This is a genomic window from Agrobacterium sp. A3-95 (genome assembly GCF_053521785.1).
Genome location: NZ_JBNWDR010000010.1, coordinates 1 through 112669, shown reverse-complemented (window position 1 = coordinate 112669; position 112669 = coordinate 1). Strand labels below are relative to the sequence as shown.

Sequence of the window (112669 nt, the reverse complement as noted above, 5' to 3'; positions counted from 1 at the left end):
GGCATGCGCAAATTCATCGAATCGGCGCGTGAGGCCTGCGACTACATCATTGTCGACCTTGCACCCGTCGTTCCCGTCATCGACGCAAAAGCCTTCGCACCGCAGGTCGATGGTTTCGTCTTCGTGACGGAATGGGGCAAGACGCCGATCCAGATGGTGCAGAACCTGATGGCCAACGAACCACAGATTGCCAACAAGACGTTGGGTATCGTGCTCAACAAGACCGATATGACGGAATTGCAGCGTTATGCAGGCCCCGGTGGTTCTGAGCATTATCACGAGACATTCGCGGCCTATTACGGCGACGCCAAACCGCCGGTGAAGGAAAACGCCTGAATGGTGTAGCGGCCCGGTGCAAACCGGGCCGCTTTTTTTTGCAGCTCAAATTTTGCTATCCAGCCTATGGCGTTGCCCGCAAAATTACGCATTGATGGCGACCAACCAATCGCCAGCAAGCAGGACCAGTTTCATGCCATCACCCATCGCCCTTGTTTCGCGGATGAATGCGCAAGCGGAAGCCATCTGGAAGCAAGCGCTTCGCGACGCCATGCCGGAAGAGGAAATCCTCTCCTTTTCCGAATTAAGCGGGGAGCAGAAACGCGCGGTGGACTTCGCCATCGTCGCCAATCCCGATCCAGCCGATATTGCAGCCTTGCCGGGTCTTTCGTGGATTCACAGCCTGTGGGCGGGTGTCGAACGGCTCGTTCTGGAACTGGGAGACAAGGCGCCGCCGATCGTGCGGCTGAAAGACCCGGAGCTTTCACGCGTGATGGCGGAAGCCGTGCTGGCATGGACATATTACCTGCAACGCGACATGCCGGCCTATCGCGTAAACCAGCAAAAAGCCCTCTGGCAGGAACTCGATTATCGGCATCCGGGCGAGATGACCATCGGCCTCCTCGGCCTCGGCGCGCTTGGAACGGCTGCGGCGCAACGCCTGCTTCATGCAGGCTTCAACGTTTCCGGCTGGAGCCGCTCGGCCAAGGCAATCGAGGGAGTGGCAACGCTGACGGGCGATGACGGGCTGGAGGACTTGCTGGAAAAAAGCGACATTCTCGTCTGTCTGGTGCCGCTGACCGATGCGACGCGCGGCCTTCTGAATGCCGACCGTCTCGGCGCCATGAAAAAGGGAGCCGCACTCATCAATTTCGCCCGCGGAGCCGTCGTCGTCGCCGATGACCTGATCGCGGCGCTTGATTCCGGCCAGCTTTCGCATGCGGTTCTCGATGTCTTCGAACAGGAGCCGCTACCTCCCGCCTCCGCATTCTGGCAGCACCCGAAAGTGACCGTCCTGCCACATATTTCCGCGCCGACAAGCCGGGAAAGTTCCGCGAAAATAGTGGCAGGCAATGTCAAGACATGGCGTGAAACAGGCACGCTACCGGAAACGGTCGATATGACGCGCGGTTATTGAGACACGATGGCGGGCGGTTTATTCGCCCGCCATCGTGTTTGCCGTATGGGCCAGTTCGACAGCTGAGACGATCTGCTGTTCGTCATAGGGCTTGGTCAAAAGCACTGCCGTTTCCGGCGCCCCGTTCGGCAGTTGGTTGTCTCCCGTGGCAAACACAATGGCTAGTCCTGGTTTCCGGCGCAATGCCTCAACCGCCAGCTCGCCGCCCTTCATGTCCGGCAGGCCTATGTCGGTAACGAGAACATCGATCTCTTCCGTCTCGATCGCCTTTAGCGCCTGCACAGCATTTCCGGCCTCGACGACGGCAAAGCCGTTATCGGCCAGCATCTCGGTCGAATTCATCCGGATCAACTCGTCATCCTCAACAAGAAGCACGCAAACCGATCTGGTCTCGTCTCCGACGACCTGCGCGGGTTCGGGGGTTTTGGAATGACGCGGTGATGATACCGGCCTCGTCTTGGCGAGAGAAACCTGCTTGCGATTGGCGATGACATGGCGGATGCGCCGCGCCAGCGCTTCGCGCGTGTAAGGCTTGGAGAGCAGTTCCACCCCGGAATCCAGCTTGCCGCCATGCACGATGGAGTTTTCCGTATAACCGGATGTGAAGAGAACGGCGAGATTAGGCAACCTTTCCTGCGCACGGCGCGCCATTTCCCGGCTTTTCAAAGGTCCCGGCATCACCACATCGGTGAAGATGACGTCAATCGGAATGCCGCTTTCGACCACCGTCAAACCAGCCTGCGCATCGCGGGCAGTGAGCACGCGGTAACCGAGATCGCTCAGTGTCTCGACGACGGTGCTGCGCACCTCCTCGTCATCCTCCACCACAAGGATCGTTTCCGTGCCACCCTCGACGGGGCCGGTCGGTATCACCACTTCCCTGTCCTCGTCGGCGGCGGATCGCGGTAGATACATCTTCACCGTCGTGCCCTGCCCCACCTCGCTATAGATGTTGACGTGGCCACTGGACTGTTTTGCAAAGCCGTAGACCATCGAAAGGCCGAGACCGGTGCCTTTGCCTTCCGGTTTCGTCGAAAAGAACGGCTCGAACACCTTTTCCAGAATGTCCGGCGACATGCCCGATCCGGTATCGGTAACAGCCAGCATGACATATTGCCCCGGAGAAACTTCCGAATGCTTGCGCGCGTAATCGCGATCGAGAACCGCATTGCCGACCTCGATCGTCAGCTTGCCGTGCCCTTCCATGGCATCGCGCGCATTGATCGCGAGATTAAGGAGAGCGTTTTCCACCTGGTTGGGGTCGGCATAGGTATTCCACAGGCCGCCGGAGGTGATGACCTCAACCTCGATCGCCTCACCAAGCGAACGGCGCAGGAGATCATCCATGCCGGTAACGAAGCGGGAGATGTTGATAACGCGCGGTTCCAGCGCCTGACGGCGGCCAAAGGCCAGAAGCTGGCTTGCAAGCTTGGCACCGCGATGAACGCCGGCCAGCGCATTTTCCAGCCGCCGTTCGGCACGCTCGTTGCCAATCACGTCCTTTGACAGCAATTGCAGATTGCCCGCGATTACCTGAAGAAGATTGTTGAAATCATGCGCGACGCCACCGGTCAACTGGCCGATGGATTCCATTTTCTGCGCCTGCTGCAACGCCCTTTCGGTCTGGCGGCGCTCGGCGATTTCCGTCTCGACCCGCGCTTCCAGCCCTTCATTCAATTGGCGAAGCTGCTCTTCCGCTCTTATGCGGTGGCGAATCTCGCGTTCCAGATTGCTGGCATGTTCTTTAAGCGTGTTCTCGGCCAGCCGCTGTTCGGTGATATCCGTGTGGACACCCACCCATTCCGCAATATCACCGGAATTGTCGAAAATCGGAACGCCACGGATCGCAAATGTGCGGTAGACGCCGTCATGGCGGCGAACGCGATGCTCCCAAATATAGGTCGCCCGCGCGGAAACGGCTTTTGTCCAGCTTTCCAGCGAATGGTCCCTGTCTTCGGGATGAACCGCTTCGACCCAGCCGAACCCCTGATACTCGTCGAAGCTCTGCCCGGTAAGTGCACCCCACGCAGGCTGCTCACCCAGCATCATGCCGTCGGCGGTATTGGTCCAAAGCACGCCGTGGACCGCATCAACAGCGGCGCGGAAACGGTTATTGCTAAGCACAATTTCGTGCTCGGAACGTTTCCGGTCCTCGATATCGATGATCAGCACATAAATGCCGTCAACCGAGCCATCGGCGATATAGCGGGGAACATAACGGATTTCGGCGGCTCGCTTGCTGCCATCCGGTCTGCTGATCACCGTATCCGAAACGATCTTTTCGCCGCCGAGCGCACGATCGAGATAGGCCCTGCGCGAACTGAAGAACGCGTCTCCAACGATTTCCGGAACGCTGCGGCCGATCACCTCCTCGGCGCTGCGGCCGAACCACTCCAGATAACCGTCATTGGCGAATTTATAGACATAGTCGCGATCGACATATCCCACCAGGATCGGCAGGGCATTGGTAAGCCGGCTCAGCTCCTTGCGGCTCTGCTCCAGCGCCTCCACGGCCTTCACCTTTTCGGTGTTTTCAAGCACCGTGCACAGGACGCCGTCCACCGCGCCGCCATCATTGTAGATCGGCGTATAGAACAGATCGAAGATCACCTCTTCCGGCTGACCGTGCCGCATCAGCGTCATCGGCTGGTCGCGATAAGCCATGACCTCGCCACGAAAGCCAGCCTCCAGAATGCGGCTGTTCCAGTCCCAGATCTCGGGCCAGATACCTGGCACCGTTCCGCCCAGCGCCCGCGGGTGATAATTGCCGGCAATTTCCGCATAGCCGTCATTGTAGATCATCACATGATCCGCACCCCACATCAGCACCTGCGGAATGGGAGAGTTGACGACGGAATTGGCCTTCTGCCTCAAATTCTGCGGCCAGTCGCTAATCGGACCGAGCGATGTCTTCGACCAGTCGAAGCCACGCACAAGCTCACCCGTTTCACCGCCGCCGATCGGCCATACCGGGGCAGCACGAAGATTGGTCATTCAATATCACCACAAAAAAGAGACGAAATTTTCCGTAGTACAGAACGGAATAAATGTCCAAGAAAACAGAAACTTCTGCTTGTTGTTCACGGCTTTTCAGAAGCGCGACCGGCAAGACTGGGGAATTCGCACGCCGCAAACTTCGCAGAAGCACCCCACAAGCGTGATGATTGATTGACGATTGCCATCCTCAATACGCCAAAAACTGCCGCAAACGGAACGGCAACAAAGTAATTATTAACGCTCAATGCGGGTGCTGGCGGTCGCGGTGCCGTCAGCGCCCGGGTCTTCGCACACCGCGACCAGAGGGAACAAAAATGAAAATACTTTTGGGTGCCACAATTCTTTCCGCCGGCTTCGCCCTTACAGGCGGTGCAGCCTTTGCTGCGGACTGTGGAAACGTCACGATCGCCAGCATGAACTGGCAATCCGCTGAAGTCGCCGCCAATCTCGACAAGATCATTCTGGAAAAGGGTTACGGTTGCAGCGCTGAAATCGTCACAGGCGACACCGTACCGACATTGACCTCCATGGCCGAAAAGGGCCAGCCTGATATCGCGCCGGAGGCCTGGGTCAGCCTGCAGCCGGAAATCGTCAAACAGGGACTTGAGGGCGGCAAGGTCGTGGCGGCCGCCAAGATCCTGTCGGACGGCGCTGTGCAGGGATGGTGGATCCCGAAATATGTCGCTGATGCCAACCCCGATCTCAAGACCATTCCTGATCTCTTCAAGCATCCCGAGCTCTTCCCCTCGCCTGAAGACAAGGCAAAGGGCGCCGTCTTCAACGGCCCGCAGGGCTGGGGCGGCACCGTCGTCACCGCCCAGCTCTTCAAGGCTTTTGGTGGTGAAAAGGCTGGCTTCACCCTGGTGGATACCGGTTCTGCCGCAGGTCTCGACGGCTCGGTGGCCAAGGCTTACGAAGCGAAACAGCCGTGGGTAGGCTATTACTGGGCTCCGACCTCGCTGCTCGGCAAATATGAGATGGTGAAGCTCGGCTTCGGCACGGAATATGACTCTGCCGAATGGAAACGCTGCACCTCGGTTGCCGATTGCGCGGACCCGAAGCCCAATGCATGGCAGGTTGACGACGTGCAGACGCTGGTCAGCAAGACCTTTGCCGACCGCGCCGGCCCGGCCATGGACTATCTGAACAAACGCGCCTGGACCAACGACACCGTTAACAAGCTGATCGCCTGGATGACCGACAATCAGGCAACCGGCGAAGATGGTGCGAAACACTTCCTGAAGGAAAACGAGGCTCTGTGGACGGGCTGGGTTTCCCCCGACGTCGCGCAAAAGGTCAAGGCTGCCCTCTAAAAGGGCGGCACGACATATGTGGTCGACAGCTTGGCCCGCCAATGGCGGCGCCCGGCCGTTTTTAAGTTCCGGAGCGCGGCGGATATTGCCCGCCGGCCCCGGTTCGTCGTGGAGAACAGGATATGGATTGGCTTTTCAAATTTCCGACCATGAATGATGATGCACTGCGTGCGCTGAAGAAAGTGATCGACGAGGGGTTTCGGGGTTTCACCAGAGCCTATGGCGGCACGATAGAGGGGCTGTTCACACCGCTCCAGAGCTTCCTCATCTGGGCGGAAAGGCTTTTGATCGGCACCCCCTGGCCGGTCGTTATTCTTATTGTCGGCGTACTCGCCTGGTTTGCCAGCCGCAGCGCCACCATTGTTGGACTATGTTGCGGTATTCTCTTTGCCATCGGCTGGTTCGGCATGTGGGAAGACACGATGAAGACGATCTCGATGATCTTCGTCTGCGCCGTGCTCTCGATTGTGATCGGTTTGCCGATTGGCATCGCCATGGCGCGGTCCAACCGCCTGCAGAGTATCGTGAACCCCGTTCTCGACGTCATGCAGACGATGCCGAGTTTCGTCTATCTCATTCCCGTCGTCATGCTGCTCGGCATCGGCCGTGTCCCGGGCGTTATCGCCGTGGTGATCTACGCCATTCCGCCGATGATCCGGCTTACCAATCTCGGCATCCGCATGGTTGACCGGGACGTGCTGGAAGCGGCAGACGCTTACGGTTCCTCGAAGCGCCAGAAGCTTTTCAAGGTGCAGCTGCCGCTTGCACTCCCCACCATCATGGCGGGCATCAACCAGACAATCATGATGGCGCTCGCCATGGTCGTCATCGCCTCCATGATAGGTGTTCAGGGCCTTGGCCAGCCGGTTCTGAAGGCCATCGCCAACCAGTATTTCACGCTCGGTGTGTTCAACGGCCTGGCAATCGTCGGCATCGCCATCATCTTCGACCGCATCAGCCAGGCCTACGGCCTTCGCCTGCAAAAACACCGGGAAGTGGCGCATGGCTAGTCAATCGATCGAAATCCGCAGCCTTTACAAGATTTTCGGCTCCAAGGCGGAGAATTACATCGACGCCGTGAAGGGCGGCATGTCCAAGGCGGAACTGAACGCCAAGCACGGCCATGTGCTCGGCCTCAGCGACATCAACATCACCATGCCGGGCGGGCAGATCACCGTGATCATGGGCCTTTCCGGCTCGGGAAAATCGACGCTGATCCGTCACGTCAACCGCCTGATCGACCCCACAGCGGGAGAAATCCTTTATGGCGGAACGGATGTCTGTCGCCTCAACGAAGCGGAACTTCTGGAATTCCGCCGCCACAAGACGGCGATGGTATTCCAGAAATTCGGCCTGCTGCCGCACCGCAACGTGCTGCAAAACGTCGTCTATGGCCTTGAGGTGCAGGGCGTCGACAAGGGAGAGCGGGAAGAAAAAGCCGACGTCTGGATCAAGCGGGTGGGGCTTGAAGGCTTTTCGAGCCATTATCCGAACCAGCTTTCAGGCGGCATGCAGCAGCGCGTGGGTCTCGCCCGCGCGCTGACCAACAACGCCGAAATCCTGCTGATGGACGAGGCCTATTCGGCACTTGATCCACTCATCCGCGTCGACATGCAGACAGTGCTGCTGGAATTGCAGAAAGAGCTGAAGAAAACCGTCGTCTTCATCACCCACGATCTGGATGAGGCTCTTCGGCTGGGAGACAAGATCGCCATTCTGCGCGACGGCGAGATCATCCAGCAGGGCACGGCCGCCGAAATTGTCATGAGTCCGGCAGACAGCTATATCGAAGCCTTCGTGGAAGAGGTCAATCGTGGCCGGGTCATTCGTCTCGGCGCAATCGTCCAACCGGACTTTACCGGCCAGTCGCGTCTTCAGCTCGATGCGGACATGACCGTCGAGGAAGGCTTGCGCGCGCTCGTCAGGGAGGATGTCGGCAGTGCCGTCATCATCGGCGATAACGGCAAGTCACTCGGCTCCGTCACCACGGATGCCATCATGCGCTGCCTCGTCAGGACCACGCCAAGCGCGGAAAAAAAACTGGCCGAGGCCGGTTAGGCCAAGCCGTCGAGCCATTTGGTCATGCCCCTGGCGGCGGCCTTGCCAGTGGCAAAACAGGCGGTCAGCAGATAACCGCCGGTCGGCGCCTCCCAGTCCAGCATTTCCCCGGCAGCAAAAATGCCGGGGAGTTTTTTCAGCATGTAGTTCTCATCGATACCTTGCCAGTCAACGCCCCCAGCCGATGAAATCGCCTCGGCAATCGGTCTCGTCCGTGCAAGCGGTATCTCCGCATGTTTGATTCTTGCAGCGACCGGATCATCCGGCATCGCCGAGATATCGTAAAAGATTTCCCGCAGAAGTCCGACCTTGACGGCGGAGAGGCCCACGGCCTTCCGCAACCGGTTTGCAAAACTCTCCTTGCGGCCAAGCTTTGCCAGATCCCGGCCAAGGCGCTCCAAGGTACGTCCCGGCGCCAGATCGACAGCGAGTGTCGCCTTACCCGTGTGTTCCAGCTGGTCGCGAAGTGCGGCGGAATGGGCATAGATGACGCTGCCCTCAATGCCGTGCTGCGTCACCACGAACTCGCCCTGAAACGCCCCGGCCGGGGAAATGGTGGTGACGGATTTCAACGCCTCACCGGCAAAACGCTGCCGGAAGACATCGCTCCAATCGACATCAAAGCCACAATTGGCGGGGCGGAAAGGGTTAAGCGCCACGCCTTCAGCCGCGAGTGCCGGGACCCATGCGGCATCGGAACCCAGACGCGGCCAGCTTGCGCCGCCGAGCGCCAGAAGAACGGCGTCGGCCTTCATGTAGACATCCCCCTCCGGTGTCGCGAAAGCCAGCCCGTCTGCGGAAAAACCCATCCAGCGATGCCGCGTCTTGATGATAACGCCGTGCGCCTCCAGCCGGGCAAGCCATGCCCGCAACAGCGGCGAGGCCTTCATAACCGTCGGAAACACCCGGCCCGACGTGCCGACGAAAGTCTCCTGCCCCAGACCTTGCGCCCAGTGACGCAGCGCGCCGGGCGTGAAATCATCGAGGGCGGCGCGCAGCTTTTGCTCCGCGTCGCCAAAACGGTGGAGGAAAATGTCGTAGTCTTCGGCATGGGTGATGTTGAGACCGGATTTTCCGGCCATCAGCAATTTGCGCGCGACGGTCGGCATGGCCTCGAACACCGTTACGGCATGGCCAGCCGCAGACAGCACTTCGGCCGCCATCAGGCCCGCTGGCCCGCCGCCGACAATCGCGACCTGCCTTGCCTTCTTCAAAACCCGCTCCATCGCATCTTCGCCATTGTGGCCTTATACCGATTTCCGCGCGCGAATATATGCGATATTGAAGCGCGCATGTTCACGCTCGACCGACCCGTCACCTTTTCGCAGGATATCAAGAAAAGCCGCTTCATTGCCTTTGCAGCACCTGTCACTGGCGAGGAGGATGCGAAAAGCTTCCTTGCGGCGCATTCTGACTTCGACGCAAACCACAATTGCTGGGCATGGCGAAACGGCCAGACCTATCGTTTCAGTGACGACGGCGAGCCTTCCGGCACGGCGGGAAAGCCAATCCTTCAGGCTATCGACGGTCAGGCGCTGGACAATGTCGCGGTCCTCGTCATCCGCTGGTTCGGCGGCATTCTGCTCGGCAGCGGCGGCCTCATGCGCGCCTATGGCGGCACGGCGGCGGCCTGCCTTCGGCTTGGCGAGACGTCACCGGTCATCGCCTATGTCAGCGCGACCTTGAGCTGCCCGTTCTCCGATCTGGCCCTGGTAAAATCGCGCCTCGCCGCCACGCGAAACCTGCGAGTGGAAAAGGAGGACTTCACCGGCACCGGCGCGGATATGCAGCTTTCGGTTCCCGTAGAGGAGGCCGCGCGACTGACACGGCTCATCAGCGATCTCACCAGTGGCCGCGTCAATCTTCATATTCCGGACTAATCATATTGCGGGGCAGGCATCTGGCCCCATGCCCGATTTGTGCTAAGGAAGCGCAATGTCACTTGTGCTGTCCAACCCCGTCTATAATCCGCCGCTCGAACCGTGGCTCACCATCGTGCACCGGGATGACGATCTACTGGTGCTGGACAAGCCGAGCGGACTTCTTTCGGTGCCGGGACGCGATCCCGTGCTCTTCGACAGTCTTTTGACGCGCGTGCAGAAACAGTTTCCAAAAGCACTGATGATCAACCGGCTGGACAAGGATACATCAGGCATCGTGTTGATGTCCCTGAACCGCAAGGCGCACGCGGCCGTCGCCGCCCAGTTCGAGAACCGCCAGACCCGCAAATCCTATGTCGCCGTCGTCTGGGGGAAAGTCGAGGGTGAAGAGGGCAAGGTGGACCTGCCACTCGCGATCGACCCCGAGAACAAGCCCCGCCACCGGGTGGACCACGACCATGGCAAGCCGGCGCAAAGCCTTTGGCGCGTGCTGGAAAGATTGCCGCTTCCCGCCACGAGGCTCGCACTTGCTCCTCTCACCGGCCGCACCCATCAATTGCGGGTGCATATGAAGGCTCTCGGCCACCCTATCCTTGGCGATGAATTTTATGCAGAAGGTGAAGCGCTCGCCGCCGCGCCGCGTCTTATGCTGCATGCCGAGGCGGTGGGCTTTCGTCACCCGGATGGCCGCGACGTCACCTATACCGTGCCCTGCCCCTTCTGAGGCCTGCGATGAAAGAACAAGACGAAAGCTTCGTGGTGGATTTTGTTGGCGGTGCGGTCGGTCACCGTTTTCGCTCCGGCGAGGGGCGCGGACAGGCTCTGCCGAAAGCCGCGGGCTTCACCAAAGGCCGCACGCCAAAAATCGTCGATGCCACGGCAGGGCTCGGGCGCGATGCCTTTCTGTTGGCGTCACTCGGAGCCGAAGTTACGCTGATAGAGCGTTCACCCGGTATGCACGCCCACCTTGCTGACGGCATTCGCCGCGCATTGGAGGCGGGTGGAGCCTATGCCGAGGCTGCCTCCCGCATGACGCTGCTGCAGGGCGATTCCCGGCTTCTGCTGAAAGAACTTTCACCGGAGGTGGTGATCGTGGACCCAATGCATCCGCCGCGCCACAACACGGCGCTGGTGAAAAAGGAAATGCGGGTGCTGCGGGAACTGGTGGGATCCGATCCCGATCAGGTAGAGCTGATGGAGGCTGCGCTTGAACATGCGACGAAGCGGGTGGTTCTAAAATGGCCTCTGCGCGCCGAACCTATGCCCGGCGTTCGCAAGCCTTCGCACCAGATAGTGGGAAAGAACACCCGATATGATGTCTTCATGATTTTCGGAAAATCGATCGATCCGGAGGAATGATCAGCGGAAGTTCGGCTTGCGCTGAGCGTTCATCAAAAGCTCGTGCCGGGATGCGAATTCTCCGAACAGCCTTCTCAACCGTGTCTCCTCGGCCTTGTCCAGCCGGTAACGGCGGCAAAACTCCGCAACATTGAGAATTGGCTTGGCTCTGTTCCCGTCTATGTTCTTATTGTCGATGATCTGCATGGCGGCGCCCTCCGTGTAACCAGGGGGAAAACGTAGGCGTGGGCTTGCGGTTCCCTGTAAGTTTACATGGATGAAAAAAGAGGATGCCGCCCGTACACGGCCTCATCAAGTTTTCTTGAAACTATCGCAAGAAACGAATTCCTCCCCAAATGGTTCTCTGCCCGATGCAGACAAAGGAAGGGAGACCCATGTTCCGCAACAACCGATTTCTGAGTTCGACGATGCTATTCGCGCTGCTGGCCGTACCACTTGCCGGCGCCGCCCACGCACAGACCGCCCCGGCTGTCGAGACGAAACGGCCCAATGCGCCGGATCAGAAACCGGCTTTCGAGGGTCAGACCCGTGCGCCGCAAGCCGCCACTCAGCCGGATGTCGAAAAAACCGTCATTGCCGAGGGCCTACCGCATATCTGGTCGATGGAATTCCTGCCCGATGGCCGCATGATCGTAGCGGCCAAGGAAGGCGCAATGCACATCGTCGCAGACGGGAAAGCCAGCCCTGCCATCGCGGGCGTGCCGGAGGTGGCGTCCGACGGACAGGGCGGTCTGCTCGACATCGCGCTGGCTCCCGATTTCGAAACCTCCCGTAAAATCTTCTTCTCTTTTTCCGAGCCACGGGATGGCGGCAACGGCACCTCCGTCGCATCGGCCAAGTTGACCGAAGAGGGTGGAGCAGCAAAACTGGAAGACGTCTCGGTGATCTTCCGCCAGATGCCGACCTATGATGGTGATAAGCATTTCGGCTCCCGCCTGGTCTTCGGCCAGAACAACGAGCTCTACGTCACCGTCGGTGAACGTTCAGACGCAACGCCGCGTGTGCAGGCGCAGGACCTGTCGAGCGGGCTTGGCAAGGTCTTCCGCATTGATGCCGAAGGCAAGGCCTTCGAGGGCAACCCCTTCGCCGGCCAGCAGAACGCCCTCCCCGAGATATGGAGCTATGGCCACCGTAACCTCCAGTCGGCAGCACTGGATGGGCAGGGCAGGCTCTGGACAGTGGAACATGGCCCGAAAGGCGGCGATGAGATGAACCTGCCGAAGGCGGGCCTCAATTATGGCTGGCCGGTCATCACCTACGGTGTCGAATATAGCGGTCGGTCCGTTGGCGAAGGTGCCACCGCCAAGGAAGGCATGGAACAGCCGGTTTATTATTGGGACCCCGTCATCGGCCCGTCCGGCATGGCCTTTTACGACGCCGACCAGATTTCCGAGTGGAAGGGAGCCTTCATCGTAGGCGGTCTGGTGAGCCAGGGCCTCGTCATCCTGCACATTGACGGCGACAAGGTTGCGACGGAAAGCCGATTGCCGCTGGAAGCGCGCATTCGTGATGTGAAAGTGGGTCCGGATGGTGCCGTCTATGCCGTGACCGAAGAGCGCGGTGGCGGCAACTCGCAAATTTTGCGGATCGCCAAGGCCGGCTGAGAAAGTCATGACCGGAACAGCAGGCCGCCGGAACGAAGGCGGCCTGTTTCTCGTTTCCTGCAACCTTAAACCTGCCGGAAAAAACGATGCCACAACCGCCCACCCGCCTTCTTGCCAAAATCGGACTTGCCTATGTCAACGATCAGGAGCCGGGCATAGCCCGAGAAAGGCGCGGGCGCGGTTTTTGTTACCGGTTGCCGGGCGGCGAACTTCTGTCCGATAACGTGGAGTTGAAGCGCATCAAATCGCTCGGCGTCCCGCCTGCCTACAAAGATGTCTGGATATGCATCGACCCATCAGGGCATTTGCAGGCAACGGGCTTTGATGCGCGCGGGCGAAAGCAATATCGTTACCATCCCGACTGGCACGCATTGCGCGGTGAGACGAAGTTCTTTCAGCTGAAAAGCTTCGGCAAGGCGCTGCCCGCCATCCGCCGACGCGCGATGGCTGACATTGCAAAACAGGATCATGGTCAGGACATGACACTGGCGGCCCTGACGCTGCTTCTCGATGCCGCCTATCTGCGCGTCGGCAACCGTTCTTATCTTGAAACCAACGGTACCTATGGCGCAACCACATTGCTCAAGCGCCACGTGTCCTTCGGCGAGACAATCGAACTGCGCTTTGCAGCCAAGGGCGGGCAGAAGGTGAAGCGGCAATTGCGCCACCCGCGCCTTCAAAAAATCCTCGAGGAAATCGCCGATCTGCCCGGCAAGGAGCTGTTTGTCTGGCAGGACAGTGAAAACCGGGTTCACTCCGTCGATTCAAGCGATCTCAACGCCTATCTTTCCCGCGTCGGCGGACAAGGCATTTCCGCCAAGACTTTCCGTACCTGGGGCGGAACGCTTGCGGCCTTCTGTCATGCGATGGAACATGTGGCTGCGGGTGAAAAACCCAGCATCAAGGGTATGTGTCAGGCAGCGGCGACGGAACTGTCCAACACACCCGCCATTTGCCGCAAGAGCTACGTACATCCCGCCGTTCTCGATATAGCAACGGAGGAGAAGGCGCAGAAGAAGCTTGGCCGTATTCTGAAGGTGGGCGCAAAGCCGGTCTCGGGCCTCAGGGCCGATGAAAGACGTCTGCTTGCCTTCCTGCCGTGATAATCAGCGGCCAGTCGCCCATTCGCCCAATTCCCGCTCGGCCCTTTCGAGCGCGCTGTAATTCAACAGCTTGCGCAGGAAAGCGACGGTGACGGCGCGGGTTCGAAGATTATAACGGCCTTCCGCCTCGTCATCACCGGCCGCCTGATGGACGTTCAGCTTTTCGTAGAGGCTTTGCAGCCGGTTCTGCACGCTGCGCAACGAAAGGTTACGGCGGCGCGCAATCGCCTTGTCCGTCAGGCCCAGCGCAACATCAACCAGGATTTCATATTCGGAATCGGTGAAGCCATGCGCCTTGCCAAGGCTTTTTTCCTGTAGGCCGCGCACTTCCCGATCGATCACGCATTGCGCCTCGATGAAGATGCTGCGCAACGCCAGCCGCAACCGGTCGTCAGATGCTGATTTCAGCACGTAGCCATAGGCAGCACCTTCGGGCACGATGCGGGAAACGCCGCGCACATAGGCCTCGTCGGAATAGTTGGACCAGAACAGGATGCGGGTGTCCGGCCGCTCCTTCCAGATGGTGCGCGCCGCCTCTATGCCGTTGCGCTCGTTCATCTGCAAATCCATGACGATATGGGCGGCGCGGTTTTCCCGCGCCAGCTTTTCGCCGGTTCTGCCGTTTGCCGCCTCCAGCACCTTGTCGCATTCCGGCAGGGCGGCTCTCACCGCCTCGTTCAGATAGGCGCGGTGTAGCGCATCGTCCTCAACGATCAGCACGTCCATGTCATATTTCCTCCCGCCGGTCGAAAGCGCCTTCCGGCAACGTCACGGTAATGCGGGTTCCAGCGTCTTTGCCATTGCCACCAATATCGAATCTGGCTGAAATCAGCCGTGCACGCGTCTTCATGTTGCCGATGCCGAGTCCACCAGAGACAGCCCCCTCGCCACGGCCGCTACCGTCATCGCTCACGGTCACCCGTAACCCGCCATCCGTCAACGACAGTGTCACCGCGATCGTTTCCGGCTGCGCGTGACGGATGGCATTGTTGACCGCCTCCTGCACGATGCGGAACAGCGAGATGGCAACGGTCTTGTCGAGTGTTTCCACAAGCCCGTCCGTCTCGTCCGTAACCGACCAGTCGATAGAAGAGCCGCTGTCGCGCACGGAGCGATCCACATAGGTCTCGATGGCCTGCACGACGCCGAACAATTGCAGGATGGAGGGTTTCGCCTCCTCAATGATCTCGCGCAGATCCTGCATGCAGTGCTGCAGGCTGCGCACCACCGGTTCCAGCATCTCGCCCGACACGTCCGATGCGTGGCTCATCCGCTCGATGCGCCGTGCAAGCCGCGTCAGGTCCGCCAGCGTCTGGTCGTGCAAATCCATGCCGATCCGCTGCCGCTCGGCCTCCAGCGCTTCGGTCAATTGCAGGGCACCCAGCCGCAACCCCTCCTCGCGGGCATTGGCGCGCGCCTCCTCGATCGCAGACCGTTTGGCCTGTTCGGCGGCGCGGATGGCGTAAAAATAGGGCGCCAGCAAATCCGCAACCGCGCGGGCATTGGCGACATCCTCCATCGTATAGGCATCCGACTGGTGCGAGGAGCAACTGAGCGCGCCGATAATGTCGCCATGCACCTTCATCGGCACGTGCAGGCGGCTATGCAGATCAAGCTCGATGATCGGGCTGGAAAATGCGCCTTCGAAATGGAAGCGCGGATCGGCGCAGGCATCGCCGCTCAAAAGATATTCCACCTCGCCCGAGAGCACGGAACGGATGGGACTGCCGGACAGAAGGGCGGGCGGCTGGCGGCTCCAGGCGCTTGCCAGACCGCTTTCATAGGCGATGTGAAATTTGTCATCCAGCTGCTTGATGCAGACATCCATGTGGACGTGAGGAATGATATGGGTGATTTCGGTGGCGACCGCCTGAATGATGGCGTTGAATTCGAGCTGCCCGGCGAGCAGCCGCGAAATGCCCATGTAGTGATGGAAAAGAGCGCTTTTCGGCGTATCCAGCATGTGCGGACACCCTCCCAAGCGCCTGCCTTGTCAACTTGTGGCGGCGCGACCTGCCCCGTATCAGCTATTCTGCGCCCGGCGGTGGCATTTCGTCCTGCGGGTTCCCGCATCCTTTCTGCGGAAACCCGCAGGAAGATTGCCGTTATCCGCCTGTACAAGCCAAACCTTCTTGGTCATTCTCGCTTTTACTGGGGAAAGGAGCTCCAGTGCAAAGGAATTCCGCCTGCCGCCGAGGAGATTTGCGGGAAAGCGGGTTCCGAGCTCAAAAAGGGCAAGCCACCAGGGAGGAAAATCAATGGCTTTCAGAAAGATGCTTCTGGCATCGGCCGCTGTCGCATGCGCAGCTTTGCCGATCACCGCTCACGCCGACACCTCGGCTAAAAAAATCGCGCTTTCGAACAATTACGCGGGCAATTCCTGGCGTCAGGCAATGCTGACGAGCTGGGACAAGATCACCAAGCAGGCAGTTGCAGACAAGCAGGTCGCTGCCGCTGACGCCTTCACGACAGCCGAAAATCAGGCGACCGAACAGGCGGCGCAGATCCAGAACCTCATTCTTCAGGGTTACGACGCCATCGTCATCAACGCCGCCTCGCCCACCGCTCTTAACGGTGCTGTCAAGGAAGCCTGCGACGCCGGCATCACCGTCGTCTCGTTCGATGGCATTGTCACCGAGCCCTGCGCCTGGCGCATCGCCGTAGACTTCAAGGCGATGGGTGCAAGCCAGATCGACTATCTCGCCAAGGCGATGCCGAAGGGTGGCAACCTGCTCGAAATCCGCGGCCTCGCGGGCGTTTCGGTGGACGATGAAATCCATGCCGGCATCGTCGACGCCGTCGCCAAGAACCCGCAGTTCAAGATTGTCGGTTCGGTCAATGGCGACTGGGCGCAGGACGTCGCACAGCGCGCTGTCGCCGGCATTCTGCCTAGCCTTCCCGAAGTTGCGGCAGTCGTGACGCAGGGCGGTGACGGTTACGGTGCAGCACAGGCTTTTGCCGCCGCCAAGCGTCCGACACCCACCATCGTCATGGGCAACCGCGAAGACGAGTTGCAATGGTGGAAGCAGCAGAAGGATGCCAGCGGCTACGAGACCATGTCGGTCTCCATCGCCCCCGGTGTTTCCACGCTCGCTTTCTGGGTGGCGCAGCAAATCCTCGACGGCAAGGATGTCAAAAAGGATTTGACCGTACCTTTCCTGCGCATCGATCAGGGCAATCTTGAGGAAAACCTCAAGAACACCCAGAAGGGCGGCGTCGCGAATGTGGAATATTCACAGGAAGACGCCCAGAAGGCCATCGCCTCCGCCAAATAGGCAGGACAATTTCCTGGACAAAAGCGATTGCGGCGCTCCCTGAACGGGCGCCGCAACTGCTACCAATATTATCCAAGTTTCAGATCACTGGCGTGAATGCTCATGAATGACATCATCGAGGCGGAAGAAGTCGTTGCCGCGCGCGGCGTGAAGGTCGTGTTCGGCGCGGTAAGAGCGCTTGATGGGGCCGATCTCGTCATCCGTTCGGGCGAATGCCTGGGGCTCGTCGGCCATAACGGTGCGGGAAAATCCACCATCGTCAACGTCATCAATGGCGGGCTGACGCCGCATGAGGGGTCCATTTCCTATCGCGGCGAACAAGGCCGTCAAGGAATCGCGGCAGCACGCGCCAGCGGCGTTCGCTGCGTGTTTCAGGAATTGTCGCTCTGCCCGAACCTGACGATCAGCGAAAACGTCCGCATCATGCATGCCGCGATGAACGGGCGGAACTGGCGCGGACGTGCCCTCACCATGATCCGGCATACGCTGGACGAGATTTTTCCCGGCCACGGTATCGATTGCGAATTGACGATCGCAGAACTCTCCATCGCCGAGCGGCAGATGGTCGAAATCGCCATCAATTTCTGTCGAACCCCGGATGCGCCGAGACTGGTGATCCTCGATGAACCGACTTCCTCGCTCGATGCCGGTCTTGCGGAACAATTGATGGATTATGTTCGCAGTTTCGTGCGCACCGGCGGCTCCGTGCTGCTGATCTCGCATATTCTCGGCGAGATTCTGTCGACAGCAACCCGCATCGTGGTGATGAAGGACGGCCGAGTGGTCGCTGATCGGGCAGCGGGCGAGTTCACGACGCGCACGCTGGTGGAAGCCATGGGCAGCGTCGTCAAGGAACAGGACAGGCAAAAGGGCGAAAACCGCAAGGCGGGAGAGAAGGTGCTTTCGATGCCGGCGCGCCGGGGCGAAGGCCTCGCCTTCGAGGCTTTCCGCGGTGAAATCATCGGCCTTGCCGGTCTCGGCGGCCACGGGCAGACCGAAGCGCTACTCGATCTCTACCTTGCCCGCAACAGCAGCTGGCTGCCCGCGCGCAAGACCGACATCGCCTTCGTGGCGGGTGATCGCAGTCTGAACGGCACCTTCCCGCTGTGGAGCATCCTCAAAAACCTTTCCATCGCCTCGCTGCGGGATATTTCATCCGCCGGAATGGTGGACAGGGGCAAGGAAACCGAGCTTGGCGCGCAGTGGAAAAAGCGCATCGAAATCCGCACGCCCGACATGGGCAACAAAATCCTTTCGCTCTCCGGCGGCAACCAGCAGAAGGTGCTTTTCGCCCGTGCGCTCGCCACCACGGCCAGCACCGTGCTGATGGACGACCCGATGCGCGGCGTCGATATCGGCACCAAACAGGAGGTCTACGATATCTTGAGAACCGAAGCCTCCCACGGCCGCACCTTCATCTGGTACTCCACCGAGATGGATGAAATCCGCCTTTGCGACCGGGTCTATGTTTTCCGCGACGGCGCCATTCAGGCGGAACTGGTGGGAGAGGACATCACCGAACAGAATGTGCTGGCCGCTTCCTTTTCCGGAGAGGACCACGCATGAAACTCTCCGCCAGTGCCCTTCGTCTCATCATTCCCGCCGCCTCGCTCGCCTTCCTGCTCGCCGCCGTCTTTTACATGCAGCCGCGCGCCATGAGCTATAACGGACTCAACTTGCTGTTCAATCTGGCGGTGCCGATTGCACTTGCCACCATTGCGCAGATGCTGATCATGTCCGTCAACGATCTCGATCTGTCGATGGGTACCTTCGTAAGTTTCTGCGCCTGCGTCACCGCCACCTTCCTGCAAACGACGCCACTGCTCGGTATCGCGATCTTCGCCGGTGCGATTGCGGTTTATGCGATGCTGGGCGCCATCATCCACATCCGCGCCCTGCCCTCAATCGTCGTCACGCTTGGCATGAGCTTTGTCTGGGGCGGCCTTGCCGTTCTCATCCTCCCCTCACCCGGCGGCCAGGCGCCAGCCTTCATCCGGGCGCTGATGACGGCAAAACCGCCGCTCGTGCCAATTGCCATCGTTGCCAGCATCGTGATTGCGGTCGTTGCCCACTACATCGTCATGCGCTCCTCCTTCGGCGTGCTGATGCGCGGCGTCGGCGGTAACTTCCGCTCCGTCGAGCGCTCCGGCTGGTCGGTCATCGGCATACGTGCTGCCACCTTCGCGCTGGCCGGTTTCTTCGCGGTGTTGTCGGGCATAGCGCTCGTCGGGCTGACGACATCGGCAGATGCCAATATCGCGCTTCGCTACACGCTGTTGTCGATTGCCGGCGTTATTCTGGGCGGCGGCGAATTCGTCGGCGGTCGGGTCTCGCCCATCGGTGCTGTCATCGGCGCGCTGACGCTCACCCTTGCCGGCTCGTTCCTGTCATTCATGCGCATTTCGCCGGACTGGCAGATAGGCGCACAAGGGGCGATCCTCATCATCGTGCTGGCGCTCCGCATCCTGCTCAACCGTCTCGAAAAGCGGGAGAAAAACCAATGAACGGGCTTTCGTCTCTCTCGAAAAAACCATGGATCTGGTCGTTCGCCGCAACGGCCGCGGTCTGGATCGTTACCGTCATGTTCACCGGCGGCGCCAGCTCCTTCGGCCTGTCGCACGCAGCCCTGACCTTCGCTGCCTTTTCCGTGATCGTCGGTATCGGCCAGATGTTCGTCATCACGCTCGGGCCGGGTAATATCGACCTCTGCGTTCCCGCCACGATGACGCTATCAGGCACGCTGGCGCTCAAATTCATGGATGTGTCCGATGGTCTCATCCTGCCGGGATTGCTGATCGCCATCCTGATCGGCATCGCCATCGGCATCGGCAACTATACGTTGATCAAGCTTCTGCGCATCCCACCGATCATCGCGACGCTTTCGATGAGCTTCATCGTGCAGTCTATCGCCATCTGGTCCAACCGCGGCCTGCGGATCAAGCCGCCGGAAACACTGGCCACCTTTGCCACGTCGAGCTCTCTCGGCATTCCGAATGTTGCCCTCGTCGCCCTTGTCCTCTCGGTCATCGCCTGGCTGCTGCTCGACCGCACCTTTTACGGACGCTGGATTTCCGCCATCGGCCAGAGCACTTTCGCCGCCCGCATGACCGGCATTCCGGTGGATGGAGCACGCTTCGTCACCTATGTGCTCTGCGCGGTACTGGCGGCGATCGCGGGTTATCTGCTCGCCAGCTTCTCCGGCGGCGCAGCACTCAACATGGGATCGGAATATCTGCTGATGTCCATCGCGGTGGTGGTGATCGGCGGCACGGCGGTTGCGGGCGGCGATTCCAACGTACCCGGTATCTGGGGCGCTTCGCTGTTCATGTTCCTGGTGGTCTCGATGCTGAACACCTATGGTTTCGGCGCGGGCATCCGCCTCATCCTCACCGGCCTCATCATCATTTCCGTCATTCTTCTGGCAAGCGGCCCCAAGGCCACACGCTGAACCCCGAACGAAAAGCCCTCAAGCGGACCACGCTCATGACCACAGACAACGCCTCCCCTTACGAAATCCACGATGAACGCTTCCGCCTTCTGATCGTCGGCAATGCGGAACTGGAAGAGCTTTATTCCGGCTGCCGCTGGGCGGAAGGCCCGGTGTGGTTTTCCGATCTGAACTGCCTGCTGTTCAGCGACATTCCCAATGAGCGCATGCTGCGCTGGGTGCCGGATGGCGGGATTTCGGTATTCCGCCACCCCTCCAACTTCACCAATGGCAATACGCGCGACCGGCAGGGACGGCTGGTTTCCTGCGAACATGGCGGCCGTCGCGTCACCCGCACCGAAGTCGACGGCTCGATCACCGTTCTTGCCGACAGCTACGGCGGCAAGCGGCTGAACTCGCCTAATGACGTGGTGGTGAAATCCGATGGCAGCGTCTGGTTCACCGACCCCACTTATGGCATTCTTTCCGATTATGAGGGCTACAAGGCAGAACCCGAACAGAAGACGCGCAATGTTTACCGGCTCGACCCCGCGACCGGTGAAATCAAGATCGCCATCGATGACTTCGTGCAGCCAAACGGTCTGGCTTTCTCGCCTGATGAAACCAAGCTCTATGTCGCAGACAGTTCCTACAGCCATGATGTATCCCGCCCACGACATATCCGCGTTTTCGATGTCGTGGACGGCGTGAAGCTCACAAACGGCCGGGAATTCTGCAATCTCGACAATGGCTTGCCTGATGGATTCCGTCTGGATACAGCTGGCAATCTCTGGACCAGTGCCGGCGATGGCGTGCACTGCTTTTCGCCTGACGGTACGCTGCTTGGCAAAATCAAGGTGCCGCAGACGGTCGCAAACCTCACCTTCGGCGGCCCGAAGAAAAACCGCCTGTTCATCACCGCAACGAAATCGCTCTATTCGGTCTACGTCGCCGCAACCGGCGCGCAGACGCCGTGAGACGCTGCAAAACCGGAGGGCGTGTAGCAGACAGGAACTGGCAAGACGGCTTCGCTGCGCTATAAAAGCGGGATGAACGATGATTCCAGCCCCTTCCTGACCGACGACATGGCACTGGATGGCGAAACGCAGGCCATCGAACCCACCAGCCGCATGCTGTCATGGGCGCGCAATTCCGCTCTCTACCGGCTGGAACAGCGCATGATGACGGAAAAGCAGTTGCGCGATGCGATCACCCGCAAGGCGCGGGAAAAATTCGAGGATATCAGCCCCGCTCAGATAAAGGCCCTTGGCGAATTCGCCGTGACCTTCGCCTATGGCATCAAGGCGCTCGACGATACGGCTTATGCAGAAATTGCCGTGCGAAGTGGCCAGCGCAGCGGCAAGTCGAAGCGCGGGCTTGCGCAAAAACTTCAGATCAAGGGCATTGATCGGGAAACGGCCGCAGTCGCACTGCAGGAAACCAACGATCTGGTGGCGGCCGTCATCTTTGCGCGCAAGCGCGCCTTCGGCCCCTTTCGCCGTGTCGAGCTTGATGAAAAACGCAAGTCGAAGGAATTTTCCGCATTCGCCCGCAACGGCTTCGGCTTCGAAATCGGCGCGAAGGTGATGGCGATGACGGTGGAAGAGGCAGAAGAGATTGTTTCGGAAGCACCGCTTTAAGGGTTATTGCGGCATCGGATGCGTTTTCAGATAGGCGATCAGATCCGCAATATCCGTTTCGCTCCACAGCCCGAAAAAGCGCATCGAGGTTCCAGGGATCGCCTTTTTTGGGCTCGAGATAAAACTTTGCAGCTCCTCCTCCGTCCACACCCGACCCGCGGCACCGGCATCCTTCAGCGCCTGCGAATAATGGCCGTAATCAGCTACGGAGGCTATCGGCCTGCCCACCACGCCCATCAGATGCGGTCCCATGCGGGTGCGCGGCGCATCGATGCTGTGGCAGGTGGAACAGCGGCTGAAAACTTTTTCCCCGTGCACCGCATCGCCTTCGGCCAATGCCGGCGCAGCAATACAGAGGAAAAAAGCCATTGAAGCCGGAAGCGTTCTGAATGCCGAGATCATCATGCCCCGCATAATACAACGCCCTCCCCGTCTGACAACGAAGAGGGCGTTTTTTGACATGCGACAGAATGCCCGGCGTTATAAGCCGGGCAGTACGTCGATGATCAGTTCATCGCAGTGAGCGTCACGGATGTACCGGTTGCGGCGAGGTTGAGGCCAACCTGACCCGTCACGCTGACCGTCTGAAGCTGGATGGAGCCCGAGGTGCCGCCAACGAGGATGTTGGTGCCAACGCCGAGGCCAACGGTTACTTCAGCCGTGGCGCCCTGATAAAGGCCACCGAGCGAACCACGGTGGTAACCCGCTGTCGGGGCGAAAACGGCCCAGACCAGACGGCCCTGCGTGGTGAAGCCAAGGTCAACGCCCATCTTGCGGATGGCGCCGGTATAATGGTCGGTGCGACGCGCGCCCATGGTGGACTGGAAGGTGCAATCCAGTTCCTTGGCCGAGCCGATTACGTAACCGACGCCACCGCCGATATCGCAGGTGAGGTAACCGATCTTGACGCCATTGCGTTCGTCCTGCTCCTGCGGAGCCGGCTCATATCTTGCAAGGTCGGCAGCGAGTGCGGACACGGTTCCACCGAGACCCATCGTCAATGCGGCAAAAGTTACGGCAACAGCCTTTTTCATCTGATTTTCTCCTGTTTTATTCCTACCCGCAGCAGCCCTTCTTGCCCTCTCCGGATATTGAATTCCGCACTGTTAACGTTTGTTCCCCGAAATCGATCCAAAACAACTGAATTGGGTGCAAGGAAAGCAAAACGGTTAACAATGTCTACTGGCGGTAGGATGCCATTAAGACATTGTTAGGGCGGGAAACGCCTGCGGAATTCCTGTTAAAGGCGAGTACGTCAGGGCGTTGTTTTGCTGCAACGATGTCAAAGCGGCAGTGCTACGGGAAAGCCGGTCGCAGCATGGGTCATGACATCCATACGGACGCCATAGATACGCTCCAGCGTTTCCGGCGTCATGATTTCGTTCGGCGTTCCCCTTGCGATAAGCCTACCGGAATGCAGTGCGACGATCTCATCGCAGAACCGCGCCGCCATGTTGACATCGTGCAGCACCACGATGACGCCGAGACCCTTTTCCCGCGACAGTCTTTGCACCAGCGAGAGAACCTCGAGCTGGTGTGCCATGTCGAGCGCCGATATGGGTTCGTCGAGAAGCAGGCTTTCGGCGTTCTGGGCAACCAGCATGGCCAGCCACACGCGCTGGCGCTCCCCGCCGGAAAGCGTGTCCACCAGCCGGTCCCTGAAGGCCACGGTGTCGGTCAGCTCTATAGCCTCGTCCACCCTCTCCTGATCCGCCTTGGTGAATTGGCCGAGCGCGCCGTGCCAGGGGTAACGGCCAAGCGCCACCAGTTCCTTGGCCAGCATGCCGGACGCAGCCGGCGTATATTGCGGAAGATAGGCGAGCTTTCGCGCAAATTCGCGGTTGCCCCAGCTCCCCAGCGGCTGCCCCTCGAACGACACCTTGCCCGCCGTCGGCTCGTGCATGCGCGCGAGAATCTTAAGCAGCGTCGATTTTCCCGAACCGTTATGGCCGATAAGACCGATGGTCTTGCCGGTGGCAAAGCTTGCCGTCAGCGGATGCAGCAATGTCCTGCCCGGAACCTCCATGGTTACCGCTTCCAGAAAGAAAAGCGGGATATCGTCGTAATCTACGGCAGGTGCGGCCTGACCCATTGTTCTCATCTCCGTAAATCGTTCAGAAAAATCATCATCGCCTGCCTGAAAGCCAGATCAGATAGGGCGCACCGGCCAGAGCCGCAAAAAGCCCAAGCGGCAACTCGTAAGGAAAGGTCACGGTTCTTGCCCCGAGATCGGAAAGCGCCATCAGCACCGCACCGAACAGGAACGATGCAAACAGGTGGTCGCGCGGTGTGGTGAAACCGGCCCGAAGCGCAATGTGCGGTGCCATCAACCCGACGAAGCTCAGCGGACCGACCAGCAGTGAGGCCGCACCGGTGGCAATGCCGGCCACGGCGATGACTGCAATACGCGCCGTAGCGAGCGGCAGACCTAGTGAGAGCGGCACATCCCGGCCAAGCGGCAGGATCACCAGCCAGCGCGTCACCGACAGGGCAGCGGCCAGGAGCACGACGGAAAGCACCGCAAGAAAGATCGCCGAACCTGATGTCGCCGTCGAACCCGAGCCGCTGAGCCAGGAGAGAATTTGCCAGGCCCGCTGATCACCAATGGCAAGCAGTGCCGAAAGTACCGCCGAGCAGAGCGAACTGATGGCAATGCCGGCGAGCAGTATTTTTTCAGGCGCCAGATGCCGGCGCACCGAAAAGAACAGAACGAGCATCATGACGGCTGCCGAGCCGAGGCCGGCGCCGCAAAACAGTTCGAACAGCCCGGCGGCCGGAAAGAGCGTGATGGCGGCGGCAAAACCAAGACCCGCGCCACCGCTGACGCCGATCACCTCCGGGCTTGCCATGGGATTTCCGGTCAGCCGCTGCAGAAGCGCGCCCGCCATCGCCAATAAACCACCGGCAGCACAAGCCGCCATCAACCGCGGCCAACGAAAGGGCAGAAGGCTTTGCAGGTCGCCAGCTTTCAGCACCGTCCAGCCCTCCGGCCCCTTGCCGATGGCGAGGGCTGCAAAAACCAGCCCGGCCATGATGACAAGCACCGGCAGCAGGGAGGCAAGCCTGCGTCTGATCGCGAGATCGCCGCCCTCATTGCGATGGATATTCGTAGGCGGGATTTTCGGCAGCAGCCAAAGCAGCAAAGGCCCGCCGATGAGAGCCGTGACCGCACCCGTCGGAAACACTTCCGCTGTCGTACTCGCCAGAAGCTGCACGAGACCGTCGCAGAACCAGAGCAGCAGACCGCCCAGAAGCGGCGAAACGAACAGCACGGAAGATGCACGTCGCACACCCAGCGCACGGGTAAGCGCAGGTGCTGCAAGTCCGATAAAACTGACGAGACCGACGGCGGCGGCGACGAATGCCGACAGCATCACGGCGACGGCAGCCACCGCCAGCCTGATCGAAAAGAGCGATACGCCGAGCGATCGCGCACTGGAATCGCTGAGACCCAGAACCGTCAATGGCCTTATCAGTAGCCCGGTGAGAACCAGACCAGCGAGAAGTTGGGCGGCAAGCAGAAACGCATTCGACCAGTCCTGCTGGCTGAGGGAACCGCCATTCCAGACCACAAGCGACATTAGATATTCGCCTCGTGCAAGCGTCAGCGCGGCGGCAACGGAAGCGGCGGTGATGCCGACCAGCAGTCCCGACACCACCATGGTGACGGGCTCGAAGGACCGCCGCCAGCCGAGAAGAAACACCACGGAGGCCGCAGCGGTACCGCCGGCGAGCGCCACCCATGCGCGGTTGCCATCCAGCACCGAGGGGAAGAACAGGGTCGCGATGACGATTGCCAGCTGGGCGCCGGCAGAGATGCCAAGGGTGGAGGGGTCGGCAATCGGATTGCGCAGCAATTGCTGGAAAAGCGCACCCGACAATCCCAGCATCGCCCCCGCAAGAATGGCAACCGCCACACGCGGCATCAGGCTGAAGGCGAAAATGACCTGATCCATCGACATGGACGCGGCATCGAACGGCAGGCCGGGCCAAGCGCCGAGGGGTAACCGCAGCAATCCGGCATGCAGGGAAAGCCCGCAGGCCAGAAGAAAGACGAGGCCGAAGAAAAGCTGGAGAGGCCGTGCCGTCACAATGCCTCTCCGTGGGTTGCCAGAGCCTCGGTCAAAAGCCGCGCAAAACGCATGGCTGCGGTGATACCGCCATAGGGGCTGACATTACCGAGGGTGACCACCCGGTTTTCCCGCACGGCCGGAAGCGCACGCCAGATGGCACTGTTGCGCAGGCTCTCGCGGGCCTCCACCGGAACATCCGAAACAATGACGATGCGTGCATCGGCCACGTCGGCTAGATTTTCGAGCGGAACCGGGGCGGCGAAGGTGAACTGCGAACGATCTACCCAGGCGTTGGTCAGCCCCAGCCGGCCAAGAATATCGCCGAACATGCTGTCTTCACCGAAGGCGCGGAAATGCCGGGCATCGCCGATGTTGATCACATAAGTCGGCCGCGACGCAAAACCTGCCAGGCGCGTCCGCATGGCTTGCAGCGCGAGGCGTGCCTCGTCCAGAACCTTGCGGGCTTCGTCAGCCCTGCCCAGCTTTTCGCCAAGTGCCGAGACCGCGGCAAGCGACTTTTCAAACGGCGGCTCGCCCTTCACGTAAAATGGCAATGAAAACACCGGCGCTATCGCTTCCAGCCGGCCGGTATAACGCGTGTAGAAAGGTGAAATGAGGATGAGGTCGGGCCGCGTCAGTTGCAGAAGCTCAAAATTCGGCGCGCCGCGCAGACCAAGATCAGAGACGGTTTCAGGAATTTCCGGCTCGACAGCACCTGCCCTGAACTGGATGAGTTCAGTTGCGGCAACCGGCATGATACCGAGCGCGACGGAGGTTTCCAGCATGGCCCAGTCGATCGCGGCAAGACGCGGCGTCACCGCCGCCCGCGCCTTGCCCGCAAGAGCCGAAGCGGCAAGCAGCCCCAGAAATTCCCGCCGCCCCCAACCGGAAGACATCAATCGATCTCTGCGCTTCATGCCCCTGCTGCTTCACTTGATATGCGTTATCACCGATGGGTCAGCTTGCCCGCAACGGTTCTTCCGTCACCGTAATACCATCCGAAAGTGGAGCAACTAGAAATATATTCTTTATCAGTCAAGTTTTACGACAATGCGCGATCCCGGGGATAAAAATTCGCCGCCATCCGCTTGGCCGACAGGAATGGCGATACGGCCAACCCCATGAAATTGCGTAAGGACCATAAGTCTTTCCGGCTGAGCCCGGTGCAGGACCGGAGCCTGCGCCGACATTTGCTTCCCCGCTTGTCCCCGTCACCCCGGCTCACCGCATAATCACGGCGGATTTTGATTTACGGGAGACCACAATGGCTGAGACTTACACACATCATAGCGCCGGCCTCGAATCACCGGCGTCCCACGGTTTCGACATCGTTCCCGATGATAACAACCCGCTACCGTCAGTCACACGTGCCATTTATGTCGGCAATGGCGGGCAGCTATGCCTAACCCTGCTGTCCGGGGCGACGGTGACCTTCCAGAACCTGCCTGCGGGCAGCGTGCTACCGGTCCGGGCCACGCGCGTGTTTTCAATGCGCACCACGGCGACAGGCCTCGTCGGGCTGAATTAATTGATATCCGCTCGAGAGCTTGGTCATCGACATGAACACGTGCACCGCCGCATGGAGCGCGGCGCAACATGACAGATTCATGACAATCATTCAGGTTGATGTCAGCTAAATGATGCAACCGCCATCCACTGGCCTCTGAGGCAATTTAAATACGGGCGTTCGCACTTTCATTGCTGATGCCCGCCGTTCTGAATCTGGTGGGACCTGATAGTGGCGCTTTTTACCGCGAAAACGACTGGGACTGTAACTCTTCGTCCGGAAATAGGCAGCGTGCCGCTCTGTCTGCTGACGGGAGCCTATCTGCTGTTTTTTACAAACCAGACGTTCTGGTCGAAGGTTCACACCTATCTTTCCGCCTATCCGGTCGCCATCGTTGGGCTTTATGTCGCCATAGCGGCGCTTTTCGGTGCGCTCATCACCATTTTTTCCGCCAAATATCTCATCAAGCCGTTTCTTATCTTGCTGATATTCGCGGCCGCGGCAGCTTCATGGTTCATGGACCGCTACGGCATCATCATCGACAGCGACATGATCCGCAACGCCGTGGAGACCACGCGGGCGGAAGCGGGCAATCTGATGACACCTGGCCTTTTCTGGCATCTGACCATCTATGGGCTGGTGCCGTCGCTCGTCATCGCCGCCGTCCGGGTTCGGCATCGGCCGATCATCGACAAGCTGCTGTGGAACACCGTCAGCATCCTGATCTGCCTCACCGTTGCCGGCATCATCAGCTTTGCGAATTCCAAAACATTCACCACCGCCGTGCGCCAGCACAAGGATATCGTCAAAAGCGTCAATCCCTTGTCGCCGATCATATCCACCATTCACTATCTGACGCAGGCGGAAAAGGAAGCTGACATACAGGTGAGCCCGATCGGCAAGGATGCGAAAATCCTGCCGGCGCTGGGTGGCATCCACAAGCCACGCATCACCGTCATCGTGGCTGGTGAGACCGCGCGCGCCGCGAACTTTTCCCTGAACGGCTATGGGCGCGACACCAACCCGGAACTGGCAAAGCGCGACGTGATCTATTTCCCTGATACAACCAGCTGCGGCACTGCGACGGCGATTTCCATTCCCTGCATGTTCTCGAAATTCCCGCGTTCTGAGTATAGCCACAACAAGGCGCTCGCCAACGAGAACGTCATGGATGTTCTTGTCCATGCCGGTGTCGGTGCAACCTGGCTGGACAACAACACCGGCAGCAAGAACGTGGCCGACCGCATTCCCTTTTTCGACCTGCCTTCCACCAACGACACCCGCTTCTGCACTGGCGGAGAATGCCGCGACGATATCTTCTTCGACAAGCTCGACGCATGGCTCGATAACGTCAAGAAGGACAGTGTCATCGTGTTGCACCAGATGGGCAGCCATGGGCCGACCTACTATCTGCGTTACACCGACGAATTCCGGAAGTTCACCCCGGACTGTCGAACCGCTGAGCTTGGCAATTGCACGGACGCGCAAATCGTGAATTCCTATGACAACACGCTTCTCTACACCGATCATTTCCTGTCGACCGTGATCGACAAGCTGAAGGCACGTTCCAACACGCTGGCAACGGGGATGATCTACGCCTCTGACCATGGTGAATCGCTTGGCGAAAACGGCGTCTATCTGCACGGCGCACCCTATCTGCTGGCACCCGACCAGCAGACCCATGTGCCGTTTCTCGTCTGGTTCGATGATGATTTCGCCAAATCTATGGGGCTGGATCGCGCCTGCCTTGCAAAAGGCGCAGCAAAGGGCGGGCGCTCGCACGACAATTATTTCCACAGTATCCTTGGAATGATGAACGTCTCCACCTCCGTCTACGATTCCGCGCAGGACGTGTTCGGCGGCTGCACCCAGCGCCAGAATAGCTGAACATACAGTGCTTGACGCTTATCCCGTGAAAGCGATACGCAAGACGACGCGATAAAGGAGCTGTCTTGCGGGTTCTGCTTGTTGAAGACGATCATGTGCTGGGAGAGGCGCTGCGAGACCATGTCGCCGCGGCAGGCCACGCCGTCGACTGGTTTAAGTTGCTCGACGACGCCACGGCGGCGACGCTGACCATGGCTTACGGGCTCATCCTGCTCGACATGCGGCTGCCGGACGGCGATGGCATCACCCTTTTGCAATCACTGCGCAACCGAGACGACTCGACGCCGGTGATCATTCTGACGGCGCACGACCAAGTATCCGACCGGATTGCCGGACTGAATGCCGGAGCGGACGACTATCTGGTCAAGCCCTTCGATCTCAACGAGCTTTCGGCACGCATGCTGGCGGTCTCGCGTCGTTACGAGGGGCGCTCCGCCCCCGTCATTCGCCTGCCCGGCATCGAAATCAACCAGGTGGCGCGCAATATCGTCGTTGACGGAACAGCGCAAACGCTCAGCGCCAGAGAATGGGCCGTGCTGGAAAAGCTGGTCGAGCATCCCGGTGCGGTCGTCTCGAAATCTCAACTGCACGATACGCTCTACGAATTCGGCGCGGAAATAGAAAGCAATACCGTCGAGGTCTATATCAGCCGGCTGCGCAAGAAGATCGGCCATGACCGCGTCGAGACCGTGCGCGGCGTCGGCTACACCATCAGGTAGACAGAAATGGCCAGACCAACCAGCATGACCCGCAAGCTCGTCACCGCGCTGACGAGCGTTGTCGCCATATCCTGGTTTATCGCCTGCGGGTTGGGCGTCATGGTGATGCAGGACGAGTTCGCTGAAATTTTCGACGCTGGCGTTGAGGAAACAGCCGAAAGACTGCTGCCACTGCTGGTGGACGATCTCAGGGAAAACAACACGGGCCCCGCCTCGCAAAAACTCAACCAGTCTGCACATGCGGCGGAATATCTGACCTATCAGGTTCGCGACCGGGAAGGACAGGTCGTCCTGCATTCGCATGACAGTTCGACCGAACCTTTCGAAGTCTCTCTCGACCCCGGTTTTTCTGAAACGGCGACCCAGCGCATCTACACGGTGGCGACACCGGACGGGAATTACTTCCTTCAGGTCGCAGATGCCTTCGCCAACCGGCGTGAGGCAATCGAGGAAGCCGGCACTGCAATTTTGCTGCCCGTTCTCATTCTTATCCCCGCCAGCATCTTTGCCGTTATCTTCGTGGTGCGCAAAACCCTGCAACCGATACAGACCTTGCGCGACGAGATCGGGAAAAAAGACGGCGGCAATCTCGCGCCGCTGGAAACCCTGCCGTTTCCGGCTGAACTTCACCCGATTGCCCGCTCGGTCAATCTGCTGCTGAGGCGGCTGCGATCGACAATCGAAGCGGAAAGGGAGTTTACCGCCAACAGCGCCCATGAATTGCGCACGCCGATTGCCGGCGCGCTGGCGCAGGCGCAGCGGCTGCACGCCGATATTCCGCCTGAACTTGCACCGCGCGTGGAAAATATCGAGAAAGCCCTGATGCATCTCGGCCATCTCGCCGAAAAACTGCTGCAGATGTCGCGCGCGGAAGCAAGGATCGGGGTAAGAGACACGGCGACCGACCTCATCCCCATTCTCGAGCTCATCATCGACGATATGAGCAGAACGGCGATCGGCACGTCCCGCATCCGCTTCACCAATCGCTGCGAAGGCGGCCTGAACTGCAAGCTGGGCACGGACGCCTTCGGCATCATCATCCGCAACCTTCTCGAAAACGCCCTGATCCACAGTCCGGCGGAAAGCCCGGTGCACATACTGGCCGAAGAGGACGGTACGATCCGCGTCGTCAATTCCGGCGCGGCGATCGACAAGGCGCTTCTTCCCAAACTGACGACGCGCTTTGTCCGAGGCCCGTCCAAGGCTGATGGCACCGGGCTTGGCCTCGCTATCGTCAGAAGCCTGATGGAACAGATTGGCGGCGAACTCGTGCTATCCTCCCCCGCACCCGGCAGACAGGACGGTTTTGAGGCCCGCATCGTGCTTCCGGTCGAAGACGCCTGAATGCGCTGAAAACAAAAAGCCCCGCCAGGGGCGGGGCTTTCGCTGGTATAATTGTGGCCGCTCAATCCTCGTGAATATGGCTATGGTCGCGCGTATCGCGCATCTTCACATAAACCACCAGCGACAGCGCAATCATGATTGTAACGTACCAGAAGAACCAGTTTTCGTGGCCGATCTGCTTGAACTTCAAGGCTACGAATTCTGCCGTTCCACCGAAAATCGTGTTCGCCAGCGCGTAGGGCAGAGCCACACCGAGCGCCCGGATGTGGGCGGGGAACATTTCCGCCTTCACCACCGCATTGATGGAAGTGTAGCCGGTGACGATCAACAGGCCGACCAGAACGAGAGCGAAAGCCATGATCGGGTCGGTTGTCGTCGCCAGCGTCGTGAAGATGAGATAGGTGAACAGCGTTCCAAGAATGCCGAAGCCGACCATCAGCGGCTTGCGACCCACCTTGTCCGACAGCGCACCGGCAATCGGCTGGCACAGCATGAAGACGAAGAGGGCTGCCGTGGTGATTTCGGTCGCGCTTTCCTTGCTGAAGCCGGAGGTATTGACGAGGAATTTCTGCAGATAGGTTGTGTAGGCGTAAAAGGCGAGCGTGCCGCCTGATGTCAGCGCCATGACCATCATCGCTTCCCGCGGATAATGCTTGAACAGCGCCCATCCGCTCGATTTCGGCTTGTCCGCGTTGCCCGCCTTGGCATTTTCAAAGGACTGCGTCTCGGCAAGGCCGCGACGGATGTAAAACACCGCAATTGCAAGAACGCCACCGATGAAGAAGGGAATGCGCCAGCCCCAAGCGCCGAGCTGCTCGGGTGTCAGAACCCGCTGCAGAACCAGCAACACCGCCAGCGCCAGAAGCTGGCCTGAAATCAGCGTTACATACTGGAAACTGGAGAAAAAGCCGCGACGATTCTTGCCGGCCATTTCGCTGAGATAGGTCGCGCTGGCGCCATATTCACCGCCGACACTGATGCCCTGCAGCAGGCGGGCAAACACCAGAATGGCAGGCGCTGCAATGCCGATCGTCTCATGGCCGGGTGTAATTGCGATCAACAGCGAGCCGAGGCACATCAAGGTAACGGACAAGGTCAGGCCGGCCTTGCGGCCCTTGCGGTCGGCATAGGTTCCCATGAACCAAGCACCGATGGGCCGCATCAGAAATCCGACGGCAAAAACGGCGGCCGCGCTCAGCAATTCAGCGGTCTGGTTTCCGGAAGGGAAAAACACCGGCGCGAAATAAAGGGTGAAGGCCGAATAAACGTACCAGTCGTACCATTCGACGAGGTTGCCCGCCGATCCGCCGATAATGGATTTCAAACGGGTTTTCTGATCCGGTGCCGTAGCGGGACCATTTGCCATAATATTCAAGGTAAACTCCAATTCATCTCGCCTGGAGGTGGAAGGGCGAACGGAAGGTGTGATAATTTGTCGCTCTCGGAGGGGGTATATACCCGCCATATTGCAATGCGCAAGTTTACGCCGCATCGCAGCATGGCAATGGCAGCGTCTACTCGCCATCTTCCGCGTCGGACCATTCTAATACGCCTTGTCACCCGGCCGTGCTCAAACTAAAAAATATCAATGATTTACGATACATCGGACATCCATATCGAAAAGCTTCTCATCCCAGCCGCGCGCGCCGGTGAAGCGCTGGCACGACTGGACGAGAGGATAAGCCGGTCGCCGATGAAACACGGCTTCATCGAAAGGCAGGACTTTACCGACGCGATTTCCTCCATGTGGGTGGATGGCGAACTCGTCCATATGGAAGATCTGGTCCTGCATGACGCCCATATGGATGTGCGGGCGCCAACCCATGAAATGACGGCGGCGCACCGGATCGTCCGCTCAAGGCGGCTGATTTTTTCAAACGCGCCAGGCTGGGCCTTCACTGCACCAGGCCTTTCCCGTCTGCGCGGAAGAATGGGAATTGCCGCCGACGCGACGGCATTTACCCCGGAAACGGTGGATCATTCCGGCAACGAAGAGTCTGATGCAGACGGCGAGACACCGCTGGACGGGGCCTTTTCCGAGCTGGACGCACTTCTGGCGCGAAGCGCCGCGACCTTGGACGCGATCACCGCCGGCACCACCCTTGCGCCGGTGACACATCGGGAAGAGGCCCATCCGATGATCAACGATCCCGACTGGGACGAGGAGGAAAGGCTGAAGGAATGGCGGCAGGTCCTTGGCCAGACGGAGGAGTTGCCCCCGATCCTGCGCACCGCAATCCTGCTGGATGCCTGGAATATGATCGAGGTTCTGCAACGCAGCCCCTGGCTCGGCAGGCTCATGGCCGCCGCTTTTCTGCGCGACGGGGCTGTCTCTCCCGACCACCTGCCGGCGCTCAGCGCTGGGCTTCGTGCCGTCCCGCGCGAGCGCCGGCACGCCAGAAACCAGACGCAACGCCTAGTCGCCCTTCTCGACAGCTTTTACGAGGCGGCGCTGGCCAGCATGAAGGAACATGACAGGCTGACCCACGCCAGAGAACGCATGATGCGCAAGCTGGCCGGCCGACGCTCGTCTTCGCGTCTTCCAGAGCTGGTGGAGCTTGTCGTCTCCCGGCCGGTGGTTTCGGCGGCCATGATAGTCAGGGAACTCGGCACCACGCCGCAGGGCGCGATAGGGCTCGCCAATCAACTGGAGTTGAGGGAGGTTACGGGCCGCGGCCGCTTCCGTGCCTGGGGCATGCTGTAGCACAAGCCGCCAGTCTTCATCCGCCTAAACCCCGGAAAAATAGTATTTTTCTCAACCCCTTGTTCCTGCGGTGAATCCCGCAGGAATCCTGCGATCACGAATCTTAACAAAATTTAACTATTGCGTAGGTGGATGAAGCGGCTATGTTCTCGCTGCGTTGCAACACGATTTTTCTCCGGTAACGCGGTCGCATTCGGCTCCGGCAACCTTTCTTTGCCATCCGCATTAAAGTGTCCACCATGAGGGAGATGCAAAAAATGACAATTTCAGTCTCACAACTCGATTCCGATCAAGAAACAGATGCTCCTTTCGCCCGAAAAGTCCTGATGGCGCGCAATCTCGCCGGATATACGGTCGATCAACTTGCCATCACCTGCGGCCTGACGGCCAATGAAATCCGCGCCCTGGAAGACGGCTCAGACAGCGATCCTCTGCGCATCAGGCGCGTTGCCGCCGCCCTGCATATTCCAGTCGAAACCGTTATCTAATCGTTCACAACGATCCGAACCAAATCTCAGCGCCGCCGGGGACGATGTTCACGCAACATCCGGGCGGCGCGCGTAACGGTTTGAACGCTACAAGTCTCTCCGGAACATTTTCCGCTCCGCTCTCTTAACATTTCCGTTATCCGGCACCACATGATGTCCGCACGGGACATGTTCGCCATGTGGCCCGCCTGCGCGAGAGCACCAATAATTTCCGGAATCCTGCCATGACACTCAGCCTTAACACCGAAGAACGGGTTTCTTCAGCATTGGATGAATTGTGGCCAACGGAGAAAACGGAAATTCTCGACTGGCTCGTCACCGGCACGAAGGACGAGCGCTTTATCGATGAGATATTCTTCGAGCTGTGTAGCAGGTTGCGCGAGAGTGGAATTTCCATAGCGCGGGGCGCACTTGCCTTCCGCATTCGTCACCCGCAATGGCTTGGCGCGCGCATCCTGTGGAAGGCCGGCATATCGTCGGCCGAGATCACCACCTATGGCTATGGGGCGGAGAGCTCGCCCGAATATCTGAACAGTCCCATCAACGACATCCATCAGGGCGCAACCGAAATCCGCCACCGGCTGACCGGCGACGAAATCGAGCCATCCGCTTATCCGATCTATGAGGAATTGCGCGCCGACGGGCTGACGGATTATTTCGCCTGGCCGATCGAGCATACGTTCGGCAAGCGCCATGTCGCCACTTTTTCCAGCGATCGGCCCGGTGGCTTTTTGGAAGCGGAAGTCCTTGCGTTGAAAAACCTGCTACCGGCGCTCGCGCTGGTCAGCGAAATTCGCCTGAAAAACCGCATGACGCGCACCCTGCTGGAGACCTATGTCGGGCCGCATGCGGGCGAAAAAATCCTCAATGGTGCAACGACGCGCGGCAGCGGCATAACGGTCGGCGCGGCGATCCTGATCTGCGACCTGCGCAACTTCACCCATATTTCCGACCTCTGGCCGCGCGATGATGTGATCGAGTTGCTGAACGGTTATTTCGACGCGATGTGCGATCCGATCGAGGAATTCGGTGGTGAAATCCTGAAATTCATGGGCGATGGGCTGCTGGCGATTTTCCCGCTCAGCGATCCGCAGGCTTGTGAAAACCTGCTGAAAGCCATTGCCAGCGCACAGAAAAGTCTCGTTGCCCTCAACGACATCAATTGCCAGAAAGGCCATGACCCTCTGGGTTACGGCATCGGCGTCCATGTCGGCGATGTCATGTATGGCAATATCGGCTCGAAAACCCGCCTCGATTTTACCGTCATCGGTCCGGCCGTAAACATCGCATCACGGCTTGAAACCCTGACCAAGGAAACCGGCCGCAACGTCCTGTTTTCCGAAGAATTTGTCCGTATGGCCGGACACGAGGATAAGCTGGACAATCTCGGCCCATGGCTTCTGCGCGGCCTTGAAACCCCGGTCGAGGTTTATGCGCTTCCCCAACAGGAGGTCGTCGCACCCTCTGTCAACTGACTGCCGGTGGGGACTTTGTTCCCGTTTCAACGCTTTCTCAACGCAGCGCTCACCCGTGCTGCGCAACCTCCCGAAGAGATCATTTCGGCTGCCCTGCCCGTCGTCAAAACGCTTGACACGCCTCCGATGTCGATCTAGCAAAATAGAACATATATTCCATATCGAAACATTGTTTGCGTTCATATTCTGTCTTTCCGGGAGTGGAAGACGGGTGTGAGGAACCGGAGGAAAGATGGTTACGAAATTGGCACTGCTCGGCGCTGGACGGATCGGCAAGGTCCACGCCAAGGCGATCACCACCGACAGCCGTGCGAAGCTGGTGGCCGTTGTGGACGCCGTTGCCGGTGCTGCGGAAGCAATCGCCCGCGAAGCGCAGTGCAAGGTCAGCACAATCGACGAGGTTCTGGCTGACAAGACGATCGACGCCGTCATCATCTGCACGCCGACCAACACCCATGCCGATCTGATCGAGCGTTTCGCCCGTGCCGGCAAGGCCATCTTCTGCGAAAAACCCGTCGATCTGGATGTGGCCCGTGCGGAAGCCTGCGCCAAGGTGGTTGAGGAAACCGGTGCAAAGGTGATGCTCGGTTTCAACCGGCGTTTCGATCCGCATTTTCAGGCCGCGCACAAGGCAATCGAGGATGGCCGCATCGGCAAGGTCGAAATGGTGACCATCACCAGCCGCGATCCCGGCCCGCCGCCAGCCGAATACATCAAGGTTTCCGGCGGCATTTTCCGTGACATGACTATTCATGATTTCGACATGGCGCGGTTCCTGCTCGGCGAGGAAGTGGAAAGCGTATTCGCCACCGGTTCCGTTCTCGTCAATCCGGAGATCGGTGCACTCGGCGATTTCGATAGCGCCAGCATCATTCTGACGACGAAAAGCGGCAGGCAAGCCAGCATTTCGAATTCGCGACGCGCGACCTATGGGTATGACCAGCGTATCGAAGTGCATGGTTCGCTCGGTTCGGCTGCGGCCGAGAACCAGCGGCCGGTCTCCATCGAGATCGCCAATGCTGAGGGCTACACCCGCCCGCCGCTGCATGATTTCTTCATGACGCGTTATACGGCGGCCTACGCGGCGGAAATTACCGCTTTCATCGATTGCATCGAAAACAATGTGGCTCCGTCACCCTCCATCAAGGATGGGCTGATCGCATTGAAACTGGCCGACGCTGCGCTGAAATCCGTCACCTCGAAGGCGGCCGTGATGATCGGCTGATCGACGCAGAAATCACTCCGTAACCGACATCCTGTCCGCGGTGCGTTAACGCATGGCGGACAGGAAAACAGCTATTCGCAAAGCTTTCGCCAGCATAGGCGCCACCCGTGAACTTGACCGGGCAGAGGCAGTCTTCGGACTTGCATGGCAGCTATTCGGAAAATAAGGTTGTCTGACAAGATACGGCCAGACCATATGGCTGCTATTCACCTTATTCACGCCGAATCCTCTTTTTGCCGGCAACAGCCGGACAGTGGTTTATTTATGCCATCACCCAAGACCGGTTATCTTTATGCGCTCATAGCATTCACGATCTTTGCAGCGCAGGATGGCATATCCAAACATCTTGGCAGTTCTTATCCGCCCGTCTTCGTCGCAATGCTTCGATACTGGGCCTTCGCCGTCTTCGTTTTGTTGATGGCTGCAAGGTCCTCTGGCGGCATTCGGGGCGCTGTCATGGCAAACCGTCCGTGGCTGCAGATCAGCCGCGGCGTCCTTCTTGCCGTGCAGATTGTTTTTTCCATTTTCTCCTTCGCCGTTGTCGGGCTGGCGCACAGCCACTCCATCCTCGCTTCGGCGCCGCTGATCGTCGCCGCACTGTCCGTGCCGTTGCTTGGCGAACATGTGGGCTGGCGGCGCTGGTGCGCCATTTTTGTCGGCTTCATCGGCGTTCTCGTCATTCTGAAACCTGATGGCGAAGGGTTCGACAACCGCCTGCTGATCACTTTCATCGCCGCCTTCATGCTTGCGCTCTACAGCGTCCTGACCCGCCTTGGCAGCAAGAGCGATTCAGCGATGACGAGCTTCTTTTATACCGGCGTGGCCGGTGCGGCAGCACTGACGCTGGTGGGTCCGTTTTATTGGGTTAGCCTCGCACCCCAGGATTGGGGCTGGATGCTGGCGCTGTGCATTACCGGCATGAGCGGCCATTATTGCCTGATCAAGGCATTCGAGCTGGCGGATGCGGCCTCCGTGCAGCCGTTTTCCTATTACCAGCTCGTGCTCGTCTCCATCATCGGCGTCACCATCTATGGCGAGGTCGTGACATCCAACATGGTTCTGGGTGCTGCAATCGTGATCGCCGCCGGTCTCTTCACCATCTGGCGGGAACATGCCGTTGCCCGCAGGGAACGCAGGCGGGCTGGCTGACGTCATTCCGGTTGAACGTCCTCTCAGGCGAGAGCCGCCTCGCAGCGCAACAGCATTCCAAACAGGTCGCGCGGCTCATCCGGATCGGCCAGCAGATCCAGTTCCGTATAAAGCCCGGTGGCGGCCAGTTTCGAGCGCACATAACGCAGCGCCGAAAAATCCTCGGTCGCGAAACCAACGCTGTCGAACAGCGTGATCTGCCTGTCGTTTACCCGTCCCTGCTTTTGACCGGCAATGACCTGCCATAGTTCTGTGACAGGGTAGTCCGCTGGCAATTGCTGGATTTCACCTTCGATGCGGGTCTGCGGCGGGTATTCGACAAAAATGTCCGACCGCAGCAGAATGTCCCGGTGCAGTTCCGTCTTGCCAGGACAATCGCCGCCGACGGCATTGATGTGAATGCCAGGACCAACCATGTTGTCGGTCAGGATCGTCGCATATTGCTTGTCAGCCGTGACGGTGGTGATGATATCAGCACCTTCCACCGCGCCCTGCGCACTATCGCAAATTTCGATGGTAAAGCCCTGCCCGGCAAGATTGCGGGCGCATTTTTCGCTGGCGGTCCGGTCGATATCGAAAAGCCGCACCGTGTCGATGCCGAGAATGGCCTTGAAGGCCCGCGCCTGGAACTCGCTCTGCGCGCCATTGCCGATGATGGCCATCGAGCGGGCATTTTTGCGGGCTAGGTGTTTTGCAGCGACAGCCGAAGTAGCAGCGGTGCGCAGCGCCGTCAGAATGGTCATTTCGGTCAGGAGCAGCGGATAGCCGTTGCCGACATCGGAAAGCACCCCAAAGGCGGTCACCGTCTGGCGGCCCTCCTTCATGTTTTTCGGATGGCCGTTCACATATTTGAAGCCATACAGCGTTCCATCACTGGTCGGCATCAGCTCGATGACGCCCTCTTGGGAATGCGATGCGATGCGTGGCGTCTTGTCGAAACTTTCCCAGCGGCGGAAATCCTCTTCCACCACGTCGGCCAGCTCGCGCAGAAACGTATCGATCCCCACGCGCAGCACGAGTTTCATCATATGATCGACGCTGACGAAAGGTACGATATTAAGGTTCGGTATAATCGTCATTGCATCATCCCCCTCAGCCGGCCCGCGTCGGGCGGTCCATAACCCGCTTGCCCATCAGGCTGGCAGCCAGGTCGACCATCAGCGTCGCCGTCCTGCCGCGCTCATCGAGAAACGGGTTAAGCTCCACGAGATCGAGACTGCACACAAGCCCGCTATCATGCAGCATCTCCATCACCAGATGCGCCTCACGGAACGTCGCCCCACCCGGAACCGTGGTGCCGACCGCAGGCGCGATAGACGGTTCCAGGAAATCGACATCGAGACTGACATGCAACAGGCCGTTTGCCGCCTGCACCCGCGCAAGGAATGCGCGCAGCAGAACCGCGACACCATGTTCGTCTATCGAGCGCATGTCGTGAACGGTGATGCCGCTGTCTTCCAGTGCGGCTCTCTCGGCTGGATCGACGCTGCGGATGCCGATCATGCCGATATTTTCCTCAGGAACCGCATGGGAGAGCGGCGGAAAGTAACCCGAAAATCCGTCGCGACCACTGAAATAGGCGACCGGCGTGCCATGCAGGTTGCCGCTGCGCGTCGTTTCAAGCGTGTGGTAATCGGTATGGGCATCGAGCCAGAGCACGAAAAACGGCCGGCCACTCTCCGCCACCCGCCGCGCCATGCCGGCGACGGTGCCCGCGGAAATTGCGTGGTCGCCGCCAAGAAAGATCGGCACGGCGCCAGCACTTTCTCGATAGGCGGCCTCCGTCAGCGCCTCGGTCCAGGCCACCGTCTCAGCGAGATGATGCACCGCCGGATTGGGGTGGTTAAACTCCCTCAGCGGCGCCGGCGTCACATTGCCGGTATCCACCACCCGATGGCCCAAATCTTCGAGCGCCCGCGTGAGACCGGCGATGCGATACGCACTCGGCCCCATCTCACACCCCAATTGCCCGGCTCCGATTTGCAACGGCGCACCGATCAGCCTGATATCCATTTGAGCCCTCGCTTTTATAAACCGATAACCTCACTAAACCACACAGACATGGCGGAATGAACATCGAATATTGGCAATATTATCGAAATAGGCTATCGATTTGGTCAAATCTATTTATCAGAATGGATACCAATGGATGATCTCGACGAACGGCTCGTGACCCTTTTGAGGCATAACGGCAGACGCAGCATTTCTGATCTGGCGATCGAGACGGAAACCTCGCGCGCAACGGTACGCTCACGCATCGAAAAAATGGAAAATGACGGCACTATAATCGGTTACACCGTCATCCTGCGTGCCGATGCGGTGGAGGCGGCGATCCGCGGCATCATGATGATCGAGATTGAAGGCCATGTGACGGACCGCGTCATCCGCACGCTCGGCGGTTTCCCGGAAATATCCGAAATTCACAGCACGAACGGCCGCTGGGACCTGATCGTAGAACTTAACGCCGCCACTCTCAGCGATTTCGACGCGGTGCTCCGCCGTATCCGCCTTGTCCCTGGCATTACCGGCAGCGAGACCAGCCTTCTGCTCTCCACCCCACGCTCCACCCGTGCGCGGCTCTGACGCAGGAGACAGACGCAAAAGAGCGACGAAAACGCATTTTTCGATTTTTTCGACTTGCGCCTCGCAAGAAATCATCTATATGACGACCCACCAAAGCGAACGCGGTAACCCGCTTCAGGCTTTTGGGGAATAGTTCAATGGTAGAACGACGGACTCTGACTCCGTTAATCTTGGTTCGAGTCCAGGTTCCCCAGCCAAATTTCTCCAAACAAAATCAAACTGTTTCGAGCACTTGAGCTGCATCACCGCGCTCTGCCTATATCTGCCGACGTTGTACGCGCGGCTCGATCCGACTCAGACATTTCCGTATCCAGCTGGCCTAGCCTCGATACACCACCGCCCCCCCAGTCATCCCCGCCCCTGCCGCCGTCAATAACAGCGTTTCACCCTCCGCGATGGGCCGCTCAGCATTGGAAACGGAAAGCGAAAGCGGAATAGTGGCGGCAGAAGAGTTGCCGAAGGTTTCGACTGTACGTACCGTCTTTTGCCGGTCGATGCCGATATTGCCGCAGACGGCATCGAACATGCGGGCATTGGCCTGATGCGGCACGAACCGCTGGATATCGGTGGCCGTCATTTCTGCGCGTTGCAGAGCGCGCTGTGAGGTCTGCGTCATTGTTGCGACGGCACGGGAAAAGACCTCGCGGCCGTCCCGCATCGTCATCAGGGTATCTTCAGCCTCTGTATCAATGGAAAAAGGCTGGCTGCTGCCGCCCGCCGCGATCTGGATCAGGTCGTAACCGCTCCCATCCGAAACGAGATCGGCAGACAAAAGGCCGCGCTGCGCATCCCGGCAGGGGACAAGCACGACGGCGCCGGCAGCATCGGCGAACAGAACCGCAGTTGCCCTTTCCGCCGGATTGATACGACGGCTTAAGATATTGGCGGCAACAACAAGCACCGCGCGGCCGTGCGTGCGGACAAAACCATCCGCAAGAGTGAGCGCATAGAGAAAACCGGAACAGGCCCCGGCAAGATCGATCGCCCCGGATTGTGTGAGGCCCAACCGGTGCGCAAGCAGCGGGGCCGAAGGCGGCAAAAGATGGTCTGGCGTGGACGTCGCAAGCAATGTCAGTGCGATATCCTCGGCGCCAATTCTCGCGTTTTCCAGTGCCATGCGGCCGGCCTTTTCGGCAAGGCCGCTTAGCGTCTCGCCCTCTTGCGCCCAATAACGTGTGCGGATCCCCGTCCGACGCTCTATCCAGCCAGCCTCCAGCCCAAGACGCGTCTCAATCTCCGCGTTGCGGACACATCGCACTGGCACGGCATGCCCGAAGCCAGCCATGCGGGAAGAACGGGTCTGCATTGTCAGGCCTTTCGGAGACGGTTTTTGATCGCGGCCGCGCCGGGTTCTCCCAGAGCGGCTTCAGTCACGATCGAGGCGACTTCGTCCATGGCGTCAAAGGCACGGGTGAGGTCTTGCGCCGTCGAACAATAGGGCGGCATCAGATAGAGCACATTGCCGAGCGGGCGGATGATGAGCCCGCGCTCGCGGAACAATTGCCGCATGCGTGGCCCCGCCTCCGCGAGATAACCGCCGGAGGGCACGACGAGGTCAAGCGCTGCGATCGCTCCAATCTGGCGTATGTTGGTGAAGCGCCTGTCATCCGCAAATCGCCCGAGATTGTCGCGCAGCACTTCTTGCAGTTGACCGATGCGCTGCACCACTGGCTCATCGCGCCAAACCTGCAGATTGGCGACAGCGGCAGCGCAGGCAATCGGATTGGCGGTGTAGGAACTCGAATGGAAAAAGGTCTTGCGGCGATCGGTCGAGAAGTGCGCGTCGAAGATTTCGCCACTGCACAAGGTCGCTGCCAACGGCAGGGAGCCGCCGGTCAGCCCCTTGGAGGTGCACAGAATATCCGGTGAAACTCCCGCCTGCTCGCAGGCGAACATGGTTCCTGTCCGGCCCCAGCCCGTCATCACCTCGTCGGCGATGACAAGGCAACCGTAGCGTTCGGCAATTTGTTTCAGTCCGGCGAGCACCTCCGCTCGGTAAATCTTCATGCCACCGGCACCGAGAATAAGCGGCTCGATCAGCAAGGCGGCGACTCGGCCCGAACGACAAAAGCTCTCGAACATGTCGAGCGTCTCCTGCTCACAATCCGCTTCTGGAAAAGCAAGCCGGTCGACGCCGAATAGCAGTGGTTCATACGCAGCATTGAACACGCCGCGTTCGCCCGTCGACATGGCGCCGATCGTATCACCGTGGTAGCCGTGCTCCATGACCACGATGCGATCTCGCTTTTCACCGCAATTGTGAAAATAACCGAGCGCCATTTTCAGCGCCACTTCCACCGAGGTCGAACCGCTATCGGAATAAAACACATGTTCCAAGCCGGCAGGCGCGAGTTCGATCAGCCCTTTGGCCAGCGTTTCGGCCGGCTCGTGCGAAAACTCGGCGAAAATGATCTGGTCGAAGGTCTCGATCGCTGCGCGGATGGCGGACATGATTGCCGGGTGCCGGTGGCCGTGAGTGATGACCCACCAGGATGAAATTGCATCGAACAACCGCTGGCCATCCTCATCGACCAGATAGGAGCCCTCCGCCGAGACGATGCGTTTCATCGGCGGTTCCAGCCCGTGCTGGGTGAAAGGATGCCAGACGCGGGAACGGCTCATGCCGGCACCTCCAGGAAATCAGCGAGATCGAATTGTTGAGCGAATGCGTGGTGCAGCGCCTCGGCAGTCATCTCCGGTATGCGAGGCAAGCGGCCAAGCGAGCGAACTCGGCCGATATCGGCGATAATGCGCTGATTTTCCCGGTTCTCATCACCGATGAAGACCACGCCGTGCACCGGAATGGCTCTCAGCCGCAGCGCCTCGAGCGACAGCAGCGTGTGGTTGATGGTGCCGAGTGAGGTTCTGGCGCACAGGATCAGCGGAATTCGCCAGCGGGCGAAAATATCGACAAACAGCAATGTGTCGGTCAGCGGCACCAGCAGGCCGCCCGCCCCTTCGATCACCAGCGGCCCATCCGTTTCCGGCGGCAGCAAAAGCTCGGGCTCGATCGTGACATTGTCGAGGCGGGCCGAAAGATGCGGTGAGGCCGGCATTTTCAGGCGATAGGCCTCCGGCAGGATGCGCGTGCGCGGCACGCCACCCATCCGCTCCACCACCTCGCTGTCGGTCTCTTCCTCGAGCCCGGATTGCACCGGCTTCCAGTAATGGGCTTGCAATGCGTGAGTAAGCGCCGCAGAAAAAACCGTCTTACCGATACCCGTATCGGTGCCCGAGACGATGAAACGAAGGCTCATCGTTCCTCCTCCATGGCGAGGGCGAGCAGCCCGACCATATCGGCGATCTGGCTTTCCTCGACATTGAGCGTGATGGCTATGCGCAGGCGTGCCGTGCCTTCCGGCACCGTTGGCGGGCGGATAGCGCGCACGTCGAAGCCGCCGTCTCGCATACGCGTGGCGATCTTCAGTGCACGCGCATTGTCACCAATCATCACCGGCAATATCTGCGAGCCGCCGGGCGTCACGCCCAGCCGGGATCGTAATTGTTCGCTGGCCAAATTTATCAGTTCTTCCAGACGGATGCGCCGCCAGGGCTCGTCGGCGACGATCCGCAAGGCCTCCCGCACAGCCGCCGCCATCAGCGGTGACGGCGCGGTCGAATAGATGAAACCGCGGGCGCGGTTAGTAAGGTAATCGGCAAGAACCGCAGGCAGACTGATAAGCGCGCCGGAAAGACCAAGCGCCTTGCCGCAGGTGTGCAGCGCCACGACATTACCCCGACCTTCCAGTTCAGCGGCCAGGCCGCGCCCGCCCGGCCCGAACACGCCGGTGGCATGCGCCTCATCGACGACGAGAAAGCCGCCATGTCGCCCGGCGAGGTCGGCAAGGGCCGCAACCGGCGCCCGGTCACCATCCATGGAATAGAGGCTCTCCACCGCGATCCACGGGCGACCTTTGCCGCCCGCCTGCCGCCATCGGTTTATTTCCCGTTCGAATGCCTCAACCTGATTATGCGGCACAGCGACCGCCTTCGCCTTGCCGGCGGCAATGCCGTCATGCACGCTGGCATGGATCAGCGCATCGTAGAGAACGAGGTCGTCCCGCAGCGGCAGTGCGGAAAAAAGTGCGACATTGGCGGCAAATCCGCTACCGAAATAGATCGCCCTCTCAGCGCCGAAAAATACCGCCGCCTCCGTTTCAAGCGCCTCATGTTCGGGATGGTTGCCACGAAGCAGCCGCGAACCACCTGCACCCACAGGCACGCCCCTCTCGATTGCGTCAGTGATCGCCGCCTTCAGCCGGGGTGCATCGGCAAGCCCGAGATAGTCGTTGGAGGTGAAGTCGATACCCTGCCGGGGCGCTAGCGCCCGCAGGCGCGACTTGCGGTGCAGACCGGCAAGCTTCAGCTCATAGGCGGAGAGCGCCGACGAATTCACCGGGTCTCTCCCGCTTCCGCCGTTTGCAACGCCATCGGCTTCAGGCCCAGCCGCCGGAACAGCGCCGTATCGTGATCTTCCCCCGGATTATCCGCCGTCAGCAGCGTCTCGCCGACGAAGATGGAATTCGCCCCGGCCAGAAAACAGAGCGCCTGCATCTCATCACTCATTTCGGTACGTCCGGCGGAAAGCCTCACATGCGAACGGGGCATGAGGATGCGCGCAAGCGCAATGGTGCGGACGAAGTCGATCGGATCAACCGGAGCGGCCTTGGCAAGCTTCGAGCCGGGGATCGGGATCAGCATGTTGATCGGCACGCTTTCCGGCGGAACCGGCAGATTAGCAAGGGTTACCAGCATGGAAATACGGTCCTCGACCGTTTCTCCCATGCCGAGAATGCCGCCGGCGCAGACCTTCATGCCGGCATCACGAACATTGGCAAGCGTTTCCAGCCGATCTTCGAAGGTGCGGGTTGTGATGATCTCCGAATAGAACCGCTCCGACGTATCGACATTGTGATTGTAGTAATCTAGCCCGGCGTGAGCGAGACGTTCGGATTGTTCCGGCGTCAGCATGCCGAGCGTCATGCAGGTTTCCATGCCGAGCGCCTTGACGCCTTCGACCATGGCCACCACCGCCTCCATGTCGCGCTCCTTAGGGTTGCGCCACGCCGCCCCCATGCAATAGCGCGTCGCCCCGCCCTCTTTCGCCTTGCGCGCCTCCGCCAGCACTCGCTCCACCTCCATGAGTTTGGAAGCCTTCAGACCTGTTGGATTGCGGGCGGACTGGCTGCAATAACCACAATCCTCCGGGCAGCCGCCGGTCTTGATCGATAAAAGCCGGCTCATCTGGATGGCGTTGGCATCGAAATGGCGACGGTGCACCTGCTGTGCCCGGAACAGGAGGTCATTAAATGGTAAATTATAGATAATTTTTGCTTCTTCGAGTGAAGGATCCGCTTTGATTGACGGAATCTGCGCCTGATTTTGTTCAATTTCCGTGATAATCTGATTCATCCGACGATCTTTCCTTCAAATAAATAGATAGAACTTATTTTTATCTATTTTTTTATCGGACCCTTTTGCAAGGACTTTTTTCGAGAAAAACGTCAGGCACCGGAGATCGAAGAAATATGCGGGATAAGACTGCGGCGTTTGGCTGCGGGGATTTAGCGAATGGGAAAACGCCTTGCGAAAAGACCCATGGCGCAAAAACGCCGCAATTGCTAAGGGTGAGGCATGATCACATTTCGTCCCGCCAACGCTCGCGACACGGCCCGCATCCTTGAAATATGGCGTAAGGCCGTAGACGCTACCCATGATTTTCTTCACAGAGCGGATCGCGCCGCAATCGAGGAAGAAGTGACGGCTTTTCTTCCCGAGGCCGCTTTGATGCTCGCCGTCGATGCGTCGGATAAGCCTCTCGGGTTCATGTTTTTGCATGAAGGGCACATGGAAGCGCTTTTCATCGATCCGGATTATCACGGCAGAGGCATCGGCAAGGCGCTCGTGCAGGCAGCGCTTGCCGCACACCCCGCGCTGACCACCGATGTCAACGAACGGAATACACAGGCCATGGGCTTTTATCGCCGGCTCGGTTTCAAGCCGACGGGACGCTCCGACCTCGACGGGCAGGGACGGCCCTATCCGCTCGTCCATCTTGGGTTTCGCGCAACCGAACAATAAGCCGCGGGGACATGGCTCATCTGGGGGGAGCAAGCCACGAACACCATCATCCGTTTCGCAACCGAGGATTTTCAGCCCGAGCACCGCTTCGACCAATGGCGCGAAGTGCGCGGCAAAAGCCTGTTTGGCGTAACGATCGAGCTTGCGCCGGATCGCCGCCAGGCCTTCAGCGGGTCGTTTCAGGCGCGCTCTGTTGCAGGCGCCGTCGTAAGCGAAATGCGCGCTTCCTCTTACCGGGTCAACCGCACGGAAGCCGATATTGCCCGCATTGCCGGCGACAGCCTCTGCATTGGCTTGCAGGTAAAGGGTTCGGGGTTGCTGCATGCCGGTCGAGACAGGATCCATGCCGTTAGCGGCGGTGATTTCACCATCAACTATTCGGACTTGCCCTATGACGCGATACCGGGCGGTGAGGCGGATTTTCACTACAAGATGCTCAAGATCCCTGTCGATGACGAAGTCATGCTTGGCCGACCGGCCGATGACCTGTTCGCCACGCGTTACGCCGACAAGACCGCCTTCTCCCGGCCGTTCCGGGCGCTCTTCAACGCGCTGAACGCCGAACGCGGCAGGCTCATCGATCCCGTGCGCGATGTGACGCATATCGCTCGATTAGCCATGACGGCGCGTGGACGGCTTTCGCCTGCAATGCCGGAAGTGCGCGCCGCACTCCGCACCGGGCTTTGTTATGCGGCCCAGGACATCATGATGCGCAAAAAGTCCTGGCAGAACCTCACGCCTGCCGCAGTGGCAAAGGAACTGGGCATTTCACTTCGGCAACTGCACGTCGTTTTCGAAGGCGCGGAGCTGTCTTTTTCCCGCACGCTCGCCTCCATGCGGATCGAGGAAGCGCGACGCCTGCTGCTGGAATCTCCCGCCCTGACAATCACGCAGGTCGCGTATGGCAGCGGCTTCGACAGTCTTCCAACCTTTTACCGGGTGTTCAGCAGCACCTATGGCATGACGCCCGGCGAAGCCCGCGCCACGGGCATGCCGACGGCCTAAAAGTGTCACCTCTGCGCGCAATGAGAAGACGCCTCATCCCGACCCCTGTAAGGCCGATGGATCATCCAATCCTCATTACACTCCGCAAGGAGGGTGGTGCCGGCAATTCGAGGAGCGCTGCCCATGACCAATTTTTTCGATTTCGCGATCTCCGGGTTGCCGGACGCCTCCGCCGTTGGCCGCAGGCTACCACCCAGCGAAATCGACCGGTTGCTTCAAACGGGTGCTTTCGCGGCAGCACTACGGCTGCTGGCGGGAAGTTTCATCACCCTCTACGAAGGTTCGCCCGACATGACCGCGCTTTTCGCCACGCGCCAGAGCCGGCTTCTTTGCCACGCGCTGTTGGCGCTCTATTTTCAAAAGCGCAAGACCGGAACGGACGAACCCGCCCTGACGCGGGAAGATTTCGGCCAACTCGCGCTCCAACACGGCATTGCCAGCCATGATGTCGCCTATGCCTTCTTCAAAGAGGCGCTGAAACGCGGCCTGACAAGACCGGCGCACCAAGCCGGCGAAAAGCCGGCCGATGGCGTGGTGCCTTCACCGTCCACCCTGGCGATGCTTGCCCAATGGTACGACGTGCATTTTCAGGCGCTGGACCTCATCGATGAGGGGTTCAGAGCCTCTCGGTTTATCGAGCGATCCGAAACCATGCTCGCACACATCCATCCGCGCGTGGCGCAGGCGCTGCTGTCCAATCCGGAAGTGCGCTGCCCGGGCCCGCTTTCCATCATCTTCAACTGGTTCGACGCGGGCGGGCTGCTGATGGACCGCCTGATCGCCGGGATCGACTGGGAAAAGCCGACAGAACAGGGCAGACACCTGACGGATGTGAAAACACCATCGCAACTGGCGGCATCGCTCTCCCTTTCCCGAATCCATGTCAGGCGCAAGCTTGACGCGGCCGAACTGATCGGCGGCATCGGCTGGAGCGGACGGAAGGGGCGTTCCGCTCTCTGGATATCCCAGGGCTTTTACGAGGAATATGCCCGCATGCAGGCGCGTAAACTCCTCATTCTCGACGATGCCTTTATGGAGACAGTGTGAGGTTTAAGAACCGGCAGACGTGCTATTTATTGATGGTTATGAGCGATATCCATTGACAAACTTCAGGACTGCGGCTCTTCTACAGGGCATGCGTGGGATGTTGCGAACATCGAAATTGACGGCACTGCTGTTTCGACTGGTGATGATATTGTCACTGGCGGGATACAGCGTTTCCACCGTCAATGCCGCAATGCATGGTCCCGATACCGCGGAAATGCAGACCACCCAATCCGCCATGATGATGGATCACGGCGCGATGATGGACCATGGCGGTTTGGCCATGATGTCCAGCGACCACCATAATATGGATACGGCAGACCACGACAGCGGCGTCAAAAAGCCCGTGAAGCCGGAATGCTGCAACGATTTCTGTCTGGGCATGGCGGTGCTGATTGCGCATGACGCCCTTGGCGGACCAGTCGTCAATTCCATCCGTTCCTTCCTTGACGACAGCAAGACCGTGGGCCAGATCCCGCTGCTTCACCGTCCACCGAATATCTGAACAGGCAAAGCCCGCCTCTCGGGCAATGATCGTGCGTGAACGGCTTTAGCGCCGTCGCGCCGTTGCATCTCCTGTTCGGAAATTACCATGAACCCTATCTACATCGTGGTTGCAGCGCCCCTTTTATTGGGCGGCTGCACAGCCACATCCTCGATGAACGAGGCCGCCTCGTATGAAGACGCGGCAAACCCGTCGCTCGGCGTCACCCCTCTGCGTTATCAGACACCGGTCACAGGTTACTCGCACCGTGCTCCGGTGGACCCGAAGCCCTGGCGAAACCAGAACGATGCGCAGGCTCCGAAAGGAGACGCATCATGACGCTACGCGTGATCAAACTCACGGCTGTCCTTTCCGTCCCGCTCGTTCTTGGCGGCTGCGTCACGGCCGCCGACTACACCTCGAAGAACGCAGGCTTCACCACCGTCTCGGCCAGGGCGACCGAGGCGACAGGAAAGCAGACTGTCTGGATACAGAACCGGGCCGAGGCACAGGCAACCGCAACCCGCGTCAAATCGCTGATGTCAGCGAAAACAATCGATGTCGAGACGGCGGTTCAGGTCGCGCTCCTCAACAACAAGGGCCTTCAGGCGGCCTAGGCCGATCTGGGTGAATCGGCCGCAACCGCCTGGCAATCGACCATGCTGGTCAATCCGAGGGTCGGCATCGGATTGACGGGGATCGGCACTCCGGGGCTCCGGGCCTACAAGGCGATCGAGGGTGTGATCGTCACCAATATTCTGGCACTGGCCACGCTCAAACAGAATGTCGAGATTGCCGATACCGGCTTCCGAAAGGCGCAGCTCGCAGCCGCGCTGAAGACGTTGCAATTGGCGGCAGATACCCGCCGCGCCTGGATCACGGCGGTTGCTGCCTGGGAAAATGTCGGCCAGCTGGCGCAGGCCCAGACAGCCGCGGATGCCGCCTCGGAACTTGCAAGGAAGCTTGGCGAAGCAGGCTCGCTGAACAAGGAAGGCCAGGCTCGCGAGCAGGTCTTCTATGCCGAACTGACCGGCCAGATCGCCAAGGCGCGGCTTGAAGCCCGGCTTGCGAAGGAGGAACTGACAAGGCTGATGGGCCTGTGGGGCGCGGACATAGACTACTCCATCCCCAACCGCCTGCCCCAGCTTCCAAAGGATCTCGTCAAACGTGAGATGATCGAGGCCGAGGCGCTGCAACGCCGGGTGGATTTGCAGATGGCGAAGCTCGATCTGGAATCGACCGCCCGGTCGTTCAAACTCACAGAAGCTACCCGATACGTTACCGATCTAGAACTTCGTTCCGGCTTCGAGACCGAACGCGAACTTGAAGACGGCGAAAAACACAAACAGACGACCGGCAATGCCGAGCTGGAATTCGTCATTCCGATCTTCGATTCCGGTCGGGCAAGAATGCGGGAATCCGAACTCGCCTATATGCGCGCAGCAAACCTGCTGGCCGAAAAAGCGGTCAATATCCGCTCCGAAGCCCGCTCCGCCTATCAGGCCTATCGCTCGAACTACGACATCGCCCGGCACTATCGCAACAGCGTGGTGCCGCTGCGGACCAAGATCGAGGAGGAGTCGCTGCTGACCTATAACGGCATGCTCACCAACACCTTCGAACTGCTCGCCGACAGTCGCGAAAAGGTCAATTCGAACCTGCTCGCCATCAATGCCAAACGTGACTTCTGGCTCGCGGAAGCCGGCCTTGCGCCCGCCATCTACGGCGGTGGCGCGGGTACGGCAGGCGCGGAGACCGAAGTTGCCGCCACTGGTGGCGGCAGCGGTGGCGGACACTGAGAAAGGAAACGACCATGTTCAATAGAAGAAACTTTCTGGGCGTCGGCGCCGCAATGGTCTCCACGGCGGCCTGGGCAAAGACATCGAATAGCAGCCTGCCGGAAGCGGCCGTGATGGAAACGGCAGCGACGCAAGCCCCCGTCAACCCCACTACCGGTCCCGATTACAATCCGGTCGTCACCCTCAACGGCTGGACCCTGCCTTTCCGGATGAACAATGGCGTCAAGGAATTCCACCTTGTCGCCGAGCCAGTGGAACGCGAGATGGCGGAGGGCATGACGGCCCGCCTCTGGGGCTATAACGGCCAGTCACCCGGCCCGACCATCGAGGCCGTAGAAGGCGACCGGGTGCGGATTTTCGTGACCAACAAGCTGCCGGAACATACAACGGTCCACTGGCACGGCATGATCCTGCCATCAGGCATGGACGGTGTCGGCGGCCTGTCGCAACCGCATATCCCCGTTGGCAAGACCTTCGTCTACGAGTTCGAGCTCGTGAAGTCCGGCACCTTCATGTACCACCCGCATTCAGACGAGATGGTGCAGATGGCGATGGGCATGATGGGCTTTTTCGTGGTCCATCCAAAGGACCCGACCTTCATGCCTGTTGATCGCGACTTCGTGTTCCTGATCAACGCCTTCGACATCAATCCCGGCTCCTACGTTCCGAAAATCATGACCATGACGGACTTCAATCTGTGGTCATGGAACAGCCGGGTATTTCCGGGCATCGATCCGCTGGTGGTCTCCAAGGACGACCGGGTGCGTGTCAGGGTCGGCAACCTGACCATGACCAACCACCCGATCCACATGCACGGTTATGATTTCGAGGTGACGTGCACGGATGGCGGCTGGGTGCGGCCCGAGGCCCGGTGGCCGGAGGTCAGCATCGACATCCCCGTCGGCGCCATGCGGGCCTATGAATTCGACGCCAAATATGTCGGCGACTGGGCGATCCATTGCCACAAGTCGCACCACACGATGAATGCGATGGGACACGATGTCCCGACCTTCATCGGCGTCGACAAGAAGACCGTCACCGAAAAGATCCGAAAGGTGCGGCCGGAATACATGCCGATGGGTACAGCCGGCATGGCCGATATGGGCGCGATGGAGATGGAAATCCCTGAGAACACCGTTCCCATGATGACCGGCTGGGGTCCGCACGGCCCCATCGAAATGGGCGGCATGTTCTCCGTGGTGAAGGTCCGCGAAGGCATCTCCGCGGGCGATTACTCAGATCCCGGCTGGTACCAAAACCCGCCCGGTACCCAGGCCTGGGAATGGACCGGCGACGTGCCGGATACCGAAAAGACCAATGATCCGAAAACACAGATCACGCCGAAACCGATGAAACACGGCTGATCGTGCAGACCATATCCCCACCAGAACCAAGGAAAAATTCGATGACCAGACTGAAACTTGCACTGCTTCTCACCGCTCTTGCCACACCCGCCTTCGCATCGGGCACCCACGGCGGCGGCCATGAAGCGATGGCGATCGGCGAACCCGGCGACAAATCCAAGGTAACCCAGACCATACAGGTCACCATGAGGGAAACGCCTGATGGCAAGATGCTGTTCACGCCCGCCAAGTTCGAATTCAAGAAGGGCAAGACCGTTCGCTTTGCCGTGAAGAATGTCGGCGAGCTGGACCATGAATTCATTCTCGACGAACAGAGCGCAAATCTGGAGCACAAGGCCGCCATGGCAAAGGCCCCGGAGATGGAACACGACAATCCGAACGCAATCAGCCTTGCGCCGGGCGAAAGCGGCGAAATCATCTGGAAATTCACCAATGACGGCATGTTCGAATTCGCCTGCCTGAAGCCCGGACATTACGAGGCCGGCATGCGCGGCGATCTCAAAGTTTCGGCCAAGTAACCAATCGAAAAAAGGAATCTGACCATGAAGACAATCGTTAAAATTACCCTTGCAGCCGCTCTGTTGCTTACAGCCCCCTTTGGCGCATTCGCACAGGAATTCACCAAGGGTACGGTGAAGAAGGTCGACGCTACCGCCAAGAAAGTCACCATCATTCATGAGGAACTGAAGAACCTCGACATGCCCGCCATGACGATGGTGTTCCGCGTCAAGGACGATGCCCTGCTCGCCAAGCTCAAGGAAGGCGCGAACATCGAGTTCATCGCCGAACGTGCGGATGGCAAGCTGGTCGTAGCCCAAGTGAAATAAGGCAGTCCTCGTCCGCACATGCCCGTACCAGACCACAGGCACGGGCATGTGCGATTTGAACAGGCGGCGGACGAACCCCGGACACAAATTTATTGCTCGGGGCATGACCTTTGTTCGGCGCTATGCCGTATTCCCATGAATTAGCGCAGAAACGCAGTGTCGATTGTGTCCCCATGCTTCGTGAACAGCCGATGCAGTGGGAGGAACACGGCGAGCATCAGTGGCCATGCAATCAGGACATCGGAGAGAAAATGTGCGCCCATAGCTGCCCTGTTTAGGGAGCAAAGCACGATGAACGGCATCAAGATCGCCGTGGCGCTCAGGCGAAATTTTTCCGGCAGGAAGATGATGAACGCCAGCAGGGCGATTGCGGACGCGCTTTCGCCGGATGGAAAGGAGCAGTTGCGCGAACAGCTGCCATCGAGGGAAAGAACGGGCGTAAAAAACAAATCCGCCCCGAATTCACTGATATGCCGCGGTCTGGCACGTCCGAACAGGTTTTTCAGCACATGCACGGTCGCACCCGGCCCAAGCGCATAAAAGGTGAGAACAAGTAGCAGTTTGTGAGGGCGGATGGCACGCCGCACGCCGGAGACAAATGGCGTGGCAAGGAGCAGGCAGACAAGCGTGGACAATAAAATGGCGGGAAGTGCGCGGTTCAGATCGCGGACGGAAATCAGGAATTGATCCTCGCCAAGACGAAAACCATCTGTCCAGAACCAGCGACTGGCGTCAAGATCGATATCCGGCCTGACAGTGAAGAAGACCATCATTGCAAGCGTGGTCGAAAGCGCGAGCAGGGATGGGCTGCCGGAAACCCATGCGAAAGTCTGGCGCGCCGTGGGGATGACGGCAAAGCGGAACTTCGGTTTTTCGGGCCGGCCTGGCCATTTCTGTTCGGTCTTATGGGAGAGATACTGGTGCATGGCCAGCTTTCTTCTGTAGAAATGTCAAGGTTCTGCGGAGGAAGTCCCAAGACTGAGAGGAAAAGCGTGCCTGCCGCATCTATCTCGTGAGACGGCTCTTGCCCGGCGCTTTGCGTCGGCTTAGCGTCCCGGCAATAAAGCGGTAATATCAGTAAGTTCGTAAGGTCAGCATGGACAAAGGTCTCATTCTCATCGTCGAAGACGACCCCGACATCATGCAGATTCTGGACGCCTATCTCATTCGTGACGGATACAGAACCGTTAGAGCCGGGGATGGCGAGACGGCCATGACGCATTTCTCCATGCTGCGGCCGGATCTCATTCTTCTCGACATCGGGCTACCGAAGCTCGATGGCATCGATGTGCTGACACGCATACGGCGGGAGCGTGATACACCGATCATCATGGTCACCGCCCTTGCCGAAGATATGGACAAGCTGACCGGTCTGCGCCTGGGTGCCGATGACTACATCGTCAAACCTTTCAACCCGCAGGAAATGGTCGCCCGGGTGAATGCCGTTCTAAAACGCTCGCGTCAGCCAACTGGCGGAGGAATCCTGCGTTTCGGCGCCATCGAAATAGATACCGAAGCTTACATCGCGGCTGTTTGCAGCGATGCGGGACGAACCGTTCTGCCGTTGACGCTCAGCGAATTCAGAATTCTTGCCCATATGACGCGTCGCCCCACCTATGCCTTTCAGCGGGCCGATCTTCTGGATGCCTGCCTGCCGGAAAGCGATGCGCTGGCACGCACGGTCGATACGCACATCGCCAATCTGCGTAAAAAACTGTCGGATCACGGTGCTGGCGGTTATCTGGTGTCGGTGCGCAGCATCGGCTACCGACTTGCCAGGGAGCAGACATCATGAGGTTCCGGCGGCTCCGCCTGCGCACGATGACGGCGATCACAATCACCACAATGCTCATCTTTGCGGTTGCGTTGGTCTATTTCGGCGTTTCCTGGTATTCGGACACCATTGAGGAGCGCATCCTTGCCCAACTATCGCCTGATGCCGCCAAGGCTTTCTCGGATATTGACCGGGGCGTGATGCCGGATCAGAGCCAGCTTCAGGCCCTTATCGAGGTTTTACCGGGCCTGGAGGACCAGGCAGATAGCGAACTTCTCAAATCGGTGTTCCTCTTTGGATTGCTCGGTGTCTTCCTGTGCAGCTTGCTTGGTTATTTCATCTCCCGGCGCATTGCAGCACCTCTCGGCGAACTTGCCGACGCGGCGCGGCGCATGGCGACCGGCGACTTCAGCGGAGGCGCAAAGATCAAGGCGAGCCGCATCGCCGAAGTCGGATTTCTGGTCGACAGTTTCGAGACTTTGACGCAGGAGCTTCAGATGATGGAGCGCCGGTTGAAGTTCAACACCATGGCGGTAGCCCACGAGCTGCGCACCCCGCTGACCATCCTGCAAGGCCGTTTACACGGCATTGCCGATGACGTCTTTCCGCTCGACAAGCAGGCCATTCGCCACCTCATCGGCCATGTGGAAGGACTTGCGCGTCTCGTCGATGACCTGCGGACGCTCTCGCTGGCAGAAACCAACAGTCTCGTTACGGAGATGCGGCCACTCGATCTCGCTACCGAATGCGCGGCCGTGGCGGAGGCGGCACGGCCTCTTCTCGAAGAGGCAGGAATTCGTCTCGATATGTCGCTGCAGACGGCTCCAATTTGCGGCGACCCTCAACGCCTTCAACAGCTGCTGCTCATCCTGATGGATAATGTACGCCGCTATGCGGCGAGCGGGAAGAGCCTCTTCTGCTCGACCGGAGTCCGGGAAGGACGTCCCTTCATAACAATCGAAGACAAGGGGCCGGGTTTCCCCCCCGGCATCGAGGCACACGGCATCGAACTCTTCTGGCGCACAGAGCCGTCGCGTGCACGTAAGACCGGTGGCACCGGCCTCGGCCTGTCGATTGCTCGAGCGATCGCAAGGGCGCATGACAGCGATTTGCAGATAGATCCGCGACAGGACGGCGGAACCGTCGTCACGGTTCTCTTCAAGGCGGCCTCCTGAAAAATCCCGGCGAGTTGATGCTCTCCCGCGCGCGCTGACGGTGTGCTTCGTTGGGGCTTATTCCAGGGTTTCGCCGCGCCAGGACTGCTGTCGGGAATAAGGTGATCGCAAATTTTCCTTACGCCGAATTATTTTCTATAAAATAGATAGAAAAAGAACGACCTGTCTTTCTTGAGGCGCTCCTCATGCCTAGTTTAGCTGTCATCATTGGTCGCCATCAGGGAGGACCGATGTTGAGCGAAATCCCGTATCGATCCAGCAAACCGCACCGCTGCAATTGATACTGGCGCATTATCGGCCCGGTTGAATTGGAGGAAAAGGTGACACGATACGTTATCATTGGCGCAGGCGCGGTTGGCGCGAGCCTTGCCGCACAGTTCGAGCTTTCCGGCATCAAATATGCTCTGGTCGGACGCGGCGCACAAATTGCCTCCATCATTGAACAGGGGCTGAGCTACCAACGCCCCTCAGGCACGCAGCAAATAAGGCTGAACGCCTTCGACGTATCTGCTCCGCCGGACCTGGCGCCCGACGATATCCTGCTGCTGACCGTCAAAACGCAGGATGCGGCAGCCACTCTGGCAGACTGGTCATGGCGACAGGTATCCGGCGTGGAAGGTCTAACAGCCACGCAGTTGCCGGTGGTTACCTTTCAGAACGGTCTGGCGACGGAAGCGCTGGCGCTCAGGACCTTCGCCAATGTCTACGGCGCCAGTATTCTGACCCCTGCCCGGTTTACACAAACCGGCGCGGTTGCGGCGGCCGGCAATCCGCAGGTCGGCGTGGTCACGATCGGGCGCTTCCCGGCCGGTTCCGACGAAACGGCGAAGGAGATTGCCGCAGACCTCACACGCGCTAATTATCTTGCGGAAACCAGCAGCGATATCCGCCGCTGGAAATCGGCAAAACTGCTTCATAACGTCCGCAATGCGCTGGATCTGTTCGACGGAGAAGACGATCTGCGAGCATCGATCGCCGAAGCGCTGGTCAATGAAGCCCGCCAGACGCTTGAGGTAGCAGGCTACAATCTCGCCTCTCCCTCTGAACGGGCTGTCGATATTTCAGGCTGGAGCATCGCTCAAAACAGCGGCATTCAGCCCGGCCAGCAATCGACCTGGCAGAGCTTTGCCCGGGGCGCTTCCAGCGAGGTCGATTTTCTCAACGGTGAGATTGTGCTGCTCGGCCGTCTGCATAACGTCGCGACACCGTATAACGAGGCTATCCAGTCTCTTGGCGGCAGGCTGGCGCATCAGGGCGCCTTCTCGAAGGCGGTGCCGCTTGACGCGATCCTCTCTTTTGTCGGGCAGCTCCACGAGCGCGACAAAACCGGTCTCGCCGCCGCGCAATGATGCGTGCGACCCGTTCTTCCCATGAAACCACCAAGCTGAAGCGATAAAATGAGAGAAGCCATTCCAGACCAGATTCTCACCGCCGCCGGAGCGCTGTTTTATACCGAAGGTATCCGGGCGGTCGGTATCGACCGCATCATCGAAGAAGCGAAGGTCGCAAAAGCTACTCTCTATCGGCATTTTCCGTCCAAGGATCATCTTGTCGCGGCCTATCTTCAGGATCGCCACGACCGTGTCATTCGCTCGCTGAAGGATGTTCTGACAGCGACTATTGATCCAAGGGACCAACTGCGGGTGATTTTCGAGCGGCTTTACGAGAAGGCCGACAGCCCGGAATTCAGGGGCTGCGCCTTTGCACTCGCGGTTGCCGAACACGGCGATTCCGAACGCGTCGTCACCGTGGCTCGAACCCACAAAAGAATGGTGCGGGATATTTTCGAGACCGTCATGTCGAACGCGGGGGTGCGACTGGATCAGGCGGCCTCCCACCTTTCGCTTCTTTACGAAGGCGCACTTGCCACCGTCGCGGTCGGGCGCGATCCGCATGCCGTACTCATCGCCCGGGACTGTGCGCTCTCGGTATTCGATCTCGCCACCGGCGAGATATTCTCAGGAGACAAGATATGACCAAGACCATCGACTACTTCTTCGGCATCGGCTCCCCCTGGGCCTTTCTCGGCCTGGAGCCTTTCGCCGCGCTCGCCGCCGAGCACAACGCCACGATACGGCCCTATGTCATCCCGCTGATCGAGGATAATGGCGCCATCTACTCACGCAACCGTCCGGAAGCGCGCCGCGCCTATTGGACGAAGGATTTGAAGCGATGGGCGGCACTGCGCGGCAAGTCCCTTAACTTCGACAATCGCGCCGCCCTTTCCGATCCCACGCCGGCCGGCTTCATGGTCATTGCCGCGATCGATGCGGGCGAGGACTGGTTGAGGCTGACCAAGGCGCTTCAGGAAGCTTTCTGGGAAGGAGGCGAAGATATTGGCAATGCCGAAGTTCGCCGCGCAATCGCTGACAAAGCTGGTTTCGACGGTGCGGCGCTGGACGAACGCGGCGGAAGCGATGCCGTGGAAGCCATCCGGAAAGCCAATTATGAGGCCGCAAAGGCAGCCGGTGTGTTCGGGCTTCCGACATTCCGCTACGAGGACGAACTGTATTGGGGACAGGACAGCCTGCCTTTCCTCGAACGTCATCTCAAGGGCGAAAAACTGGCCGCCTGATCCCCGCCGAAAACCGGGTGACTGTCACGCCGTGGCCGCAACCCGGCCATGGCTCTCTCCAGACCATTCCCGTGGAGTTTCTCATGTCTCTTTTCCCGCCCTCTTCGCGCGGAGTATCGCGATGAGCGCACTGCCTCCCGCTCTCTCGGACGCTTTGCGCAACCGTTTCGGCGAGCATTTTTCCACCGCGCAGGCATTGCGGGAACAACACGGCCGTGGCGAATCCCACCATACGCCAGCGATCCCGGATGCCGTCGTTTTCGCCGAGAGCACGGATGATGTGGCGGAAGCCGTGCGGCTTTGCGCCGCTGAAGGTGTTCCCGTCATCGCCTTCGGCACCGGCACTTCCCTCGAAGGCCATCTGACGGCAGTGCGTGGCGGTGTCTCGGTCGATCTGTCGCGCATGTCGAAAATCGTCCGTATCAGCGCCGAGGATCTCGATTGCACGGTGGAGGCCGGCGTCACGCGCGAGCAACTGAACACGCACCTGCGCGACATGGGCCTGTTCTTTCCGATCGATCCTGGCGCCAATGCGTCCATCGGCGGCATGGCGGCAACCCGCGCTTCCGGCACAAACGCCGTGCGTTACGGCACAATGCGAGAAAACGTGCTGTCGCTGACAGTCGTCTTGCCGAACGGCCAGGTCATCCGCACCGGCGGGCGGGCGCGTAAATCATCAGCAGGTTATGACCTAACGCGGCTGTTCGTCGGCTCCGAGGGGACGCTCGGCATCATCACGGAAGTGACGTTGCGACTCTACGGAATTCCCGAAACCATCTCGGCTGCACTTTGCTCCTTCGAAAGCGTCGAACAGGCAGTTGCGGCAGCCATTACGGTCGTGCAGCTCGGCATTCCAGTTGCGAGAATGGAATTAATGGACCGTGGCCTGATCGAGGCCGTCAACGCCTATTCCAGTCTTTCCCTCAAGGTCGAGGACACGCTCGCCTTCGAGTTCCACGGCTCGCCTGCTGGCGTGAAGGAGCAGGTCGAGATGGTCGCTGCCATAGTGGAAGACAATGGCGGCAGGGATTTCGAATGGGCGAATGCGCCGCAAGATCGCAACCGCCTCTGGAAGGCGCGCCACAACGCGTTTTACGCCGTGGTCTCGCAGCGCCCGAACGCCAGGGGCTGGTCTTCCGATGTCTGCGTGCCGGTATCCGAGTTGAGCGGCTGCATCGTCAGGACCCGGGAATTGCTACGCGACTGCAGCGTGCCCGCCGCCATTCTCGGCCATGTCGGCGATGGCAACTATCATGTGGTCTTCGCCGTAGACCCTGCAAATCAAGCCGAACTCGACGAGGTGGCGGCAATCAACAAGAAGATGGTGCAGCACGCCATCTCGGTTGGCGGCACTTCCACCGGCGAGCATGGGGTTGGCACCGGCAAGATCGCTTATCTGCGGCAGGAACACGGCGACGCGGTGGACCTCATGGCCATCATCAAAAACGCCATAGATCCGGCCGGCATCATGAACCCGGGCAAGATCCTGCCGAGCCAAGACTTGCCCAGCCGCCGAGAAACGCTTTGACCGTGCGGGATTTCGCAGATGGATAATTACAAGACCCACAGCTCCCACTGGGGCGCCTTTTCCGGCAGCTACCGGAATGGCAAGCTCGATATCCGTCCGCATCCGGACGATCCACACCCCTCGCCCTTGCTCGCCAATCTGCCGGCAATCGCCGATAGCGCCGCGCGCATCCGGCGTCCGGCGGTCAGGCGCGGCTGGCTGGAGGGAAAACCGGGCAACGCGCAGATACGCGGGGCGGACGACTATGTGGAGGTCGATTGGCCGCAGGCGGCGGACCTCGTCGCGAAGGAACTTCAAAGGGTTTACGGCGATTACGGCCCACAGGCCGTGTTCGGCGGCTCCTACGGCTGGTCGAGCGCCGGACGTTTCCATCACGCGCAAAGTCAGGTCCACCGTTTTCTGAATACGCTTGGCGGATATGTGCGCTCCGTCAACACGTATAGTTCCGGCGCGGCGATGGTCATTATTCCGCATGTTCTCGGACCCTATGATCATTTCGACCGCAAGAGCGTTACCTGGGATGCAATCGAGCGCAGCAGCGAATTGATCGTCGCCTTCGGCGGCATGGCGATCAAGAATACGGACGTGCATGGCGGCGGCAACAGCGTGCATATCGTGCCACAGAAGCTGAATGGCGCACGTGCACGCGGCGCGCGATTCGTGCTGATCAGCCCGCTAAAAGACGATTTTCCGAAAGACCTCAATGCGGAGTGGCTGCCGGTCATACCCGGTACCGATGTCGCGCTGATGCTCGGACTTGCGCATGTTCTCATCACCGAGGGCCTGCACGATCGGGCGTTTCTTGACCGCTATGCCGTCGGCTATCAGCGTTTCGAAGACTACCTACTCGGCCGGACCGATGGTGTGGCGAAAAGCCCCGAATGGGCTTCCGGGCTCTGCGGCATCGGCACGGAAACTATTAGGGAACTCGCCCGCACCATGGCGCGCGCGAGAACATTGATCACTGTCAGCCATTCGCTTCAGCGCGCCGATTATGGTGAGCAACCCGTCTGGCTGGGGATCGTTCTTGCCGCCATGCTCGGTCAGATTGGCCTCGACGGCGGCGGATATTCCTATTCCCTCGGCGCTTTGGGCAATGTCGGGAAGAACCTGCTGGCCGTTCCCCTGCCGACACTTAACCAGTTCAAAAACCCGGTCGCGGATTTCATTCCGGTCGCGCGTATTGCCGACATGCTGCTCAATCCTGGTGGGGAATTTCACTATAACGGCCAGAGGATGCACTATCCCGATATCCGCTTGGTTTACTGGGCGGGTGGTAACCCGTTCCACCACCATCAGGATATCAACCGGCTACGGGCAGCGTTCAGACGGCCCGAGACCATCATCGTGCACGAAACCGCATGGACATCATCTGCGCGGCATGCCGATGTCGTGCTGCCGGCGACGACAACTCTGGAGCGCGACGACATTGGCGCCGCCGACCGCGATCCTCTGATGATCGCGATGAAAAAGCTGATCGAACCGGTTGGTGAGGCGCACGACGACTACGAAATCTTCTCCGAGATCGCGCGCCGGCTCGGCAAATTCGAAACCTTCACCGAAGGCCGTAGCAGCCGGGAATGGCTTGCCTTCCTCTATGAAACAACGCGTGGGGCGCTTGCCGCCGGTGGGCATGAGGCTCCCGATTTCGAAACGTTCTGGGAACGTGGAGAGATAGGTCTGCCGCTCAAGCCGGATGACGGAGGGCCTGCGCGTGCCTTCCGTGATGATCCCATAGCCTTCCCTCTGAAGACACCATCCGGTAAAATCGAAATCTTCTCCGAGACGATCGAGGGTTTCGGCTATGACGATTGCGGCGGCCATCCGCAATGGTATCCCGGCAGGACGAAACCGGAAGACGAAGCGCTCTATCCGCTGCATCTGGTCTGCAATCAGCCGCATCAGCGTCTGCACAGCCAGCTCGACTATGGCGCTTTCAGCCGCTCCACCAAGATTAAGGGCCGGGAACCCGTGCGCATCAACCCCGAAGATGCAGCCCGCCGGGGCATTGCCGATGGCGATATCATCAGGCTGTTCAATAGTCGTGGCAGCTGCCTCGCCGCAGCCGTCCTGAGCACGGATGTGCGCAACAGCGTGATGCAGCTGGCAACGGGTGCGTGGTTCGAACCGCATGACCGGCATGCAGAGCAAGCGATGTGCATTCACGGCAATCCGAACATCCTGACGCGCGACATCGGCACCTCGAAACTGGCGCAGGGATCGACCGGTCAGATTACCAGAGTGGAGGTCGAACGTTTTGCCGGTGAGGCGCCTCCGGTGCGGATTTTCGAAAAGATGGCATTTGCAAAATAAGTGAGGGACCGGTGTTCCGGCACTGCCGGAAAAATCGCACCGCCAACGTATTCCGGGCGTCGGAAAAGCTGATCCTACCACCTTCGGAAACCGCGGCAAAATAATCCATTAATTCGATAGAAAAAGAACAACTGGTCTTTCTCCTACTGGCCACCCTGCTACGTTAGACATCAAGAACCGAATTTCAAAACAAGGGACCGCGTCATGACCGCACGATGTATCAGCAAGCACGGCCTGCGATCGAACGAGCCGTCAATGGCTAAAAGTAACGGCTAAGCCGTAACATCGGTCGGACCCTCCAAGAGGTAACGCAGGCACATTTTTCCCGATTTCAGGACATTGAAACCACCGGCAAGGCTGTCGTGTGAAGCCTTTCGTGTGCCCGCAAAAGACCGGCGCAGAGCGGCGATAGTTCCTGAAATCACAAAGACAAGAAACAACGCGACCAATCAGGATTTCTTAATGACGATACGTTCTTCGCTTTTTTCCTTCTCCCGTCGGGGTCTGCTGACCACCACTCTCGCAGGGGCAATCGCGCTTCTGACGACGATGGCGCCTGCTCCGGTTGAGGCAGCAGATACCCCCCGCAATGGCGGCGACATCACCTTCCTCATCGATTCTCTCGGCGACACCTGGATCCCGAACAACAGCGCCATTTCCAGCTTTCAGGGCCATATCTGGGGCCATGTCGCCGACAAGCTTCTTTATGTCGATGCCGATGGTAAGGTCAGCCCCTGGCTTGCCGAGCGCTGGGAGCAGAACGACAATGCCACCGAATTCACGCTTCACCTCAAAAACGGCGTGACCTTCTCCGATGGCACACCGCTGGATGCAGCGGCGGTCGTCGCCAATCTCGACATCTGGTATGCCGGACGCAAGAGCGAAGGCATCAACCCGATCGGTCTTTTCCCCAAGACCTACGACCATGCTGAAGCGGTGGACGCATCCACGGTGAAGGTCTTCTTCAAGAAGCCGACGCTCGGCTTTATTCCGACGCTCGGTTACCACGGCTCGATCCTGATCTCGCCGAAGACCATCGCCCAGCCCGCCACCCAGCAGGCCGATCTCAGCAAGACTTCCGGCAGCGGCCCCTATGTGGTCGAATCCTGGAAGGAGGGAGATTACGTCAAGCTGGTCAAGCGCAAGGATTACAATTGGGGTCCTGCCGCCGTTGGCCACACCGGCCCGGCCTTCCTCGATTCCATCACCTATAAGCTGGTGTCGGAACCGTCGTTGCGTGTCGCCTCGGTCCAGTCCGGCCAGGCCGATGTCGCCTATAATGCTTCGCCGCAGGAACTGAAGTCACTGCACGAAGAGGGCTTTACCGTCGCAACGCCGCGTTATCTCGGCTTCGTCAACGGCTGGGCGGTCAACACCAAGCTTCCGCCCTATGATGATGTGAAGGTTCGCCAGGCACTTCAGGCCGGCGTAAACCGTCAGGAAATCATCGACACCGTCTATACGCCGGACTGGAAGCTCGCCACGTCCTTCATCCAGAGCAACGTGCCGGGCGCGACCGACCACAGCGCACTTCTCGCTTACGATCCCGCCAAGGCCGAAAAGCTGCTCGACGAGGCGGGCTGGGTCAAGGGTGCCGATGGTATCAGGACCAAAGACGGCAAACCGCTGTCGCTGACGATCCACTCCAATCCCTATCTCGCGACATCCAAGTCGGTCGATGAACTCATCGCCCAGCAACTCGGCAAGCTCGGCTGGAAAGTCGCTATCCGCGCTTACGACGTCGTGACCTTTGGTGAAAAGGTCAAATTCGGCGGTGCGGCGATCCCGACCTATGAGGTGACGCGCAGCTTCATCGATGCAGGCACCGTCGCCAGCATTCTCACCAACGCCAATAATGGCGAGAACTGGTTCGCCCTTGACGACCGCGACGCGACGCTCAACGGATTGCGCGACAAGATCGCCGGCGCCGGCTCTGTCGACGAGCGCAGCCCGCTTCTCGATGAGCTGCAGAAATATGTCCTTGAGCAGGGCTATTTCATTCCGCGAACGCAGATCGTGCAGCGGATCTACGTGCAGTCCCCGAAGCTGAAGGGCGAAGTGTATAACGGCGTGGCTTATGCCAGCTACTACACCGCCTCCATCAGCGACTGATGCGCACAACAAGGCAACGTTGAAGGAGGTCACCGGCATGAGCAATGCCTACCTAACCTACGCCGCAAAGCGGCTTGGCCAGGCGGTCGTCGTCATACTGCTGGCCTATGTCTTCACCTTCGTGGTCGTCAGCATCCTGCCTGGCGACCCGATCACCAGCGTGCTCCGGAACCCGCAAAACGGGTTCACCGAGCAGGAGATCGCGGAAATCATCGCCGCGCAGGGCCTCGACAGACCGGTTCTCGTGCAGCTGTGGTCGTCCCTGTCGGGGTTTCTGACTGGCGATCTGGGCATGTCGATGCGCTCCAACCGGCCGGTGGCGACCCTCATCGCTGAAGTGCTGCCATCGACACTGATCCTTGCATCCACGGGACTTGCCGTCGCCTTGATTCTGGCAATGGCCGTTGCTTACGGAACCCAGGTGGTACCAAAGCGCTACGGCCAGGGATTGCTACGAGCTTTCCCATCGCTGTTTCTCTCGACACCGAATTTTGTGATTGGCCTGATACTGATCCATCTCTTCGGCTTTCAGCTGCGCCTCTTCCGCGTTATCGAACCAGATAGCTTCTGGGCAACGGTGTTTGCCGCAATCACAATCGGAATTCCTTTCTCTGCGCAAATCGCCGAGGTGCTTATAGCGAACCTCGACAGGGAGGCAGAACAGGAATACGCGGCCGTCGCCCGCAGCCGCGGCATCGGACAGGCGCGGCTGTTTGCACAGCATCTGCTCAAGCCTACCTCGTTGCCCGTCGTCACCGTGATCGCCATCACCGTCGGTGAACTGCTTGGCAATTCACTCATCACCGAGTCTGTCTTTGGGCGAACCGGTCTCGGCAGCCTGGTGCAGCGCTCCGTGAGCACGCAGGACCTGCCTGTCCTGCAAGCGATCGTTTCGCTGGGAGCCGTGGTGTTCGTGCTCGTCAACCTGATTGCCGATCTTCTTTATCCCCTGCTCGATCCACGCGTGCAAATTCTCGGCGCGCGAAAGCCTCGCTTGGCCATTACAGAGGATTCCTCCACCACCACCAAGGCGGTGACACCATGACTTTCGCCTCGAACGCTTCCCTGCCGGGTGCGACCCCTGCAAACAGGCTGACAGGCCTGCGGATACCGCTGACCGTCGCCTTGTCCTTCGCCATTATCGCGCTCGTCGTCGCCTGGTCACTGGCGCCCGGCCTGTTTACCAGTCACAGCCCGGTCGTCGGGGTGCCGACGGACAAATTGCTCGGCCCAAGTCTTGCGCATTGGTTCGGCACCGACCACCTTGGCCGCGATGTCTACGCACGCGTCGTTTATGGCACGTCCTCTTCCGTCTCCAGCGCGCTCGTCGCGGTCGTCATCGGCGTCTTCGCTGGCGGTCTCATCGGGCTTCTTGCGGGCTTTCTCGGCGGCTGGGTCGATATCACACTTGCCCGGCTGGTCGATGTTCTCTTGGCAATTCCAAAGTTTCTGCTGGCGGTGATCGTGGTCACCGCCATCGGTTTCGAGACCATCAATGCCGCCATCGCCACCGGCGTCTCCGCCGTGGCGGTCTTTGCCCGCGTCACGCGTGCGGAGGTCATCAAGACCAGACAGGCGACATTCGTGGAGGCTTCGTACCTGCTCGGCGGCTCGCGCTGGTTCATCCTTCTGCGCCATGTTCTGCCCAACGCGTCACGCTCGGTGCTGCCGCTTGCCGTGTTGCAGTTCGGCGAGTCGATCCTCGTGATCGCAAGCCTTGCCTTTCTCGGATACGGCGACCCGCCGCCCGCCTCCGACTGGGGCCTGCTGATCTCGATCGGCAAGGATTACCTCAAATGGCCGTGGCTCGTATACGCCCCCGCCTTCGTCACAATCGCGACCGTCCTCTCTGTAAACAGGATCAGCCGATGGCTACGCAAGACAGACTGACCACCACTATCGCCCGCCCCGTTACCTTTGCGGCCAGACCGCAGCCGCAGCAGGCTCCTGTCCCGCTTCTCCGGGTCAACGATCTTTCTGTTGCCTATGGAGGCCAGGAGGTCGTCAGCAATGTCGGTTTCGAACTCGGCCGTGGCAAGAGCCTTGCCCTCATTGGCGAGTCCGGTTCCGGCAAATCGACAATCGCCCGCGCGGTCCTTCGGCTTTTGCCAAGCGGGGGACATGCCACCGGCCACGTCACCTTTGGTGATCAGGAGATATTGGGACTGCCAGAGCGCAACTTCCGACCGCTGCGGGGACGCGCCATCGGCTTTGTCCCGCAGGATCCAGGCAATTCGCTCAATCCGGTGCGGACAATCGGCGCGCAGGCCATGGAGGCGGCCGCACTTCTCGACGAGCCTGACAAGGCGATCCGCAAGGCCCTCATTCTCGAGACCTTCGCGCAGGTGGGATTGGAAAACCCGGGTGTTGTCTACGAGTCCTACCCGCACCAATTATCCGGCGGCATGTTGCAGCGGGTGCTCATAGGCCTTGCGGTTCTGCCGCGCCCGTCACTTCTGGTCGCAGACGAGCCAACGTCTGCGCTCGATGTGACGATCCAGAAGCGGATCCTCGATCTGCTCTCGCGGTTGCAGCACGAGCTGGATATCAGCCTGCTCCTCATCACACACGATCTGGCGATCGCCGCCGAACGGGCGGATTCGCTGGTAGTCCTGAAGGGTGGCAAGGTTCAGGAAGCCGGAAGCACCGCATCGGTGTTTTCCGCACCGGCCTCTGCCTATGCAAGGAAGCTGCATGCGGACGTGCCGGCACTCAATCCGGATCGCTACGCCCGGCTGCGCGATCCGGGTTTCCGTCTGCTGAAGGCAGAGTCCACCACGACGCCAAAGATCGCGGTCAATGCCGTCACCAAGAATTTCAGGGTCGGCGACAGGGTGCTGACGGCGGTCAACAACGTCTCCTTCAACGTGCCTGCAGGTACCACCCATGCGCTGGTTGGCGAGTCCGGCTCTGGCAAGACGACAACCATTCGGCTGCTGCTTGGCCTCGAGGAACCCGACACCGGCACAATATCGGTAGCCGGCGAAGAATTGACCGGCCGCTCCCGCACGTCGCTGCGTGCAACCTGGCGCCATCTTCAGTTCGTCTACCAGAACCCGTTTACCTCGCTTGATCCCACCTGGAGTGTCGAACAGCTGGTGCGCGAGCCGCTTGATCGTTTCAAGATCGGAACCCGTGCGGAACGGCTCGAAACTGTTCGTGAGGCTTTGGCCAATGTGGGCTTGAGCGAACACCTTCTCAACCGCAAGCCGACGGCCCTTTCGGGTGGCCAGCGCCAGCGCGTTGCCATTGCAAGGGCGCTGGTTCTCCGACCGGATGTGATCGTGCTCGACGAGCCGACCTCCGCACTTGATGTCAGCGTCCAGGCAGACATCGTCGATGTGCTGCTCTCGCTGCAGGCGAAGCTCGGCCTGACCTATGTTTTCGTCTCCCATGATCTGGCACTGGTACGCCAGCTCGCCCACACCGTTTCGGTGATGCAGCGCGGGCGTATTGTCGAACATGGAACGGTCGTCGATATCTTCGACAATCCGCAGCACCCCTATACCGCGTCGCTGCTGGAATCGATCCCATCCGGTGCCGCAACCATCGCCCGTGCGCCACAGCCGCTGCCCCGGCGGGTTCACGATAAGGAAAAGATCGCATGACCATCGCTGCACCCATCGATACTGCGTCCACGTCCTTCCGCCCCAAACAGCGGCTCGGCTTCAATACCCGCGTATCTTTCAGCGACGATGCCGGGCCGGCGCAGGGGCTGCGTGAGGGTATCGAGCTGTTCAAGGCTGCCGAACAACTGGGCTACCAGTCCGGCTGGGCCTATCAGCGGCATTTCGATCACTATCTGTCCTCGCCACTTCCGTTCTTCGCCGCTGCCGGCCAGCATACCCGGCATATTACGCTCGGTTCTGCGGTCATCCCCATGCGCTATCAGGATCCGATTCTGCTTGCCGAGGCGGCCGGCACGACCGATCTTTTGATTGATGGGCGACTGGAACTTGCCATTTCGACCGGCGCAAACGCCGCCTTTGACGCGGTATTCGGCACGGTCGACACCGATGCCCGCACAGAGGCCAGACGTCGTCAGGCCCGCTTCCTCTCGGCAATCGCTGGCGATGTCCTGCACCGTGTCGAAGGCGGCCAATCCAACCCGGAAGGCACGGCACTGCGTGTCACGCCGCATAGCCCTACACTGCGTTCGCGCATCCGGCAGGGTGCAGCAAGCATTGCTTCGGCTGTGCAGGCGGCGGAACTCGGCATCGGCCTTATCTCGGGAACCGTCCAGCACGACCAGGCAGAAGGCGAGAGCTTCGGGGAATATCAGGCCCGCATCATCGAGGCCTTCCGTTCCACATGGCGCAAGACATGGACAACGGAACCGCCGCCGGTCGCCGTCGCCGCCTCCATCCTGGTTGGCACCACGGCCGAGCTTCGCGAAAAATACGCCGCCTATGATCTGGAGCGGCGTACCAAGGGTATTGCCGCGTCTCGCCCCAAAGGCGCTCTCGAACAGGCAGCCCAGCCAGCGGGGTTTCAAATTTCGCCCGTTTTCCAGGGCACGCCCGATCAGGTGCTGGAATCGGTATTCAACGATCCTGGCCTTGCAGCAGCCGATGAGGTCGTGCTGTTTTTGCCGCCTGCCTTCGGTCTCGCCGAAAACATACAACTGCTGACCGATCTGGCGGACACGGTGGCTTCGAGCCTGGGCTGGGCGCCCACCTTGTAACCGTTAGGGCACCGAGCGATTGCCACTTCGTGGCAGCGACTTGAAGACGGAAACGCGGCGGCGGTTGCTGGTCCTATATCGAAGGCCGTCGCAGGGAATATTTTCTACATATTCGATAGAAAAAGAAAGACCTGTCTTCCTCGTTCCTGCGCCGCGCCCTAACATGCTTGCATTGAACCTGAAGGAGCGCCCATGTCCGCGGAATTTATCAGCGTAAGCTTTCCCAATGCATCGAACGATCTAAACCCCGTTCCAGACGCACCTGTGGATCCTGTTTTTCTGGAGCGCTATGCCCGCGCCCTTGATGATTACGGTTTCAACTATACGCTGATCCCCTACTCCTCATCGTCTTTCGATCCTTTCACGCTGGGCGCCACGGTGCTCGCGCACACGAAAAACATCAAGATCATCGTCGCCCTGCGGCCGAACACGGTTTATCCCACAGTTGCGGCCAAGTCGCTCGCGACGCTCGATCAGTTGAGTGGTGGACGTGTCGTGGTGCACTTCATTGCCGGCGGCAGCGATGAAGAACAGGCGCGTGAAGGCGACTTCCTCAACAAGGAAGAACGCTATGAGCGCCAGGAGGAATATATCCGCATCCTGCGCCTGGCCTGGACCTCGAAAGAGCCCTTCGACTTCGACGGAAAATATTACCAGTTCAAGCAATTCCGCAGCGCGGTGCGGCCCACAAACGGGCTTATTCCGATTTCGCTCGGCGGCTCCTCGGACGCCGCCTATCGCATCGGTGGTTCGCTCTGCGATATCTTCGGCCTGTGGGGAGAGCCGCTTGCCGAAACCAAGCAGCAGATCGAGCGGGTCTATGCGGAAGCCGCAAAGGCGGGCCGCACGGATCGCCCCCGGATCTGGGTCACATTCCGGCCGATCGTCGCCGAGACGGACGAGCTTGCCTGGGAAAAGGCTCACAGAACTCTGGATCGGTTGAACGAGAACCGCCAGAAAGGTGTAACACGCGCACCGCTCAACGCGCCGCGCCCGGCCAATGTCGGTTCGCAACGGCTTCTGGAAATCGCCGCACGCGGCGATGTGCATGATCGCGCCCTCTGGTATCCGACGGTCACCGCCACCAATGCCAGCGGCGCCACCACTGCGCTGGTCGGTTCGCCACGCACCATTGCGGATTCCATCCTCGACTACATCGATCTTGGCGCTGACCTGATCTCGATCCGCGGCTACGACAATTACAACGACGCGGTGGATTATGGCCGCTACATCCTGCCGCTTGTCCGCGAAGGCATTCGCGAACGGGAAGATGCGAAGAAAAAGACCGCTGCATAATGCCGCGATCCGGCCCGGTCGCCTGACCGGGCATTTTTTTGAAGTGCAGACGGAGCCAATCGCCCCTGATGGGGAAATGGTATTCCCCACAGCCAGAGAGCCTCGACCACGCATGTCTCATGACCCAACTGTCCTAGACGCAACCGCTCGCATCCTTGAACAGGCCGCACCGGATGCGGACCAGACTGGCCAGTTTCCCTGGACGGGTATCCGTGCCGTTCACGAAAGCGGCCTCCTCGAAAGCACGGTTGCGACACGTTATGGCGGCCAAGGAGCGACGCTTGCCGATACCGCCCACATTCTCGCGGCACTTGGCCGGGGCGATCCTTCCGTGGCGCTGATCAGCGCCATGACGATCTTTACCCATCTCGCCCAGGCCGCGAAAAACCACTGGCCCGAAGATCTCTACCGGCGGCTTCTGATGGACGCCAAACAACGGCCGTTGCTGCTCAATGCCGCGCGTGTCGAGCCGGAGCTGGGGTCGCCGGCGCGCGGTGGCCTGCCCGCGACGCTCGCCCGCCGGACAAACAATGGCTGGTCTATCACGGGCCGAAAACGCTTCGTGACGGGCGCATATGGTCTCACGCATTTCCTTGTCTGGGCGCATACTGACGAAACGCCGGCGCGGGTGGGAACATTCGTGGTGCCGAACGGGTTGCCGGGCATCAAGGTCATCGAGAACTGGCAGAGCCTCGGCATGCGCGCTACGGGATCGCACGATGTCGAATATGCCAATGTCGAAATCCCGGCGGAAAACGTCATCGACCTCGTCGATCCATCGGTCGCCCAGCAGGACAACCGGGCGCATGCGGCACTCACGCTGGCTTTGACAGCGCTTTACCTCGGCGTAGCAGAAGCCGCTCAGGCCAAGTTCATCCGCTTCGCGCATGAGCGTGTGCCGGCCAATCTCGGCCATCCCATCGCCCGCACGGAACGTTTCATAACGCTTTCAGGCGAAATCGATCTTCTGGTCTCCGGCGCCCGCCAGATCATTTTCGGCACGCTCGAAAACAACAATGGCGATGCGGAAGGATTCATCAGGGCAAGGCTGCTTGCCGGCCGGCAGCTGCGTGATGCCGTCGAGATCGCAGTGCGCGGCATCGGCAATCCAGGTCTTGGTAGCGAACTGGGCCTCGAACGACATTTCCGCGACATCCAGACGGTGCTCGTCCATGCGCCGCAGGAGGATACGTCGATTGCGATTTTGGGCCGCTCCGCCTTTGGCCGCTGGAGCCGCGAGGAGACTGCGGCCGCCCAACCTTCGGCAGGACTGCAAATCCTGAAATCCGCCTGACTATCGTCCCAGCGCCCGGGCACCACTAACCGTGGGCAAGCTTTCGCGCCGGGCCGAAAACCACAAAGCTCAGAGCGGCGAGCAACCAGACACTGATGCCAGCATAAAGCATGACCAGACCGAAACCGTCCGCGAGTGCCTGATGGACGAGTGCATCCGAAACACGCTCCACCGACGATCCCGCGGTTCCCGCCGCGATCTTCTCCGCGAGCGAACGCAGGGCGGGCAAATCCGCGCCGGACGGCAGGTTGGCCCTAAGCGACGACCAGACGCCCTCAACCAGAATGAAGCCCATGATCGGGATGTTGATGGCAAGCGAGATCATTCGCGCGCTCATGTCGATGCCGGAGGCCATGCCGGAACGGGCAGCGGGAACGGCACCGGTTGTCGTATTGGTGACCGGCGTGTTGGTGAGGCCAAGCCCGACACCGGACAGGATGCAGCCGGGCAGCATGGTGAGCCAGCTCGCATCTGCGACACTGCTGCCAAGTTTCATCAGCATGAAACCGAGACCGATGGTGAACAGCCCGGCCGGGACGACAAGACGGGGTTGATAACGCAGCGACAGACGCTCGGCCAACGGCGGTACGACCAGCGCTGGCAGCGTATAGGCAAGCAGACCGAGACCGGCGGTGACGCTGTCATAACCAAGGCCCGCCTGAAACCAGATCGGCAGATAGATCATGAACGGCCAGAAGCTGATGTTCATCGCCGCCGAGCCGATAATCGCGCCGGAAAATGGCCGGATGCGAAATACGGAGAAATCGAACATCGGCCTTGGAGTGAGCTTTTCGACGATCACGAAGGCGATAAAACTCGCGACTGATAGACCAAGGATCAGAAGTGCCTTTGAACTGGCAAAGCCGAGTTCCGGTCCTTGGGTGATGAAAAACGCAAGGCAGAACACGGCAACCGAAAGTGTGGCGATACCGGCAAGATCAAGACGGGTCGCATCCGGATCACGCGATTCTTCCACACCGCTTGCGGCAAGGAACAGTGTCAGGATGCCGAGGGCCACGTGAACGAGGAATACCCACTCCCAGCTCCACAGCGCAACGATGGCTCCGCCGATGATCGGCCCGAAACCCAGCCCGACGCCGGAGACAATACCCCACCAGCCGAAAGCCATTCCACGCTCGCGGGCCGTGCGGAACTGATGTGACAGAATGGCGATCTGGCATACCAGCATCGCTCCACCGCTTAGTCCCTGAAGGAAGCGTGCGCCGATCAGCACCGCCACGCTTTCAGTCATGCCGCAGGCGAGGGAGGAAATGGCGAAAGCGACGATGGTCGCGATGAAGACGCGTTTGCGACCGAAGCGGTCGGCCAACGCGCCGGTTGCCATCAGCACCATCGTCACGCCGATCGTATAGGCGTTCATGATCCACTGCAGCTGCCGGAAATCCGCGTGCAGCACCTGCTCGAGCGTCGGCAGGATCGCCGGCACGCTGGAGATTTCCAGCCCGAACATCAGAGCGGAGAGACAGACGGCAGCGAGCGCAATGGTACTTCTACTCCGGGTTGGGGCGGTAACGGCAAGGGTCATTCTTCAGCCTTTCGTGGTTCGGACTGAAGCATCAGAAGACATGCACGCTTCGATCCGTGTTTTGCAGAGTCCAAGGCAAATTAGTGAAAGCTTGACCATAACTGAATTGGATGCTTGGATATTTCAGAGACAACAAATTTGGATGATTAAAGTGACCACTCTGGATGTGGATGCCGTTCAGGCTTTCGTCACCATCGCCGATCTGCAGAGCTTCACCCGCGCTGCCGAAACGCTCGGAACCACGCAGGGTGCCATCAGCGTCAAGCTCAAGCGACTGGAAGACCGGCTCGGCCAGCGGCTTCTTGAGCGGACGCCGCGTTCGGTGCGGCTTTCCGCGCAAGGCGCCGTGTTTCTAACACCAGCCCGCGAATTCCTTGCCGCGCACGATCGCGCCATGGCAGGGCTTTTTTCCACGCGCCGACGCTTTGGCCTTGGCATCGCCGCCCATGTTGCCGGGCCGGAAGTGCCAACGCTGCTGGCGCGGCTCAACGCGCACGATCCGGGACTGACGATAGAAGTGCGGATGGACAATTCCCGCACGTTGCTGGATGCCTTCGACCGCGGCGAGATCGATGCTGCAATCATCCGGCGCGAGGATGACAGGCGTGATGGCGAAGTGCTCGGGCCAGAGCATTTCGGCTGGTTCGCAGCCCCGCAATTCGAGCATCGTCAGGGCGAGCCGCTGCGACTGGCAGCGCTTTCGCCCGCCTGCGGTGTACGTGACATCGCCGCTCGTGCTCTTGATTCCGCCGCCATCGCGTGGACGGAAGTCTTTCTTGGCGGCACCTCATCGATGGTGACCGCGGCCGTTTCGGCAGGTCTCGCCATTTCGGCATTCTCCTGCCGCCTGGCGCCACCCGGTACAATCGAGGTCAGCCAGCGTTTCAGCCTCCCGCCGCTGCCTTCCACCGAGATCGTGATGTTCTCGACCCTTACCGACAGCAGATCCCGTGAGGCGCTGCGCACACTGGCCGCCGCTTTCCGGGAGCATCGGCCGTGACTGTGAGCGACACCCAGTGGGTGCACAGGTCCTTGACTGGTCGCGCGCCCAGGTCGCACTGATGCGCCCAAGCCGGAGTACACGGGCGCTGGAAGCCATCATCCGCGATCTCATCGAGACCCGCGACGGCGCGACATATTTCGCCGAGCGCGTATGGGGCATTTCCCTCCGCTACGAGCTAGGCGGCAACGATCCGCTGGTGGGCTGAAGCGTTCCGGACTTCGCACTGGCGGACGGGAGGAGCACCGGCGAACTTCTGAGAGAGGGCAAAGGTCTGCTTTTGAATTTTAGCGTGGACGCATCGCTTGAAGCGCTGGCAGGCCGCTGGAACGGCCGGATTTCCTATGTCGCCGGCAATGCCATCGATCAATTGGGCTTGAGCACAGTCCTGGTGCGCCCCGATGGTATCGTCGCCTGGGCCACGGAGTCTGCTCCGGACAAGGAGAAATTCGCAAGGGCAGCAGCCCGTTGGTTCGGAGAGATTTAACGGGTATGTGAGGTGGCCGATCCGGTTGCCACGCCATTTCTTCGGCAGATATGCCAGCCCCCGGCAATCTAGAGATTGTTTCATTGCCTTCCTGCGTCAGCCGTACCGATGTATCGTTCCTTCCTATCAATGCAATGGAGTCATCATGTCCCTTCCCCAGAAAATCGGCTTTATCGGAACCGGCGCTATCACCGATGCGATGGTGCGGGGGCTCCTCAGCACGCCTGCCGCCGTGCCGCATGTCATGGTATCCCAGCGCAGCGCGGATATCTCGGCCAGGCTTGCCGCCGATTTCCCGCAGGTGATCGTCTCCAGCGACAATCAGGCGATTGTCGACGGCTGCGATACCATCGTTCTGGCCATCCGCCCGCAGATCGCCGAGGACGTCATCCGGCCGCTGCGGTTTCGCGAGGGGCAGAAAGTCATAAGCGTCGCTGCCGCAACCGGTCGACATGCACTGCTTGACTGGATCGGCGTGGATGTGCGCCTGACCCAGGCGATCCCGCTGCCTTTTGTCGCCCGCCGCAAAGGCGTCACGGCCGTTTACCCCTCCGATGCGGATACCGCCGCGATCTTCAACGTGCTCGGCAATGCGGTGGAATGTGAAACAAAGGCGGAATACGACCTTCTCGCCGCCGCAAGCGCCCTGATGGCAACCTATTTCGGCATTCTGCAACAGACGACGGAGTGGTTGGCCGAAAACGGCCTGCCGGAAGAAAAGGGCCGCGCCTATCTTGCACCCCTCTTCGCCGGCCTCTCCGAAGTGGCGCTGCTTGCCGGCAAGGACACGGACTTTACCGATCTCAGCCGCGAATTCGCCACCAAGGGTGGCCTGAACGAGCAGGTTCTTCAGGACTTTGACGGCAATGGCGGTTCGAGCGCATTGAAGCGGGCATTGAGCCGCGTGCTGGAACGGATTACGCAATAGACATTCCGCGCCGACAATCGATCCGAACTGAAAGAACGATGCCATGACCTTTACTATCCATATGATCGATGTATTCGGCTCCGGCCCGCTTTCTGGCAATCCGCTGGCGGTCGTCACGGGTGCAGACACCTTGACCACGGATGACATGCAGCGATTGACGCGGTGGTTCAATCTGTCCGAAACCACGTTTCTGCTGCCGCCCACCCACCCCCAGGCTGATTACCGTGTCCGGATATTCTCACTGGACCGGGAGATGCCTTTTGCCGGACACCCTACGCTCGGCACTTGCCATGCCTGGCTTTCCGAAAACGGCCTGCCCAAAAGCGAAACGGGCATCGTTCAGGAATGCGGTGCCGGTCTGGTCACGATCCGGCACGCGCATGGTCGACTTTCCTTTGCCGCTCCGCCCCTTATCCGTTCAGGCGCGCCGACACCCGCAGAGCTGGAAGAGGCCCGGCTGCTGCTGGGAATAGAGACACGCGACATCGTTGATGCCGCATGGATCGACAATGGCCCCGGCTGGTTGGGGATCAGGCTGGCATCGGCTGAGAAGGTGCTTGCCCTTGAGCCGGTCCGCAGCTGGCCCGGCCGCATTGACGTTGGCGTCGTTGGTCCGCACGCAAATGGCGGCGAAGCCGCCTTCGAGGTTCGCGCCTTCTTCAGCGATCATCTGGGCGCCATCGCCGAGGATCCTGTCACCGGAAGCCTCAATGCCTCGCTGGCGCAATGGCTGTTTGCGACAGGCGTGGTCGCGGAAGACTATGTCGCCGCCCAGGGCACATGTCTTGGCCGTCAAGGCCGCATTTACCTGACCCGCGATGATACCGGCCAGATATGGGTCGGCGGCGAGACACGCACGCAAGTCGAAGGCCGGATGCAAGGCCTTTGAAAAGACAGATAATGACGAGGTGACTTGATGAATAGCAGTGTTTACCGCCCGATTTCGCAACGCGTATTGGCGGATGATTGGGGACGGCTGACCAAATATGAGTATGAACTTCAGCTAAGGGACGGAAGCTGGCAACGGCAGACCCGGGAGGCTTATGATCGCGGCAACGGAGCGACATGCCTGTTGTACAACCCCGCAAACGACCATGTTTTGCTCACCCGCCAGTTCCGTTTGCCGGTTCTCTTGAACGGCGGCCTCGAGTCGCTGATCGAGACTCCGGCGGGGCTGCTGGAAGGCGCTGAACCGGCAGCGCGCATGCGTGCGGAACTGATGGAGGAGACCGGTTATGAGGTTTCCGAACTCACCCATCTGTTCGATATCTATATGAGCCCCGGATCGGTCACCGAATACCTCGCCTTTTTCTACGGCGAATATGCCGAGAACCATAAAGTGGGCACAGGCGGCGGCTCCGCGGACGAGGGAGAAGACATAGACGTGCTGGAAATCGCTCTGCCAGACGCTATGCAGATGATCAGCCGCGGCGATATTCGCGACGCCAAGACCATCATTCTGCTGCAGCACCTCACCATCCGGCTTTTGCAGGAAAAGCACGGAACACGCTGATCTCGACCGCAATATCTACCAATGCGGAAGCGATGCTGATTACGGCCAGACTACAGGATCAACAGGACGAATTTGCCTGACGTAGACTGGCCGAAACCCATCACTTGCGTTGGGCAACAAAGATCAAAGACTTACGATTTGGGCTTCACCTGCCATCCTCAAAACGGAATGCGGGAAAGCCCTTGATGTCGGACGGAATGACCCAAACGCCACCGGAAAGAGGTACCTCGCTCAGCCTGTCTTGCGTCATGTTATGGCGGTGCGATGTCACGAAAAGCGAGCCGAAATCCGGCCCGCCAAAGCAGGGCATCGTTGGATGCGGAACAGGCATCCTTACCGTCCCGATCTGTTGACTGCCGTCTTCCGAGAAAATGTTCAAAACGCCGGCAGAGACACCCGCGCTCCAATATCGGCCGCTTATGTCAATACATCCACCATCGGGCCTTCCGGTCTCTTCCTGCATTTGTGCGACGAGCACACCTTCATCAAATACACCGTTGGTTTTGTCGAAATTCCGCCTGCGTATCCATTTCTGCACGGAATCGCTTTGCCACATGACGGAACCGTCCTGCGAAAAAGCGAGGCCGTTGGGACATGTCAGTCCGGTCTGGATACGTTCGGCCCCATTATTCGTAATACGCCAGAGCTCTCCATGGGGCTGCATCTGCGAGAGCGGGACATTGTGCATGGTACCAACCCAGAAAGCTCCATCCGGACCGACACGTCCGTCATTCAGCCGGCAGGCGATGCCTTCAGGTGCGGGAATGGAATGAAGTGTGCGCCGCGCGCCGCTTTCCGGATTGAGGATGAGTATATCCATCCCGCAAGCGGCAATCAGATCACCGCTCTGACAGAGCCCAAGACTGGAGACGGTTTCCGGGAACGTCCATTCACGATACTGGACGCCGCCCAGCCCAGCTGAACGTAGCTTCTTGCCAAGAATGTCGCACCAGAACAGGACCTGACGTCTTTCGTCCCACACCGGGCTTTCCGCAAGAATGCTGATTTCGTCGCACAGGAGTCCTGCCTGATCGATCGCAGGCGCGTTGTCGAAATTTGCTGTTGTCATTTTCTATCTGAACCGTTGAATTGCGCAGCGTGGCGTTATTCGAAATATTCCTGATGTGCTTCGAAGATCTGCGACAGAATGCCGAGGACGCGGCGGAGATGCTGGCGCAGATAATCCACCGCGCTCTCCTCCTCACGTGCCTTGATTGCATTGTAGACGGCCTCATGCTCCGTCAGCAGTCTGGCCATGTGTGCTTCGTCGGTAATCGCCAGCGCTCGCAAGCGGTCTAGCCCAGCCTTTTCCCGGATCAACAGGGTCTCCAGCCTTTCGAGGCCGGTTGCGGCGGCAAGGGCGCTGTGGAACTGGTCGTCATGGATACGGAAGGCCTTTTTGTCGCCAAGCTCCATCGCCACACGCTGGCCTTCCAGCGCATGCAGGATTTCCTGGTCCGCTTCGGCCGGAATGCCGGTCTGGCAGAGCCTGCGGGCAGCGGCAACCTCCAGCGCCTCACGAATGAACTGCGCGCTGCGGATATTTTTGTCCGACAGTCTGGAGACATAGGTCCCGCGGCTCGGCAGGGTGACGATCAAACCGTCATCTCGCAGCCGGCTCAACGCCTCGCGCACCGGGGTGCGGCTGGAGTTGAAGGACTGGCCAATCTCGTTTTCCGACACGGCCTGGCCCGGAAACAGCTCCCGCGAAAGGATGGCAGATTTCAGCGCCGAATAGATCTGGTCCACAACCGGTCGGTTGAAATCCAGTCGTTCCATCATCGGCACCGTGCCGCCTGTCATCGGGATCTTTGGCATACGCTCTCCAAATGTCTTTCTCTATAACCGGTATACCGGAACACTGGTGTGTTGACAACCGGCATACCGGTATGCAATTGAATGGCCATGGGAAGGAGGCTCCCGAATGCAAAATATCAAGACCTGCGTCATCGTTGGTGCCGGAATGGTAGCGAAGACGCATGTGCTTGCCTGTGCGGCAAGCCCTGAAAAAATCCGCCTGAAAGCGATTGTCGACGGTGGCTCCGGCCGCGCGAAAGCGCTGGCTGCCGAAGCGGCAAAACACACTGGTCACCACGTTGCCGTATACGCGTCAATCGAGGAAGCCGCGCGTGACGGCGATGTCGATTTCGCCATCATCGCAACGCCGCCCAATGCCCGCGCCGATATCGTCGGTCCGCTTGCAAAAGCCGGCAAACACATTCTTCTCGAAAAGCCTGTCGCCCGCAACACGCGGGAAGCGGCCGATCTGGTAGCGCTCTGCCGCGATGCGGGTGTAACGCTCGGTATCATTTTCCAGCACCGCATGCGCGCCGCATCGCAAAAGGCACGCGAACTGGTCGCATCCGGCACGCTCGGCGAACTAGGCCTTTGCGAGATTTCGGTGCCGTGGTGGCGTACCCAGGCCTATTATGATGAGCCGGGACGCGGCACGCTTGCGCGTGACGGCGGCGGCGTTCTGATATCGCAGGCAATCCACACGATCGATCTGGCCCTGAGCCTTGCAGGCCCTGTTGCCCGCGTGCAGGCCATGGCGGCAACGACGCGTTTTCACAAGATGGAAACCGAGGATTACGTATCGGCCGGCCTTCGTTTCAAAAACGGCGCCGTCGGCTCGCTCGTCGCGAGCACCGCAAGCTTTCCCGGTGCGCCTGAATCCATTCTCCTCCATTTCGACAAGGCAAGCCTGCGGCTCGCATCCGGCCTACTGCATGTCGACTGGCGCGACGGCCGCCAGGAAACCTTCGGTGGTGCCGCTTCCGGCACCGGCGGCGGCGCCGATCCCATGGCTTTCACGCATGAATGGCATCAGGGCGTTTTCGACGATTTCGTCGACGCCATTTCTTCAGGGCGCCCGCCGGTCGTCACCGGTGAAGCAGCTCTTTTGTCTCACAGACTGATCGACGCGATCATCAACTCAGCCGAAACCGGCAAGGAAGTGGAACTGCAGGATGAGTAAACCAATCAAGTTCGTGGCTCTCGGCATAGAGCACAGGCACATTTTCGGCATGGCGCAGAACATGCTGGATGCCGGTGCGCAATTTGCGGGCTGGTGGACGCAAGGCGAGCCGGACGTGGTCGAAGGTTTCGTAAAGCGCTTCCCGGACGTGCCGCGTGCTGCCTCCAAGGAGGATTTGCTGGCTGACCAAACCATCGATCTCGTCATCATTGCCGACATTCCGTCCAAGCGTGCCGATCTTGCCATCGCTGCCATGGAAGCGGGCAAGGACGTCATGTCCGACAAGCCGGGCTGCACCACGTTCGACCAGCTTGAGCGCCTGCGCCAGACCGTTGCCAAGACCAAAAGAATCTGGACCGTCGATTTTTCCGAGCGCTTCGAAGTCCCGAGCGTCACGAAAGCCGCCGAGCTGGTTGCACAGGGTGCCATCGGCCGCGTCATCCAGACGGTTGGCCTTGGTCCGCACCGCCTGAACCGACAAATTCGCCCGACATGGTTCTTCGAACGCGAGGCCTATGGCGGCATTCTCACCGATATTGCCAGCCACCAGATCGACCAGTTCATGTTCTTTACGGGCTCCACCGAAGTTGAGATCGTATCTGCCACCGTTGCCAATTACGCCAACCCGGGCGATCCGGGCCTGCAGGATTTCGGCGAAGTCGTGCTGCGCGGCGACAAGGGCCATGGGTATATCCGCGTCGACTGGTACACACCCGATGCACTGCCGACATGGGGTGATGGCCGCCTGACGATCCTCGGTACCGAAGGTTACATCGAACTGCGCAAATACGTCGATGTCGGCAACACCGAGGGCACAGACCGTCTGATCCTCGTCAATGGCGACCGTTGCGAATATATCGACGCATCCGGTGCCGGCCTGCCCTACTTCGCCCGTGTATGCGACGATATCCGCAACCGCACGGAAACTGCCATGACGCAGGAACACGTCTTCAAGGTTTGTGACCTCTCGCTTCAGGCGCAGGCCAAGGCTGAAGGAACCGCAGCATGATCGGCGTCGCCATTATCGGCGCCGGTATCGGCGCACAGCATCTCACCGGTTATCTGGCGCTGCCGGAACGTTTCACCGTCAAGGCGATCTGCGATCTTGATGTGGAGCGGGCACGGGCGGTGGCTGGCGAAAATTCTTCCATCCGCATCACGGCGGATCTCGAAGAAGTCCTCGCCGATGAAAGCATTTCGCTCATAGACGTCTGCCTGCCGCCGCATCTGCATTTCCCCGTAATGCTTAAGGCCCACGCGGCCGGCAAGGACGTGGTCTGCGAAAAGCCGCTGGTGCGTTCGCTGGAGGAAGCAAATGCGCTGATGGACTCTGTCAAGAAGACCGGACGGCGCGTCTTTCCGGTTTTCCAGTATCGTTTTGGTCCCGCCCTACGGCAGCTGCGCGCCCTCATCGACGCCGGACTTGCTGGCAAAGCCTATGTGGCAAGCTCGGAAGTTCACTGGAACCGTGGCGCGAGCTACTACGACATTCCCTGGCGCGGCACCTGGAGGGGTGAATGCGGCGGCGCGATCCTCGGTCACGCCATCCATGCCCACGACCTTCTGTGCCATGTCCTAGGTCCGGTGGAACAGGTCTTCGCCATGGCCGACACCCGGGTGAACAGGATCGAGACGGAAGACTGCGCCGCCATCAGCTTCCGCATGAAGAGCGGCGCGCTCGCCACCAGCTCGGTCACGCTTGGTGCAGCCGACGACACGTCCCGTCTGCGGTTCTGCTTCGAAGGCTTCACGGCCGAAAGCGGAACGCTGCCCTATCGTCCGGCGGAAGATAAATGGCACTTTACGGCGCGGGCGCCGACCACGCAGGACCAGATCGACGCCGTTCTCGCAACGGTTAAAGATGGCGAAAACGGCTTTACCGGTTTTGTCGAGGCGATTGCCAATGCGATGGAGGGTCGCGCGGGCAAGGAAGTGACGATTACGGACGGCTTGCAGTCCATCGAACTCGTAACCGCAATCTACACATCGGTACAGGAAGGCACGGCCGTTCGCCTGCCGCTGACCGCTGACAATGAGCGGCTCAAGGGTTGGGCTCCGCGCGCGTCCGCCACGGCATAATCATCTAAAGGGAGGAAACCAGATGAGCAGAAAATACAGCCTGGCGTTTGCCTTGGCCCTCGGGACGGCATTTTTTGCCGGTGCCGCTGAGGCACAGGAAGTTCGCTTCACCTGCGCCTATGACGGCAACGGCTGCGAAGTCCTGAAGGACATCCTGTCGCGTTACGAAAAACAGCATCCTGACGTCAAGATCGTTACGGATATCGTGCCCTACAAGGCGCTTCTCGAAGGCCTGCCGGTGCAGCTCGCCGGCGGCAGCGGCCCGGATTTCGCAACCGTCACCGATCTTGGCGGCCTCAATCGCTATTATCTCGACCTGACGCCCTACGTGGATGCGAAGTACTGGCAGGACAATTTCGGCGATGTGCTGAAATGGTATCGTAGCGGCCCCGACGACAAGGGCATCTATGGTATGCAGACGCAGCTTACCATTACCGGCGCCTTCATCAACCGCACCTTGTTCGATCAGGCGAAAGTCGCCGTTCCCGGCAAGGATGCGACTTTTGACGACTGGGCGAAGGCAGCAAATGAAGTGGCCAAGGCCACCGGCTCGCCATACCCCATGGCGATCGACCGCTCCGGTCACCGTATCGCCGGTCCGGCTATTTCCTACGGTGCGAAACTTTTCGACGCCGACGGCAAGCCGATCCTGGTCGACGAGGGCTTCACCACTTTCGTGAAGAAATTCGTCGAGTGGAACAAGGACGGCACCATGGCGCGTGACGTCTGGGCCGGTCAGGGTGGCAACACCTACCGCGATGCGGCGCAGGAATTCATCAACGGTCAGCTCGTCTATTATTATTCCGGCAGCTGGCAGACAGCGCGCTTCGACAGTCAGGTCGGCGATGCTTTCGACTGGGAAGTCGTGTCGCAGCCATGCGGACCGGCCGCATGCACCGGCATGCCAGGCGGAACGGGTATCGTGGGCTTCAAGCAGACCAAGAACCCCAAGATCGTCGCGGATATTCTGAACTTCCTCGCGCAGGACGAAAATTACCTCGATTTCACCGTCCGTACCCGCAACGTCCCGGCTCACAAGGCCGTCGGCGCAAAGCCTATCGACTACACCGGCGCAACCCCGGCGACCCAGAAGGCCATGAACGCGTGGCTGGATCAGGTCCCTGGTATCAGCCCCATCGCCTACGCCTATCAGGGCTACAAGAACAACCGTGCGATGTTCAACATTTCCGTCCAGCGCGTCACGCAGGCGATTGTTGGCGAAAGCACGGTCGACGACGCCATGACACGTGCGAAGGCCGATCTTGAGGAAGCGTTGAAACAGGCGAAGTGATCCATCGCCTTCCGGCGCGGCCTTGCCGCGCCGCGCCGGATCGAAGGAGGACCATCAATGTACAGACTTCTTGCGCCCGTCATGGGCATCATAGAGCTGCCTTTCGCCCTCTTGCAGAAAATGCTCGGGCATCGGCGCATCGCATGGGTGTTTCTGACACCCAACCTCCTGTTGTTTGCGGTCTTCGCGTTTTTGCCGATCGTTCTCAACATGGCTTATTCAGTGACAGGCAGCGAGCATATCCTGCTGTCGGAACGCCCCTCCGTGGGCGGCGAAAACTTCTCGGTCCTTCTCTCGTGCCAGAACTATTTCGATCCCAATTCCTGTCAGCGCGATCTTTTCTGGCGCTCCGTCTGGAACACGCTTTTCTTCGTGGTGCTGCAGGTCGGGTTCATGGTGGGCTTCTCTCTGATTACGGCGGTCGTGCTCAACCGTGACATCAGGGCACGCGGTTTCTTCCGCGCCGTCTTCTTCTTTCCCGTGCTGCTTTCACCGGTGGTCGTGGCGCTGATATGGAAGTGGATATTGCAGCGTTTCGGCGTCCTGAACGCTGCGCTCGATTCCCTCGGTATCGGTTCGGTGGACTGGCTGCTGGAGGCCAACCTTGCCTTTGGATGGTCGGTATTCCTGTCCGTCTGGGCGCATATGGGCTTCTACACGCTCATCCTGCTTGCCGGTCTTCAGGCCATTCCGCGTGACGTCTATGAGGCGGCACAGCTGGACAAGGCAAGCCCGTGGCGGATTTTCCGCCGGATCACAATGCCGCTTCTCGCCCCGACCATGCTCGTGGTTCTCGTATTGTCCCTCATCAAGGGCGTACAGACCTTCGATGAAGTCTTCGCATTTACCGGCGGTGGGCCGGGTTCGGCAACGACCTTCATCATTCAATTCATCTATCAGACTGGTTTTGCCGGAACACCCCGCAACTTCGGACTGGCCGCGGCCGCTTCGCTGCTGCTTGCCGTGGTTCTCGTGGTGCTGACTGCCCTGCAATTCCGGGCCAACAGGAGCAAAGTCGATGGCTAGGATTGGCGCATTTCTAACCCGCACACGCGGCAGAAACGGCAAATTGCACTGGACCGACTGGCTGTCCTACGCCTATCTCGGCGTTGCCGTTCTGATGATGTTCGGACCCGTTCTCTGGCTCGTTCTCTCCTCCTTCAAGACGGAAGCCGACCTCCAGCGGTTTCCGCCGCGCCTGCTTCCCTATGCGCAGGAAACCGTGGTCATTGACGGTCAGGCCGCACCTTTGCCGGCCTTTGTCGACAAGGAAGGCCGCAAGCTCGGCATGATCAGGCGCGTCGGGCTCGTCGCCCAGGTGGTGGATCCGGCAAAGCCCGGCGAAGTCATGAAGATGCCGTTCAACGAGCTGCGCCCGGCCGAGAAGGTGGCACTGGCGACGGAGAACTACACCGAGCTTTTCCAGCGCTTCAACTTTCCGCTTTATTTCTGGAACTCGACCTTCATAACGGTGACGTCGACCGTCATCATGCTGATCGTGAACTCGATGGCGGCCTTTGCACTGTCGAAATACAGCTTCAAGGGCAGAGGCGTGGTTCTGGCACTCGTCGTCGGAACGTTGATGATCCCGCAGACCGTCGTGCTCGTTCCTCTTTTTCTCATCACCAGCCAGCTCGGCATGATCAACAGCCTGTGGGGTGTGATCATTCCAGGAGCGGCCACACCGACAGGCGTATTTCTGCTGCGCCAGTACATGCTGACCATCCCGGATGAAATCCTAGATGCGGCACGCATGGACAAGGCCAGCGAATGGAAAATCTACTGGCGCATCATCCTGCCACTGTCTGCACCGGCGCTAGCGGTGCTGGCCATCCTCGCCATCATGTGGCGTTGGAACGACTTCCTGTGGCCGCTTATCGTGCTGACGCGCAACGACAATTTCACCCTGCAACTGGCGCTCAACTCCTTCCAGGGAGAAATGACGACAGAGTGGAGCAACCTGCTGGCCATGACGGTGCTGACATTGGCGCCAATCGCGCTGGTCTTCATGTTCCTGCAAAAATATATCGCCACCGGCATCGCATCGACCGGCGGAAAATGATCCTCAAGGGAGGGAATGACACAATGGCAAGTATAGAGCTTCGTCAGGTCAAAAAAACATATGGCGCCCTCGACGTCATCAAGGGTATCGATCTCGATATCAAGCACGGTGAGTTCTGTGTTTTCGTCGGCCCGTCCGGTTGCGGAAAATCGACGCTGCTGCGCATGATCTCCGGTCTTGAAGAGCTGAGCGGCGGCGATATCGTCATCGGCGGCGACGTGGTGAACGCGGTTCCGGCTGCCGATCGCGGGCTTGCCATGGTGTTCCAGTCCTATGCGCTCTACCCGCATATGACGGTCCGGGAAAACCTGTCCTTCGGCCTGGAAAATATCGGCACGCCGAAAAAAGACATCGTCGAGAAGGTCTCACAGGTGTCCAAGATGCTGCAGATCGACCAGCTGCTTGAGCGGCGGCCGAAGGATCTGTCGGGCGGCCAGCGACAGCGCGTCGCGATCGGTCGCGCTGTCGTGCGCGAACCGCGGGTTTTCCTGTTTGACGAGCCGCTGTCGAACCTCGATGCGGAACTGCGCGTGGATATGCGCGGCGAGATCTCCAGCCTGCATCGGCGTCTTGGCAATACCATGATCTATGTGACCCACGATCAGGTCGAGGCCATGACGATGGCCGACAAGATTGCCGTGCTGCGCGCCGGAAAGCTCGAGCAGTTCGGCGTTCCCCTCGATCTTTATAATCGCCCCGCAAACCTTTTCGTAGCAGGCTTCATCGGTTCGCCGAAGATGAACTTCTTCGCCGGCGAAGTAGTAGCAGACGGTCAGCCGTCCCTTAAAATCGCGACCGGCGAATTGATCCCGTTGCCGCAGAGCGGCTTTTCCTACGCACCCGGCCAGAAGGTCACGCTCGGCATTCGCCCCAACCATGTGCAGCCCACACCGGATGGTGCGGTGACCATGTCCGTGCGCACGGCAGAGCAGCTCGGCGGGGAATCCTATCTCTATGGCAACCTCGGTGACGGCAGCCACGTCACCCTGCATCTTGCGGGGCAGACATCGACATCGGCTGGCGAAGTCATCCGCATGTCGGCGCCGCTCCAACATATCCACCTCTTCGATACGAAAAGCGGGCAGACGCTGAAGCAGGACTAAGCCTTCGTCGCCACGCCCCCGTAAAGCAGGACCTTTGACATGACCGACAAAAAACTCCGTTCCTCCCGCTGGTTCGCGCCTGACGATCTGCGCAGTTTCGGCCACCGCTCACGCATGATGCAGCTTGGCTATTCGGAGGAGGATTTTGCCGGCAAACCCGTCATCGGCATTCTCAACACCTGGTCGGAGCTGAATACCTGTCACTCGCATTTTCCCGAACGTGTGAAGGATGTGAAGCGCGGCGTCCTACAGGCAGGTGGCTTCCCGGTCGAGATGCCCTCGCTTTCGGTCGATGAGAGTTTCACCAAGCCAACCTCCATGCTCTATCGCAACATGCTCGCCATGGAGACGGAGGAAATGATTCGTTCGCATCCGCTGGATGGCGTGGTGCTGATGGGTGGTTGCGACAAGACCACCCCCGGCCTCGTCATGGGAGCGATCTCGGCCGGCGTGCCGATGATCTATCTTCCGGCCGGGCCGATGCTGCGCGGCAACTATGCCGGCAAGGTGCTGGGCTCCGGCTCCGATGCCTGGAAATACTGGGACGAGCGCCGGGCCGGTAACGTGACCGATGAAGAATGGCGCGGCGTGCAGGGCGGCATTGCCCGCTCCGCCGGCGTCTGCATGACCATGGGTACGGCATCGACCATGACGGCAATCACCGATGCGCTTGGTCTCACTTTGCCCGGCGCTTCGTCCATCCCGGCGGTGGACGCCGAACACCAGCGCATGTCGGCAGGCTGTGGCCGTCGCATTGTGGAAATGGTGGCCGAGGAGCTGACCCCGGATCGTATTCTCACTGCGCCCGCGTTTCGGAATGCGGCCATCGTTGCCATGGCGACCGGTTGTTCCACCAATGCCGTCGTGCATCTGATTGCCATGGCGCGACGCGCTGGTGTGCCGATGACGCTGGACGAGCTGGACGAACTCGGCCGCGTGACGCCGCTTATCGCCAATGTCCGCCCCTCCGGCAAAGATTACCTGATGGAGGATTTTTATTATGCGGGCGGTCTGCGAGCCCTGATGAAGCAGATCGAAAGCCGTCTGGACTGTTCCGTGCTCACCGTCACCGGCCGCAGCATGGGCGAAAACCTCGAAGGCGCGCGGGTCTATAATGACGACGTCATCCGCTCGCTGGATAACCCTGTTTACGCCGAAGGATCGCTTGCCGTTCTACGCGGCAATCTCTGCCCGGATGGTGCTGTGATCAAGCCCGCCGCCTGCGATCCGAAACTCCATTTCCATGAAGGTCCGGCGCTGGTCTTCGATAGCTACCCTGAGATGAAGGCGGCTATCGACGATGAAAATCTGGATGTGACGCCCGATCACGTTCTGGTTCTGCGTAATGCCGGCCCGCTTGGCGGCCCAGGCTTTCCCGAATGGGGCATGTTGCCCATCCCCAAGGCGCTGATCAAGAAGGGTCACCGCGATATGGTGCGCATCTCCGATGCCCGCATGTCCGGCACCTCCTATGGCGCCTGCGTTCTTCATGTCGCGCCGGAAAGCTTCGTCGGCGGGCCGCTTGCCCTGCTGAAGACCGGCGATATCGTGCGGCTCGATCTGCCCCAGCGCCGTCTCGACATGCTGGTCAGCGAAGAGGAGATCGCCCAGCGTCGGGCCGCATGGCAGGCGCCGCCGCCGCGTTACGAGCGTGGTTATGGCTACATCTTCTCGAAACACGTTACCCAGGCGGATGCCGGATGCGATTTCGATTTCCTGCAGACGGATTTCGGCCGCACCGCTGGCGAACCCGACATATTCTGAGACGGGAGCGCGCAAAATGATGAAACGTTTGCTGATTACGGGCGCCGGCGGCAAGCTGGGCAGCATGTTGCGCGGCAGGCTCGGCCATCTCGCGGAGATCATCCGCCTTTCGGATGTGGTTGATATGGGTGCGGCGGCAGCGAATGAAGAGATCATCCGCTGCTCTCTGGAGGACGGTGGCGCCGTCCATACGCTGGTCAAGGATTGCGACGGCATCGTCCATCTCGGCGGCATCTCCGTCGAAAAGGCTTACGATCCCATCGAGGCCGCCAATCTGCGCGGTGTCTATAATCTTTACGAGGCAGCAAGGCTTGCTGGCATGCCACGCATCCTGTTTGCCTCCAGCAACCACACCATCGGATATTATCCGCAGGGTGAGCAGCTATCGCCGCAGACACCGTTTTTGCCGGATGGCCTTTACGGCGTCTCGAAGATTTTCGGCGAGGCAATGGCGAGCCTCTACCATTCCAAATTCGGACAGGAAACGGCCATCGTCCGCATTGGCTCCTGCGAAGAGAAGCCCACCAACTGGCGCATGTTATCCACCTGGCTCAGCCATGACGATCTGGTCTCCCTGGTAGAGGCCGTATTTCACGCGCCAAAACTCGGTTGCCCGGTCATCTGGGGCGTCTCTGCCAATGACGACAGCTGGTGGGATAATTCCCACGTCGATTTTCTCGGCTGGCAGCGGCGGGATAATGCCGCACGCTTCCGGGCCGATATCGAACGGGATGTCCCTCGCCCTGATCCGGATGCCGCAATCGCGAAATACCAGGGCGGCGTTTTCATAGACGAACCGATCCACAAAAACTGATGTGCAGACACTCACGCTATTCGAGGAGAATAAGATGAATACAGAAACCAGGGAAAAATTGATGACGGTTTCCGTCGCCACCCTCGCAACCGCACTCTACAAGCGCGGCCTGCGCAACCAGGTCATTCAGGGCGTCCACCCGCTTGGCCACAAGGGCGCGAACATGGTCGGGCCTGCATTCACGCTGCGTTACATGCCCGCCCGCGAAGACCGCAACCAGCTGGTGGAATTCCGCAACCCCGCACATCCCCAGCGCGTCGCCATTGAGACCTGCCCGCCCGGCCACGTACTGGTCATGGACAGCCGCAAAGACCCGAGCGCCGCATCCGCTGGTGATATTCTTATCACCCGCCTGATGGTGCGCGGTGCTGCCGGCGTCGTTACGGATGGCGGTTTCCGCGATGCTGCGACGATTGCGGAGCTGGATATTCCAGCCTACCACACCCGACCATCCAGCCCTACCAACCTCACCAAACACGAAGCAATTGAAATCAACGGCCCGATCGGCTGCGGCGATGCCCCGATTTTCCCCGGGGATATCATTGTCGGTGATGCGGATTGCGTCATCGTCATCCCCGCCGGAATTGCCGACGAAATCGCGACAGAAGCGGTGGAAATGACCGCTTACGAGGATTTCGTGGTCGAACAGGTGAAGGGCGGCGCAACCATCATCGGTCTTTATCCCTGCACGAAGGACGAACACCAGAAAGCTTTCGCCGTATGGCGCGAACAGAGAGACCGTTCGGGCGCGTGAGCCGAACAGAACGCTTGCCGGTTTCGTCCGCAATGCATTGAAGCAAGCCTGCATGGGTGGCGTCCCACTCATGCAGGCGGACTCGCATGTACAATAATACCAAGTCGCCGAAGCGACTGGGCCGACGATTTTCCCGCACTAAAAACCGGCCCGAAATTGGTTTCTGTCGATATTCGTAAAATGATCCCCTGGAGTTTGTGGTGTGTGGTAACACCCGCAAAAACACATTGACTATGCCTATATTTCCATTAATCTGGATATATGGAACAAGAACAGGCTATTCTCGCTTTGGCGGCGCTTGCCCAGCCAACCCGTCTCGAAACTTTTCGGCTTCTGGTGCGGCACGCACCGGAAGGCTTGCCGGCGGGTGACATCGCGCGCGCGCTGGTGGTGCCGCAAAACACCATGTCCGCGCATCTGAATGTTCTGTCACGCGCGGGCCTCGTATCATCGCAACGCCAGAGCAGAATCATCATGTATCGCGCGCAGATAGAACAGCTTCGCGACATGACGCTGTTTCTCCTGAAAGATTGTTGTGGTGGATCGGCAGAGCTTTGCGCTCCGCTGATCGCCGAGTTGACGCCCTGCTGCACTCCACACGCGGGAAAGTCCGCCTGATGTCCACATTTGCACGTTACCTAACCGTCTGGGTGTTTCTGTGCATCATCGTCGGTGTCGCCCTCGGCCATTTGCTGCCCGGCGTCTTCCAGCTCATTGGCGCGGCCGAGATTGCCAAGGTGAATATCCCGGTCGCAATCCTGATCTGGCTGATGATCATTCCGATGCTGCTGAAGATCGATTTCCGCTCTCTCACGCAGGTCGGCACCTACTGGCGGGGTATCGGCGTCACGCTGTTCATCAACTGGGCCGTCAAGCCGTTCTCGATGGCGCTGTTGGGCTGGCTCTTCATCGGCTGGCTGTTCCGCCCCTATCTTCCCGCTGACCAGATCGACTCCTATATCGCGGGACTGATCATTCTTGCCGCAGCGCCCTGCACTGCAATGGTCTTTGTGTGGTCTAACCTGACACGCGGCGAACCACTGTTCACGCTCTCGCAGGTCGCACTCAACGATGCGATCATGGTCATCGCCTTTGCTCCCATTGTCGGCCTTTTGCTTGGCCTGTCCGCAATCACCGTTCCATGGGACACGCTCGTCCTCTCCGTTGCCCTCTATATCGTCGTGCCCGTCTTCCTCGCGCAGTTCATCCGGCACCGGCTCATGGCGGACGGAACGTCACGGATGCTCGATCGCATTCTCGCAAGGCTGCAGCCGATTTCGCTGGTAGCGCTGCTTGCAACACTGGTTCTTCTCTTCGCCTTCCAGGGCGAGCAGATTATCGCCCAACCAGCCGTCATCGGCTTGCTTGCAATCCCCATCCTTATCCAGGTCTATCTGAACTCCGGGCTCGCCTATCTTCTGAACCGGATGAGCGGCGAACGGCACTGCATTGCCGGTCCGTCGGCACTGATCGGTGCAAGCAATTTCTTCGAACTCGCGGTTGCGGCCGCTATTAGCCTGTTCGGTTTTCAATCAGGCGCAGCACTGGCAACCGTCGTCGGTGTCCTCATCGAGGTTCCAGTCATGCTCTCGGTCGTCTGGATCGTGAACCGCTCGAAGGATTGGTACGAGGCGGCCCCAGCCGTTTCTCGAAACACAATTACCGAAAGGCAATGAGCATGGACGTCACCATCTATCACAACCCGGATTGCGGCACTTCGCGCAACACCCTCGCACTCATTGAGCACGCCGGTATTCAACCCACTGTGATCGAGTATCTGAAAACCCCGCCGAGCCGCGAGCAACTCGTCAAGATGATCGCCGACGCCGGGCTGACCGTCCGCGAGGCGATCCGCGAGAAGGGCACGCCCTATACGGTGCTTGGGCTTGGATATCCTGAACTGACCGATGACCAGTTGATCGATGCCATGCTCGAGACACCAATCCTGATCAACCGGCCATTCGTCATCACCCCAATGGGTACGCGGTTGTCGCGCCCCTCGGAAGTGGTTCTGGATATACTTCCGGCAGACGCATTCAAGGGGCCGTTTACCAAAGAAGACGGCGAACAGGTCCTCGATGATGAAGGAAAGCGCATTGCCTGACACATTCCCCGCACTTGAGGGCCAGCACCTGCACGCGATTGATCTCGATGCTCTGCGTCCGGCCTTTTCGACACATAAGCCCCGCATTCTGATCCTCTACGGTTCGCTACGCGAGGTATCCTATAGTCGTTTGCTTGCCTTCGAAGCAGGGCGGCTGCTCGAACGGCTTGGATGCGAAGTTCGGATATTCGATCCGAAGGGCCTGCCTTTGCCCGACGAAGCACCGGTGAGCCACCCGAAGGTGCAGGAATTGCGTGAGCTCTCGCAATGGTCGGAAGGGCAGGTTTGGGTAAGCCCCGAGCGCCACGGCGCGATGACCGGCATCATGAAGTCGCAGATCGACTGGATTCCTCTCTCGCTCGGATCTGTTCGCCCGACACAGGGCAAGACGCTCGCCGTCATGGAGGTTTCCGGCGGCAGCCAGTCCTTCAATGCTGTGAACCAGATGCGTATCCTCGGGCGATGGATGCGGATGATCACCATCCCCAACCAGTCGTCGGTCGCAAGGGCGTATCAGGAGTTCGATGCTAGCGGACGGATGAAGCCGTCTCCCTATTACGACCGGGTGGTGGATGTCTGCGAGGAGCTGGTGAAGTTCACCATCATGACCCGCGATGCCTCGGCCTATTTGACCGACCGCTTCAGCGAGCGGAAGGAAGAAGCGGTCGAGTTGGAGAAGCGGGTCTCCCTGAAGTCGATCTGACGACCTAGGTTGTTGCGGTGGCTGGCCGCCGACAGGATGCTGCCACCGCAACGAATGCCGTGATGCTGACCGCGCCGAGACATGCGTTTCCAATGAGTGACAGGCTCAGGCCAAAGTTTTCCATGGACGCCGCGAACGCGAAGGGTGCCCCGGCTCCGAGCGCCAGTCGAGCTGCCGCCATCTTGCCCGTGATCGCGCCATACCCTTCCGATCCGAACAGATAGAGTGGCAGGCTGCCCTGCGCGATGCTGTTGATGCCTGACCCAAGCCCGAGGCAGATTGCGAACGCGACTGCCCCCGGTAGCCAGTCTCGCGTTGCCAGCAAGATCAGGATGCCGAACACGATCAGCACCGCCGACAGGACGGCAAGCGCTGGCGGCGACAGGTTCTTTCCGAAGACCATGTTGATCAGGCGGCTTGCGACCTGTGCCGGACCGAACAGAGATCCTATAACTACTGCCGCGCCACCTAGCCCGATGGAACCGAGCATCGGCACCATGTGCGCGAGGATCGCGGCAAGCGTAAATCCGAGAAGCGCGAAGGCGAACGACACCATGATCATGCTTCGGCGGCGCGCATCGTGGGGGATTGCTCCGATTATGGCTTCGCGAGGGACGGCCGCATCCGCATTCGGTCCGGTCTTGCCGACGCGCATGATCCAGACGTGTAGAGGCATGCAAAGGAACAGGTTCAGCGCTGCAAAGACCAGATAGATCTCACGCCACGACATCCATTCGGAAAGCGCGGCCGAGATCGGCCAGAAGATCGTCGATGCGAACCCGCCGATCAGCGTGAGGTAGGTGATGCTCCGGGATGCGGTTCTGGGATCGCTTTCGACCAGCGTCGCGAATGCGGCCTGATACTGCACCATTCCGGACGATACCTCGAGCAGGATGATGGCAGCGGCAAAGATTGCGACTGACGGTGACCAGGCACAGAGCGACAGCATCAAGGCCGCAAGGCCTGAGCCGACCGTCATCACCGTGGCGGCTCCGATCCTATCCATCTGCCTGCCGATATAGGTTGCCGACAGACCTCCGATGAATAGCGACACCGAGAAGACGCCAAATACCTCCGCCAATGTCAGGCCGAGGTCTTCCGCCATGCCGGGGGCAAGAATACTGAAACTGTAATAGAGAGTGCCGTAACCGATGATCTGCGTGAGGCCAAGCGCTGAGACGATGCCAGCGGGTACTTTCGAATTATGCAACGATATTGCCCCCATCGGAGGAAGTGCCGGCCGGACTGGCGCATCCATCGCTTCGCTCGACATTCTCCAGAATCGCCGGATGTTCGGCACAACAGTCTTCTACCAGGAATTTCACAAGCTCGGCCAAAGTGTCGTAGCTGGCGCTGTAAAGGATAGACCTCGATATTCGTCGTTGCGAGACGAGGCCAGACCGCTCCAGTTCCTTGAGATGAAACGACACGTTCGTCGCCGAGACGCCCATGCGCTCGGCGATTGCACCGGCGGCCAGTCCGTCAGGACCGGCAACGACAAGTGCTCGAACGATCGCGAGGCGCGTCTCCTGAGAGAGGGCAGCAAATGCCGAAAGAGCCTGATGCTGATCCATACTTCAATAATCCTTGAATTATTGAAGTATGGATAGCGAACAGCGATGCCATCGGCAAGGCAATTTCTTCCGAGATCAAACTTGCCCCTCTGGAACATACGTAGGCGTTCGCGGCGACGGGGCTATGAGCGGCGTATGCTCTACGCCTTGCGCGCGTTCTTGTGAAACGCCTCTGATGCGAAACCGGCGAGTTCGCGAATGAAGAAATCGAGCACCGTCGAAGGCTTTTCAGCGGACCGCGTGGCAATAACGAAGGTGGACTGGATACGGGTCTTTGCTGCCATCAACGGCCGGAAAATTCCTTTCTGGACCCAATCATCCGCATAATGATCAGGCAGATACCCAACATAGTGGCCGGACATCACGAACATCGCCTGCGCCTCCATGTTGGAGGCCGAAGCGCGCGCCCGTGCCTGCGGAAAATATTGCAGCTCACGCATATTGGCATAGGGCCGCACGACAAAATCGAAGGATTCGATGCGCTCGACGGAAAGTTCGGCATCGGGAAGATGAAAGAGCTGGTGTCCCTTCGCGCAATACAGTGAATGCGCCTCTTCCCTGAAGCGCGAAAGCTTCAGGCCCTGATACGGCTGCGTTTCCGGTAAAAGTGCGATGTCCAGGCCGCCATTGGCAATTTCCGACAACAGGGCGTCCGGCGTGTCGATCACCAGCTCGATACGTGCTTCCGGCGCCTTTTCGCTGATGCGGGCGATGATCCGGTGAATGGGCAGGTCGTGATCGGTAATCGTGTTGTCCACAAGTCCCAGTCGCAACGTACCGGTAATACGGTTCTTGAGCGTACCGATATCGCTTTCGAAGGCGTTCAGCGCCAGGAACAGCACTTTCGAACGCTCATGCACGAGCGCGCCGCGATCCGTCAATTCAAAACCGGATCGCCCTCGCCGACACAGCTTGAAACCGAGCCTGTCTTCCAGCGCCTTGATATGGAAACTGACAGCGGACTGGCTCAGCCCGAGCGTGATTTGCGCGCCGAGAAAACTCTTGTGCTCCACGACGGCGCGGAAGACGGCGAGAGAACGAAGGTCGGATTGCGCGAGCTGCATGGGGACCGTTACATCAATTTTACAAATATAAACTCCATCAGTTTCCTATTTTTCTGGAATAATGTCCATGGTTTCCTCCTCCCCAATCACAAACCAATAAGGGAACGAAACCATGCAAAACCTGCTCACTCCGAAATCTCTCACGCTCTGCGCAGCTTTCGCCGTCAGCCTCGGCGCATCCGCCCATGCCGCCGATCTTCTGGAAAAGATCAAGGCCGATAAGGTTTTCACTGTCGCAACCGAGGCCCGGTTTGCGCCGTTCGAATTTGTCGAGGACGGCAAGATCGTCGGTTATTCCGCTGACATCATGCAAGAAGTCATGAAAGCCTTGCCAGGCGTTGAGCTGAAGCGTCTCGATCTGCCCTGGCAGGGCATCCTGCCAGGCCTTGCCGCCAGCCGCTTCGATTATGTCGTGACCTCGGTCACCGTGACGCCGGAACGCATGAAGGCCTACAAGCTCTCAGCACCCGTTGCCGATGCGACGATGGCAATCCTGAAACGCAAGGGCGATGCCGAGATCTCCAAGCCGGAAGATATCGCGGGTAAGCCCGTCGGCTCGCAGGCGGGCTCCGCGCAGCTCAAGGCGCTTGAGACGTTTTCCGCCGAACTTAAGGCTGCCGGCAAGGATGCCACGACGGTCTCCAGCTACACGGATTTCTCGGAAGCTTATGCCGACCTCGGTGCCGGGCGCCTGCGCGCCGTCGTCAACTCGCTTCCAAACCTTCTGGAAGCTGCACGCCAGCGGCCGGATGCTTTTGAAGTCGTTCTGCCGACCTTCGGACCGAAGACCTATTTCTCATGGGCGGGCCGCAACGATACTGACAGTGCGACACTAAATGCCTTCATGGACAGTGAATTGGCAAAGCTCAATGCATCCGGCAAACTGGCCGAATTCCAGAAGAAATGGTTCGGCGCGCAGATGGAGCTGCCCGCCACTCTGCCGGCGACTGAGTGACCGGCAGGTCGAACCGGTCATGGACAAGATATCTTTTGCCATCTGGCCGGTTCTTCTGGACGGCCTCTTCACCACGCTGACCGTCAGCCTTTCGGCGCTTCTTCTAGGAGCGCCGCTAGCCCTTCTCCTCGCGGCCTGCGGTCGCAGCGGCCGCCTGCCCCGCCTGGCATCCGGTCTCTACATCTCCTTCTGGCGAGGCACGCCCATTCTAGTCCAGCTGCTGATCGTCTTCTACGTCCTGCCACTTCTGGGGCTGGATCTGACGCCGGTTGCTGCCGCAACTTTGGCGCTGGCGCTAAACACAGCCGCCTTCCAGTCGGAGATATACAGGGCAGGCCTGCAATCCATTCCAAAGGGAGAACGGGAAGCCGCCGCCATGCTCGGCCTTTCCGCAGGTCGTACATTCCTGCACATTGAAGTGCCTCAGGCCTTCAGAACCATGTTGCCGGCACTTGTCGGCGTGATACAGGCTCTCGTGAAGAACTCCTCACTCGTTTCGGTCATCGCCGTCACCGACTTGACGCGCCGTGCCCAGCAATATGCGGCCACCACCTTCCGGCCACTCGACGCCTATCTCTCGGCTCTCCTGCTTTATGTCGCGGTTGGAGCGCTACTTGCGGGAATAGGCCTCCTTGTCGAACGGCACCTGACAAAGGGAGCGACGCGATGATTTCCGGCTTCCTGAACGATATTCCTCTCTATGCGGCCGGGTTGTTCACAACACTGACAGTTTCCATTGCGGGTATCGCACTGGCCGTCATCATCGGTATCGTGCTGGCTGCGGCGCTACGGTCGCGGTACATGGCCATCTCCCTACCGGTAAGGCTTTATGTGGAGTTTGCCCGCGGCGCGCCGCTCGCGCTGATCCTGTTTCTTTTCTATTATGGCGGCCCGCAATTGGGGCTGATCCTCAGCCCCTATGCCGCCGGCATCGTCGGTCTCGGCCTCTATGGCGCTGGCCCCTTTGCGGAGATTTTCCGCGCCGGTTTCAATGCCGTTCCAAGAGGCGAGATCGAAGCGGCGGGAATGCTGGGCATTACCTCCGGCGACACCTTTCTCCACATCCAGATGCCGCAGGCGCTGGCACTGACGCTGCCGGCTTCCGTCGGCCAGGCCATTAATCTCGTCAAGGAATCCGCCGTTCTGTCCGTCATCACGCTCAGCGAGCTGACCAAGGTCGCGGGTACGATCAGCTCGATCACCTTCGCGGTCGTAACCCCTTATCTCACCATTGCCCTGCTCTACTGGGCAATCGTCGAAATCCTGTCGCGGCTCGGCCTCTATCTCGAACGCCGCCTTTCCACCGAAGGCTCCTGACATGAGCGAACGAACAGTTGTTATTTCCGCGCGCGGCCTGGAGAAACGGTTCGGTGACAAGACCGTTCTGAAAGGCATCGATCTCGACATTCATATGGGTGATGTCCTGTGCATCATCGGACCTTCGGGATCGGGCAAGAGCACGCTTCTGCGCTCGCTTGCATTTCTCGATCCCTATGACGCGGGTGATGTCGATGTCTTCGGCCGCCTGATCGGCTGGCGTGAAACCCCGCTTGGCCGCGAACGCGCCGGTCCGAAAGAACTGGCAGAGACGCGCCGCCCGCTTGGAATGGTCTTTCAGCACTTTCATCTGTGGCCGCATATGAGCGTCATCAAAAACGTGACATTGGCGCTCAGGCTCGTCCATGGTCTTCCCCAGGCCGAAGCGATAAAGCGCGGCCGCGCCATGCTGGATAAAGTCGGGCTTGCCGCTTTCGCTGACCGCCGACCCGACGGCCTGTCCGGTGGGCAGAAGCAACGCGTCGCCATCGCCCGCGCACTGGCGGTGAACCCTCGCGCCATGCTGTTCGACGAGCCGACCTCGGCACTCGATCCCGAACTTGTCGGTGAAGTGCTTTCCGTCATGAAGACGCTCGCGGCGGAAGGAATGACCATGGTCATCGTCACGCACGAAATGGGTTTTGCCGCGCATGCGGCCAACCGTGTCGTCTTCATGGATGACGGCAAGATCGTTGAGGAAGGCGCGCCGCAGACGCTTTTCAGTAATCCGAAGAGCGAACGCCTTTCCCAATTTCTGCAAACCTGGCGCGAGCGCGCACTTTGATATCTGAAAGGACATCTCCATGACTGCCCACGGCTATGACGGCGGACGATTGAACCTGCCATTCGTCGGTATTTCCACCTTTGCCAAAAGTCCCTACGTCGAAAACTGGGACGCGATCGACGCGGATGTTGCGGTTCTCGGTGCCCCGTTCGATTTTGGGACGCAATGGCGCCCCGGCGCCCGCTTCGGGCCGCGCAGCATCCGTGAGGCCTCCACCCTGTTTTCCTTCGGCCACGCAGGCGCCTACGATCACGAGGACGACGTCACATATCTGGAAGGCGTGAAGATCGTCGATATAGGCGACGCCGACATTGTTCATACCGATACGGTGAACAGCCACGCGAATATCGAGTTCGGCGTCCGCAAGATCCTTAAAGCCGGCGCACTGCCTGTGGTGCTTGGCGGAGACCACTCCATCAACATCCCCTGCATCAATGCCTTCAGCGATCAGGAGCCGATCCATCTGGTGCAGATCGACGCGCATCTGGATTTCGTCGATGAGCGTCACGGCGTCCGCTTCGGACATGGCAGCCCCATGCGCCGCGCCTCGGAAAAACCGTGGGTCACCGGAATGACCCAGCTCGGTATCCGCAACGTCTCCTCCACCGCAAAGGAAGGATACGACTATGCCCGCTCCCAGGGCTCGGATATTCTCTCCGTGCGCCAGATCCGCAAACTCGGCGTGGACGCCGTAGTGGAGCGCATCCCCGCGGGCAAGCGCTATTATCTTTCGATCGATATCGATGGCTTCGACCCGTCCATCGCGCCAGGAACCGGGACCCCGAGCCATGGCGGCTTCATCTATTACGAGGTACTGGAACTGATTGCAGGTCTTGCAAAGCGTGGCGAGATCGTCGGTATTGATCTGGTCGAGGTCGCGCCTGATTACGATCACACCGGCTCAACCGCCATTCTGGCTGCGCAGATTCTGCTCAACACGATCGGACGTATCTTCATAGCTCGGAACGCATAAAAAACCGCGATCCGCCGATACTGGATCCTTGGCCACGCAGCGCGCAAGAAGGGCCACCCTTGGGGCTTCCTGGAGCTCGATGGTCTCGTCAGACGTGAAGCCAAAAGCCCTCCGCGGGGGGAGGGCTTTTGTTTGCATTGATGTAGCTATGGTTGCGACGGTTTTAAAAGTCCAAAAACGCCAAACGCGCCTCGCTGCACCACACAAAAATCAGATATCGACGACAAGCCCCTTTGCCTTCAGGACGGGCTCCAGATTGCTGACTTCGATAACGGATTTGCCCTGCTTGTAAGCTTCAATAAAGCCCGCTTCAGCATCTTCGCGAATTTGCGAAAGACGTGCCGATTCCTGAGCGTCCGCACGACGCACAACCACCAAACCGTCCGCATCGCCAACAATGATGTCGCCGGGATTGACGATCTCATCGCCAATGATGATCGTATCGTTTACTGCGGCAATCGTTTCCTTGACGGTACCCTTGATGCAGACGCTGAACGAGAACACAGGGAAGCCAAGGTCTCGAAGCTGCAAGGTGTCACGCACACCGGTATCCGTCACCAGACCACCGATCCCCTTTGCAAGGCAGGCATTTGCCAGCACGTCGCCAAAGGAACCAGCCTCTTCGTACTCACCAGCTGAAACCACGATGATGTCGCCGGGCTTGGCGTAATTAATGGCCAGCTGCAACATGATGTTGTCACGCGGCGCGCATTTGACGGTAAAAGCGGGACCACACAGTTTCATGCGGTAGTCGACAGGCTTGATGCGGGAGGAAAGTGCGCCTCTTCGACCCTGTGCCTCGTGGATGGTTGCCGGCGAAAACTTCGAAAGGGCTTCGATGTCTGCCTTGCTTGGCCGTTCTGCTATATCTTTAATGTGGATCATAAAACCTCCCACGGTAAGGCTGGCGGCGGGAACGTCCCGCCACTCGCATTGAGTTTAATTGTCATGTGTCAATCGTTGCCGTGGCTTGAAGCCAGGCGGGATCAGGGGATCGGGTCGAATTTCAGCTCGGAGAGCGGGACGACCTTGTCCGTACGGGTCATTTTGTATTCGGTATTCGGGCCAAGCCACTTGTCCCAGATTTTGTTTATCTCGCCGGAGGCGTCAAGTGTGCGTAGCACTTCATTGATCTTCGCTGTGAGGGCAGGATTGTCCTTTGCCATGCCGACACCGATCGGCTGATAGAGCATAGGCTCCTCGATCATGCGCATCGGTTTGCCCTTGGTCTTCGATTCATTGACGAACTTGGTGGTGGTCATGGTGTTGGCCACCATACCCCGCGCCTTGCCCTGCTGAACGGCAAGATAGGCAGAGGCAGTATCCTGGAAGGTCAGCGGCTCGGACTTGTTGAGCTTGATAGACATTTCAGAGGTTGAGCCCTTGGTGGAGGCGACACGCTGGCCTTCGTAATCCGACTTCTTCTTGCCGGCATCATCAACCGGCACGATCAGCATTTCCTTGGCGAGATAATAGGGATCGCTGAACTGAATCTGCTCGGCGCGGCTTTGTGTGTAGGCGAGATTGGCGACGGTGATATCGACGCGGCCAAGCTTGACTTCCGGCACACGGGCTTCCACCGACACCGGTTTGACTTCGGCCTTAACGCCCAGTTCCTTGGCGATCGCGTTGCAAAGATCAACGTCAAAACCGGCCATTTCACGGGTCTTCGGATCGGGTGCCGCGAATGGCACGACATCAGCAAAGGTTGCGCAACGAAGCACCTTGTTCGCCATGATCGTATCGAGTTGATCAGCCGCCGCTGGTGACGCGAGAGCGGTTCCAGCCAGTGCAACGGTAAGTGTCAGGCATTTCCAGTTCATGGTCAGTTCTCCTCTTATGATTGATTGGTATCAGTGGCGCAGATCGGAAAGGAACCGCTGCGCGCGCGGATGGCGTGGTGCTGTAAAAAACTCTTCCGGCGTCGCTTTTTCGAGAATTTCGCCGGCGTCGATGAACCAGATGCGGTCGGCAACTTCACGGGCAAAGCCCATTTCGTGGGTCACGCAAAGCATGGTCATGCCCTCTGCCGCGAGCCCCTTCATGACGGCCAGCACCTCTCCAACCATTTCCGGGTCGAGAGCGCTTGTCGGTTCATCGAACAACATGACGGGCGGCTCCATGGCCAGCGCACGCGCAATTGCCACGCGCTGCTGCTGACCGCCGGACAATTGCCCCGGATAGGCGCCAGCCTTGTCGGAGAGGCCTACCCGATCCAGAAGCTTCAAAGCTTTCTGGCGGGCAACATCAGGTGCGACGCCTTTCACCCGGATCGGGGAAATCGTGACATTTTCGACAACAGACAGGTGCGGAAAGAGATTGAAATTCTGGAACACAAAACCAACTCTGCTGCGCAGAAGATTGAGTTCCTTTGTCTTGGTTGCCGCGTGAATATCCTGCCCATCGAGCGTGATGGATCCGCTGTTGATCTCTTCGAGACGATTGACGGTACGGATCAATGTGGATTTGCCGGAGCCGGAAGGGCCGCAGATGACGATAACCTCGCCCCGCGCAACTTCGGCGTCGACATTCTTCAAAACTTCGTAGTCGCCATAACTCTTGCAGACATTGGAAATGCGGATGGTCTGCTGTGTTGATGATGCCGTGTTTGTCATGGCTGCTCCGTTATGATTTTCGCCTGCGCCTGCAATGCCTGTTGCCGGCGACCGACCACACCGGCACGGCGTTTGGCGATACGCCGCTCGACGGCATTTGCGAGATACGTCAAGCTCCAGCAAATGGCGTAGTAGACAACCGCGAGGATGAGGAAGACCTGGAATGGTTGGGTCAGAAGCTGATTATTGACCTGACTTGCCGCAAAGGTGAGGTCGGGTACGTTGATGACGTAACCGAGCGTCGTATCCTTGATCGTGGCGACGAATGTCGAGATCATGCTGGGGATCATGTTGTAAAGCGCCTGCGGCAAGATGATGAAGCGCATTGCACCGAGATAGCTGTGGCCAAGCGCTCTCGCCGCATCCATCTGCCCCGCACCAAGAGCGACAATACCCGCTCTTACGACTTCGCTGAGAAATGCGCCCTGATAGATGACAAGCGTCGTCAACATGATGACGAAGCTCGGCACGTCTGCGCCGGTCCACAGCGGAACGAGGAAATAACTCCACAGGATGAGCATGAGCAAAGGCACGCCGCGCGTGACATAGACCAGCCCCGTTACCGGCCACCGCAGGAGCCGCCACTTGGACAGGCGCGCCATCGCCATAAGGATGCTGACAGGAAAGGCCAGTGCGATGGCAAGGGCAGACAGGATGATCGTGTTCGCAAGCCCTCCAAGCGGGCCGTTCGGATATTGCCCGATCAGCAGCAGCAACCAGTTGTCATGAACGATGGTAATCATGTCGCCGATCATCCGCGTGCCCTCCACGCCGGATCAAGGCGCATCGAAAGATACGCACCGGCACCCATGATCAACAGCGAGAAGAAGAGGTACAGAACAGTTCCGACAAGATAGATCTCGAAGGTCTGGAAGCTGAGATTTTCAATTTCCTTGATGGCATGCGTCAATTCGGAAGCGCCGATAATGAGGGCGAGGCTGCTGTTCTTGAACAGGGAGACACTGTGATTGATGAGCGGCGGCAGGGCATTGCGCACGCCTTGCGGCATGATGATGAAGCGCATCGCGGAGAGATAACCGTGTCCCAATGCCTTGGCCGCTTCCATCTGTCCCGGGCTGACGGAGCGCAGGCCTGAACGCAGATCCTCACTGAAATAGGCTGCCTGACAGAGACCAAGACCCACCACGGCAAAGATCGCTTCGGCATTGTGACCGATCAGCCAGTCCGTCAAACCTGAAGGCAGGAGCGTGAATATCCCGAAGTACCACAGCATCAATTGCACGAGTGTGGGCACATTGCGGTGGTAGGAAACATAGGCCGCCACGGCGCGATCAGCAAAACGCGACGATGAAAACCGCACGCATAACAGGACCAGCGCAAGCGTCATTGCGAGAGACCATGACCCGATAAAGATGACGAAGGTCATCTGCAATCCGTGCCATAGCATTGCAATATATTGCGGGTCGCTCAGGATTGCCGACAGGTCGAAACCGCTCACGGCTTTTGTTCCTTCGCTGCGTCAGCTTGCGCCACAGTCTGCGGTTTGGCCGTCTGAAGTCCGCCCATAACCTGCAATGTCGGGGTAATTTCCATATGGCCGATATTCATGGAAACTGGCGCGGCAACGGCAAAGGCTATCGCGTCGGCAATATCTTCCGCTTTCGGCAACTCGAAACCATCGATGAAGCGCTCGCGCACGCTCGGATCGTTGCCGTGAACGTGAGTGAAGATATCCGTCGCCACGCGGCCGGGGCAGATCTCCGTTACGCGGACGCGTCTGCCGAATGCATCCAGCCTCAACTGGTTCGAAAGCATGGCGACACCAGCTTTAACGGCATGATAGGTCGAGTTGCCACCGAAATTATAGTTTCCGGCGATGGACGAGATATTGACGACATGCCCGCGATCACGCTCCACCATGCCCGGAACAATCAGCCGGCAGATGTGGAGAACGGCACGGAGATTCACATCGATCAAAAGGTCGATATCCTCCGCATCAGCCTGAAGGAACTTCTTCGGCCTGTCGACGCCGGCATTGTTCACGAGAATGTCGAACTGCACCTTGTTTGCAAGATCGGCAATTGCAGCGCGATCGGTAACGTCGATCGCGTGCGGTATGCAGCCGGTGCGTTCGGCAAGTTCATTCAGGGCGCCGGCGCTGCGGGCAACCGCGTGGACTTCAATGTTTTCGCGGCAAAACCGCTCGACGACAGCGGCACCGATACCGGATGAAGCACCGGTGACCAAAGCGGTCTTGTAATCGGAGAATGGCATTCTGATCCCCTTTTTTGTTACCATCAACACTAGCGAAGCTTTCCCTGCTTGCCTAAGACCGATTATTTTTGGAGTAATAAGTAAGTTTTATGGAGACCCGCAAACAGGCAATTAGAGACGGGATTCCAGGATGTTCTTGTTCCAGGCAGGAGCTTTCCGCTCTGGCGCCCAGATTGCAAAACGCGTGCGAGCCTGTAAGCTGCGCCAAGCATGGATATAAGACGTCTCAAATCATTCATCGTCATCGTAGACAGTGGCAGCATCACGCGCGCCGCAGATATTCTGCATCTGGCGCAACCGGCACTCAGCCAGCAACTAGCCGCGCTCGAAGATCATTTCGGCCAGAAATTGCTCATCCGCAGCCAGCAGGGCGTGACGATGACGGATGCGGGACATGCCGTTTACCGCCATGCACAGATCATATTGCGCCAGATGGAACAGGCGCAGGTCGACGTATCGGCGGCGGGTAACTCAATTGCGGGACGCGTCTCGGTCGGTCTGGTCCCATTCAGCAGCGCTGCAACGCTTTCCGTGGAGCTGTTGGCGGAAACGCGCAAGCGACATCCGGGGATATTGATCCACCTGACGGAAAGTGTGGGACAAACCTATAGCCAGATGATCATGAATGGACGTCTGGAACTGGCTTTGATCCATGGGGTCGGACCAATCAAGGGCGTAAAATTCGAGCCCATGCTCAGCGAAGAATTTTATCTTGTCGCACATCGCGATTTCGCAATCGAAGCGGATTCAAAACCGGTGCCGATCGCCGCGCTTGATGGCATGCCCATGCTGATGCCACCCGCGTATAATTTTGTCCGGCGCGCTGTAGACACGGCATTTACCCGCAGCCGGATCAATCTGAAGGTCGTCGCGGAAGTGGAAATCGTCAGAACGCTTGCCCGCGCCGTTGCCAGTGGTCTCGGCGCAACCATCATGCCAAAAGCCATAGCCAACCGGATCGTCTCGGAAACGAGCGAACCACTTATTTGCCGGCTGCTGTCGCCACGGATCGAAGAAACACTGTCGCTCTGCATGTCCGACCAGAATTCACTGTCTGAGCCGGCTTTTGCCGTCAAGGATATCCTGGTGGAACTGACGGAAAAATTGAAACTTTAGAGTATCCTTTGGCCCGGCAACCGAGCCAAAGGATCGTTTTCAGGATCAACGCATATCCTGGCAGAACTGCGCAATGCGGGCGCAACCTTCGCTCAACATCTCCATGCTCGTTGCATAGGAAATCCGGAAGTATGGGCTCATACCATAGGCGGCGCCCTGTACCGTTGCCACGTGATGCTCATCAACCAGCGCCATCACAAAATCCACATCGCCTTCGATTTTGCGTCCGCCCTTGGTGGTCTTGCCGATAAGCCCAGACATATTGGGATAGAGGTAAAAGGCGCCTTCCGGCTTATGGCAGCGCAAACCGTCAATCTCGCCGAGTTTGCTCAGAACAAAATCGCGACGGTCGCGATAGATAGCGGCGCGTTCTTTAAGAAGATCCTGGGGACCGTCCAGCGCTGCAATCGCTGCCGCCTGCGAAACAGTGGCAATGCCGCCGCCGTTCTGACCGTTTACATTGCTTATTGCGGCGATAAGTTCCTTCGAGCCGCTGGCGCAATAGCCCAGACGCCATCCCGTCATGGCGTAAGCCTTCGACACGCCGTTCATTGTCAGAACGCGGTCATAAAGCCGCGGCTCCACATCGGCAATTGTGCCGAATTCGAAGCCATCATAGACAAGATGCTCGTAAATATCGTCAGTCAGGATCCAGACATGGGGATGACGCAGCATAACCTCTGCGATTGCTTTCATCTCCGCACGGGAGCAGGCGGCGCCGGTGGGGTTGTTGGGAAAATTGAGAATGAGCCACTTGGTACGTGGCGTAATCGCAGCTTCCAAATCTTCGGCACGCAGTTTGAAACCGGTTTGTTCGACGCACGGCACAGCGACGGGAACACCCCCTGCGAATTTGACGATATCCGCATAGCTGACCCATGACGGGGTGGGAATAACGACCTCGTCGCCCGGATTGCAGGTTGCAAGCATGGCGTTGAAGATTACCTGTTTGCCGCCTGCGGAAACGATGATCTGGCTGGCATCGTATGTCAGATTATTGTCCCGCTTGAACTTTCTGGCAATCGCGGCTTTCAGCGCAGGCGTGCCATCCATCGGTGGATATTTCGTCTGCCCGCCAAGGGCTGCTTCGTGCGCGGCCTCGATTGCGTGAGCAGGCGTCGGGAAGTCCGGTTCACCTGAGGAGAGGCTGACCACCTTGACACCCTGCGCGGCCAGCTCTCTGGCGCGTTGGGTCATGGCGGCGGAAGCGGAGATGGAAACGTTTTTCAGGCGGTCTGATGTAGAGGGCATCTGCATGATCTTTCAGTAAGATTTAGAGAACGGGCCAACCAGAGGCCCATTAAGACGCGAGTTCTGCGGCAGGCGCGAGCGTTGCGCCGGAGGCGCTGATTTCACTACGCACGATACGCGCCAGCTCCAGTGAACCGGGCGTATCGCTGTGGACGAGGATGGAGCGAGCCGGCATTGTGATGATCGTGCCATCGATGGCTTTGACCGTGCCATCGGTCAGGAACCGGCGGACACGCGCACGCACCGATGGTTCATCCTTGACCAGCGCGCCGGGAAGACCCCGCGCGACAAGGCATCCCTTGGCGTCATAGGCGCGATCGGCCAAAAACAATGCCAGGGTCTTCAATCCAGCGCGTTTTGCCGCTCTCTCGATTTCGCTGTCCGGCGTTACGAACACCACAAGCTTCGGATCAACGGCAGAAATGGCATTCATCATCAAATCGGCAAGCGCCGGGTCGCGATTGACCATATTGCCCATGGCCGCATGAAAACTGAAGTGCCCGACTTCGACGCCTTCGCTTTTGGCAATCGCGATCAAGGCCCCGAGCTGATAGAGCATCTGCTGTCTCAACTCATCCGGCTGAAAGGGCATTTCGCGTCGGCCGAAGCCCGCCCTATCAGGCAATCCCGGATGCGCGCCAATGCCAACGCCATTTTCTTTGGCAAGGCGAACCATTCGCGCCATGGTATCTGGCTCGCCGCCATGAAAACCACAGGCAATATTAGCCGACGATACGATATTCATCATCGCTTCGTCGTCACAGAGCCGGTAAGGACCGAAGCCTTCGCCCATGTCGGAGTTCAGATCGATCTTCATCGTTTCCTCCCTTTGCTCCCTGGTTGTCCGTCAACCCATCGCATTCAGCGCTCGCTTGACCATTTGTGAGGTCTGGCGAACATCATCGACGTATTTCGCAACTGCCCGCTCGGCCACACGCGCTTCCTCGTGATTGGACTTCACAAATTTGATCTTCCCACCCGCGCGTGCCTGTCCTAACCGCCACAGGTCGGCGTCGATCACGCCGGCAATCTTTGGATAACCGCCCGCCGTATTTGCATCGCTCATCTGGATGATCGGCTCGCCACCTGGCGGCACCTGTACAACGCCCGGCATCACACCGTGGGAACGCATTTCGATGGTTTCGATCGGTTTTATAGGATCACCCGACAGCCGGTAACCGGTCCGGTCGCTGCGGGAGGATATGCGCCAGATCTGGCTCCAGAATTCCTCGCCATCATTGGCAAACAGCTTTTCTTCACCGGCCGGAATAGCACGTATCGGCAAAACGCCGTCCACTACAGGCGGGAAAATATCGCTTAAAGCCACGGAAGGCTCAACTACACCAAGCCCGTTTGATGGCAGTGGTAACAGATCGGCGGAAGCCCCTATTTCGAGCCTGTCACCTTTTGCAAGCGGTCGCCCATCGTGACCGCCGAAACTGCCGCGCAGTGCCGTGCTTCGAGATCCCATCAAAACCGGAACGTCCAACCCGCCCGTAACCGCGACGTAGGCGCGGGCGAGTTTCGGCGGCTGCCTCAGTTCCAGTATCTGACCTTCCTTGCCGATATGAGCGCACCAGGAAAGCAGCTCTTTCCCGTCAAGCAACGGGCGCCCATCCGTCCCGGTAACGGCAAATGTTGCTGTTTTCGTAAAACGCAATTTGAATGGAAAAGTCTGGACCTCGATGACGGCAGCATCTGCGGCATTACCGGTCAGAATATTGCCGACCTTAAGCGACAGAGGATCCATGGCACCGCCAGCAGAAACCCCGATGTCACGGTAACCGGGGCGACCGAGGTCTTGCACGGTGTTGAAGGGGCCGGTTTCGATAATCTCGATCATAGCTCGATCCCTGTAGGTATGAAGCGAACCGTATCTCCGGGTGCCAAAAGAGCTGGCGCAGAAGAGGCGGGATCGAACATCTGCAAATCGGCGTAACCGATGGAATTCCACCCATTCGGTCCGGTCAACATCGCCACACCCGTCTGCATTCCACCGATCGTCACGCAACCCTTTTCCATCTTGATCGATGGCACGGTTTTTCGGGGCATATAGATGCGCGCATCAAGACCATGCAGATAGCCAAAGCCCGGCGCGCTCCCAAGCGCGAAGACGCGGTAGGTCGCCTCATGGTGAATCCGCACGACTTCGCGGTCGCTCAGCCCTGAAAAATCACAGATGGCTGGAAGGTCGGCAGCGTATTCGCCCCCATAATGTACCGGTATTTCAACTGTCTTCCCGACAATATCCAGACTGGCTGCTTTATCCCAGGCATCGAGCAACTGAGACACGATGGACTCTGGATCTTCAGGCGTTTCCTTAAAAATCGCCAGAAGGTTCGTCATGCCGGGAATGACTTCCGCAACACCTGCCCAGACTTTTACCGTTTGCGAAAGCGCCCAGATCCAGCGTTGTGCTGGCAGATCAAATTCGCCGGATGCTTCGAGCAAGAATGACCGGGAGCCTATGAACGAAACGCGCGCCTGGCCTTTGATGACGGGCTGGATTTCGTGACGAGGTGCTAGAGTGTTCGATGTCGCAATCATGAGTGAAGCTCGATTTCGAACAGCGGATCACCAAAACCAACCAGAGCATCCTGCACGGCAAGCTGATTGACGAGCGAACCGTTACGACCCGCGACAACGGGGATGAGAATGTGGTCGATCCGGATAAATCCAATCACGTCATCTGCAGCAACCAAACGCGGAAGATTTTGCATTTTTGCAGGCAGAGCAGGCTTAGAAGAGCAGAAGAGACCGGCAATCGGCGCTTTTACCACCACTTTCGAAACAGCGGCCTTTGGTGAGCAAACAGTGCCAGCGACGGAAATTGCAGATCTTGCCGAGGCAGAAACAATAATGCGTACCTGACCCTCAGGCGTCGTGATTTCCACGCCGTCCACGCCTGCATCCGTCAGCATATCGGTCAAAGCTGTGAGTAAGACGGGGTCGCTAAAGTCGGGCCTGCTCATGCCGCGCTCCGTTCTTTTAGCCATTGTTCAAGATAGTGAATGTCTGTTTCGCCCTGCGCAAAAGCCTCGTCCTCAAACAGGGCGCGCAGGAGCGGAAGATTGGTCGAAATACCCTCCACCCGTGTACCCGCAAGCGCTTGGCGCATCCTAACCATGGCTTCAGCACGGGTCGGCGCATGTACGATCAACTTGGCGATCAAGGAATCATAATAGGGTGACACCCGGTAGCCGACATGGATATGGGTATCGACGCGAATCCCCTCTCCTTCCGGCAGCACAAGATCGGTCACGATGCCTGCCGAGGGGAGAAACTTATCAGGATCTTCGGCATTGATCCGGCATTCGAAAGAATGTCCGTCGCAGATAACATCTGCCTGCCGCAAGTCCAGAGGCTTACCCTGCGCCGCCTTGATCTGGGCCTGAACGATGTCGATGCCGCTCGTCATTTCCGTGACGGGATGTTCGACCTGCAAGCGCGTATTCATCTCGATGAAATAGAACTTGCCGTCTTCAAACAGGAATTCGAAAGTTCCCACCCCGCGATAGCCGATCTGCCGGCAAGCCTCGACGCAAGCCATACCAACCGGCTGGATCACATCGACCAAAATTCCAGGCGATGGCGCTTCTTCGACCACTTTTTGATGACGACGTTGCATCGAACAGTCGCGGTGACCAAGCCAGACGGCATTGCCGTGCGTGTCGCACAAGACCTGTATCTCGATATGACGGGGATGCTGGAGAAACTTCTCCATGTAGAGGACAGCAGAGCCAAAAGCCTGCCTCGCCTCCTCCCTCGTCAAGGTAATGGCTTCATGAAGCAAGGCAGCTTCCTGCACCACCCGCATGCCACGCCCGCCACCACCGCCCGCAGCCTTGATGATGATTGGATAGCCGATCTCATTCGCGATACGCTCAACCGTTGCAGCATCCTCGGGAAGCGCTGTATCCGGTCCCGGTACACATGGCACACCGGCCGCAATCATTGCCCGTTTGGCAGCGATCTTGTCGCCCATCGTGGAGATCGACCTTGCGTCCGGACCGATGAATACGAGACCGGCATCTTCGACAGCCTGAGAAAAGGCGGCATTTTCGGACAGAAATCCATAACCGGGATGGATCGCACCCGCACCCGTCAGACGGGCAGCGATTAAGATAGCATTCTGATTGAGATAGCTCTTGGCAGCATTCGCCGGGCCAACACAAAGGAAGGTGTCAGCCGTTTGGCCATATGGAGCCTGCCTGTCCGCCTCAGAGCAGATGGCTACGGTCTTCAAGCCCAATTCGCGGCAGGCGCGCTGAATGCGTGCAGCAATTTCACCCCGGTTGGCAATCAGAACCGTGTCGAAACCCGGCATATCCGATGTGGTGTTGAGACCTTCCGTCACTACGCGATCTCCGCCAGCAAATCATTGGCCTCAACCTCGCCACCATCAACCTCCGTCAGATAGGTGATCCGGCCAGCGCGTGGCGCAACAATTTTATTGAAGACTTTCATGGCTTCGATGATGAAGAGGGCCTGCCCCTCCTCGACCACATCTCCAGCCTCGACAAATGAAGGTTGTCCAGGCGCGGAAGCGCGATGCAAAACGCCAAAAATCGGGGCATGAACGGAGGTGGCCGATGTGGTGGCGGGAAGGATCGACTCCGACCGATCGATCAGCGCGTCATCCTCGGCTTTGACCGGGACATTGCTGCCAGTCTCTGTTCGAGGTGCGGTTTTGAATATCCGCACAGTTACGCTTTTCTCTGTCACCATGAGTTCGGTGACGTTCGTTCGTCCGACAAAATCAATCAGCGTCTTTATCTTCGGCAGGTCCATAAGCGTACTCGGCATTGTCCAAAGCCACCCGGTAATCCCGCACGATCGGGGTCACTTTCGGCTGCCTTAGACCTAGCACGATAGGCTGTTTGATGGGGTCAGAAGAACTTTTGATGGAGGTGTTCAATTAATGGAGGCCGTGAGCCTGTTGAGTTCGCGAAGCTCGAGTGGGCGTAATGGATCGACCGCTACACGCTATCAGAGCCCCACGTGGCTATACCGCCAGCAATTCATTTGCGGTATCCAACGCCCAAAACGCACGAAAGCCCTCTACGATGAGAGGGCTTTCG

Annotated in this window: 110 protein-coding genes, 1 tRNA gene and 2 pseudogenes (1 of these 113 cut by a window edge); 75 read left to right on the top strand and 38 right to left on the bottom strand. The window is 59.2% G+C overall.

Annotation, left to right across the window (positions count from 1 at the left end):
- Together ACQZ5Y_RS23070 and ACQZ5Y_RS23065 are read left to right on the top strand one after the other, a co-directional pair.
- Positions 1-336 carry the end of a polysaccharide biosynthesis tyrosine autokinase gene (locus ACQZ5Y_RS23070; protein ID WP_004431729.1) on the top strand. Its footprint begins 2013 nt before the window's first position, so only the last 336 of its 2349 coding nucleotides appear in the window; the start codon falls outside the window, past its left edge; its stop codon occupies positions 334-336.
- A 133-nt stretch (positions 337-469) separates the two neighbouring features.
- Complete coding sequence (locus ACQZ5Y_RS23065) at positions 470-1414, top strand: 2-hydroxyacid dehydrogenase (protein WP_174060213.1); 945 nt, start codon at positions 470-472, stop codon at positions 1412-1414.
- Positions 1415-1432: 18 nt separating this feature from the next.
- Here ACQZ5Y_RS23065 and ACQZ5Y_RS23060 read toward each other — a convergent pair whose 3' ends face one another.
- The gene (locus tag ACQZ5Y_RS23060) at positions 1433-4408 is read right to left on the bottom strand and encodes a PAS domain-containing protein (RefSeq protein ID WP_013762051.1); all 2976 of its coding nucleotides are present in this window, start codon (positions 4406-4408) and stop codon (positions 1433-1435) included.
- A gap of 317 nt (positions 4409-4725) precedes the next feature.
- Here ACQZ5Y_RS23060 and ACQZ5Y_RS23055 point away from each other — a divergent pair, with 317 nt between their 5' ends.
- The 3 genes from ACQZ5Y_RS23055 to ACQZ5Y_RS23045 all read left to right on the top strand — a co-directional run bounded on the left by ACQZ5Y_RS23055 (position 4726) and on the right by ACQZ5Y_RS23045 (position 7782).
- Positions 4726-5724, top strand: a complete 999-nt coding sequence (locus ACQZ5Y_RS23055) for an ABC transporter substrate-binding protein (protein WP_004431723.1) — start codon at positions 4726-4728, stop codon at positions 5722-5724.
- Between the two features lie 122 nt (positions 5725-5846).
- Positions 5847-6734: an ABC transporter permease gene (locus tag ACQZ5Y_RS23050; RefSeq protein ID WP_004431720.1), complete on the top strand. Its 888-nt coding sequence runs from the start codon at positions 5847-5849 to the stop codon at positions 6732-6734.
- Complete coding sequence (locus ACQZ5Y_RS23045) at positions 6727-7782, top strand: quaternary amine ABC transporter ATP-binding protein (protein WP_174060212.1); 1056 nt, start codon at positions 6727-6729, stop codon at positions 7780-7782. The genes ACQZ5Y_RS23050 and ACQZ5Y_RS23045 overlap by 8 nt, the downstream gene beginning before the upstream one ends.
- Here the strand turns inward: ACQZ5Y_RS23045 and ACQZ5Y_RS23040 are convergent.
- Positions 7779-9008, bottom strand: a complete 1230-nt coding sequence (locus ACQZ5Y_RS23040) for a TIGR03862 family flavoprotein (RefSeq protein WP_174060211.1) — start codon at positions 9006-9008, stop codon at positions 7779-7781. The two genes, ACQZ5Y_RS23045 and ACQZ5Y_RS23040, sit on opposite strands and share 4 nt — an antisense overlap.
- Before the next feature lie 66 nt (positions 9009-9074).
- Here ACQZ5Y_RS23040 and ACQZ5Y_RS23035 point away from each other — a divergent pair, with 66 nt between their 5' ends.
- Genes ACQZ5Y_RS23035 through ACQZ5Y_RS23025 form a run of 3 tightly spaced genes read left to right on the top strand, consistent with a single transcriptional unit; the run spans position 9075 to position 11021 of the window.
- Positions 9075-9662, top strand: coding sequence for an IMPACT family protein (locus ACQZ5Y_RS23035; RefSeq protein WP_174060210.1), 588 nt, complete (start codon positions 9075-9077; stop codon positions 9660-9662).
- 55 nt (positions 9663-9717) lie between these two features.
- Complete coding sequence (locus ACQZ5Y_RS23030; protein ID WP_174060209.1) at positions 9718-10386, top strand: pseudouridine synthase; 669 nt, start codon at positions 9718-9720, stop codon at positions 10384-10386.
- 8 nt (positions 10387-10394) lie between these two features.
- On the top strand, positions 10395-11021 hold the full coding sequence (locus tag ACQZ5Y_RS23025) for a class I SAM-dependent methyltransferase (protein ID WP_174060208.1): 627 nt from the start codon (positions 10395-10397) through the stop codon (positions 11019-11021).
- Here ACQZ5Y_RS23025 and ACQZ5Y_RS23020 read toward each other — a convergent pair whose 3' ends face one another.
- Complete coding sequence (locus ACQZ5Y_RS23020; RefSeq protein WP_004431706.1) at positions 11022-11207, bottom strand: hypothetical protein; 186 nt, start codon at positions 11205-11207, stop codon at positions 11022-11024.
- A gap of 188 nt (positions 11208-11395) precedes the next feature.
- Between ACQZ5Y_RS23020 and ACQZ5Y_RS23015 the strand changes: the two genes are divergently transcribed.
- Complete coding sequence (locus ACQZ5Y_RS23015; RefSeq protein ID WP_013762046.1) at positions 11396-12625, top strand: PQQ-dependent sugar dehydrogenase; 1230 nt, start codon at positions 11396-11398, stop codon at positions 12623-12625.
- Between the two features lie 86 nt (positions 12626-12711).
- Positions 12712-13728 (top strand): DNA topoisomerase IB, encoded by a 1017-nt coding sequence (locus tag ACQZ5Y_RS23010; protein WP_060641902.1) that lies wholly within the window; start codon positions 12712-12714, stop codon positions 13726-13728.
- Positions 13729-13731: 3 nt separating this feature from the next.
- Here ACQZ5Y_RS23010 and ACQZ5Y_RS23005 read toward each other — a convergent pair whose 3' ends face one another.
- Both ACQZ5Y_RS23005 and ACQZ5Y_RS23000 read right to left on the bottom strand, forming a co-directional pair.
- Positions 13732-14454, bottom strand: a complete 723-nt coding sequence (locus tag ACQZ5Y_RS23005) for a response regulator transcription factor (RefSeq protein WP_004431697.1) — start codon at positions 14452-14454, stop codon at positions 13732-13734.
- A 1-nt stretch (position 14455) separates the two neighbouring features.
- Positions 14456-15691 carry a GAF domain-containing sensor histidine kinase gene (locus ACQZ5Y_RS23000; RefSeq protein WP_112959625.1) on the bottom strand — a complete coding sequence of 412 codons (1236 nt, stop codon included), beginning with the start codon at positions 15689-15691 and terminating at the stop codon, positions 14456-14458.
- 295 nt (positions 15692-15986) lie between these two features.
- Here ACQZ5Y_RS23000 and ACQZ5Y_RS22995 point away from each other — a divergent pair, with 295 nt between their 5' ends.
- The 6 genes from ACQZ5Y_RS22995 (at position 15987) to recX (ending at position 22070) form a co-directional block, all read left to right on the top strand.
- A complete protein-coding gene (locus ACQZ5Y_RS22995; protein ID WP_004431691.1) occupies positions 15987-17003 on the top strand; it encodes an ABC transporter substrate-binding protein in 1017 nt (338 codons plus the stop codon).
- 102 nt (positions 17004-17105) lie between these two features.
- Positions 17106-18569: an ATP-binding cassette domain-containing protein gene (locus tag ACQZ5Y_RS22990; RefSeq protein ID WP_013762043.1), complete on the top strand. Its 1464-nt coding sequence runs from the start codon at positions 17106-17108 to the stop codon at positions 18567-18569.
- Positions 18566-19507, top strand: a complete 942-nt coding sequence (locus tag ACQZ5Y_RS22985) for an ABC transporter permease (RefSeq protein ID WP_004431684.1) — start codon at positions 18566-18568, stop codon at positions 19505-19507. Before ACQZ5Y_RS22990 ends, ACQZ5Y_RS22985 begins: the two co-directional genes overlap by 4 nt.
- The gene (locus ACQZ5Y_RS22980; protein WP_004431681.1) at positions 19504-20451 is read left to right on the top strand and encodes an ABC transporter permease; all 948 of its coding nucleotides are present in this window, start codon (positions 19504-19506) and stop codon (positions 20449-20451) included. Before ACQZ5Y_RS22985 ends, ACQZ5Y_RS22980 begins: the two co-directional genes overlap by 4 nt.
- Positions 20452-20486: 35 nt before the next feature.
- Positions 20487-21407, top strand: a complete 921-nt coding sequence (locus ACQZ5Y_RS22975; protein ID WP_111788777.1) for an SMP-30/gluconolactonase/LRE family protein — start codon at positions 20487-20489, stop codon at positions 21405-21407.
- A 72-nt stretch (positions 21408-21479) separates the two neighbouring features.
- Entirely contained in the window at positions 21480-22070 is a 591-nt protein-coding gene (gene recX, locus ACQZ5Y_RS22970; protein WP_013762039.1) for a recombination regulator RecX, read from the top strand.
- Positions 22071-22073: 3 nt separating this feature from the next.
- On the opposite strand, the gene ACQZ5Y_RS22965 is transcribed toward recX, so the two are convergent.
- The 5 genes from ACQZ5Y_RS22965 to ACQZ5Y_RS22945 all read right to left on the bottom strand — a co-directional run bounded on the left by ACQZ5Y_RS22965 (position 22074) and on the right by ACQZ5Y_RS22945 (position 27060).
- Positions 22074-22484, bottom strand: coding sequence for a c-type cytochrome (locus ACQZ5Y_RS22965; protein WP_013762038.1), 411 nt, complete (start codon positions 22482-22484; stop codon positions 22074-22076).
- Between the two features lie 92 nt (positions 22485-22576).
- Positions 22577-23104 carry a DUF992 domain-containing protein gene (locus ACQZ5Y_RS22960; RefSeq protein ID WP_004431668.1) on the bottom strand — a complete coding sequence of 176 codons (528 nt, stop codon included), beginning with the start codon at positions 23102-23104 and terminating at the stop codon, positions 22577-22579.
- A gap of 248 nt (positions 23105-23352) precedes the next feature.
- On the bottom strand, positions 23353-24162 hold the full coding sequence (locus ACQZ5Y_RS22955) for an ATP-binding cassette domain-containing protein (RefSeq protein ID WP_004431665.1): 810 nt from the start codon (positions 24160-24162) through the stop codon (positions 23353-23355).
- A 34-nt stretch (positions 24163-24196) separates the two neighbouring features.
- The gene (fhuB, locus tag ACQZ5Y_RS22950; protein WP_004431664.1) at positions 24197-26161 is read right to left on the bottom strand and encodes a Fe(3+)-hydroxamate ABC transporter permease FhuB; all 1965 of its coding nucleotides are present in this window, start codon (positions 26159-26161) and stop codon (positions 24197-24199) included.
- A complete protein-coding gene (locus ACQZ5Y_RS22945; RefSeq protein WP_174060207.1) occupies positions 26158-27060 on the bottom strand; it encodes an iron-siderophore ABC transporter substrate-binding protein in 903 nt (300 codons plus the stop codon). The genes fhuB and ACQZ5Y_RS22945 overlap by 4 nt, the downstream gene beginning before the upstream one ends.
- 347 nt (positions 27061-27407) lie before the next feature.
- On the opposite strand from ACQZ5Y_RS22945, the gene ACQZ5Y_RS22940 reads away from it, so the two are divergent.
- The 4 genes from ACQZ5Y_RS22940 (at position 27408) to ACQZ5Y_RS22925 (ending at position 31600) form a co-directional block, all read left to right on the top strand.
- Positions 27408-27671: a spike base protein, RCAP_Rcc01079 family gene (locus ACQZ5Y_RS22940; protein WP_065663213.1), complete on the top strand. Its 264-nt coding sequence runs from the start codon at positions 27408-27410 to the stop codon at positions 27669-27671.
- Positions 27672-27881: 210 nt separating this feature from the next.
- A complete protein-coding gene (locus ACQZ5Y_RS22935; RefSeq protein ID WP_174060206.1) occupies positions 27882-29537 on the top strand; it encodes a phosphoethanolamine--lipid A transferase in 1656 nt (551 codons plus the stop codon).
- Positions 29538-29602: 65 nt separating this feature from the next.
- Positions 29603-30256 carry a response regulator transcription factor gene (locus ACQZ5Y_RS22930; RefSeq protein ID WP_004431644.1) on the top strand — a complete coding sequence of 218 codons (654 nt, stop codon included), beginning with the start codon at positions 29603-29605 and terminating at the stop codon, positions 30254-30256.
- Positions 30257-30262: 6 nt separating this feature from the next.
- On the top strand, positions 30263-31600 hold the full coding sequence (locus ACQZ5Y_RS22925) for a sensor histidine kinase (RefSeq protein WP_174060205.1): 1338 nt from the start codon (positions 30263-30265) through the stop codon (positions 31598-31600).
- Between the two features lie 61 nt (positions 31601-31661).
- Here ACQZ5Y_RS22925 and ACQZ5Y_RS22920 read toward each other — a convergent pair whose 3' ends face one another.
- Entirely contained in the window at positions 31662-32966 is a 1305-nt protein-coding gene (locus tag ACQZ5Y_RS22920) for an MFS transporter (protein WP_004431639.1), read from the bottom strand.
- A gap of 222 nt (positions 32967-33188) precedes the next feature.
- Between ACQZ5Y_RS22920 and ACQZ5Y_RS22915 the strand changes: the two genes are divergently transcribed.
- From ACQZ5Y_RS22915 to ACQZ5Y_RS22895, 5 genes are all read left to right on the top strand, one after another.
- A complete protein-coding gene (locus tag ACQZ5Y_RS22915; protein ID WP_174060204.1) occupies positions 33189-34304 on the top strand; it encodes an RHE_PE00001 family protein in 1116 nt (371 codons plus the stop codon).
- Positions 34305-34561: 257 nt separating this feature from the next.
- On the top strand, positions 34562-34792 hold the full coding sequence (locus ACQZ5Y_RS22910; protein WP_004431634.1) for a helix-turn-helix domain-containing protein: 231 nt from the start codon (positions 34562-34564) through the stop codon (positions 34790-34792).
- Between the two features lie 224 nt (positions 34793-35016).
- The gene (locus ACQZ5Y_RS22905; protein WP_174060203.1) at positions 35017-36267 is read left to right on the top strand and encodes an adenylate/guanylate cyclase domain-containing protein; all 1251 of its coding nucleotides are present in this window, start codon (positions 35017-35019) and stop codon (positions 36265-36267) included.
- Between the two features lie 232 nt (positions 36268-36499).
- Positions 36500-37492, top strand: coding sequence for an inositol 2-dehydrogenase (iolG, locus tag ACQZ5Y_RS22900; protein ID WP_174060202.1), 993 nt, complete (start codon positions 36500-36502; stop codon positions 37490-37492).
- Positions 37493-37756: 264 nt separating this feature from the next.
- Positions 37757-38641, top strand: a complete 885-nt coding sequence (locus tag ACQZ5Y_RS22895; protein ID WP_174060201.1) for a DMT family transporter — start codon at positions 37757-37759, stop codon at positions 38639-38641.
- A gap of 23 nt (positions 38642-38664) precedes the next feature.
- Here the strand turns inward: ACQZ5Y_RS22895 and ACQZ5Y_RS22890 are convergent, their stop codons facing one another.
- Both ACQZ5Y_RS22890 and rocF read right to left on the bottom strand, forming a co-directional pair.
- Positions 38665-39720, bottom strand: coding sequence for an ornithine cyclodeaminase (locus ACQZ5Y_RS22890; protein WP_065688790.1), 1056 nt, complete (start codon positions 39718-39720; stop codon positions 38665-38667).
- Between the two features lie 13 nt (positions 39721-39733).
- On the bottom strand, positions 39734-40654 hold the full coding sequence (rocF, locus tag ACQZ5Y_RS22885) for an arginase (protein ID WP_174060200.1): 921 nt from the start codon (positions 40652-40654) through the stop codon (positions 39734-39736).
- Between the two features lie 132 nt (positions 40655-40786).
- Between rocF and ACQZ5Y_RS22880 the strand changes: the two genes are divergently transcribed.
- The gene (locus ACQZ5Y_RS22880) at positions 40787-41224 is read left to right on the top strand and encodes an Lrp/AsnC family transcriptional regulator (RefSeq protein WP_004431612.1); all 438 of its coding nucleotides are present in this window, start codon (positions 40787-40789) and stop codon (positions 41222-41224) included.
- A gap of 123 nt (positions 41225-41347) precedes the next feature.
- Positions 41348-41421: transfer RNA gene (locus ACQZ5Y_RS22875), tRNA-Gln, on the top strand.
- 122 nt (positions 41422-41543) lie between these two features.
- Here ACQZ5Y_RS22875 and ACQZ5Y_RS22870 read toward each other — a convergent pair.
- From ACQZ5Y_RS22870 to bioB, 5 genes are read right to left on the bottom strand one after another with little or no spacing between them, the layout of a single operon-like run.
- Positions 41544-42530, bottom strand: coding sequence for a beta-ketoacyl-ACP synthase III (locus ACQZ5Y_RS22870; protein ID WP_174060199.1), 987 nt, complete (start codon positions 42528-42530; stop codon positions 41544-41546).
- A gap of 2 nt (positions 42531-42532) precedes the next feature.
- Positions 42533-43846, bottom strand: a complete 1314-nt coding sequence (locus ACQZ5Y_RS22865) for an adenosylmethionine--8-amino-7-oxononanoate transaminase (protein WP_174060198.1) — start codon at positions 43844-43846, stop codon at positions 42533-42535.
- The gene (gene bioD / locus ACQZ5Y_RS22860; protein ID WP_004431604.1) at positions 43843-44481 is read right to left on the bottom strand and encodes a dethiobiotin synthase; all 639 of its coding nucleotides are present in this window, start codon (positions 44479-44481) and stop codon (positions 43843-43845) included. Before bioD ends, ACQZ5Y_RS22865 begins: the two co-directional genes overlap by 4 nt.
- Positions 44478-45620: an 8-amino-7-oxononanoate synthase gene (locus ACQZ5Y_RS22855; protein WP_149910714.1), complete on the bottom strand. Its 1143-nt coding sequence runs from the start codon at positions 45618-45620 to the stop codon at positions 44478-44480. The genes bioD and ACQZ5Y_RS22855 overlap by 4 nt, the downstream gene beginning before the upstream one ends.
- Entirely contained in the window at positions 45617-46636 is a 1020-nt protein-coding gene (gene bioB, locus ACQZ5Y_RS22850; protein ID WP_065688784.1) for a biotin synthase BioB, read from the bottom strand. The genes ACQZ5Y_RS22855 and bioB overlap by 4 nt, the downstream gene beginning before the upstream one ends.
- 222 nt (positions 46637-46858) lie before the next feature.
- On the opposite strand from bioB, the gene ACQZ5Y_RS22845 reads away from it, so the two are divergent.
- The 9 genes and pseudogenes from ACQZ5Y_RS22845 to ACQZ5Y_RS22805 all read left to right on the top strand — a co-directional run bounded on the left by ACQZ5Y_RS22845 (position 46859) and on the right by ACQZ5Y_RS22805 (position 53828).
- Positions 46859-47305, top strand: a complete 447-nt coding sequence (locus ACQZ5Y_RS22845) for an acetyltransferase (RefSeq protein WP_174060197.1) — start codon at positions 46859-46861, stop codon at positions 47303-47305.
- A gap of 105 nt (positions 47306-47410) precedes the next feature.
- Complete coding sequence (locus ACQZ5Y_RS22840; protein WP_174060196.1) at positions 47411-48310, top strand: helix-turn-helix transcriptional regulator; 900 nt, start codon at positions 47411-47413, stop codon at positions 48308-48310.
- Between the two features lie 123 nt (positions 48311-48433).
- The gene (locus ACQZ5Y_RS22835; protein WP_013762015.1) at positions 48434-49357 is read left to right on the top strand and encodes a hypothetical protein; all 924 of its coding nucleotides are present in this window, start codon (positions 48434-48436) and stop codon (positions 49355-49357) included.
- 88 nt (positions 49358-49445) lie between these two features.
- Positions 49446-49859 carry a hypothetical protein gene (locus ACQZ5Y_RS22830; RefSeq protein ID WP_174060226.1) on the top strand — a complete coding sequence of 138 codons (414 nt, stop codon included), beginning with the start codon at positions 49446-49448 and terminating at the stop codon, positions 49857-49859.
- Between the two features lie 87 nt (positions 49860-49946).
- The gene (locus ACQZ5Y_RS22825) at positions 49947-50177 is read left to right on the top strand and encodes a hypothetical protein (RefSeq protein ID WP_004431588.1); all 231 of its coding nucleotides are present in this window, start codon (positions 49947-49949) and stop codon (positions 50175-50177) included.
- A pseudogene (locus tag ACQZ5Y_RS22820) lies at positions 50174-51637 on the top strand (TolC family protein). Before ACQZ5Y_RS22825 ends, ACQZ5Y_RS22820 begins: the two are co-directional and overlap by 4 nt.
- Before the next feature lie 14 nt (positions 51638-51651).
- A complete protein-coding gene (locus tag ACQZ5Y_RS22815; protein WP_149916418.1) occupies positions 51652-53001 on the top strand; it encodes a multicopper oxidase family protein in 1350 nt (449 codons plus the stop codon).
- 41 nt (positions 53002-53042) lie between these two features.
- On the top strand, positions 53043-53519 hold the full coding sequence (locus tag ACQZ5Y_RS22810) for a cupredoxin domain-containing protein (RefSeq protein WP_149916417.1): 477 nt from the start codon (positions 53043-53045) through the stop codon (positions 53517-53519).
- 24 nt (positions 53520-53543) lie between these two features.
- Entirely contained in the window at positions 53544-53828 is a 285-nt protein-coding gene (locus tag ACQZ5Y_RS22805; protein ID WP_004431579.1) for a copper-binding protein, read from the top strand.
- A 140-nt stretch (positions 53829-53968) separates the two neighbouring features.
- Here the strand turns inward: ACQZ5Y_RS22805 and ACQZ5Y_RS22800 are convergent, their stop codons facing one another.
- Entirely contained in the window at positions 53969-54754 is a 786-nt protein-coding gene (locus ACQZ5Y_RS22800; RefSeq protein ID WP_013762012.1) for a phosphatase PAP2 family protein, read from the bottom strand.
- A 170-nt stretch (positions 54755-54924) separates the two neighbouring features.
- On the opposite strand from ACQZ5Y_RS22800, the gene ACQZ5Y_RS22795 reads away from it, so the two are divergent.
- The 14 genes from ACQZ5Y_RS22795 (at position 54925) to ACQZ5Y_RS22730 (ending at position 72579) form a co-directional block, all read left to right on the top strand.
- Positions 54925-55623 carry a response regulator gene (locus ACQZ5Y_RS22795; protein WP_115062526.1) on the top strand — a complete coding sequence of 233 codons (699 nt, stop codon included), beginning with the start codon at positions 54925-54927 and terminating at the stop codon, positions 55621-55623.
- A complete protein-coding gene (locus ACQZ5Y_RS22790; RefSeq protein WP_112290724.1) occupies positions 55620-56777 on the top strand; it encodes an ATP-binding protein in 1158 nt (385 codons plus the stop codon). The genes ACQZ5Y_RS22795 and ACQZ5Y_RS22790 overlap by 4 nt, the downstream gene beginning before the upstream one ends.
- 320 nt (positions 56778-57097) lie before the next feature.
- On the top strand, positions 57098-58126 hold the full coding sequence (locus tag ACQZ5Y_RS22785) for a 2-dehydropantoate 2-reductase N-terminal domain-containing protein (protein WP_112290721.1): 1029 nt from the start codon (positions 57098-57100) through the stop codon (positions 58124-58126).
- Between the two features lie 48 nt (positions 58127-58174).
- Positions 58175-58753, top strand: a complete 579-nt coding sequence (locus tag ACQZ5Y_RS22780; protein WP_112290719.1) for a TetR/AcrR family transcriptional regulator — start codon at positions 58175-58177, stop codon at positions 58751-58753.
- Positions 58750-59352, top strand: coding sequence for a 2-hydroxychromene-2-carboxylate isomerase (locus tag ACQZ5Y_RS22775; RefSeq protein WP_112290717.1), 603 nt, complete (start codon positions 58750-58752; stop codon positions 59350-59352). The genes ACQZ5Y_RS22780 and ACQZ5Y_RS22775 overlap by 4 nt, the downstream gene beginning before the upstream one ends.
- A gap of 121 nt (positions 59353-59473) precedes the next feature.
- Positions 59474-60880: an FAD-binding oxidoreductase gene (locus ACQZ5Y_RS22770; RefSeq protein ID WP_112290714.1), complete on the top strand. Its 1407-nt coding sequence runs from the start codon at positions 59474-59476 to the stop codon at positions 60878-60880.
- Positions 60881-60898: 18 nt separating this feature from the next.
- Positions 60899-63193 (top strand): molybdopterin guanine dinucleotide-containing S/N-oxide reductase, encoded by a 2295-nt coding sequence (locus tag ACQZ5Y_RS22765; protein WP_174060195.1) that lies wholly within the window; start codon positions 60899-60901, stop codon positions 63191-63193.
- Positions 63194-63655: 462 nt separating this feature from the next.
- The gene (locus ACQZ5Y_RS22760) at positions 63656-65305 is read left to right on the top strand and encodes an ABC transporter substrate-binding protein (protein WP_112290708.1); all 1650 of its coding nucleotides are present in this window, start codon (positions 63656-63658) and stop codon (positions 65303-65305) included.
- A 37-nt stretch (positions 65306-65342) separates the two neighbouring features.
- Entirely contained in the window at positions 65343-66350 is a 1008-nt protein-coding gene (locus ACQZ5Y_RS22755; RefSeq protein WP_174060194.1) for an ABC transporter permease, read from the top strand.
- On the top strand, positions 66347-67195 hold the full coding sequence (locus ACQZ5Y_RS22750; protein WP_003518068.1) for an ABC transporter permease: 849 nt from the start codon (positions 66347-66349) through the stop codon (positions 67193-67195). Before ACQZ5Y_RS22755 ends, ACQZ5Y_RS22750 begins: the two co-directional genes overlap by 4 nt.
- Entirely contained in the window at positions 67174-68913 is a 1740-nt protein-coding gene (locus ACQZ5Y_RS22745; protein WP_003518066.1) for a dipeptide ABC transporter ATP-binding protein, read from the top strand. The genes ACQZ5Y_RS22750 and ACQZ5Y_RS22745 overlap by 22 nt, the downstream gene beginning before the upstream one ends.
- A complete protein-coding gene (locus tag ACQZ5Y_RS22740; protein WP_013762003.1) occupies positions 68910-69989 on the top strand; it encodes an LLM class flavin-dependent oxidoreductase in 1080 nt (359 codons plus the stop codon). Before ACQZ5Y_RS22745 ends, ACQZ5Y_RS22740 begins: the two co-directional genes overlap by 4 nt.
- Before the next feature lie 192 nt (positions 69990-70181).
- On the top strand, positions 70182-71285 hold the full coding sequence (locus tag ACQZ5Y_RS22735) for an LLM class flavin-dependent oxidoreductase (protein WP_003518064.1): 1104 nt from the start codon (positions 70182-70184) through the stop codon (positions 71283-71285).
- Positions 71286-71397: 112 nt separating this feature from the next.
- Complete coding sequence (locus ACQZ5Y_RS22730) at positions 71398-72579, top strand: acyl-CoA dehydrogenase family protein (RefSeq protein ID WP_025595261.1); 1182 nt, start codon at positions 71398-71400, stop codon at positions 72577-72579.
- Positions 72580-72604: 25 nt separating this feature from the next.
- Here the strand turns inward: ACQZ5Y_RS22730 and ACQZ5Y_RS22725 are convergent, their stop codons facing one another.
- Entirely contained in the window at positions 72605-74125 is a 1521-nt protein-coding gene (locus tag ACQZ5Y_RS22725; protein WP_025595262.1) for an MFS transporter, read from the bottom strand.
- Positions 74126-74267: 142 nt separating this feature from the next.
- Here ACQZ5Y_RS22725 and ACQZ5Y_RS22720 point away from each other — a divergent pair, with 142 nt between their 5' ends.
- The 5 genes and pseudogenes from ACQZ5Y_RS22720 to ACQZ5Y_RS22700 all read left to right on the top strand — a co-directional run bounded on the left by ACQZ5Y_RS22720 (position 74268) and on the right by ACQZ5Y_RS22700 (position 78053).
- Positions 74268-75125, top strand: a complete 858-nt coding sequence (locus ACQZ5Y_RS22720; RefSeq protein WP_003518061.1) for a LysR family transcriptional regulator — start codon at positions 74268-74270, stop codon at positions 75123-75125.
- Position 75126: 1 nt separating this feature from the next.
- A pseudogene (locus ACQZ5Y_RS22715) lies at positions 75127-75612 on the top strand (aromatic-ring hydroxylase C-terminal domain-containing protein); the annotation flags it as partial.
- A gap of 145 nt (positions 75613-75757) precedes the next feature.
- Entirely contained in the window at positions 75758-76540 is a 783-nt protein-coding gene (locus ACQZ5Y_RS22710; protein WP_112290702.1) for a pyrroline-5-carboxylate reductase, read from the top strand.
- 43 nt (positions 76541-76583) lie between these two features.
- A complete protein-coding gene (locus ACQZ5Y_RS22705) occupies positions 76584-77429 on the top strand; it encodes a PhzF family phenazine biosynthesis protein (RefSeq protein ID WP_174060193.1) in 846 nt (281 codons plus the stop codon).
- 27 nt (positions 77430-77456) lie between these two features.
- On the top strand, positions 77457-78053 hold the full coding sequence (locus ACQZ5Y_RS22700; RefSeq protein WP_019566599.1) for an NUDIX domain-containing protein: 597 nt from the start codon (positions 77457-77459) through the stop codon (positions 78051-78053).
- A gap of 145 nt (positions 78054-78198) precedes the next feature.
- On the opposite strand, the gene ACQZ5Y_RS22695 is transcribed toward ACQZ5Y_RS22700, so the two are convergent.
- Together ACQZ5Y_RS22695 and ACQZ5Y_RS22690 are read right to left on the bottom strand one after the other, a co-directional pair.
- A complete protein-coding gene (locus ACQZ5Y_RS22695) occupies positions 78199-79122 on the bottom strand; it encodes an SMP-30/gluconolactonase/LRE family protein (RefSeq protein WP_174060192.1) in 924 nt (307 codons plus the stop codon).
- A 35-nt stretch (positions 79123-79157) separates the two neighbouring features.
- Positions 79158-79871 carry a GntR family transcriptional regulator gene (locus tag ACQZ5Y_RS22690; RefSeq protein ID WP_003518055.1) on the bottom strand — a complete coding sequence of 238 codons (714 nt, stop codon included), beginning with the start codon at positions 79869-79871 and terminating at the stop codon, positions 79158-79160.
- A 106-nt stretch (positions 79872-79977) separates the two neighbouring features.
- Here ACQZ5Y_RS22690 and ACQZ5Y_RS22685 point away from each other — a divergent pair, with 106 nt between their 5' ends.
- The 14 genes from ACQZ5Y_RS22685 (at position 79978) to arsH (ending at position 93704) form a co-directional block, all read left to right on the top strand.
- On the top strand, positions 79978-81030 hold the full coding sequence (locus tag ACQZ5Y_RS22685; RefSeq protein WP_013761993.1) for a Gfo/Idh/MocA family protein: 1053 nt from the start codon (positions 79978-79980) through the stop codon (positions 81028-81030).
- On the top strand, positions 81023-82039 hold the full coding sequence (locus tag ACQZ5Y_RS22680) for a Gfo/Idh/MocA family protein (RefSeq protein WP_019566602.1): 1017 nt from the start codon (positions 81023-81025) through the stop codon (positions 82037-82039). Before ACQZ5Y_RS22685 ends, ACQZ5Y_RS22680 begins: the two co-directional genes overlap by 8 nt.
- The gene (locus ACQZ5Y_RS22675) at positions 82036-83109 is read left to right on the top strand and encodes a Gfo/Idh/MocA family protein (protein ID WP_112391172.1); all 1074 of its coding nucleotides are present in this window, start codon (positions 82036-82038) and stop codon (positions 83107-83109) included. The genes ACQZ5Y_RS22680 and ACQZ5Y_RS22675 overlap by 4 nt, the downstream gene beginning before the upstream one ends.
- 22 nt (positions 83110-83131) lie before the next feature.
- Positions 83132-84400 (top strand): ABC transporter substrate-binding protein, encoded by a 1269-nt coding sequence (locus tag ACQZ5Y_RS22670; protein WP_174060191.1) that lies wholly within the window; start codon positions 83132-83134, stop codon positions 84398-84400.
- 57 nt (positions 84401-84457) lie between these two features.
- Entirely contained in the window at positions 84458-85426 is a 969-nt protein-coding gene (locus ACQZ5Y_RS22665) for a carbohydrate ABC transporter permease (RefSeq protein WP_003518048.1), read from the top strand.
- On the top strand, positions 85419-86462 hold the full coding sequence (locus tag ACQZ5Y_RS22660; protein ID WP_003518047.1) for a carbohydrate ABC transporter permease: 1044 nt from the start codon (positions 85419-85421) through the stop codon (positions 86460-86462). Before ACQZ5Y_RS22665 ends, ACQZ5Y_RS22660 begins: the two co-directional genes overlap by 8 nt.
- Before the next feature lie 23 nt (positions 86463-86485).
- Positions 86486-87565: an ABC transporter ATP-binding protein gene (locus ACQZ5Y_RS22655; protein ID WP_025595271.1), complete on the top strand. Its 1080-nt coding sequence runs from the start codon at positions 86486-86488 to the stop codon at positions 87563-87565.
- Positions 87566-87604: 39 nt separating this feature from the next.
- The gene (gene araD, locus ACQZ5Y_RS22650; RefSeq protein ID WP_003518044.1) at positions 87605-89329 is read left to right on the top strand and encodes an L-arabinonate dehydratase; all 1725 of its coding nucleotides are present in this window, start codon (positions 87605-87607) and stop codon (positions 89327-89329) included.
- Between the two features lie 16 nt (positions 89330-89345).
- Complete coding sequence (locus tag ACQZ5Y_RS22645) at positions 89346-90143, top strand: NAD-dependent epimerase/dehydratase family protein (protein WP_111804757.1); 798 nt, start codon at positions 89346-89348, stop codon at positions 90141-90143.
- A gap of 34 nt (positions 90144-90177) precedes the next feature.
- On the top strand, positions 90178-90897 hold the full coding sequence (locus ACQZ5Y_RS22640; protein WP_003518042.1) for a ribonuclease activity regulator RraA: 720 nt from the start codon (positions 90178-90180) through the stop codon (positions 90895-90897).
- Between the two features lie 261 nt (positions 90898-91158).
- Positions 91159-91515, top strand: coding sequence for an ArsR/SmtB family transcription factor (locus ACQZ5Y_RS22635; RefSeq protein ID WP_003518041.1), 357 nt, complete (start codon positions 91159-91161; stop codon positions 91513-91515).
- Positions 91515-92573, top strand: a complete 1059-nt coding sequence (gene arsB / locus ACQZ5Y_RS22630) for an ACR3 family arsenite efflux transporter (protein WP_174060190.1) — start codon at positions 91515-91517, stop codon at positions 92571-92573. Before ACQZ5Y_RS22635 ends, arsB begins: the two co-directional genes overlap by 1 nt.
- Before the next feature lie 2 nt (positions 92574-92575).
- Positions 92576-93001: an arsenate reductase (glutaredoxin) gene (gene arsC / locus ACQZ5Y_RS22625; protein ID WP_003518039.1), complete on the top strand. Its 426-nt coding sequence runs from the start codon at positions 92576-92578 to the stop codon at positions 92999-93001.
- Complete coding sequence (gene arsH / locus ACQZ5Y_RS22620; protein WP_112392108.1) at positions 92976-93704, top strand: arsenical resistance protein ArsH; 729 nt, start codon at positions 92976-92978, stop codon at positions 93702-93704. The genes arsC and arsH overlap by 26 nt, the downstream gene beginning before the upstream one ends.
- 4 nt (positions 93705-93708) lie before the next feature.
- On the opposite strand, the gene arsK is transcribed toward arsH, so the two are convergent.
- The 3 genes from arsK to ACQZ5Y_RS22605 all read right to left on the bottom strand — a co-directional run bounded on the left by arsK (position 93709) and on the right by ACQZ5Y_RS22605 (position 96342).
- Positions 93709-94929 (bottom strand): arsenite efflux MFS transporter ArsK, encoded by a 1221-nt coding sequence (arsK, locus tag ACQZ5Y_RS22615; protein ID WP_113473244.1) that lies wholly within the window; start codon positions 94927-94929, stop codon positions 93709-93711.
- Complete coding sequence (locus tag ACQZ5Y_RS22610) at positions 94907-95278, bottom strand: ArsR/SmtB family transcription factor (protein WP_080849903.1); 372 nt, start codon at positions 95276-95278, stop codon at positions 94907-94909. Before ACQZ5Y_RS22610 ends, arsK begins: the two co-directional genes overlap by 23 nt.
- A 140-nt stretch (positions 95279-95418) precedes the next feature.
- Positions 95419-96342, bottom strand: coding sequence for a LysR family transcriptional regulator (locus ACQZ5Y_RS22605; RefSeq protein ID WP_112201142.1), 924 nt, complete (start codon positions 96340-96342; stop codon positions 95419-95421).
- A gap of 112 nt (positions 96343-96454) precedes the next feature.
- On the opposite strand from ACQZ5Y_RS22605, the gene ACQZ5Y_RS22600 reads away from it, so the two are divergent.
- The 5 genes from ACQZ5Y_RS22600 to speB are packed head-to-tail and all read left to right on the top strand — an operon-like array spanning position 96455 to position 100371.
- Complete coding sequence (locus ACQZ5Y_RS22600) at positions 96455-97297, top strand: transporter substrate-binding domain-containing protein (RefSeq protein WP_174060189.1); 843 nt, start codon at positions 96455-96457, stop codon at positions 97295-97297.
- Between the two features lie 19 nt (positions 97298-97316).
- Positions 97317-97967 (top strand): amino acid ABC transporter permease, encoded by a 651-nt coding sequence (locus tag ACQZ5Y_RS22595; RefSeq protein ID WP_174060188.1) that lies wholly within the window; start codon positions 97317-97319, stop codon positions 97965-97967.
- On the top strand, positions 97964-98614 hold the full coding sequence (locus tag ACQZ5Y_RS22590; protein WP_003518030.1) for an amino acid ABC transporter permease: 651 nt from the start codon (positions 97964-97966) through the stop codon (positions 98612-98614). The genes ACQZ5Y_RS22595 and ACQZ5Y_RS22590 overlap by 4 nt, the downstream gene beginning before the upstream one ends.
- Position 98615: 1 nt before the next feature.
- Positions 98616-99398 carry an amino acid ABC transporter ATP-binding protein gene (locus ACQZ5Y_RS22585; protein WP_003518027.1) on the top strand — a complete coding sequence of 261 codons (783 nt, stop codon included), beginning with the start codon at positions 98616-98618 and terminating at the stop codon, positions 99396-99398.
- Between the two features lie 19 nt (positions 99399-99417).
- Positions 99418-100371, top strand: a complete 954-nt coding sequence (gene speB / locus ACQZ5Y_RS22580) for an agmatinase (protein ID WP_013761977.1) — start codon at positions 99418-99420, stop codon at positions 100369-100371.
- Positions 100372-100581: 210 nt separating this feature from the next.
- Here the strand turns inward: speB and ACQZ5Y_RS22575 are convergent, their stop codons facing one another.
- From ACQZ5Y_RS22575 to ACQZ5Y_RS22550, 6 genes are all read right to left on the bottom strand, one after another.
- The gene (locus tag ACQZ5Y_RS22575) at positions 100582-101256 is read right to left on the bottom strand and encodes a 4-carboxy-4-hydroxy-2-oxoadipate aldolase/oxaloacetate decarboxylase (protein ID WP_003518022.1); all 675 of its coding nucleotides are present in this window, start codon (positions 101254-101256) and stop codon (positions 100582-100584) included.
- A 101-nt stretch (positions 101257-101357) separates the two neighbouring features.
- The gene (locus ACQZ5Y_RS22570) at positions 101358-102194 is read right to left on the bottom strand and encodes an ABC transporter substrate-binding protein (protein ID WP_019566615.1); all 837 of its coding nucleotides are present in this window, start codon (positions 102192-102194) and stop codon (positions 101358-101360) included.
- Between the two features lie 30 nt (positions 102195-102224).
- Entirely contained in the window at positions 102225-102986 is a 762-nt protein-coding gene (locus ACQZ5Y_RS22565; RefSeq protein WP_003518020.1) for an amino acid ABC transporter ATP-binding protein, read from the bottom strand.
- The gene (locus ACQZ5Y_RS22560) at positions 102983-103741 is read right to left on the bottom strand and encodes an amino acid ABC transporter permease (protein ID WP_003518019.1); all 759 of its coding nucleotides are present in this window, start codon (positions 103739-103741) and stop codon (positions 102983-102985) included. Before ACQZ5Y_RS22560 ends, ACQZ5Y_RS22565 begins: the two co-directional genes overlap by 4 nt.
- Positions 103738-104445 (bottom strand): amino acid ABC transporter permease, encoded by a 708-nt coding sequence (locus tag ACQZ5Y_RS22555; RefSeq protein ID WP_003518018.1) that lies wholly within the window; start codon positions 104443-104445, stop codon positions 103738-103740. The genes ACQZ5Y_RS22560 and ACQZ5Y_RS22555 overlap by 4 nt, the downstream gene beginning before the upstream one ends.
- Positions 104442-105221 (bottom strand): SDR family oxidoreductase, encoded by a 780-nt coding sequence (locus tag ACQZ5Y_RS22550; protein ID WP_003518017.1) that lies wholly within the window; start codon positions 105219-105221, stop codon positions 104442-104444. The genes ACQZ5Y_RS22555 and ACQZ5Y_RS22550 overlap by 4 nt, the downstream gene beginning before the upstream one ends.
- A 210-nt stretch (positions 105222-105431) precedes the next feature.
- On the opposite strand from ACQZ5Y_RS22550, the gene nac reads away from it, so the two are divergent.
- The gene (gene nac / locus ACQZ5Y_RS22545) at positions 105432-106337 is read left to right on the top strand and encodes a nitrogen assimilation transcriptional regulator NAC (RefSeq protein ID WP_003518016.1); all 906 of its coding nucleotides are present in this window, start codon (positions 105432-105434) and stop codon (positions 106335-106337) included.
- 45 nt (positions 106338-106382) lie between these two features.
- On the opposite strand, the gene ACQZ5Y_RS22540 is transcribed toward nac, so the two are convergent.
- From ACQZ5Y_RS22540 to ACQZ5Y_RS22510, 7 genes are read right to left on the bottom strand one after another with little or no spacing between them, the layout of a single operon-like run.
- Positions 106383-107588, bottom strand: a complete 1206-nt coding sequence (locus tag ACQZ5Y_RS22540; RefSeq protein ID WP_065703391.1) for a pyridoxal phosphate-dependent aminotransferase — start codon at positions 107586-107588, stop codon at positions 106383-106385.
- 49 nt (positions 107589-107637) lie between these two features.
- Complete coding sequence (locus tag ACQZ5Y_RS22535) at positions 107638-108405, bottom strand: 5-oxoprolinase subunit PxpA (RefSeq protein ID WP_174060187.1); 768 nt, start codon at positions 108403-108405, stop codon at positions 107638-107640.
- Between the two features lie 30 nt (positions 108406-108435).
- A complete protein-coding gene (locus ACQZ5Y_RS22530) occupies positions 108436-109431 on the bottom strand; it encodes a 5-oxoprolinase subunit C family protein (RefSeq protein WP_111828906.1) in 996 nt (331 codons plus the stop codon).
- Positions 109428-110135: a 5-oxoprolinase subunit PxpB gene (gene pxpB / locus ACQZ5Y_RS22525; RefSeq protein WP_025595282.1), complete on the bottom strand. Its 708-nt coding sequence runs from the start codon at positions 110133-110135 to the stop codon at positions 109428-109430. Before pxpB ends, ACQZ5Y_RS22530 begins: the two co-directional genes overlap by 4 nt.
- Positions 110132-110560, bottom strand: a complete 429-nt coding sequence (locus ACQZ5Y_RS22520; RefSeq protein WP_174060186.1) for an acetyl-CoA carboxylase — start codon at positions 110558-110560, stop codon at positions 110132-110134. The genes pxpB and ACQZ5Y_RS22520 overlap by 4 nt, the downstream gene beginning before the upstream one ends.
- Positions 110557-111915 (bottom strand): acetyl-CoA carboxylase biotin carboxylase subunit, encoded by a 1359-nt coding sequence (accC, locus tag ACQZ5Y_RS22515; RefSeq protein ID WP_174060225.1) that lies wholly within the window; start codon positions 111913-111915, stop codon positions 110557-110559. The genes ACQZ5Y_RS22520 and accC overlap by 4 nt, the downstream gene beginning before the upstream one ends.
- Before the next feature lie 29 nt (positions 111916-111944).
- Complete coding sequence (locus tag ACQZ5Y_RS22510) at positions 111945-112379, bottom strand: acetyl-CoA carboxylase biotin carboxyl carrier protein (RefSeq protein WP_065658785.1); 435 nt, start codon at positions 112377-112379, stop codon at positions 111945-111947.
- Between the last annotated feature and the right edge of the window lie 290 nt (positions 112380-112669).

Coding starts and splice junctions, on each gene's coding strand:
- ACQZ5Y_RS23065 (WP_174060213.1), top strand. CDS start 470: ATGCCATCACCCATCGCCCTTGTTTCGCGGATGAATGCGCAAGCGGAA.
- ACQZ5Y_RS23060 (WP_013762051.1), bottom strand. CDS start 4,408: ATGACCAATCTTCGTGCTGCCCCGGTATGGCCGATCGGCGGCGGTGAA.
- ACQZ5Y_RS23055 (WP_004431723.1), top strand. CDS start 4,726: ATGAAAATACTTTTGGGTGCCACAATTCTTTCCGCCGGCTTCGCCCTT.
- ACQZ5Y_RS23050 (WP_004431720.1), top strand. CDS start 5,847: ATGGATTGGCTTTTCAAATTTCCGACCATGAATGATGATGCACTGCGT.
- ACQZ5Y_RS23045 (WP_174060212.1), top strand. CDS start 6,727: ATGGCTAGTCAATCGATCGAAATCCGCAGCCTTTACAAGATTTTCGGC.
- ACQZ5Y_RS23040 (WP_174060211.1), bottom strand. CDS start 9,008: ATGGAGCGGGTTTTGAAGAAGGCAAGGCAGGTCGCGATTGTCGGCGGC.
- ACQZ5Y_RS23035 (WP_174060210.1), top strand. CDS start 9,075: ATGTTCACGCTCGACCGACCCGTCACCTTTTCGCAGGATATCAAGAAA.
- ACQZ5Y_RS23030 (WP_174060209.1), top strand. CDS start 9,718: ATGTCACTTGTGCTGTCCAACCCCGTCTATAATCCGCCGCTCGAACCG.
- ACQZ5Y_RS23025 (WP_174060208.1), top strand. CDS start 10,395: ATGAAAGAACAAGACGAAAGCTTCGTGGTGGATTTTGTTGGCGGTGCG.
- ACQZ5Y_RS23020 (WP_004431706.1), bottom strand. CDS start 11,207: ATGCAGATCATCGACAATAAGAACATAGACGGGAACAGAGCCAAGCCA.
- ACQZ5Y_RS23015 (WP_013762046.1), top strand. CDS start 11,396: ATGTTCCGCAACAACCGATTTCTGAGTTCGACGATGCTATTCGCGCTG.
- ACQZ5Y_RS23010 (WP_060641902.1), top strand. CDS start 12,712: ATGCCACAACCGCCCACCCGCCTTCTTGCCAAAATCGGACTTGCCTAT.
- ACQZ5Y_RS23005 (WP_004431697.1), bottom strand. CDS start 14,454: ATGGACGTGCTGATCGTTGAGGACGATGCGCTACACCGCGCCTATCTG.
- ACQZ5Y_RS23000 (WP_112959625.1), bottom strand. CDS start 15,691: ATGCTGGATACGCCGAAAAGCGCTCTTTTCCATCACTACATGGGCATT.
- ACQZ5Y_RS22995 (WP_004431691.1), top strand. CDS start 15,987: ATGGCTTTCAGAAAGATGCTTCTGGCATCGGCCGCTGTCGCATGCGCA.
- ACQZ5Y_RS22990 (WP_013762043.1), top strand. CDS start 17,106: ATGAATGACATCATCGAGGCGGAAGAAGTCGTTGCCGCGCGCGGCGTG.
- ACQZ5Y_RS22985 (WP_004431684.1), top strand. CDS start 18,566: ATGAAACTCTCCGCCAGTGCCCTTCGTCTCATCATTCCCGCCGCCTCG.
- ACQZ5Y_RS22980 (WP_004431681.1), top strand. CDS start 19,504: ATGAACGGGCTTTCGTCTCTCTCGAAAAAACCATGGATCTGGTCGTTC.
- ACQZ5Y_RS22975 (WP_111788777.1), top strand. CDS start 20,487: ATGACCACAGACAACGCCTCCCCTTACGAAATCCACGATGAACGCTTC.
- recX (WP_013762039.1), top strand. CDS start 21,480: ATGAACGATGATTCCAGCCCCTTCCTGACCGACGACATGGCACTGGAT.
- ACQZ5Y_RS22965 (WP_013762038.1), bottom strand. CDS start 22,484: ATGCGGGGCATGATGATCTCGGCATTCAGAACGCTTCCGGCTTCAATG.
- ACQZ5Y_RS22960 (WP_004431668.1), bottom strand. CDS start 23,104: ATGAAAAAGGCTGTTGCCGTAACTTTTGCCGCATTGACGATGGGTCTC.
- ACQZ5Y_RS22955 (WP_004431665.1), bottom strand. CDS start 24,162: ATGGGTCAGGCCGCACCTGCCGTAGATTACGACGATATCCCGCTTTTC.
- ACQZ5Y_RS22945 (WP_174060207.1), bottom strand. CDS start 27,060: ATGAAGCGCAGAGATCGATTGATGTCTTCCGGTTGGGGGCGGCGGGAA.
- ACQZ5Y_RS22940 (WP_065663213.1), top strand. CDS start 27,408: ATGGCTGAGACTTACACACATCATAGCGCCGGCCTCGAATCACCGGCG.
- ACQZ5Y_RS22925 (WP_174060205.1), top strand. CDS start 30,263: ATGGCCAGACCAACCAGCATGACCCGCAAGCTCGTCACCGCGCTGACG.
- ACQZ5Y_RS22920 (WP_004431639.1), bottom strand. CDS start 32,966: ATGGCAAATGGTCCCGCTACGGCACCGGATCAGAAAACCCGTTTGAAA.
- ACQZ5Y_RS22915 (WP_174060204.1), top strand. CDS start 33,189: ATGATTTACGATACATCGGACATCCATATCGAAAAGCTTCTCATCCCA.
- ACQZ5Y_RS22910 (WP_004431634.1), top strand. CDS start 34,562: ATGACAATTTCAGTCTCACAACTCGATTCCGATCAAGAAACAGATGCT.
- ACQZ5Y_RS22905 (WP_174060203.1), top strand. CDS start 35,017: ATGACACTCAGCCTTAACACCGAAGAACGGGTTTCTTCAGCATTGGAT.
- iolG (WP_174060202.1), top strand. CDS start 36,500: ATGGTTACGAAATTGGCACTGCTCGGCGCTGGACGGATCGGCAAGGTC.
- ACQZ5Y_RS22895 (WP_174060201.1), top strand. CDS start 37,757: ATGCCATCACCCAAGACCGGTTATCTTTATGCGCTCATAGCATTCACG.
- ACQZ5Y_RS22890 (WP_065688790.1), bottom strand. CDS start 39,720: ATGACGATTATACCGAACCTTAATATCGTACCTTTCGTCAGCGTCGAT.
- rocF (WP_174060200.1), bottom strand. CDS start 40,654: ATGGATATCAGGCTGATCGGTGCGCCGTTGCAAATCGGAGCCGGGCAA.
- ACQZ5Y_RS22880 (WP_004431612.1), top strand. CDS start 40,787: ATGGATGATCTCGACGAACGGCTCGTGACCCTTTTGAGGCATAACGGC.
- ACQZ5Y_RS22870 (WP_174060199.1), bottom strand. CDS start 42,530: ATGCAGACCCGTTCTTCCCGCATGGCTGGCTTCGGGCATGCCGTGCCA.
- ACQZ5Y_RS22865 (WP_174060198.1), bottom strand. CDS start 43,846: ATGAGCCGTTCCCGCGTCTGGCATCCTTTCACCCAGCACGGGCTGGAA.
- bioD (WP_004431604.1), bottom strand. CDS start 44,481: ATGAGCCTTCGTTTCATCGTCTCGGGCACCGATACGGGTATCGGTAAG.
- bioB (WP_065688784.1), bottom strand. CDS start 46,636: ATGAATCAGATTATCACGGAAATTGAACAAAATCAGGCGCAGATTCCG.
- ACQZ5Y_RS22845 (WP_174060197.1), top strand. CDS start 46,859: ATGATCACATTTCGTCCCGCCAACGCTCGCGACACGGCCCGCATCCTT.
- ACQZ5Y_RS22835 (WP_013762015.1), top strand. CDS start 48,434: ATGACCAATTTTTTCGATTTCGCGATCTCCGGGTTGCCGGACGCCTCC.
- ACQZ5Y_RS22830 (WP_174060226.1), top strand. CDS start 49,446: ATGCGTGGGATGTTGCGAACATCGAAATTGACGGCACTGCTGTTTCGA.
- ACQZ5Y_RS22825 (WP_004431588.1), top strand. CDS start 49,947: ATGAACCCTATCTACATCGTGGTTGCAGCGCCCCTTTTATTGGGCGGC.
- ACQZ5Y_RS22815 (WP_149916418.1), top strand. CDS start 51,652: ATGTTCAATAGAAGAAACTTTCTGGGCGTCGGCGCCGCAATGGTCTCC.
- ACQZ5Y_RS22810 (WP_149916417.1), top strand. CDS start 53,043: ATGACCAGACTGAAACTTGCACTGCTTCTCACCGCTCTTGCCACACCC.
- ACQZ5Y_RS22805 (WP_004431579.1), top strand. CDS start 53,544: ATGAAGACAATCGTTAAAATTACCCTTGCAGCCGCTCTGTTGCTTACA.
- ACQZ5Y_RS22800 (WP_013762012.1), bottom strand. CDS start 54,754: ATGCACCAGTATCTCTCCCATAAGACCGAACAGAAATGGCCAGGCCGG.
- ACQZ5Y_RS22795 (WP_115062526.1), top strand. CDS start 54,925: ATGGACAAAGGTCTCATTCTCATCGTCGAAGACGACCCCGACATCATG.
- ACQZ5Y_RS22790 (WP_112290724.1), top strand. CDS start 55,620: ATGAGGTTCCGGCGGCTCCGCCTGCGCACGATGACGGCGATCACAATC.
- ACQZ5Y_RS22780 (WP_112290719.1), top strand. CDS start 58,175: ATGAGAGAAGCCATTCCAGACCAGATTCTCACCGCCGCCGGAGCGCTG.
- ACQZ5Y_RS22775 (WP_112290717.1), top strand. CDS start 58,750: ATGACCAAGACCATCGACTACTTCTTCGGCATCGGCTCCCCCTGGGCC.
- ACQZ5Y_RS22770 (WP_112290714.1), top strand. CDS start 59,474: ATGAGCGCACTGCCTCCCGCTCTCTCGGACGCTTTGCGCAACCGTTTC.
- ACQZ5Y_RS22765 (WP_174060195.1), top strand. CDS start 60,899: ATGGATAATTACAAGACCCACAGCTCCCACTGGGGCGCCTTTTCCGGC.
- ACQZ5Y_RS22760 (WP_112290708.1), top strand. CDS start 63,656: ATGACGATACGTTCTTCGCTTTTTTCCTTCTCCCGTCGGGGTCTGCTG.
- ACQZ5Y_RS22755 (WP_174060194.1), top strand. CDS start 65,343: ATGAGCAATGCCTACCTAACCTACGCCGCAAAGCGGCTTGGCCAGGCG.
- ACQZ5Y_RS22750 (WP_003518068.1), top strand. CDS start 66,347: ATGACTTTCGCCTCGAACGCTTCCCTGCCGGGTGCGACCCCTGCAAAC.
- ACQZ5Y_RS22745 (WP_003518066.1), top strand. CDS start 67,174: ATGGCTACGCAAGACAGACTGACCACCACTATCGCCCGCCCCGTTACC.
- ACQZ5Y_RS22740 (WP_013762003.1), top strand. CDS start 68,910: ATGACCATCGCTGCACCCATCGATACTGCGTCCACGTCCTTCCGCCCC.
- ACQZ5Y_RS22735 (WP_003518064.1), top strand. CDS start 70,182: ATGTCCGCGGAATTTATCAGCGTAAGCTTTCCCAATGCATCGAACGAT.
- ACQZ5Y_RS22730 (WP_025595261.1), top strand. CDS start 71,398: ATGTCTCATGACCCAACTGTCCTAGACGCAACCGCTCGCATCCTTGAA.
- ACQZ5Y_RS22725 (WP_025595262.1), bottom strand. CDS start 74,125: ATGACCCTTGCCGTTACCGCCCCAACCCGGAGTAGAAGTACCATTGCG.
- ACQZ5Y_RS22720 (WP_003518061.1), top strand. CDS start 74,268: ATGATTAAAGTGACCACTCTGGATGTGGATGCCGTTCAGGCTTTCGTC.
- ACQZ5Y_RS22710 (WP_112290702.1), top strand. CDS start 75,758: ATGTCCCTTCCCCAGAAAATCGGCTTTATCGGAACCGGCGCTATCACC.
- ACQZ5Y_RS22705 (WP_174060193.1), top strand. CDS start 76,584: ATGACCTTTACTATCCATATGATCGATGTATTCGGCTCCGGCCCGCTT.
- ACQZ5Y_RS22700 (WP_019566599.1), top strand. CDS start 77,457: ATGAATAGCAGTGTTTACCGCCCGATTTCGCAACGCGTATTGGCGGAT.
- ACQZ5Y_RS22695 (WP_174060192.1), bottom strand. CDS start 79,122: ATGACAACAGCAAATTTCGACAACGCGCCTGCGATCGATCAGGCAGGA.
- ACQZ5Y_RS22690 (WP_003518055.1), bottom strand. CDS start 79,871: ATGCCAAAGATCCCGATGACAGGCGGCACGGTGCCGATGATGGAACGA.
- ACQZ5Y_RS22685 (WP_013761993.1), top strand. CDS start 79,978: ATGCAAAATATCAAGACCTGCGTCATCGTTGGTGCCGGAATGGTAGCG.
- ACQZ5Y_RS22680 (WP_019566602.1), top strand. CDS start 81,023: ATGAGTAAACCAATCAAGTTCGTGGCTCTCGGCATAGAGCACAGGCAC.
- ACQZ5Y_RS22675 (WP_112391172.1), top strand. CDS start 82,036: ATGATCGGCGTCGCCATTATCGGCGCCGGTATCGGCGCACAGCATCTC.
- ACQZ5Y_RS22670 (WP_174060191.1), top strand. CDS start 83,132: ATGAGCAGAAAATACAGCCTGGCGTTTGCCTTGGCCCTCGGGACGGCA.
- ACQZ5Y_RS22665 (WP_003518048.1), top strand. CDS start 84,458: ATGTACAGACTTCTTGCGCCCGTCATGGGCATCATAGAGCTGCCTTTC.
- ACQZ5Y_RS22660 (WP_003518047.1), top strand. CDS start 85,419: ATGGCTAGGATTGGCGCATTTCTAACCCGCACACGCGGCAGAAACGGC.
- ACQZ5Y_RS22655 (WP_025595271.1), top strand. CDS start 86,486: ATGGCAAGTATAGAGCTTCGTCAGGTCAAAAAAACATATGGCGCCCTC.
- araD (WP_003518044.1), top strand. CDS start 87,605: ATGACCGACAAAAAACTCCGTTCCTCCCGCTGGTTCGCGCCTGACGAT.
- ACQZ5Y_RS22645 (WP_111804757.1), top strand. CDS start 89,346: ATGATGAAACGTTTGCTGATTACGGGCGCCGGCGGCAAGCTGGGCAGC.
- ACQZ5Y_RS22640 (WP_003518042.1), top strand. CDS start 90,178: ATGAATACAGAAACCAGGGAAAAATTGATGACGGTTTCCGTCGCCACC.
- ACQZ5Y_RS22635 (WP_003518041.1), top strand. CDS start 91,159: ATGGAACAAGAACAGGCTATTCTCGCTTTGGCGGCGCTTGCCCAGCCA.
- arsB (WP_174060190.1), top strand. CDS start 91,515: ATGTCCACATTTGCACGTTACCTAACCGTCTGGGTGTTTCTGTGCATC.
- arsC (WP_003518039.1), top strand. CDS start 92,576: ATGGACGTCACCATCTATCACAACCCGGATTGCGGCACTTCGCGCAAC.
- arsH (WP_112392108.1), top strand. CDS start 92,976: ATGATGAAGGAAAGCGCATTGCCTGACACATTCCCCGCACTTGAGGGC.
- arsK (WP_113473244.1), bottom strand. CDS start 94,929: ATGGGGGCAATATCGTTGCATAATTCGAAAGTACCCGCTGGCATCGTC.
- ACQZ5Y_RS22610 (WP_080849903.1), bottom strand. CDS start 95,278: ATGGATCAGCATCAGGCTCTTTCGGCATTTGCTGCCCTCTCTCAGGAG.
- ACQZ5Y_RS22605 (WP_112201142.1), bottom strand. CDS start 96,342: ATGCAGCTCGCGCAATCCGACCTTCGTTCTCTCGCCGTCTTCCGCGCC.
- ACQZ5Y_RS22600 (WP_174060189.1), top strand. CDS start 96,455: ATGCAAAACCTGCTCACTCCGAAATCTCTCACGCTCTGCGCAGCTTTC.
- ACQZ5Y_RS22595 (WP_174060188.1), top strand. CDS start 97,317: ATGGACAAGATATCTTTTGCCATCTGGCCGGTTCTTCTGGACGGCCTC.
- ACQZ5Y_RS22590 (WP_003518030.1), top strand. CDS start 97,964: ATGATTTCCGGCTTCCTGAACGATATTCCTCTCTATGCGGCCGGGTTG.
- ACQZ5Y_RS22585 (WP_003518027.1), top strand. CDS start 98,616: ATGAGCGAACGAACAGTTGTTATTTCCGCGCGCGGCCTGGAGAAACGG.
- speB (WP_013761977.1), top strand. CDS start 99,418: ATGACTGCCCACGGCTATGACGGCGGACGATTGAACCTGCCATTCGTC.
- ACQZ5Y_RS22575 (WP_003518022.1), bottom strand. CDS start 101,256: ATGATCCACATTAAAGATATAGCAGAACGGCCAAGCAAGGCAGACATC.
- ACQZ5Y_RS22570 (WP_019566615.1), bottom strand. CDS start 102,194: ATGAACTGGAAATGCCTGACACTTACCGTTGCACTGGCTGGAACCGCT.
- ACQZ5Y_RS22565 (WP_003518020.1), bottom strand. CDS start 102,986: ATGACAAACACGGCATCATCAACACAGCAGACCATCCGCATTTCCAAT.
- ACQZ5Y_RS22560 (WP_003518019.1), bottom strand. CDS start 103,741: ATGATCGGCGACATGATTACCATCGTTCATGACAACTGGTTGCTGCTG.
- ACQZ5Y_RS22550 (WP_003518017.1), bottom strand. CDS start 105,221: ATGCCATTCTCCGATTACAAGACCGCTTTGGTCACCGGTGCTTCATCC.
- nac (WP_003518016.1), top strand. CDS start 105,432: ATGGATATAAGACGTCTCAAATCATTCATCGTCATCGTAGACAGTGGC.
- ACQZ5Y_RS22540 (WP_065703391.1), bottom strand. CDS start 107,588: ATGCCCTCTACATCAGACCGCCTGAAAAACGTTTCCATCTCCGCTTCC.
- ACQZ5Y_RS22535 (WP_174060187.1), bottom strand. CDS start 108,405: ATGAAGATCGATCTGAACTCCGACATGGGCGAAGGCTTCGGTCCTTAC.
- ACQZ5Y_RS22530 (WP_111828906.1), bottom strand. CDS start 109,431: ATGATCGAGATTATCGAAACCGGCCCCTTCAACACCGTGCAAGACCTC.
- pxpB (WP_025595282.1), bottom strand. CDS start 110,135: ATGATTGCGACATCGAACACTCTAGCACCTCGTCACGAAATCCAGCCC.
- ACQZ5Y_RS22520 (WP_174060186.1), bottom strand. CDS start 110,560: ATGAGCAGGCCCGACTTTAGCGACCCCGTCTTACTCACAGCTTTGACC.
- accC (WP_174060225.1), bottom strand. CDS start 111,915: ATGCCGGGTTTCGACACGGTTCTGATTGCCAACCGGGGTGAAATTGCT.
- ACQZ5Y_RS22510 (WP_065658785.1), bottom strand. CDS start 112,379: ATGGACCTGCCGAAGATAAAGACGCTGATTGATTTTGTCGGACGAACG.